Annotated in this window: 122 protein-coding genes, 2 pseudogenes and 3 riboswitches (1 of these 127 cut by a window edge); of the genes and pseudogenes, 104 read left to right on the top strand and 20 right to left on the bottom strand. The window is 37.7% G+C overall.

The genetic code is table 11. The features are described from left to right. Positions 1–192: 192 nt before the first annotated feature. The 16 genes from cmk (at position 193) to ACIQ7N_RS01390 (ending at position 15,941) form a co-directional block, all read left to right on the top strand. Positions 193–867: a (d)CMP kinase gene (gene cmk, locus ACIQ7N_RS01465; RefSeq protein WP_402929765.1), complete on the top strand. Its 675-nt coding sequence runs from the start codon at positions 193–195 to the stop codon at positions 865–867. Between the two features lie 102 nt (positions 868–969). Next, positions 970–2,106: a 30S ribosomal protein S1 gene (gene rpsA / locus ACIQ7N_RS01460; protein ID WP_248718450.1), complete on the top strand. Its 1,137-nt coding sequence runs from the start codon at positions 970–972 to the stop codon at positions 2,104–2,106. Positions 2,107–2,353: 247 nt separating this feature from the next. After that, a complete protein-coding gene (der, locus tag ACIQ7N_RS01455) occupies positions 2,354–3,664 on the top strand; it encodes a ribosome biogenesis GTPase Der (protein ID WP_132359272.1) in 1,311 nt (436 codons plus the stop codon). Positions 3,665–3,855: 191 nt separating this feature from the next. Next, complete coding sequence (locus tag ACIQ7N_RS01450; protein WP_132359270.1) at positions 3,856–4,872, top strand: NAD(P)H-dependent glycerol-3-phosphate dehydrogenase; 1,017 nt, start codon at positions 3,856–3,858, stop codon at positions 4,870–4,872. Between the two features lie 457 nt (positions 4,873–5,329). Beyond that, positions 5,330–5,539, top strand: coding sequence for a DUF2768 domain-containing protein (locus ACIQ7N_RS01445; RefSeq protein WP_132359268.1), 210 nt, complete (start codon positions 5,330–5,332; stop codon positions 5,537–5,539). Positions 5,540–5,564: 25 nt separating this feature from the next. Continuing rightward, positions 5,565–6,356, top strand: coding sequence for a hypothetical protein (locus tag ACIQ7N_RS01440; RefSeq protein ID WP_402929762.1), 792 nt, complete (start codon positions 5,565–5,567; stop codon positions 6,354–6,356). A gap of 91 nt (positions 6,357–6,447) precedes the next feature. Then, positions 6,448–7,926 carry a stage IV sporulation protein A gene (spoIVA, locus tag ACIQ7N_RS01435; protein ID WP_132359264.1) on the top strand — a complete coding sequence of 493 codons (1,479 nt, stop codon included), beginning with the start codon at positions 6,448–6,450 and terminating at the stop codon, positions 7,924–7,926. A gap of 199 nt (positions 7,927–8,125) precedes the next feature. Beyond that, complete coding sequence (locus ACIQ7N_RS01430) at positions 8,126–8,398, top strand: HU family DNA-binding protein (RefSeq protein ID WP_004232618.1); 273 nt, start codon at positions 8,126–8,128, stop codon at positions 8,396–8,398. A 791-nt stretch (positions 8,399–9,189) separates the two neighbouring features. Beyond that, positions 9,190–9,759, top strand: coding sequence for a GTP cyclohydrolase I FolE (gene folE, locus ACIQ7N_RS01425; protein ID WP_132359262.1), 570 nt, complete (start codon positions 9,190–9,192; stop codon positions 9,757–9,759). A 63-nt stretch (positions 9,760–9,822) separates the two neighbouring features. Further along, positions 9,823–10,041, top strand: coding sequence for a trp RNA-binding attenuation protein MtrB (gene mtrB, locus ACIQ7N_RS01420; RefSeq protein WP_049666799.1), 219 nt, complete (start codon positions 9,823–9,825; stop codon positions 10,039–10,041). A 418-nt stretch (positions 10,042–10,459) separates the two neighbouring features. After that, a complete protein-coding gene (locus ACIQ7N_RS01415) occupies positions 10,460–11,227 on the top strand; it encodes a heptaprenyl diphosphate synthase component 1 (RefSeq protein ID WP_402929759.1) in 768 nt (255 codons plus the stop codon). Positions 11,228–11,242: 15 nt separating this feature from the next. After that, positions 11,243–11,947 carry a demethylmenaquinone methyltransferase gene (locus ACIQ7N_RS01410; protein ID WP_402929757.1) on the top strand — a complete coding sequence of 235 codons (705 nt, stop codon included), beginning with the start codon at positions 11,243–11,245 and terminating at the stop codon, positions 11,945–11,947. A 19-nt stretch (positions 11,948–11,966) separates the two neighbouring features. Further along, entirely contained in the window at positions 11,967–12,941 is a 975-nt protein-coding gene (gene hepT, locus ACIQ7N_RS01405) for a heptaprenyl diphosphate synthase component II (protein ID WP_132359256.1), read from the top strand. Between the two features lie 87 nt (positions 12,942–13,028). Beyond that, positions 13,029–13,445: a nucleoside-diphosphate kinase gene (ndk, locus tag ACIQ7N_RS01400; RefSeq protein ID WP_132359254.1), complete on the top strand. Its 417-nt coding sequence runs from the start codon at positions 13,029–13,031 to the stop codon at positions 13,443–13,445. Positions 13,446–13,551: 106 nt separating this feature from the next. Beyond that, entirely contained in the window at positions 13,552–14,550 is a 999-nt protein-coding gene (locus tag ACIQ7N_RS01395; protein WP_402929755.1) for a tyrosine-type recombinase/integrase, read from the top strand. Positions 14,551–15,206: 656 nt separating this feature from the next. Beyond that, entirely contained in the window at positions 15,207–15,941 is a 735-nt protein-coding gene (locus ACIQ7N_RS01390; protein ID WP_402929754.1) for a PD-(D/E)XK nuclease domain-containing protein, read from the top strand. A 92-nt stretch (positions 15,942–16,033) separates the two neighbouring features. Next, positions 16,034–16,174: riboswitch (cobalamin riboswitch) on the top strand. A gap of 242 nt (positions 16,175–16,416) precedes the next feature. Here the strand turns inward: ACIQ7N_RS01390 and ACIQ7N_RS01385 are convergent. Next, entirely contained in the window at positions 16,417–16,659 is a 243-nt protein-coding gene (locus ACIQ7N_RS01385) for a helix-turn-helix domain-containing protein (RefSeq protein WP_402929752.1), read from the bottom strand. A gap of 111 nt (positions 16,660–16,770) precedes the next feature. Between ACIQ7N_RS01385 and ACIQ7N_RS01380 the strand changes: the two genes are divergently transcribed. The 37 genes and pseudogenes from ACIQ7N_RS01380 (at position 16,771) to ACIQ7N_RS01200 (ending at position 48,467) form a co-directional block, all read left to right on the top strand. Continuing rightward, positions 16,771–17,028, top strand: a complete 258-nt coding sequence (locus ACIQ7N_RS01380) for a hypothetical protein (RefSeq protein ID WP_402929750.1) — start codon at positions 16,771–16,773, stop codon at positions 17,026–17,028. Between the two features lie 97 nt (positions 17,029–17,125). After that, positions 17,126–17,485, top strand: a complete 360-nt coding sequence (locus tag ACIQ7N_RS01375; RefSeq protein ID WP_402929749.1) for a hypothetical protein — start codon at positions 17,126–17,128, stop codon at positions 17,483–17,485. A 781-nt stretch (positions 17,486–18,266) separates the two neighbouring features. Next, positions 18,267–19,238: a hypothetical protein gene (locus tag ACIQ7N_RS01370; protein ID WP_402929748.1), complete on the top strand. Its 972-nt coding sequence runs from the start codon at positions 18,267–18,269 to the stop codon at positions 19,236–19,238. 428 nt (positions 19,239–19,666) lie between these two features. After that, a complete protein-coding gene (locus ACIQ7N_RS01365) occupies positions 19,667–19,900 on the top strand; it encodes a helix-turn-helix transcriptional regulator (RefSeq protein WP_402929746.1) in 234 nt (77 codons plus the stop codon). A 35-nt stretch (positions 19,901–19,935) separates the two neighbouring features. Then, entirely contained in the window at positions 19,936–20,889 is a 954-nt protein-coding gene (locus ACIQ7N_RS01360) for a hypothetical protein (protein ID WP_402929744.1), read from the top strand. Positions 20,890–20,891: 2 nt separating this feature from the next. Then, positions 20,892–21,197 carry a hypothetical protein gene (locus ACIQ7N_RS01355; protein WP_402929742.1) on the top strand — a complete coding sequence of 102 codons (306 nt, stop codon included), beginning with the start codon at positions 20,892–20,894 and terminating at the stop codon, positions 21,195–21,197. Positions 21,198–21,318: 121 nt separating this feature from the next. Beyond that, on the top strand, positions 21,319–21,912 hold the full coding sequence (locus tag ACIQ7N_RS01350) for an HNH endonuclease (RefSeq protein WP_402929740.1): 594 nt from the start codon (positions 21,319–21,321) through the stop codon (positions 21,910–21,912). 82 nt (positions 21,913–21,994) lie between these two features. Next, entirely contained in the window at positions 21,995–22,147 is a 153-nt protein-coding gene (locus tag ACIQ7N_RS01345) for a hypothetical protein (protein ID WP_402929738.1), read from the top strand. Between the two features lie 93 nt (positions 22,148–22,240). Next, the gene (locus ACIQ7N_RS01340) at positions 22,241–22,414 is read left to right on the top strand and encodes a hypothetical protein (RefSeq protein WP_402929736.1); all 174 of its coding nucleotides are present in this window, start codon (positions 22,241–22,243) and stop codon (positions 22,412–22,414) included. A gap of 104 nt (positions 22,415–22,518) precedes the next feature. Continuing rightward, positions 22,519–23,310, top strand: coding sequence for a hypothetical protein (locus ACIQ7N_RS01335; protein ID WP_402929734.1), 792 nt, complete (start codon positions 22,519–22,521; stop codon positions 23,308–23,310). Positions 23,311–23,397: 87 nt separating this feature from the next. Further along, positions 23,398–23,742: a hypothetical protein gene (locus ACIQ7N_RS01330; RefSeq protein ID WP_402929732.1), complete on the top strand. Its 345-nt coding sequence runs from the start codon at positions 23,398–23,400 to the stop codon at positions 23,740–23,742. Beyond that, a complete protein-coding gene (locus ACIQ7N_RS01325; RefSeq protein WP_402929730.1) occupies positions 23,733–26,195 on the top strand; it encodes a phage tail protein in 2,463 nt (820 codons plus the stop codon). The genes ACIQ7N_RS01330 and ACIQ7N_RS01325 overlap by 10 nt, the downstream gene beginning before the upstream one ends. Before the next feature lie 125 nt (positions 26,196–26,320). Continuing rightward, on the top strand, positions 26,321–26,707 hold the full coding sequence (locus ACIQ7N_RS01320; protein ID WP_402929728.1) for a phBC6A51 family helix-turn-helix protein: 387 nt from the start codon (positions 26,321–26,323) through the stop codon (positions 26,705–26,707). A gap of 394 nt (positions 26,708–27,101) precedes the next feature. Then, positions 27,102–27,722 carry a recombinase family protein gene (locus ACIQ7N_RS01315; RefSeq protein WP_402929930.1) on the top strand — a complete coding sequence of 207 codons (621 nt, stop codon included), beginning with the start codon at positions 27,102–27,104 and terminating at the stop codon, positions 27,720–27,722. A 196-nt stretch (positions 27,723–27,918) separates the two neighbouring features. Next, positions 27,919–28,515, top strand: coding sequence for a hypothetical protein (locus tag ACIQ7N_RS01310; protein ID WP_402929726.1), 597 nt, complete (start codon positions 27,919–27,921; stop codon positions 28,513–28,515). Between the two features lie 242 nt (positions 28,516–28,757). Then, positions 28,758–29,006 (top strand): hypothetical protein, encoded by a 249-nt coding sequence (locus ACIQ7N_RS01305; RefSeq protein WP_402929724.1) that lies wholly within the window; start codon positions 28,758–28,760, stop codon positions 29,004–29,006. A gap of 186 nt (positions 29,007–29,192) precedes the next feature. Next, entirely contained in the window at positions 29,193–29,345 is a 153-nt protein-coding gene (locus tag ACIQ7N_RS01300) for a nucleoside-diphosphate kinase (protein ID WP_103977625.1), read from the top strand. Positions 29,346–29,916: 571 nt separating this feature from the next. Next, positions 29,917–31,065 (top strand): thiolase family protein, encoded by a 1,149-nt coding sequence (locus ACIQ7N_RS01295; protein ID WP_402929722.1) that lies wholly within the window; start codon positions 29,917–29,919, stop codon positions 31,063–31,065. Between the two features lie 15 nt (positions 31,066–31,080). After that, a complete protein-coding gene (locus tag ACIQ7N_RS01290) occupies positions 31,081–31,842 on the top strand; it encodes a 3-hydroxyacyl-CoA dehydrogenase (protein ID WP_402929720.1) in 762 nt (253 codons plus the stop codon). Between the two features lie 375 nt (positions 31,843–32,217). Continuing rightward, on the top strand, positions 32,218–33,843 hold the full coding sequence (locus ACIQ7N_RS01285; RefSeq protein ID WP_402929718.1) for a long-chain fatty acid--CoA ligase: 1,626 nt from the start codon (positions 32,218–32,220) through the stop codon (positions 33,841–33,843). Between the two features lie 272 nt (positions 33,844–34,115). Continuing rightward, positions 34,116–34,323, top strand: a pseudogene (locus tag ACIQ7N_RS01280) (hypothetical protein). A gap of 84 nt (positions 34,324–34,407) precedes the next feature. Next, positions 34,408–35,178 (top strand): CheR family methyltransferase, encoded by a 771-nt coding sequence (locus ACIQ7N_RS01275; RefSeq protein WP_248718458.1) that lies wholly within the window; start codon positions 34,408–34,410, stop codon positions 35,176–35,178. A 419-nt stretch (positions 35,179–35,597) separates the two neighbouring features. Then, positions 35,598–36,779, top strand: coding sequence for a chorismate synthase (aroC, locus tag ACIQ7N_RS01270; RefSeq protein WP_248718459.1), 1,182 nt, complete (start codon positions 35,598–35,600; stop codon positions 36,777–36,779). A 1-nt stretch (position 36,780) separates the two neighbouring features. After that, positions 36,781–37,872: a 3-dehydroquinate synthase gene (gene aroB, locus ACIQ7N_RS01265; protein ID WP_402929714.1), complete on the top strand. Its 1,092-nt coding sequence runs from the start codon at positions 36,781–36,783 to the stop codon at positions 37,870–37,872. Beyond that, positions 37,869–38,237 (top strand): chorismate mutase, encoded by a 369-nt coding sequence (gene aroH / locus ACIQ7N_RS01260; protein ID WP_248718461.1) that lies wholly within the window; start codon positions 37,869–37,871, stop codon positions 38,235–38,237. Before aroB ends, aroH begins: the two co-directional genes overlap by 4 nt. Positions 38,238–38,254: 17 nt before the next feature. Continuing rightward, entirely contained in the window at positions 38,255–39,355 is a 1,101-nt protein-coding gene (gene hisC / locus ACIQ7N_RS01255; protein ID WP_402929712.1) for a histidinol-phosphate transaminase, read from the top strand. Then, complete coding sequence (locus tag ACIQ7N_RS01250; RefSeq protein ID WP_402929710.1) at positions 39,352–40,449, top strand: prephenate dehydrogenase; 1,098 nt, start codon at positions 39,352–39,354, stop codon at positions 40,447–40,449. The genes hisC and ACIQ7N_RS01250 overlap by 4 nt, the downstream gene beginning before the upstream one ends. A 77-nt stretch (positions 40,450–40,526) precedes the next feature. Further along, a complete protein-coding gene (gene aroA, locus ACIQ7N_RS01245; protein WP_402929708.1) occupies positions 40,527–41,813 on the top strand; it encodes a 3-phosphoshikimate 1-carboxyvinyltransferase in 1,287 nt (428 codons plus the stop codon). After that, positions 41,813–41,935: a hypothetical protein gene (locus tag ACIQ7N_RS01240; protein WP_402929706.1), complete on the top strand. Its 123-nt coding sequence runs from the start codon at positions 41,813–41,815 to the stop codon at positions 41,933–41,935. The genes aroA and ACIQ7N_RS01240 overlap by 1 nt, the downstream gene beginning before the upstream one ends. An 83-nt stretch (positions 41,936–42,018) precedes the next feature. After that, entirely contained in the window at positions 42,019–43,287 is a 1,269-nt protein-coding gene (locus ACIQ7N_RS01235; protein WP_274067680.1) for a tetratricopeptide repeat protein, read from the top strand. A gap of 14 nt (positions 43,288–43,301) precedes the next feature. After that, positions 43,302–43,859 (top strand): ReoY family proteolytic degradation factor, encoded by a 558-nt coding sequence (locus ACIQ7N_RS01230; protein ID WP_402929705.1) that lies wholly within the window; start codon positions 43,302–43,304, stop codon positions 43,857–43,859. A gap of 240 nt (positions 43,860–44,099) precedes the next feature. Further along, positions 44,100–44,549, top strand: coding sequence for a DUF2487 family protein (locus tag ACIQ7N_RS01225; RefSeq protein WP_132359228.1), 450 nt, complete (start codon positions 44,100–44,102; stop codon positions 44,547–44,549). Between the two features lie 154 nt (positions 44,550–44,703). Beyond that, the gene (locus ACIQ7N_RS01220) at positions 44,704–45,210 is read left to right on the top strand and encodes a Rieske (2Fe-2S) protein (protein WP_132359226.1); all 507 of its coding nucleotides are present in this window, start codon (positions 44,704–44,706) and stop codon (positions 45,208–45,210) included. Between the two features lie 14 nt (positions 45,211–45,224). Continuing rightward, entirely contained in the window at positions 45,225–45,899 is a 675-nt protein-coding gene (gene qcrB, locus ACIQ7N_RS01215) for a menaquinol-cytochrome c reductase cytochrome b subunit (protein ID WP_053482547.1), read from the top strand. Between the two features lie 42 nt (positions 45,900–45,941). Continuing rightward, positions 45,942–46,736, top strand: coding sequence for a menaquinol-cytochrome c reductase cytochrome b/c subunit (locus ACIQ7N_RS01210; protein ID WP_132359224.1), 795 nt, complete (start codon positions 45,942–45,944; stop codon positions 46,734–46,736). A gap of 399 nt (positions 46,737–47,135) precedes the next feature. Beyond that, positions 47,136–47,732, top strand: a complete 597-nt coding sequence (gene lhaT / locus ACIQ7N_RS01205; protein WP_248719164.1) for a lipoprotein heptaprenylglyceryl N-acetyltransferase LhaT — start codon at positions 47,136–47,138, stop codon at positions 47,730–47,732. A gap of 60 nt (positions 47,733–47,792) precedes the next feature. Next, entirely contained in the window at positions 47,793–48,467 is a 675-nt protein-coding gene (locus ACIQ7N_RS01200) for a zinc metallopeptidase (RefSeq protein ID WP_132359457.1), read from the top strand. A gap of 128 nt (positions 48,468–48,595) precedes the next feature. Here ACIQ7N_RS01200 and ACIQ7N_RS01195 read toward each other — a convergent pair whose 3' ends face one another. After that, positions 48,596–49,465, bottom strand: coding sequence for a YitT family protein (locus ACIQ7N_RS01195; protein WP_132359222.1), 870 nt, complete (start codon positions 49,463–49,465; stop codon positions 48,596–48,598). 115 nt (positions 49,466–49,580) lie between these two features. Here ACIQ7N_RS01195 and ACIQ7N_RS01190 point away from each other — a divergent pair, with 115 nt between their 5' ends. From ACIQ7N_RS01190 to ACIQ7N_RS01150, 9 genes are all read left to right on the top strand, one after another. Beyond that, positions 49,581–49,916, top strand: a complete 336-nt coding sequence (locus ACIQ7N_RS01190; RefSeq protein ID WP_132359220.1) for a nucleotide pyrophosphohydrolase — start codon at positions 49,581–49,583, stop codon at positions 49,914–49,916. Next, positions 49,916–50,713 (top strand): 4-hydroxy-tetrahydrodipicolinate reductase, encoded by a 798-nt coding sequence (dapB, locus tag ACIQ7N_RS01185; RefSeq protein WP_402929702.1) that lies wholly within the window; start codon positions 49,916–49,918, stop codon positions 50,711–50,713. Before ACIQ7N_RS01190 ends, dapB begins: the two co-directional genes overlap by 1 nt. A 19-nt stretch (positions 50,714–50,732) precedes the next feature. Next, positions 50,733–51,137, top strand: coding sequence for a methylglyoxal synthase (mgsA, locus tag ACIQ7N_RS01180; RefSeq protein ID WP_132359216.1), 405 nt, complete (start codon positions 50,733–50,735; stop codon positions 51,135–51,137). A 32-nt stretch (positions 51,138–51,169) separates the two neighbouring features. Beyond that, positions 51,170–52,315, top strand: a complete 1,146-nt coding sequence (gene bshA, locus ACIQ7N_RS01175) for an N-acetyl-alpha-D-glucosaminyl L-malate synthase BshA (protein WP_132359214.1) — start codon at positions 51,170–51,172, stop codon at positions 52,313–52,315. Further along, positions 52,302–53,489, top strand: a complete 1,188-nt coding sequence (locus ACIQ7N_RS01170; protein WP_402929699.1) for a CCA tRNA nucleotidyltransferase — start codon at positions 52,302–52,304, stop codon at positions 53,487–53,489. The genes bshA and ACIQ7N_RS01170 overlap by 14 nt, the downstream gene beginning before the upstream one ends. A 370-nt stretch (positions 53,490–53,859) precedes the next feature. After that, positions 53,860–54,435 carry a TetR/AcrR family transcriptional regulator gene (locus tag ACIQ7N_RS01165; RefSeq protein ID WP_402929697.1) on the top strand — a complete coding sequence of 192 codons (576 nt, stop codon included), beginning with the start codon at positions 53,860–53,862 and terminating at the stop codon, positions 54,433–54,435. 361 nt (positions 54,436–54,796) lie between these two features. Then, a complete protein-coding gene (locus tag ACIQ7N_RS01160; protein WP_402929696.1) occupies positions 54,797–55,432 on the top strand; it encodes a class I SAM-dependent methyltransferase in 636 nt (211 codons plus the stop codon). Positions 55,433–55,548: 116 nt separating this feature from the next. Beyond that, positions 55,549–56,805, top strand: coding sequence for an MFS transporter (locus ACIQ7N_RS01155; protein ID WP_402929694.1), 1,257 nt, complete (start codon positions 55,549–55,551; stop codon positions 56,803–56,805). A 726-nt stretch (positions 56,806–57,531) separates the two neighbouring features. Continuing rightward, complete coding sequence (locus tag ACIQ7N_RS01150) at positions 57,532–58,515, top strand: biotin--[acetyl-CoA-carboxylase] ligase (RefSeq protein WP_402929692.1); 984 nt, start codon at positions 57,532–57,534, stop codon at positions 58,513–58,515. Between the two features lie 290 nt (positions 58,516–58,805). On the opposite strand, the gene ACIQ7N_RS01145 is transcribed toward ACIQ7N_RS01150, so the two are convergent. From ACIQ7N_RS01145 to ACIQ7N_RS01130, 4 genes are all read right to left on the bottom strand, one after another. Next, complete coding sequence (locus ACIQ7N_RS01145; RefSeq protein ID WP_402929690.1) at positions 58,806–59,324, bottom strand: GNAT family N-acetyltransferase; 519 nt, start codon at positions 59,322–59,324, stop codon at positions 58,806–58,808. Positions 59,325–59,580: 256 nt separating this feature from the next. Further along, on the bottom strand, positions 59,581–60,414 hold the full coding sequence (locus ACIQ7N_RS01140; protein WP_402929688.1) for a DUF4097 family beta strand repeat-containing protein: 834 nt from the start codon (positions 60,412–60,414) through the stop codon (positions 59,581–59,583). Continuing rightward, positions 60,414–61,016 (bottom strand): DUF1700 domain-containing protein, encoded by a 603-nt coding sequence (locus tag ACIQ7N_RS01135; protein ID WP_402929687.1) that lies wholly within the window; start codon positions 61,014–61,016, stop codon positions 60,414–60,416. Before ACIQ7N_RS01135 ends, ACIQ7N_RS01140 begins: the two co-directional genes overlap by 1 nt. Beyond that, the gene (locus tag ACIQ7N_RS01130) at positions 61,013–61,327 is read right to left on the bottom strand and encodes a PadR family transcriptional regulator (RefSeq protein WP_402929685.1); all 315 of its coding nucleotides are present in this window, start codon (positions 61,325–61,327) and stop codon (positions 61,013–61,015) included. Before ACIQ7N_RS01130 ends, ACIQ7N_RS01135 begins: the two co-directional genes overlap by 4 nt. Positions 61,328–61,546: 219 nt before the next feature. Between ACIQ7N_RS01130 and ACIQ7N_RS01125 the strand changes: the two genes are divergently transcribed. From ACIQ7N_RS01125 to ACIQ7N_RS01095, 7 genes are all read left to right on the top strand, one after another. Beyond that, a complete protein-coding gene (locus tag ACIQ7N_RS01125; protein ID WP_402929683.1) occupies positions 61,547–62,230 on the top strand; it encodes a TetR/AcrR family transcriptional regulator in 684 nt (227 codons plus the stop codon). Continuing rightward, on the top strand, positions 62,221–62,982 hold the full coding sequence (locus ACIQ7N_RS01120; protein ID WP_402929681.1) for a CPBP family intramembrane glutamic endopeptidase: 762 nt from the start codon (positions 62,221–62,223) through the stop codon (positions 62,980–62,982). Before ACIQ7N_RS01125 ends, ACIQ7N_RS01120 begins: the two co-directional genes overlap by 10 nt. A 374-nt stretch (positions 62,983–63,356) precedes the next feature. Further along, positions 63,357–64,193, top strand: coding sequence for a 3-methyl-2-oxobutanoate hydroxymethyltransferase (gene panB / locus ACIQ7N_RS01115; protein ID WP_402929927.1), 837 nt, complete (start codon positions 63,357–63,359; stop codon positions 64,191–64,193). Then, positions 64,193–65,047, top strand: a complete 855-nt coding sequence (gene panC / locus ACIQ7N_RS01110) for a pantoate--beta-alanine ligase (RefSeq protein WP_402929679.1) — start codon at positions 64,193–64,195, stop codon at positions 65,045–65,047. Before panB ends, panC begins: the two co-directional genes overlap by 1 nt. Position 65,048: 1 nt before the next feature. Beyond that, positions 65,049–65,432: an aspartate 1-decarboxylase gene (panD, locus tag ACIQ7N_RS01105; RefSeq protein WP_402929678.1), complete on the top strand. Its 384-nt coding sequence runs from the start codon at positions 65,049–65,051 to the stop codon at positions 65,430–65,432. Between the two features lie 126 nt (positions 65,433–65,558). After that, positions 65,559–68,330, top strand: a complete 2,772-nt coding sequence (gene dinG / locus ACIQ7N_RS01100; RefSeq protein WP_402929676.1) for an ATP-dependent DNA helicase DinG — start codon at positions 65,559–65,561, stop codon at positions 68,328–68,330. A 707-nt stretch (positions 68,331–69,037) separates the two neighbouring features. Beyond that, on the top strand, positions 69,038–69,421 hold the full coding sequence (locus ACIQ7N_RS01095; RefSeq protein ID WP_402929674.1) for a DUF378 domain-containing protein: 384 nt from the start codon (positions 69,038–69,040) through the stop codon (positions 69,419–69,421). A gap of 224 nt (positions 69,422–69,645) precedes the next feature. On the opposite strand, the gene ACIQ7N_RS01090 is transcribed toward ACIQ7N_RS01095, so the two are convergent. Continuing rightward, positions 69,646–70,815 carry a PucR family transcriptional regulator gene (locus ACIQ7N_RS01090; protein WP_402929672.1) on the bottom strand — a complete coding sequence of 390 codons (1,170 nt, stop codon included), beginning with the start codon at positions 70,813–70,815 and terminating at the stop codon, positions 69,646–69,648. 138 nt (positions 70,816–70,953) lie between these two features. Between ACIQ7N_RS01090 and ACIQ7N_RS01085 the strand changes: the two genes are divergently transcribed. The 7 genes from ACIQ7N_RS01085 to ACIQ7N_RS01055 all read left to right on the top strand — a co-directional run bounded on the left by ACIQ7N_RS01085 (position 70,954) and on the right by ACIQ7N_RS01055 (position 79,810). Continuing rightward, complete coding sequence (locus tag ACIQ7N_RS01085) at positions 70,954–72,198, top strand: Zn-dependent hydrolase (protein ID WP_402929670.1); 1,245 nt, start codon at positions 70,954–70,956, stop codon at positions 72,196–72,198. A gap of 66 nt (positions 72,199–72,264) precedes the next feature. Then, entirely contained in the window at positions 72,265–73,668 is a 1,404-nt protein-coding gene (gene hydA / locus ACIQ7N_RS01080; protein ID WP_402929668.1) for a dihydropyrimidinase, read from the top strand. 360 nt (positions 73,669–74,028) lie between these two features. Continuing rightward, a complete protein-coding gene (locus ACIQ7N_RS01075) occupies positions 74,029–75,411 on the top strand; it encodes an NAD(P)-dependent oxidoreductase (protein ID WP_402929666.1) in 1,383 nt (460 codons plus the stop codon). Between the two features lie 141 nt (positions 75,412–75,552). Then, positions 75,553–76,815 carry an NAD-dependent dihydropyrimidine dehydrogenase subunit PreA gene (preA, locus tag ACIQ7N_RS01070; RefSeq protein WP_402929664.1) on the top strand — a complete coding sequence of 421 codons (1,263 nt, stop codon included), beginning with the start codon at positions 75,553–75,555 and terminating at the stop codon, positions 76,813–76,815. A gap of 196 nt (positions 76,816–77,011) precedes the next feature. After that, entirely contained in the window at positions 77,012–78,538 is a 1,527-nt protein-coding gene (locus ACIQ7N_RS01065) for an NCS1 family transporter (RefSeq protein ID WP_402929662.1), read from the top strand. A 37-nt stretch (positions 78,539–78,575) separates the two neighbouring features. After that, the gene (locus ACIQ7N_RS01060; protein ID WP_402929661.1) at positions 78,576–78,785 is read left to right on the top strand and encodes a hypothetical protein; all 210 of its coding nucleotides are present in this window, start codon (positions 78,576–78,578) and stop codon (positions 78,783–78,785) included. Positions 78,786–78,922: 137 nt separating this feature from the next. Further along, positions 78,923–79,810 (top strand): hypothetical protein, encoded by an 888-nt coding sequence (locus tag ACIQ7N_RS01055; protein ID WP_402929660.1) that lies wholly within the window; start codon positions 78,923–78,925, stop codon positions 79,808–79,810. Positions 79,811–79,859: 49 nt separating this feature from the next. Here the strand turns inward: ACIQ7N_RS01055 and ACIQ7N_RS01050 are convergent, their stop codons facing one another. Beyond that, positions 79,860–80,225: a hypothetical protein gene (locus tag ACIQ7N_RS01050; protein WP_402929658.1), complete on the bottom strand. Its 366-nt coding sequence runs from the start codon at positions 80,223–80,225 to the stop codon at positions 79,860–79,862. Between the two features lie 25 nt (positions 80,226–80,250). Here ACIQ7N_RS01050 and ACIQ7N_RS01045 point away from each other — a divergent pair, with 25 nt between their 5' ends. Beyond that, positions 80,251–80,619, top strand: a complete 369-nt coding sequence (locus ACIQ7N_RS01045; RefSeq protein ID WP_402929656.1) for a hypothetical protein — start codon at positions 80,251–80,253, stop codon at positions 80,617–80,619. A gap of 395 nt (positions 80,620–81,014) precedes the next feature. After that, a complete protein-coding gene (locus ACIQ7N_RS01040; protein WP_402929654.1) occupies positions 81,015–82,379 on the top strand; it encodes an amino acid permease in 1,365 nt (454 codons plus the stop codon). 145 nt (positions 82,380–82,524) lie between these two features. Here the strand turns inward: ACIQ7N_RS01040 and pgeF are convergent, their stop codons facing one another. Then, entirely contained in the window at positions 82,525–83,289 is a 765-nt protein-coding gene (gene pgeF / locus ACIQ7N_RS01035; RefSeq protein WP_402929652.1) for a peptidoglycan editing factor PgeF, read from the bottom strand. Positions 83,290–83,455: 166 nt separating this feature from the next. Between pgeF and ACIQ7N_RS01030 the strand changes: the two genes are divergently transcribed. Together ACIQ7N_RS01030 and ACIQ7N_RS01025 are read left to right on the top strand one after the other, a co-directional pair. Continuing rightward, positions 83,456–84,079, top strand: a complete 624-nt coding sequence (locus ACIQ7N_RS01030; RefSeq protein ID WP_248718487.1) for a transmembrane-type terpene cyclase — start codon at positions 83,456–83,458, stop codon at positions 84,077–84,079. Between the two features lie 108 nt (positions 84,080–84,187). After that, a complete protein-coding gene (locus ACIQ7N_RS01025; RefSeq protein ID WP_402929650.1) occupies positions 84,188–85,174 on the top strand; it encodes a VanW family protein in 987 nt (328 codons plus the stop codon). Between the two features lie 416 nt (positions 85,175–85,590). On the opposite strand, the gene ACIQ7N_RS01020 is transcribed toward ACIQ7N_RS01025, so the two are convergent. Next, positions 85,591–86,208 carry an HAD hydrolase-like protein gene (locus ACIQ7N_RS01020; protein WP_402929649.1) on the bottom strand — a complete coding sequence of 206 codons (618 nt, stop codon included), beginning with the start codon at positions 86,206–86,208 and terminating at the stop codon, positions 85,591–85,593. Between the two features lie 666 nt (positions 86,209–86,874). Continuing rightward, positions 86,875–87,000: riboswitch (FMN riboswitch) on the top strand. 125 nt (positions 87,001–87,125) lie between these two features. Beyond that, positions 87,126–87,251: riboswitch (FMN riboswitch) on the top strand. A gap of 143 nt (positions 87,252–87,394) precedes the next feature. On the opposite strand from ACIQ7N_RS01020, the gene ribE reads away from it, so the two are divergent. From ribE to ACIQ7N_RS00950, 14 genes and pseudogenes are all read left to right on the top strand, one after another. Continuing rightward, complete coding sequence (gene ribE, locus ACIQ7N_RS01015; protein WP_402929647.1) at positions 87,395–88,033, top strand: riboflavin synthase; 639 nt, start codon at positions 87,395–87,397, stop codon at positions 88,031–88,033. 106 nt (positions 88,034–88,139) lie between these two features. Next, positions 88,140–88,733, top strand: a pseudogene (gene ribB, locus ACIQ7N_RS01010) (3,4-dihydroxy-2-butanone-4-phosphate synthase); the annotation flags it as partial. Positions 88,734–88,784: 51 nt separating this feature from the next. Beyond that, a complete protein-coding gene (gene ribH / locus ACIQ7N_RS01005; RefSeq protein ID WP_402929645.1) occupies positions 88,785–89,252 on the top strand; it encodes a 6,7-dimethyl-8-ribityllumazine synthase in 468 nt (155 codons plus the stop codon). 184 nt (positions 89,253–89,436) lie between these two features. Beyond that, positions 89,437–90,882 carry a spore germination protein gene (locus ACIQ7N_RS01000; protein ID WP_402929643.1) on the top strand — a complete coding sequence of 482 codons (1,446 nt, stop codon included), beginning with the start codon at positions 89,437–89,439 and terminating at the stop codon, positions 90,880–90,882. 1,115 nt (positions 90,883–91,997) lie between these two features. Further along, on the top strand, positions 91,998–93,302 hold the full coding sequence (locus tag ACIQ7N_RS00995; protein WP_402929641.1) for a Spo0B domain-containing protein: 1,305 nt from the start codon (positions 91,998–92,000) through the stop codon (positions 93,300–93,302). Between the two features lie 470 nt (positions 93,303–93,772). Further along, positions 93,773–94,399 carry a TetR/AcrR family transcriptional regulator gene (locus ACIQ7N_RS00990; RefSeq protein ID WP_402929640.1) on the top strand — a complete coding sequence of 209 codons (627 nt, stop codon included), beginning with the start codon at positions 93,773–93,775 and terminating at the stop codon, positions 94,397–94,399. A 135-nt stretch (positions 94,400–94,534) separates the two neighbouring features. Continuing rightward, positions 94,535–95,242 (top strand): M23 family metallopeptidase, encoded by a 708-nt coding sequence (locus ACIQ7N_RS00985; protein WP_402929638.1) that lies wholly within the window; start codon positions 94,535–94,537, stop codon positions 95,240–95,242. A 262-nt stretch (positions 95,243–95,504) separates the two neighbouring features. After that, entirely contained in the window at positions 95,505–96,068 is a 564-nt protein-coding gene (locus ACIQ7N_RS00980) for a histidine phosphatase family protein (protein WP_402929636.1), read from the top strand. A 20-nt stretch (positions 96,069–96,088) separates the two neighbouring features. Then, the gene (locus ACIQ7N_RS00975) at positions 96,089–96,937 is read left to right on the top strand and encodes a GNAT family N-acetyltransferase (protein WP_402929635.1); all 849 of its coding nucleotides are present in this window, start codon (positions 96,089–96,091) and stop codon (positions 96,935–96,937) included. Positions 96,938–97,295: 358 nt separating this feature from the next. Next, positions 97,296–97,517: a DUF2829 domain-containing protein gene (locus ACIQ7N_RS00970; protein ID WP_142508321.1), complete on the top strand. Its 222-nt coding sequence runs from the start codon at positions 97,296–97,298 to the stop codon at positions 97,515–97,517. A 55-nt stretch (positions 97,518–97,572) separates the two neighbouring features. Next, positions 97,573–98,328 carry a 3-oxoacyl-ACP reductase gene (locus ACIQ7N_RS00965; RefSeq protein WP_402929633.1) on the top strand — a complete coding sequence of 252 codons (756 nt, stop codon included), beginning with the start codon at positions 97,573–97,575 and terminating at the stop codon, positions 98,326–98,328. Between the two features lie 152 nt (positions 98,329–98,480). Continuing rightward, complete coding sequence (locus ACIQ7N_RS00960; protein WP_402929632.1) at positions 98,481–98,990, top strand: QueT transporter family protein; 510 nt, start codon at positions 98,481–98,483, stop codon at positions 98,988–98,990. A gap of 45 nt (positions 98,991–99,035) precedes the next feature. Next, positions 99,036–99,182, top strand: a complete 147-nt coding sequence (locus tag ACIQ7N_RS00955) for a hypothetical protein (RefSeq protein ID WP_402929630.1) — start codon at positions 99,036–99,038, stop codon at positions 99,180–99,182. Between the two features lie 72 nt (positions 99,183–99,254). Continuing rightward, positions 99,255–99,485, top strand: a complete 231-nt coding sequence (locus ACIQ7N_RS00950; RefSeq protein WP_402929628.1) for a transcriptional regulator SplA domain-containing protein — start codon at positions 99,255–99,257, stop codon at positions 99,483–99,485. 344 nt (positions 99,486–99,829) lie between these two features. Here the strand turns inward: ACIQ7N_RS00950 and ACIQ7N_RS00945 are convergent, their stop codons facing one another. Beyond that, a complete protein-coding gene (locus tag ACIQ7N_RS00945) occupies positions 99,830–99,967 on the bottom strand; it encodes a hypothetical protein (protein ID WP_402929626.1) in 138 nt (45 codons plus the stop codon). 82 nt (positions 99,968–100,049) lie between these two features. Between ACIQ7N_RS00945 and ACIQ7N_RS00940 the strand changes: the two genes are divergently transcribed. The 3 genes from ACIQ7N_RS00940 to ACIQ7N_RS00930 are packed head-to-tail and all read left to right on the top strand — an operon-like array spanning position 100,050 to position 102,329. Further along, entirely contained in the window at positions 100,050–100,463 is a 414-nt protein-coding gene (locus ACIQ7N_RS00940) for a hypothetical protein (protein ID WP_402929624.1), read from the top strand. An 11-nt stretch (positions 100,464–100,474) separates the two neighbouring features. After that, positions 100,475–100,978: an arginine deiminase family protein gene (locus ACIQ7N_RS00935; protein WP_402929622.1), complete on the top strand. Its 504-nt coding sequence runs from the start codon at positions 100,475–100,477 to the stop codon at positions 100,976–100,978. A 25-nt stretch (positions 100,979–101,003) separates the two neighbouring features. Then, positions 101,004–102,329 (top strand): amino acid permease, encoded by a 1,326-nt coding sequence (locus ACIQ7N_RS00930; protein ID WP_402929620.1) that lies wholly within the window; start codon positions 101,004–101,006, stop codon positions 102,327–102,329. Here the strand turns inward: ACIQ7N_RS00930 and ACIQ7N_RS00925 are convergent. Continuing rightward, positions 102,326–103,090: a YqcI/YcgG family protein gene (locus tag ACIQ7N_RS00925; protein WP_402929618.1), complete on the bottom strand. Its 765-nt coding sequence runs from the start codon at positions 103,088–103,090 to the stop codon at positions 102,326–102,328. The two genes, ACIQ7N_RS00930 and ACIQ7N_RS00925, sit on opposite strands and share 4 nt — an antisense overlap. A 220-nt stretch (positions 103,091–103,310) precedes the next feature. Between ACIQ7N_RS00925 and ACIQ7N_RS00920 the strand changes: the two genes are divergently transcribed. Both ACIQ7N_RS00920 and ACIQ7N_RS00915 read left to right on the top strand, forming a co-directional pair. Continuing rightward, complete coding sequence (locus ACIQ7N_RS00920; RefSeq protein ID WP_402929616.1) at positions 103,311–104,171, top strand: GNAT family N-acetyltransferase; 861 nt, start codon at positions 103,311–103,313, stop codon at positions 104,169–104,171. Between the two features lie 400 nt (positions 104,172–104,571). Beyond that, positions 104,572–104,778, top strand: coding sequence for a hypothetical protein (locus tag ACIQ7N_RS00915; RefSeq protein ID WP_402929615.1), 207 nt, complete (start codon positions 104,572–104,574; stop codon positions 104,776–104,778). Here the strand turns inward: ACIQ7N_RS00915 and ACIQ7N_RS00910 are convergent. After that, a complete protein-coding gene (locus tag ACIQ7N_RS00910; RefSeq protein ID WP_402929613.1) occupies positions 104,773–105,210 on the bottom strand; it encodes a MarR family winged helix-turn-helix transcriptional regulator in 438 nt (145 codons plus the stop codon). The two genes, ACIQ7N_RS00915 and ACIQ7N_RS00910, sit on opposite strands and share 6 nt — an antisense overlap. A gap of 121 nt (positions 105,211–105,331) precedes the next feature. Between ACIQ7N_RS00910 and ACIQ7N_RS00905 the strand changes: the two genes are divergently transcribed. Then, positions 105,332–105,919: an NAD(P)H-dependent oxidoreductase gene (locus ACIQ7N_RS00905; RefSeq protein ID WP_402929611.1), complete on the top strand. Its 588-nt coding sequence runs from the start codon at positions 105,332–105,334 to the stop codon at positions 105,917–105,919. Between the two features lie 42 nt (positions 105,920–105,961). Here ACIQ7N_RS00905 and ACIQ7N_RS00900 read toward each other — a convergent pair whose 3' ends face one another. The 6 genes from ACIQ7N_RS00900 to ACIQ7N_RS00875 all read right to left on the bottom strand — a co-directional run bounded on the left by ACIQ7N_RS00900 (position 105,962) and on the right by ACIQ7N_RS00875 (position 110,872). Beyond that, positions 105,962–107,035 carry a HAMP domain-containing sensor histidine kinase gene (locus ACIQ7N_RS00900; protein WP_402929609.1) on the bottom strand — a complete coding sequence of 358 codons (1,074 nt, stop codon included), beginning with the start codon at positions 107,033–107,035 and terminating at the stop codon, positions 105,962–105,964. Beyond that, positions 107,032–107,709 carry a response regulator transcription factor gene (locus ACIQ7N_RS00895; RefSeq protein ID WP_402929607.1) on the bottom strand — a complete coding sequence of 226 codons (678 nt, stop codon included), beginning with the start codon at positions 107,707–107,709 and terminating at the stop codon, positions 107,032–107,034. Before ACIQ7N_RS00895 ends, ACIQ7N_RS00900 begins: the two co-directional genes overlap by 4 nt. Before the next feature lie 17 nt (positions 107,710–107,726). Continuing rightward, on the bottom strand, positions 107,727–109,481 hold the full coding sequence (locus tag ACIQ7N_RS00890) for an ABC transporter ATP-binding protein (protein WP_402929605.1): 1,755 nt from the start codon (positions 109,479–109,481) through the stop codon (positions 107,727–107,729). Positions 109,482–109,755: 274 nt separating this feature from the next. Beyond that, entirely contained in the window at positions 109,756–110,058 is a 303-nt protein-coding gene (locus tag ACIQ7N_RS00885; RefSeq protein WP_402929603.1) for a zinc ribbon domain-containing protein, read from the bottom strand. A 20-nt stretch (positions 110,059–110,078) separates the two neighbouring features. After that, complete coding sequence (locus tag ACIQ7N_RS00880) at positions 110,079–110,486, bottom strand: zinc ribbon domain-containing protein (protein ID WP_132359108.1); 408 nt, start codon at positions 110,484–110,486, stop codon at positions 110,079–110,081. 11 nt (positions 110,487–110,497) lie between these two features. Further along, a complete protein-coding gene (locus ACIQ7N_RS00875; RefSeq protein WP_402929602.1) occupies positions 110,498–110,872 on the bottom strand; it encodes a DUF2085 domain-containing protein in 375 nt (124 codons plus the stop codon). A gap of 346 nt (positions 110,873–111,218) precedes the next feature. On the opposite strand from ACIQ7N_RS00875, the gene ACIQ7N_RS00870 reads away from it, so the two are divergent. The 4 genes from ACIQ7N_RS00870 to ACIQ7N_RS00855 all read left to right on the top strand — a co-directional run bounded on the left by ACIQ7N_RS00870 (position 111,219) and on the right by ACIQ7N_RS00855 (position 113,682). Then, positions 111,219–111,794, top strand: coding sequence for a MarR family winged helix-turn-helix transcriptional regulator (locus ACIQ7N_RS00870; protein WP_402929600.1), 576 nt, complete (start codon positions 111,219–111,221; stop codon positions 111,792–111,794). After that, on the top strand, positions 111,787–112,119 hold the full coding sequence (locus tag ACIQ7N_RS00865) for a hypothetical protein (RefSeq protein ID WP_402929598.1): 333 nt from the start codon (positions 111,787–111,789) through the stop codon (positions 112,117–112,119). Before ACIQ7N_RS00870 ends, ACIQ7N_RS00865 begins: the two co-directional genes overlap by 8 nt. Further along, on the top strand, positions 112,103–113,365 hold the full coding sequence (locus ACIQ7N_RS00860; protein ID WP_402929596.1) for an MFS transporter: 1,263 nt from the start codon (positions 112,103–112,105) through the stop codon (positions 113,363–113,365). Before ACIQ7N_RS00865 ends, ACIQ7N_RS00860 begins: the two co-directional genes overlap by 17 nt. A 167-nt stretch (positions 113,366–113,532) precedes the next feature. Next, positions 113,533–113,682, top strand: a complete 150-nt coding sequence (locus ACIQ7N_RS00855; RefSeq protein WP_402929595.1) for a hypothetical protein — start codon at positions 113,533–113,535, stop codon at positions 113,680–113,682. Between the two features lie 216 nt (positions 113,683–113,898). On the opposite strand, the gene ACIQ7N_RS00850 is transcribed toward ACIQ7N_RS00855, so the two are convergent. Next, positions 113,899–115,343, bottom strand: partial view of a multicopper oxidase family protein gene (locus ACIQ7N_RS00850; protein WP_402929593.1) — the 3' portion only. Its footprint extends 562 nt past the window's final position; the window shows 1,445 of its 2,007 coding nt (coding positions 563–2,007); the start codon falls outside the window, past its right edge; its stop codon occupies positions 113,899–113,901.

Raw genomic sequence — 115,343 nt, 5'->3', positions numbered from 1 at the left:
ATTTGGACGCAATGAAGCAGTGGCATAATTATTGGTCTTCCCAACTTCCATTGGTGAGTGGAAAATTCCATGAAATTTTGCAGGGAGTTTACACCAACTTCAAATCGAGTAGTATTTTGATTTAAGAAAGCCCTCTGCTTAAAGAGGGCTTTTTTATGATACAATATGGTGTGTTAGAAAGTAGGGGGAATTATGAAGAAAAACATTCAAATTGCAATTGACGGACCGGCTGGTGCTGGGAAAAGCACAATTGCGAAAATTGTTGCAGAAGCACTTGGATTTACTTATATAGACACAGGTGCTATGTATCGTGCTGTGACGTATAAAGCGTTGCAACAAAACATACATTTAAATGATGAAACAAAATTAGCAGAAATGCTAGCATCCAGCACAATTGACTTAAAGCCTTCTTCTGAAGGACAACTTGTCTTTTTAGACGGGAAGAACGTGTCGGCAGAAATTAGATCTAATGAGGTAACTTCATCAGTTTCACAAGTAGCAGCACACGCTAAAGTACGTGAACTATTAGTAGCGCAGCAACAAAAGCTTGCGGCTAATGGCGGTGTTGTTATGGATGGGCGCGATATTGCTACGCATGTATTAAAAACTGCAGAACTAAAAATCTTTATGTCTGCAACAGTAGAAGAAAGAGCAAGACGTCGTTTTATGGACAATCAAAAACGAGGAATCGAATCTTCTATTGAAAAACTGCAAGAAGAAATTGCCCTGCGCGATAAAATGGATAGCGAGCGTGAAGCATCGCCACTAATTCAGGCAGAAGATGCCATATTTTTAGATACGACAGCATTGTCAATTGATGAAGCAGCACAGGCCATTTTAAAATTAGCGCAAGAAAAAATGGTATAAATCCTAAAATTTCAGACATTTTTTGAATTTAAAGGATTTATTTTTGTCTTTATCTTCAATTTCGAATAAAATAGTAAGGGAAGATGCGAAGGAGGGTTACATATGTCTGAAGAAATGAACTATGCAGAACAAACGTTTAACGAAGGTGATATCGTCAAAGGTATTGCAGAGCAAGTTGATGAAAAAGCGGTAACTGTTTCAATTCCAGGTGCACCATTTGACGGTATTGTACCAATAAGTGAATTATCAAGCTTACACATTGAAAAAGCGTCTGACGTAATTTCTGTTGGAGATGCGTTAGAGCTGATGATTACAAAAGTCGAAGAAGAAAACTATGTATTATCAAAACGTAAAGTAGATGCTGTAAAAGCATGGGATACACTTGAGCAACAATTTAACGCTGGGGAAATTTTCGAAGCGGAAGTCAAAGATATTGTTAAAGGCGGTCTTGTCGTTGATTTAGGAGTACGTGGCTTCGTTCCAGCATCCCTAGTAGAAGACCACTTTGTTGATGATTTTGAAGACTATAAAGGCAAATCTCTTAGCTTTAAAATTGTTGAGCTAGACAAAGAAAAAAATCGTTTGATTTTATCACATCGTGCTGTAGTTGAAGCTGAAAAAGCTTCTCAAAAGAAAGATGTTATTAACCAGATTAAAACTGGTGATGTTTTAGATGGTAAAGTGCAGCGTATCGCATCATTTGGTGCATTTATTGACCTTGGTGGTATTGATGGACTTGTGCATATTTCACAAGTGTCTCATGAGCATGTGAGTGATGTAAGCGAGGTTTTATCAGAAGGACAAGAGGTAAAGGTAAAAGTCCTTTCTGTAGACCCGGAAAATGAGCGTATTTCGCTATCCATTAAGGACACGATTCCTGGTCCTTGGTCGAACATCGAAGAGCGTGCAGCTAAAGGTACAATACTTGATGGAAAAGTAAAACGTCTTACTTCATTTGGAGCATTTGTTGAAGTTTTCCCAGGTGTAGAAGGTTTAGTGCATATTTCACAAATCGCGCATAAGCATATTAACACGCCACACGAAGCGCTAAAAGAAGGACAAGAAGTACAAGTAAAAGTGCTTGACGTTAATGCTGAAGAAGGTCGCTTAGCATTAAGCATTAAGGATTTACTTGAAAATCCTGAGGCGGAGGAAGTAGTCGACTATGAATTACCAGAAGAAAACACAGGTTTCTCTTTCGGTGATGTCATTGGTGATAAACTGAAAAATTTTAAATAAACTAGACATGCGAGGATGCAGTTTGTGTCCTCGCTTTTTTATGGAGGAAAATAGATAGAAGAATCAAAGCGATGGACTCGAGGATAACCACACATCGAACCACCAAATTTAAGAGGAAACGATGAAAAAAATACCAGAGAGATGAATAGAACGGTACATAGCGCGCTCGTTTATGGATATGATATGATATAATGGCATTTTTCGTGTATAATAGCGAAAGACAAGAAGTTGGAAGGATGAAGTACAGATGACGAAACCAGTAGTAGCCATCGTAGGTCGTCCGAACGTAGGTAAGTCGACGATTTTTAATCGTATCGTTGGAGAACGTGTATCGATTGTGGAAGATATTCCAGGAGTTACACGCGACCGTATTTATAGTTCGGCAGAGTGGTTAGCACATGATTTTAATATTATTGATACAGGTGGTATTGAGATTGGGGACGAACCGTTTTTAGAGCAAATTCGTCAACAAGCAGAGATTGCCATTGATGAGGCGGACGTTATTGTCTTTATGACAAATGGTCGTGAAGGTGTAACAGCTGCTGATGAGCAAGTAGCAAAAATTTTATACAAAACAAAAAAACCGGTCGTTTTAGCAGTGAATAAAATTGATAATCCGGACATGCGTGAGATGATTTATGATTTCTATGCGCTTGGCTTTGGTGAACCTTGGCCAATTTCTGGTTCTCACGGCTTAGGCTTAGGGGATTTATTGGATGAATGTGCAAAACATTTCCCTAAAGAAGATGAAGATCAATATGGGGACGAGGTCATTAAATTCTCGTTAATTGGTCGTCCAAATGTTGGGAAATCCTCGTTGGTAAATGCATTTTTAGGTCAAGACCGCGTTATTGTTAGTAATATCGCAGGTACTACACGAGATGCTATTGACACGCCTTATGAGTATGATGGACAGGAATATGTCATTATTGATACTGCAGGTATGCGTAAAAAAGGGAAAGTATACGAAACGACAGAGAAATACTCTGTATTGCGTGCGTTACGTGCAATTGAACGCTCGGATGTTGTTTTAGTTGTTCTTAATGCAGAAGAAGGCATCCAAGAGCAAGATAAAAAAATTGCAGGCTATGCGCACGAAGCAGGAAAAGCGATTGTTATTGTTGTTAATAAATGGGATGCCGTTGAAAAAGACGAAAAAACAATGAACGTCTTTACACAACAAATACGTGAGCATTTTTTATTTTTAGACTACGCACCAATTATTTTTGTTTCCGCCAATACAAAGCAACGTGTACATCAAATTTTACCGATTGTACAACGTGTAAGCGAAAACCATGCAATGCGTATTCAATCATCTATCCTTAATGAGGTTATTGAGGATGCTGTAGCGCGTAATCCGGCACCTGCTGATAAAGGCCGCCGTCTGCGTATCTACTATGCAACTCAAGTTGCGATACAGCCACCGACGTTTGTGGTGTTTGTCAATGAACCAGAGCTAATGCATTTCTCTTATGAGCGATTTTTAGAAAATCGTATTCGAGAGACATTTGATTTCGAAGGAACGCCAATTCGTTTAATTTCCCGTGCTCGTGCTTAGGATAAATATACACATACAATACGCCAGCCCGACAATAATTGTTGGATGGCGTCTTTTTACAAGAGGAGAATGTATAATTTTCTAAAGACTACTATAATTGCTTTGAAGGTTTACTGTTGTAAGCATTTTCTCTAGCATTTTTCGTAACGAATAGGAATGAATTGTCTTTTCTTAACAAGGGAGGATTTTGAATGGAAAAAGTTTGTGTGTTAGGGGCAGGCTCGTGGGGTACAGCACTTGCAATGGTACTTGCAGAGAATGGGCATGATACACTTCTATGGACTCATCGAACTGATCAAGCTGAAGAAATTAACAGCTTGCATACAAATAGGAAGTATTTACCTGAAACGGAGCTGCCGACAAATTTGTATGCAACAAGTGATATTGCTCAAGCAGTAGCTCATTCGGAGACTATTGTCGTTGCTGTACCTACTAAGGCTATTCGAGAAGTATGTGAAAAAATGATAGCAGAGCTCGATAAAAAAGTACTGTTTGTTCATGTTTCGAAGGGGATTGAGCCGGATACATTAAAACGAATTTCAGAAATTTTGGCAGAAAGTCTACCAGCTGAATATGTAGAAGAGATTGTTGTACTTTCAGGTCCAAGCCATGCAGAGGAAGTTGTCTTACACCACCCGACAACTGTTACAGCCGCTTGTGCAAGCATTGAAGCCGCGGAAAAAGTACAGGATTTATTTATGAATCAATATTTCCGTGTCTACACAAACAAAGATGTGATTGGTGTAGAAATAGGTGGCGCCTTAAAAAACGTAATCGCATTAGCTGCGGGTATTTCAGACGGCTTAAATTATGGTGATAATGCCAAAGCGGCGCTAATTACTCGAGGATTGGCTGAGATTTCACGTCTTGGTGTTAAAATGGGTGGGAATCCATTTACATTCTCAGGACTTACAGGCATGGGAGACTTAATTGTAACATGTACAAGTGTGCACTCTCGTAATTGGCGTGCAGGTAATTTACTGGGGCAAGGAATGAAACTGCCAGAGGTACTAGACCAAATGGGCATGGTTGTTGAAGGGGTACGCACAACAAAAGCCGCCTATCAACTAGCAGAGAAATATGACGTGGCTATGCCAATAACAACGGCGCTTTATAGTGTTCTATTTAGTGATATCGAACCGAAAGTAGCAGTTGATGCATTAATGATGCGTATGAAAAAGCGAGAAATCGATGACATGATATACTAATAAAAAATCATTAACCGTTTTATAGATTTTTGGTTAGTGGATAAAAATGACTAATCAACATGCCTGATCTATGTGATTAGTTTTGTCATAAAATGGACATAAATAAGGTGTCTCAGTGAATAACTGAGACACCTTATTGTGTGCTTTTAGTTGAAAAATCTATAACGCTACAAAGGTTGTACATTTAACTTCTTTCAGCCAATGTCTCCAGCCTCTATAGGTGTTGGTATGATGCGGATTTAAGCTACTTTTCAACGGTTGTCCAAACGCCCGTTGAAAGAATTTAAAGCCTCCGGCAGATCGGAAAGGAATTCTTTGCGCAAGCTCGATTCCGGCCGCAATTATGCGGGGGCATAATTGATTGATAGTTATTGGACAACTATTTCTTTTTGGCGAAAGCACATAGTATAATATAGTTTGATTGTTTCGTGACGTTGAAGAAAGGTGGTTGTCTTAAATGGGTCCGTTAGCACATTTGCCAGCGCTTGATGTAATGTGGGTATCATTTTATTGTATAGGCTTTATGATTATCTCTGTTGGTTTAATTTATTTAGCTCGAAATAAGGTTTCAAACGGTTTTTTACGTACAATCGTAAATTTAATTGCATACATACTATTTGGGCTAGGCACATTTTTAATGGTACTAATTGTAGCAACATGGCCATGATAAAAAATGATGAGGTGGAAGTGACATGAAAAAACTAAGTGCTTTTCTTTTGGTAATAGTAACCGCAGTTCTTCTAGTAGGTTGTGCATATCCAGAAGACGAAAAAAGGGCAAAATTAGTGCCTGATGCTGACCAGTTAGCCGCTGTACAGCGTGCGGTTGATGAATACCGTGAAGCAACTGGAGGCCTAGTTCCAATTAAAAATAGTGAGCTAGATACAGATATATATATAAAATATTTAATTGATTTTGAAAAACTAATGCCTAAATATCTTGCTCAAATTCCAGGGAATGCCTATGAAAAGGGTGGGATTTTCCAGTATATTATTTGGGATCCTGAGAATGAAGCTAAAGTAAAATTGGTAGATTTAAATGCTGCAGAGCGAATTCGTGAAATTAATATTCAAAAACTTTCTACCCAATATTTACCGATAAAGGGTGCGACTTCTGATAATGTATATCAAATTAACTTTGAAGAATTGGGCTATAAAAAAGATGTAACCGTGAAAAGCCCCTATTCTGGTACCGAATTACCAATATTTATGACAGGTGATGGAGAAATGCATGTGGACTATTCCATCGATTTAGGTCAACTACTAAAGGAAGACAAGCCTAATGTGAAGCCTGGAGATGATATACGTCAACTACTTGTCGATAAATATCCAGTAGTACCAGCATATTCTATACCATATACAGTAGATGAAAAAGGCGAGCCCATTTATTTTATGGACGCCTATAATAGTGACGCAAAAAAAGCTAGAGAGAAAGCTAGAGAAAAAGCAATTCAAGAGTCTAAATCCAAAACTAAAAAAGATTAGTCACTAAGCTCCTTACATTTGTGAGGAGCTTTTCATATTTATCTATCTGCTCGCATATAGTGAAAAAGCGTAGATAAAGGAGGCAGAAACCTTGAGTGAAGCAGTATTTAGAGAAATTGCAGAGCGCACAAATGGCGATGTTTATATTGGTGTTGTCGGTCCAGTACGTGTAGGTAAATCAACATTTGTAAAAAAGGTTATGGAAGCAGTCGTGTTACCAAATATTGTGGATGATACAGAAAGAATGCGTGCACAAGACGAGTTGCCACAAAGCTCGCCGGGGCCAGTTATTATGACTGCTGAGCCGAAGTTTGTGCCTGCCCAAGCAACACGTATTGCGGTCGGTGAGGATGAAATGACGTTCCAAATTCGTTTAGCAGATTGCGTTGGTTATATCATTGAAGGTACAAAGGGCTATGAAGATGAAAATGGGCCGAAATATGTGCATACACCTTGGCATACAGAGCCTATCCCTTTCCAAGAAGCGGCGAAAATAGGCACAGATAAAGTTATTCGTGACCATGCCAATATTGGAATTGTTGTAACAACAGATGGCACGGTAAATGGAATAAGTCGTCGTGCGGCAGAGAAGGCTGAAGAGGAAATTGTAGAGCAATTAATGGACATTGGAAAACCTTTTGTCATTGTATTAAATTGCCAAATGCCAGCACGAGAGGAAACAGTACAGCTTCGAAATGAGTTATTTGAGCGCTATAATGTTCCAGTAATTGCTACGTCAATTGATCAAATGCGTGCATCTGACATTCAGTTTATTTTGCAAGAAGCGTTATTTGAATTTCCAATTCGAACAATTGAGGTGGAAAAACCTGATTGGTTAGATGTTTTAGATGCTACACACCCGTTGAATGTTGCATTAATTGATTCGATGGAAGAAGTGTTGTCATCTATTATGAAAATTAGAGATGTACAACAGGCGTCAGATGCCTTTAAAGCCATTGATTTTATTGACCAGAGTGAAGTGGTGCATGTGGATGCTGGTGTTGGGACCGCAGTCATTCGAGTGTCATTACAAGGTGAGCTTTATAAGTCGGTTTGCAATGAATGGCTAGATGAGCCGATTGAGACGAAGCGAGATTGGCTACTATTTATTAAAGAGGCAGCAGAAGCAAAAGAGGCGCAAAAACGCTTTAAAACGGCTATTAGTGAAGCAGATTCGAAAGGTTATGGCGTAACATTGCCGATGATGCAGGAGTTTGAGCCAACAGCACCAGAGCTCATTAAACAAAATAATTTTTATGGTGTGCGTATGAAGGCAAAAGCGCCATCATACCATATCATTCGTGTAGATATGGAATCAGAATTCGCGCCACTAATTGGCTCTGAATTCCATAGCCAACAATTACTTAAGGATTTAAATCATGCCTATTTACATGATCGTGAAGCTTTATGGAACACACAACTTTTTGGAACTCCGCTACATGAAGTGTTAAAAGAAGGAATACGCTATAAAATGGATGCCGTCCCAGCAACAGCCAAAAAACGGATGCGCCAAACAATTGAACGTATGGTGAACGAAGGTGATAGAGGATTAGTTACATTTATTTTGTAGTGAAAAAATGAAAAATAAAGCGCAAAAAAATACTACAGGGCTCTTCGTTTTTATGCGAAAAGTCCTGTTATTTTTGTTTTTTGGGTGAAAAACGCATTTTTTGGTTATAATCATGTATGAATACAGTTGCGTAGCGGTTTTCTATGTGTTAATCTTTTTACAGAATTGGTTCATGACCCTTTGAGAGGAGGTGAATGGTGTGAATAAAACAGAATTAGTAAACTCTGTTGCTGAAGCTGCAGGTCTTTCTAAAAAAGACGCTTCTAAAGCAGTTGAAGCTGTATTTGATACAATTCAAGATGCTCTTGCAAAGGGTGACAAAGTACAATTAATTGGTTTTGGTAACTTTGAAGTACGTGAACGTGCGGCTCGTAAAGGTCGTAACCCACAAACTGGTAAAGAAATCGAGATCGCTGCTAGCAAGGTACCTGCTTTCAAACCAGGTAAAGCGCTTAAAGACGCGGTAAAATAATACACGTCTAGTAGTTACATAGAGCAGTCTTCATGTAAATGACATGGAGGCTGCTCTTTTTAACTTTTTTCAGCGGGTATCCAAACATTCGCTTAAATAGAGTCTAAGAACACCCCGACCTTTGGCAATTTAACTGTGCGAAGGCGAAGCTATAGAAACGGAATGACCCACATAATGTTTTTCCACTAAGAAAAGATGTGAAAGATAGCTAAAAAAGTTAATGTACACAGAAAGATGCAATAAACGAAAGTGTGAGCGTTAGAGATATTATTTGCACAATTTAGGTCCATCACTAAAAATAGAGCTATCTTTGCTAATACCAGAATATTAGTTGATTGGAGTGGAGGCTGGGCGACTCCTTGGGGATCAGCAATAGAGGAACGAAGGCTAAAAGCATCACATCCTGTGATAACGCCTTCGTGACCAACATCGTGTTGGCCCGAGACCCTGGAGCGAGCATTGCGAGTGAAGCGGCTCATCGGACGCCCCCAGGAAGCTTTGCTCTGTGCGAAAGCGTAGCGCTAACGTAGCGGCAGCAACAAATGTTTTCTGTAGCGAAAGCGAAGCGTCAGCTACAAAGCGCCCAGCCGGAACGGAAATCAACCTGACGTTATGGTGATGAGCCAAATTTATAAAACATACTGCTAATTAGAAAGCAATAAGTGGCTATTTTGCTCATATAGGGATGAATTTCTTTTGAATCAAGTAAGTCGTTTTGCGCTTACCTTTTGGATATGCTACGATGCATAAGGAAATGTGTAATGTACTGATACGCAGGAGGGTTTTTACGGATGTCGAATGTTGATTTATTGAAAATAGAAGAAGCAGTAAAAATGATTTTAGAGGCGGTAGGAGAAGATGTAAATCGTGAAGGTTTACTCGATACACCGAAACGTGTAGCAAAAATGTATGCGGAAATGTTTAGCGGCTTACATGAAGATGCAAAAGATTATTTTAGAACAGTGTTTCATGAAGACCATGAGGAATTAGTACTTGTAAAGGACATTCCGTTTTATTCAATGTGTGAGCATCATTTAGTTCCTTTTTATGGAAAGGCTCATGTTGCATACATACCAAACGATGGCATTGTTGCTGGACTAAGTAAATTAGGACGTGCAGTAGAAACTATTGCTCGCCGACCGCAATTACAGGAACGAATTACTTCTGCTGTTGCAGAGACAATTATGGAAATGCTCTCTCCGAAAGGTGTTTATGTAGTAATAGAGGCGGAGCATATGTGCATGACAATGCGAGGACTTAAGAAGCCAGGATCTAAAACTGTGACATCGGTTGCACGTGGTATTTACGAAGAAGATGAAGTGAAACGTAGAGAAGTTTTATCATTTATTCAAATGTCTTAAATTGAGTGTCTAATTATGTTATGATGGACTAAGAATTTGTCGGATTTAAGGAGTGTACAGACAATGGCACAAGATTATATTGTTATTCAAGCAGAGGAAGATGGCGTACATGTAATCGGTTTAACACGAGGTACAGATACAAAATTCCATCATTCTGAAAAATTAGATGCAGGCGAAGTTATGATTGCTCAATTTACCGAACATACATCTGCCATGAAAATTCGTGGGAAAGCACAGATTCATACAGCACACGGTGTTATAAATAGCGAAGCTAAAAAGTAATAGAGAGAAATACCATTCAGAATGCATGATGAAAGGTATCGTGTCTATGTAAATTAGCGAGGGCACATATAAATCGACTAGATGTGTAAAACTTAGTAATGGAGTTTTCGATTCGATTCTTTCGGCGGGTGTTAAACATTACTGAAATAGACTAAGAACGCCACGTTCTGTGGCAATTTATTTGTGTGAAAGCGCTTTGTTAAACACAAAGCCGTTTCCGGACGCGATTATGCCGAGGCATAATTGATAGGCAGTTGGGATTTCTTCCGTTTTTTTACGGGGAAGCTCTTCTGCCTATCCTGTTGAATAAAGCAAAAACTTTTTATTCCGAATCGTCGCGTATGCTATAATGACTCAGTAAGCAAGCGTTAGATCATGAAAGGCCTAACGTATTTGAAAGTGAAATGGAGTAAGGTCTATGAATGCAACATACATTCAAAATTCAATTGCACAATTAAAAACAGAGATTTTCATGGATGTTCGTCATAGAACTTTGCAAAAATACACAGGATTGCCTGTGCTCGATGAAAATCAATTATTTTACTTGTTAGTTCCCTTTTTTAATGGGGAAGAGTGGCAACAAGATGAACGAGAAGCTGCCATCACTGTTGGAATTGTGTACGCAGCCTTAGCAGCGCACGATCATATTAAAGAACTAGATGCCACATCAAAAGAACAGCAGTTAACTGTTTTAGCTGGAGACTTTTATAGTGGCCGTTATTATGAGATTTTAGCGATGTCGGGAAATGTCGCATTGATTCGAAATTTGTCACAAGGAATTGTGGCACGTTGTGAACACCAAATTAAAGTATATGAGGCAGAAAAACGTTCAAGTGAACAATGGTTTGCCTCAATCACTAACATTGAATCAGGATTAATCTCAAAATTTTTTGAGCTTTATTCATTTAGAGATTATATTCCAATTGTGGAGAAGAGCTTATTAATCTTGCGTTTAGAAAGAGAATTGGCGACATATCAACGTGGACAAGTATCTTTAATGAGTAAAGTTCTTGAAGAAAGCGCGAGATATGCTGGGGCGACCTTTGGCAACGTCATAAAGAACAAAATTATGCAATTAAAAACAGAGCTGTTACAGATGATAGAAGATGCATCGTTTCTACAAAGTGATGTGAAACAAGCTCTACAAGCACGTGTAGAGGCATCCATTGCTTCTACTAATGGATAAGAGAGGTTTTTCAAAATGGCTAAAACGAAAGAAGAGCACGTGCATGAAGTATTTGAAAGTATTTCGGAAAACTATGACAAAATGAATGGCGTTATTAGTTTCCAAATGCATGTTGGCTGGCGCAACGATACGATGAAGCACATGGCAGTAAAACCTGGAGCGAAGGCTCTAGATGTTTGCTGTGGTACGGCAGATTGGACAATTGCATTAGCCGAGGCAGTTGGTGAAGGCGGAGAAGTAAAAGGGGTAGACTTCAGTAAAAACATGCTGAAGGTTGGTGAAGAAAAGGTAAAGCCATACCCACAAATTGAACTAATACATGGAAATGCTATGGAGTTACCTTTCCCAGACAATACGTTTGATTATGTAACAATTGGTTTTGGGCTTCGCAATGTACCAGATTATTTACAAGTGTTAAAAGAAATGAATCGTGTTGTAAAACCAGGGGGAATGGTTGTTTGTTTAGAAACATCTCAATCTGAAATTCCAGGCTATCGACAACTATTCCGTTTTTATTTTAAATATATAATGCCGATATTTGGTAAAATATTTGCGAAAAGCTATAAAGAATATTCTTGGCTACAGGAATCAGCAAATGATTTCCCAGGTATGAAGAAGTTAGCGGCATTGTTTGAGCAGGCAGGTTTAGAAAAAGTAACGTACAAAGCATACAGTGGCGGTGCTGCGGCAATGCATATGGGCTTAAAAAAAGTACGTTAATGGGGGAAGGTTTTCACACGTGGAAAAGATGAAGTTAAAACTACTCTATTCCGATTTGAAATCAGATATCGATATCATTGAACAAGAATTAGAAAAAGCAGTGAACTCTTCTTCAGGTTTGATCAATGATGCTTCTCTCCATTTATTGCAAGCTGGTGGCAAACGGATACGACCTATTTTTGTGTTGCTTGGCGCGAAATTTGGCGTATATGATATCGAAAAGATGAAGGATGTAGCCGTACCAGTAGAGCTTATTCATATGGCATCACTTGTGCATGATGATGTAATTGATGATTCCAATATGCGAAGAGGACGCCCGACGGTCAAATCACAATGGAATAATAGAGTTGCAATGTACACGGGCGATTTTATTTTTGCGCGTGCACTTGAATATATTACAAAGCTTGAAGACCCATTAGTTCATCAAATTTTAGCGCGTACAATGGTTGAAATTTGTAACGGTGAAGTCATTCAAATCGAAGATAAATTTAGATTAGATCAAGGATTAAAGGATTATTTTAGACGCATTAAACGAAAAACGGCATTATTGATTTCTTCTAGTTGCGAACTTGGTGCAGTGGCAGCAGGTGTCGATCCTAAAACGGTGAGACATTTGAAACGATTTGGCTATTTTGTGGGCATGAGCTTCCAAATTATCGATGATGTTTTAGATATTATGGCAACAGATAAAGAATTAGGAAAGCCAGCAGGTAGTGATTTACTGCAAGGTAATATAACATTACCGATTCTAATGTTAAAAGATGATCCCGTAATGCAACCTTATTTGGCAAAAGTATTTGCAGGCACATTGACGGAAACAGAACGTCAAAATATGCTGCAGTATGTGCGTAAATCTGACGCGATTGAACAAGCTAATAAAATGAGTGATAAATACTTGAAAAAGGCATTACAAGAAATAGATGCATTACCAAAACATCCCGTTAAGAAAAAACTACGTGATGTCGCGTTATTTATGGGTAAGCGTAAATTCTAGCTTTTTGTTGTACAAAGGCTCATTTTTTGTTAATATTTATCGGTAGGTGTAAAACCTGTTATACGAATTTAAGGAGTGTTTTAAACAATGGCAATCGAAAAAACTTTTTTAATGGTTAAGCCTGATGGCGTAGAACGTCAAGTAGTAGGAGATATCGTAGATCGTTTTGAACGTCGCGGTTTTGTATTGAAAGGTGCTAAATTAATGGTAATTCCTACAGAATTAGCAGAAAAGCACTATGCAGAGCATGCAGAGCGTCCATTCTTTGGTGAATTAGTTGATTTCATCACTTCTGGTCCTGTATTCGCTATGGTATGGGAAGGCGAAAACGTAATTAAGCTTGCTCGTACAATGATGGGAGCAACTAAACCTGAAGAATCTAACCCAGGTACAATCCGTGGTGACTATGCAACAACTGTTTCTCACAACATCATCCACGGTTCTGATTCACTAGCTTCTGCTGAGCGTGAAATCGGCCTATTCTTCGGTGAAGATTTAGTTTAATTTCTTAAAAACCGGACTATAATCGGATAAAACTCCGAATTGTACAAAAGCATATTTGCTATATTAGCGGTTTACCCTCTAACTATTACAGTTAGGGGGTTTTTTGTTGTCTTTTAATAAAGTTGATTCTAACGTAGATTTAAGTTTATTCGATATTAACTCCAAACGTAAGTCCGCCGATAAATTCGGTTTAAATGAGGAATCAAATATTCGCAATATTAAGGTCGATCACGCTATGAAAATTGTTAATCAGCAGTGGAAATTACTCGGGCTAAGACCTCGTACAATAGACAGCTATAATTACAATTTTTCGAAGTTTATCGAAGTAACTAATGTTGTCTATCTGCACGAAATTAATAACGATAAGATTTACGAATATCTATCTTCTTTTAAAGAAGTAAGAGATACAACGCTGAAAGGTCGTCTAAAGCAAATTAGCGCCGTTCTAGCGCGTTTTTATGATAATGGATGGTTAGCGTCGGTTTTTTGGAAAAGCATTAAAATAAAGGTTGATACGCCGTTTAAAGAGGCTGCTACTGAAAAGGAATTATCGTTACTAATTTCTTTGTTAGATAAGTCTACGTTTAGTGGATTCCGAGATTCTATTGCTATCTTATTGCTTTATAAAACTGGAATTAGAATTAAAAGTTTAGGGCTATTGCGGGAGAAGAATATTGAATTTGAAAGTAAGACGCTTATTTTACCTGGTGAGATTATGAAAAGTCACCGTACATTAATGCTACCTCTAGATGATGATATATGCGCTTTATTGAAGGAATTAATAAGTGTAAACAATGACATTAGGAAAGAGCATAGTCAGAAAAACGATTATATTTTTGTATCAAATATCGGAATACCTATTTCTAATTCTGTTTCACCATCTAATTTAATTTCCAAAAATTTGTGGATGTACAGTAAGCGTTGGGGACTTAAAAATGTTAACCCACATTCAATAAGGCGCCTTTACGGACAGAATCTTTTAAAACGAGGTGCGGATGTAAATTTAATCTCACACGCGTATGGCCACAGTGATTTGAGTACGACATCTCGCTATCTAGGGTTGGATACTTCTACAGTTGTACGTAATTTACGTGATTATTTATAAAACGAAAAAAGCCGCTAGTGTTCGTAGCACTAACGACTCTTAAAACGATTACACTAATTGCCTGGCAGCGTTAGTGTTCACTCACAACTGAATATGAGCGAAGTTATGCCTTCATTTTACTCGAAAAAATCGTAAAATGCAAAGGCTTGCTTTCCTATTGTCTTTTTTAGGAACGCTCACTGACGAGAAGCCGTTAAGCGTCATTAAAAAACACGTCAGGTTACGCCGAGCCAACGCAGTAAATTCGGCTATATCGCAGGTCAAGCCGTTTCCTGTTACGGTTGCGACGAATTGGTGAGCGCCGCCATTAAGGGCGTGGTTAGGTTTACTGGGGCATTACGGTGCCGGTAAGCATATTCTGTGATCGACGTGGACAGTAAAACGTCGGGAATATGCGGATAGAAATATCCCGATTAACAGGAGCATACGAGACAACCTCGGACGTCACCATGACGCTAGCAAATGCGGTCGTTACTTATTGTCGCTTGATTCGTTTTCTACGTTTCTTGCGATAGTAGGTAACGACTTTTGCGCCGATTTCCTGGAGCAAGCAGCCATTCTGCTAGCATTGTTAAGAGAATGTCAAATGAAATATATCATTTCAATTCTAATATATGGTATTTTAATAAAAGATATTATATTAGAGGTGAAATTTTATGAATTTATTAGAGTTAATAGAGTTAGGTGAAGTTGTTAAGCAACAGAGTATGAAAACAGGCTTGTATAATATACCTTATATTTCAAGTCCTGAATATGAAAATTGGCTGACGTTATCAACAAGATTTTTAGAAAGTAATTTTCCTAATGATGTCGATACAATTAGATTTAGGGAGATTGCTCAAATTGCTAATGGGGAGGGAAATAGTGAGTTTTTTACTCTAATTTCAATTCTAAAAGCATTTGAACAAATACCTCCAAATCCATCTATTGAAAAAATAGTACCTTTACTTAGCAAAATATTTATTAATTTTAATAGATTTGATGTAAATATTAAACGTAGATATTCAAATAGAGATACAATAGAAATTAATGACGAATATGATTTACAAGATTCTTTATTAGCGATTATGAAATTATTTATTGATGATGTTAGGCCTGAAGATTACGTACCTAGTTATGCAGGTAAAAATTCTAGAGTCGACTTCTTATTACCTGAACATAAAATAGTAATTGAAACGAAAATGACTAGTAAATCATTAAGTGATAAACAAATAGGTGAACAGTTAATTATTGATTTCGAACGTTATAAACAATTACCTGAGTATAATCATTTAATATGCTTTGTTTATGATAAAGGTTCATATATAAATAATCCTCATGGTCTGATAAAAGATCTTGAGAAGTTAAGTGATTCAAATATGAAAGTTTCAGTGTTCATTTCTCCATTATAAAATACGCAAAATTCAATAGGTGTTTTAACTAAATAAATTATGTAATTAAATATTTACTTTTTCTATCATTTAGGATATATTCAAATAAATTGAATAGAAATATTACATTAGGTACTACATTATGTAGTTTAATTGGGAAGTCGGAAAAGTTCAACTTGAAGCCGACGCTGTTTACGCAACTGTGAATGCTAAAAAGCATAAGCCAGGGGACCAGCCAAACACATTATTTCTTACTCCAGCGAGTAAAGTGTTTGCTAGTTTATGCGTATTTTTAAGCTGCATTTTTGTATTATTTTTGATACAACCACTTTATCAAGGAGATATTCAATAATTCTTGGTAAAGGGGTGAAGAAAATGGACCTATTAAGTGTTTTAATTTCCGCTATGAATTTTGTGGCGTTTTTGATTCTTGGTACATTGACCTTAGTAATAAAAATTATAGAAATGAAAAAATAATATTATAAAGCGCAGCCATTTAGTCGGCTTGCGCTTTTTCTTCGTCTACTTCTACAAAATCAATAATCTCAGTTATATCATCAATGCCTAAAGTCTCAGCGATCCTCTCGATATGCCCGAAGTTAATGTTTTTTCTCTTTCCAGTTTTCAATTCGCTAAGTGCTGCGTGTCTTATATCGCAAATCTCCGCTAACTTTCTCAATGAGCCTACCTTGTACTCTTTAATTAAATAATCAATCTTAACTACTACTCTCTTAGCCATTTAAAATTCCTCCTAAAATATACTTGACGTTACGCAATAGCGTACCATATAATGATAACAGAAGTGGTACTTGCATGCGTACCGAAATTATATTTACGGGAGGTTGTTTTTATGAATACTCAAATGCAAATTGTAGAGGTTGAGCCGGGCTATAGTTACGTAGTTGAACGAACACAGTTACTTGATGGGGTACATTTAGAGGTTTTCAGACAGCCAGGATACCCAGACGATGCAATCCTGTTTATTGGTGACAATGAGATATTATTCGCTTGGACAGATGAATCAGCAACGTTATTTGCCGAACTAGACACGTGCGAACCTGTCGAACTACTAGCGATTCTAGCGCAGGCACCTAGATTGTTAGCTTAATACGTAATTTACTACGGTATCGGACGCTGATACAGGAATTTGATACGGTGGATAATACGGAATTTGACCGGAACTGAAAATGTTAGGGGGAGAATTTATGTGTGAGTATCATTCAAAATTTAACGAGTTCATGTCGGAATTAAACGCTCAACGGGTCGTGCTGACAAAAGAGTTGTCTCGTTTAGATAAGTATATTAGTAGTATGTATCACGATTTAGAAGGAATCGATCCGTCGGAAGAATACGCTCTAAGCTACGTTACGCAATTACAAGACACGCTTAAAAAGCGTCGAGTAGTGAAGGATGAAATGGCTAGGTTGGACGCTGTTTTGAATCCACTTCGTAATGTATCCGGAGATATTGAAACATCGGTGAACATTCGTAAGAAAGTAAGCAAACGCTGGAAAAGAGATTTTAAGATGATGTTAACATTGGAGGAAGTATTATCGGAGGGTTAAGTTACAGTTGAGGCTAGAGGCGGTTGCAGACGTTTCTAGCCTTTTGTTTTCCTTTGCTAAAGTGTCCGGATGATACGTTCCTGGCGATGTTTAACGTGAATTAGACGCTAATTGAGAATCGACTGATAACCGAGGCGACTTTATTCGGACAAAACGTACCAAAAGTAGTGCATAATTCGGACACCTAAAAAGTGGCTTGGCGCTTAGAGTCGCAAGGGATAGCGCGATTTTAGGCGTCAAATTATTTCTTAGTCTTTAATTACGTTGTAACGAGAACCTTCGCTAATATAGATATTGAATGACATGTCATTTGGCGATATTACTTATTACCCTATTGATAATCATGGCAGCGCTAGCTGACATAGGGCATAGCCCGAAAGGTTTTATCACTTAAAGATTACGAGTCTTTGTTACCACAAATCCTCTACGTCGGCTAAAGCCTCCGTCTCATTACATTATTGATGTTATCTAGCGATTGTAATAATATCGATGTAATAGATAGACGCGGACTTATTTTGCGTTCTTTGCAAAATGAGGACGCAAAGGTTTTAAATGGTTGTTCCAACCAAACGGAAACTTTATCGTTACTGTTGATATTGGGCGATACCCTTACGTAATACTACTGATAAGATAGACAAGACAGCGTGAGATTAGTCATGAGCCTTACAGCGACAAGCGTTTGACTGTGTTTTCTGCTTGGACGTAAAAGGCAGGTAATTCGTCGATTTCGGGACGTAAAAGGCAGGTAATTTTTGAGGAGAAGAAAAGGAGCAGATATGATATGACGACAGATTTCAGAGAACGAATTAGAAACTACCAAAACAGTGGCGATAGATTAGTAATTGACGAAATTTTGTACGGAGCTACCTTTGATTTTATGAATGATCCAACGCGCCAGCATATGCAGATTGGAGATAAGTTAAAGGTAACAATCGATTTACCACGCCATGAGTATTATATTTCATACCACATTCGCGCGCTACGCGATTTCGCTTTGTCAAAATATCGAGGAGAGCGACAAAATGTTGAGACAAGGGAGTTTAGCCGAATACTATCTGTACTAGCGATTGATTACGGAATTGATTTTAAAGGCGAAATCTTACAACATGATGAATGGCAGTATTATTATAGACTGACGCCGGAATTAATTGAAAACTTGCGCGAACTAATGCCACGTATCGAGTCAGAAGTTTTCGGCAGTGATTATTATACATTCAAGATACAATTTAAAAAGTACGAGACTACCATATTAGAACAGTCAGCTAAATTAGCAGAGGCGGAGCGTAAGGTAGAAGTGAATATACTCGAAGCGTTAGAACGAGCATTGAAATATGTAGATGCTTCCCGATCAGAGCGCGAGATTGTTAAATATGTGAATACTGCGTTCTCTACTAAATTCGGAGAGTTAGAACTAGCACGAAATGGTAAACGACGAATTTATCGTAAGGATAGGTATGACACTTTAAGATCGATGCACGTTACATTAAAATTCCCGACAGATTTATATAGAGCGATTTTACCCCAACTTACAGAGAGTAACGTTCATAAACTTACTAAAACTCAACGTGTAGCTGTAGATAAGCTGTATGAAGTAGTAAAGCAAGATAGTGCTGCTGGCGACTTTACCCAATACAGTTGTACTAGGTCCGGAAGTGTAGTAATTACACGCAATTATGCTGCTGAAAAAATAGATATTACTTATGAAAATTTAAGAAAAATGTTATCTCGCATAAAAAAAAGAGTCACAAAATAGCGTATTACTATTCTGTGCCGAGAGGGATAAAACAAGTAAAAAGTTTTCTGTACCAAAGTGTGTAAAAAACGACTTTTAACGGTCTAGTATATGAAGAAGTAATAATGTGATACTTTAGGGCGACAGTTGGTCTATATAGTGAGGGAGTGCAAGGTAATCGTTAAATATGTCTAATCGTTAAATGTGTCTAAGTTGTGAACGTGATTTAAAAAGTTTTATGTTTTAGACGGTTGCAACCAGTATTTTACCCCTTTAGTTATCTATACCTTATGAAGGGAAGTTTAAGCAACAACCGATATTTTAGAGCAGTTTTTATCATAGATAGTGAGGAAGTAAATAACATAAATTCAAGCGGTCCATTCGGGCGGCTTTTTTATTTTGCAAAGTAGTTGAGGAATTTACACAACAAGTTTAGAGGTGGTGAGGAAATGTCAAAATTGAACGCAGCTCAAATCAAGTATTATCGTGAGGAATTAGGATTAACACAGAGCGAGTTGTCGAAGGAATTAGGTATTTCAACAACGATGCTAAGCTCGATTGAACGTGGCGACCGTCGCCTCACACCAATGGTCGCAAATAAAGCGTTTCAAAAATTCGATGAATCACGGCAGCGTTTGGCGAGAGTTATCGCTGAACTAGGCGAACTCGCTGACGGTTTATAAAAATAAAACGGAATCAGAAAAGGAGAAGATATGATATGACAGCATTATCAGCGGGCAAACAATTCGTACAATTAAACCCAACAACACGAGGTAAGGCTATCGCACAAAAACAAAATTACGTAGTAAAAGACGGCAAGCCTTACAGCTTAGAAACCGGAGAATACTTAGGCGATCTTTTCACTCACGATTTAGTACCAAAAATGACGGAATCAAAGTTTCGAGCTATTGAATCTGTACAGGCGTTAGGCTCTCACGAAGAAGAAAACGGAGGCTTTGTATTCGCCTTCTTTCAGCAGTCACGAACAATAATTGAACGTTTCCCTTCATTAAATAACGCTGACATCGCTCGATTAATGTACCTGGGGACATACATCGCATGGAACACAGGACGCTTGCAATACGATAACGGTAAGGTAATCAGTCATGAAGGTTTTGAAAAATTGACTGGCCTTAGTCGCAAACGTGCTCGAGAACTATTCAGTCGTTATTGCCAGGAAGGTATCATTTCAGAGTCGGAAGGAGCGTTGTTTATGAATCCTACCGTCTTTTTCAGAGGAAACATTAAGTCAATTCAATCGCACACAGCGGATTTGCAACATACACGAATGTTTAAGAAAACAGTACGTGATTTATACGATTTATCGAACGGCAGAACGGTCGGACAGCTTGCGCTAGTCTACTCGGTATTGCCGTTTTTAAATTTCGAGACAAATATCGTTTGCCACAATCCGGATGAAACGGACGCTGAACGTTTACAACCGATGAATATTGAAAGTTTAGCGGAGTTACTAGGGTATGCAAATGCTGCGAAGCTGAAAATGACGATGAATCGCGTGAAAATTGACGGAAAAGTAGTGTTTGGATTCTTCGAAAACACGAATGACCGTCGTCAAAAAGGAATCACAGTGAACCCACGCGTAGTATTTGGCGGAAATGGTGAGCAGTTACAAGCAGTAAGAACACAATTTAATCAATTTGGAGGAGTTTAGAAATGAAACTAAAGCAATCTATTACACAAATTGACGTCGCAGAGTATGACGTACAGATCGAAATGGCAGACGGGAGCATTTATGCCGAAACTTTTACTCAGAGCAATGCAGTTTATCCGGCATTTAAAACGCTCATTCGTGTGCTACAACCTTTGAAGGGCGTAGCTGTACACGTTGAAACTGTAAGCAAACCACTTGCTGACGAATACAATGCAACCCAGCAGAATCCGAACGCAGCTTTATTAAATCACTTAAAGATGGTAATTGCGCGACAAAATCTCGATGTCACAATCGAGTGCGTAGCGTAAATATAAACATTTGAAATGAAAAGGAGCAGATATGAAATGACATTAGAATACCTTCATTTAATTGCAAAACTAGCTTACATCGAAACAAGACTTGCGCTTGCTTTGGAAGTAGGTGAGTGCCATGTGTAAAGAACTTACTTGCCGTATCTGCAATGAGACCAAAGCAATCGGGCTATTCCGTAGAGATGTGAAAGATAAAAACGGATATCAAAATATCTGCAGAAGCTGTCGTAGTGAACATCGTCGGGCAAACGGAGAAAAATATCGAGTAAGAGCTAATGCTTATGCAAGAAGAGCAGGCGATAAAATGCCACTCGTTCCCTGGGAGTATATTGCTGAATTATCCAAGCAAGATTGTGTATATTGCGGTATATCGCTCAAATACGAGGGTGTTATTGCGACGTGTGACCATGTTTACCCGTTGAAAGACGGCAAGGCGTATGGAGGAGCAAATATTCCGGCAAATGTTCTTCCGGCATGTAAAAAATGCAATGACAAAAAGAACGGACTTTTTGCGATAGAGGCATTCGATAAATATCCCGAGCGATTCAAACCGGAACTATTACGACCGTTCGTTCAGCGTTTTGTTGGAGGTCTTATTGGCCGCGAACTGACTGACATTGAAGTTGAGCAGATGATAGGACACTTACGAAACGAGGCTACAGAGATCCGACGTAATGAGTCGAAACAAAAGGCGGTGCAATACGCTGTCTAATAATAGAGATTACGAAGCCTGGCGCATACCGAGCTTTTTTATTTTATACGTAGGTGCAGGTCATAACGAGGCTATTAGGCGCTTGAAACAACGAAAAGGTTATAAAGTCATGGCTACGTACACAGACCGTAATGGAAAGTTACACGCGGTGCAATTCAAGATTCCAGACAATTTGCATCGGGGTCTTAAAAATGTACTAAAACGACTCGGAAATGGCGATTATGAGCCTTCCTAATAAATAAGTCGAGGATATATTTTTAAACGCTAGTATCGAAAGAATTGCTTAAATCTATTACCCTATATGGTCAAACGGAAAGGAGTGACGCTAATGCAGATTTATTACAGTAATGACACTGGTGAGCATTGCGTTTACATTGACGAAGAAGAACGTCAGCATCGGATATTTTTACCGCCGGAAGTTGCTACGCTAGATGCTCGATATTTCGTGCAATCAGAGGCGGCAATGTACGTAATTCAACAGCTATTGAAAGGCAGTGATTGATATGGACGAAACATAGCGTTAGGTAATTGAAGATATTAAGGCGTATCTAAAAGAAAACAGTTTTAACTCAATAAATAAATTTTAATTTAAAGGAGATTGGAAATATGACAAAAACAACGAAAAAACAACTTATCGAGGAATACATTCAGAAAGCAGAAGAATTGAAGCAACAAGCAAAGCAATTGCAAGCGAGAACTATCAGTGAAACACGCGAAGAATATCACAAAGTTAAAATCGACGCACGCCTAAGCCCTGAAGGCAAACACTTTGAAAATGAGGCTATTCGACAGTTCTACGCAGAACGCTTTTTACGTGAAATGGATGTCATCAGAACTAAATATGATAAGTATGTCGCAGACGCTAAAAAGTTCGCACTAGAAGTCGTTTCAACGCCGATTGAATTTACAGGTAGTGCTGCTCAAAAAGCGGCTTTTGAGTCGAAGTTACGTGATTTAAAAGTCCGTACTGCATTAATTCCCGATCAAAAGAGCGCAGCAGAAGAAATCGAAAAATTTGTGAGATCACAATCAGACGCTTATTTTGCACAGCAAGTAGCATTGCATTATAGTGACTTAATCGCACCTTTCACAAATACGCCGAGTGCAGATATTAAAACGAAATTAGCGCAGGCATACGAGATGGCAAAGCATAACGCAACGACAGACGAAACGCGGTATGCACAGCAAGTCTTAGATATTGAGGATAATAAACCGCTAGTTTTAACGATAACACAATCGCAGTCTTTCCAAAGCCTTCAAAGTGTAATAGGGCGCCGTGCAGCTAAAAATGCAAACGACCCACAAGCTGAATTAGCGCGATTAGCTGCAGGTGACACCGATGAAAAATCAAAGCATAGTTACGGTGAATTTGAAGAAGAAACAGAACAAACTGAATAACGCAATATTAACGCAAGGCATGACGTTTTTTTAAAATCAAACGTTGTGTCTTTTTTATATGCAAAAAACGCAAGGAGGGTGCGAGAAATGAAAATAAATCAACGCAGACAGGAAGTAACGCAAATACTAGGCGATAACGAAGTAATACTCGCTGCAGCTACGTTTGTAGTTGAAGTAGAGCAAATGCACGGTAATATTTCGAAATTAAAAGTTAAGCAAGCTGAGCAATTACGTTTGCCACTTCTAACAATCGCAATGAGTGACCGAATACAAGCTAATCACGCTCGAAAGCGATTAGAGGCATTAAATGCTGCAATCGAATATGCAAATGGAGATGTGAGCGCACGCAAACGATATATCGCAGCAAGTCAACAAGCTGATCGTTTAGCGGAAATAGTGGCAAAGAGAGTTGATCGCATCCAATGGCCATAAATTTAACAGCCGTATTTAAGATGCGTGACCAAGGTTCGGCGCAAATGCGTAAACTTACGCGGATGATGGATACTATGAACCAATCAAGTCGTATTGTTAGCGAAGGCGTATCGAAAACGAAAAAATCAGTTAGTCAGTTGGGTTCTTCTGCGACATCAGCTTCGAGTAAACTGGGCGAGTTCGCTACGCAAGTTAGCCGATTACATGTAAGTTCTAACGGTTTAAGTGCGTCATTAAAAGGTGCTCAAAGCACACTTATTGGACTAGCCGGAGCATATCTAACGGCACAAGGCGCAGCTAAAGCATTCGACGCGACAATTGGCAATGCAGCACGCTATGAACAGTCAGAGGTCGCAGTCAAGGCGATATTTAACGATGATAAAAAGTCCAATGCGTACATGAAGTTAGTCGATAAGATGGCAATAGATTCACCGTTGCTTAATTCTACCGACATGCTAGCGTCATCTAAATCGCTAGTAGCGATGACTAAAAATGTCGATGAATTAGGTAAAGCATGGTCAATTATCGAGCGGTTAATGGTGCTTGATCCTACGCAAGGTACTGAGGGGGCAACTTTTGCGTTAAAAGAGATGTGGCAAGGTGATTCGTTATCGATGGTTGAACGCTTCGGACTAAATAAAGGTGAACTAAATCGTATTAAAAAGTTAGCAATTCCGCAACAAATAGCGGAGATTAATAAGATGCTAGATGGCATGGGAATTACCCAAAAAACGGTATCATCAATGGGAGAGACAAGTCTCGGATATTGGGCACAAATACAAGAACGAGTCGGAAAGTTCATGCGGCAAGTCGGGAAGATGGGTAACTCTAAATTAGGCGCAACTTTAGGGAAAATCGTCGAGGTGTTAGATAAAGCTGACCTAGATGGTTTAGCAGCCAAACTTGACGGAATGTTGGCAAGCTTAGTAGACAAAGCAATAGCCTTCGGAAAATTCGTCTGGAAGTGGCGTGAGCCAATCTTATATGCAGCAGGAGCAGTCGCTACATTTGCTGGGGCATTAATTGCTATAGGAGCTATATCAATGCTAGCGAATCCAATCTCACTGATCGCCTTTGGAATATCTGCGGTAGTAGTTGGATTCAAAGCTCTTTACGATCATAGCGAACCACTCCAAAATGCCATTAACGCTATCGGTAGCGCATTTAAAGCCGTATCTGAGGTATTTAACAACGGTCTTAAAGGATACGGAACAGCAAGAAATCTGCTCGAAGATGCCGGATTTAGCGAATCCCAAATACAAACAATTCTAAGATTCTCATACTCTTTAAAAGATGCGTTTGATAAAATCAAGAGTTCTTTTAAGGCAGCATCTAAAATATTTGACGGCAAATATGGAGACGCAAGGAACATTCTCGAATCAGCCGGACTAAGTGAAGATCAAATTCGATTAGTTATCAGTTTCTCCTACAAACTAAAAGACGCATTCGATATGGTAAAAGGCGTATTCGACGGCATAGGAACGTTGGTTACTGGCGGTGGCACGGTAGACCTACTAACTGCGCTAGGTTTCTCGTCGGAGACTGCCGGAAAAGTAGACGGTCAGATTAACGGAATCGTATCGAAAATCTCGGAATTTGTAAATAACGTTAAATCTAAATTCGGAGAAGTCCGCGAATATATAGCCGAAAAAATATCGCAGATGTCTACGACGTTTGACCGTTTGAAAGAAATCTTCTCCAAAGTGTGGGACACGTTAGTAGACGTAATAACAGGTGCATGGTCGATTATTGAACCGTTCTTGAGCGGTTTTTGGAATATACTACAGGTGCTCGGCGATGTTGCGATGATCGTATTTAACAACGTTATTTTACCGGCCATTTCGTTCTTAATTCAGCTATTCTCGACTTTGTGGGCGATTGCTCAGCCGATTCTCTCTTTACTTGCTATAGGATTCGAGGCTTTATCTACCGTAATTAAATGGTTATGGGATAACATCCTCGTTCCATTAGTCGACTTTATATTGTCTGGCGTTAAAAATGCGTTTGATGCGCTTACAGGAGCGTTAGAAATAGTACAAGGTGCATTCGAATCTCTCGGCGGATGGATTTCGAATGTATACGGACATATAAAGGATTTCTTCGGCTTTATCAGCAGCGTTAAGTTGCCGGATTGGGTAACTAATGGTATCAGTTCAACCGTTTCATTTGTCGGAAACATGTTCGGTGCTGGTGGCGGTAAAGGTGGCAAGAAATCGCACTACAGCGGATTAGATTCCGTTCCATATGACGGATATTCAGCGCGTCTCCACAAAGGCGAACGCGTATTAACTGCGCGTGAGAATCGGGAATATTCCGAAGGCAAAGGTGGAAACGGTTCGGGTGGCGTAGTTATTACCGGCAATCAGTTCACCGTTCGTGAAGAAGCAGATATTGAAAAGGTTGCGTATCAACTAGCGAAATTAATCGAAAGGCAGGCGACACAAGTTGGCTAAGAACCGCATTGAGTTTTGGTTAAAGGATCGGCATAACGTTTAAACAAATGGCAGGCATCGGCTTTTATAGCGTGCTTGCCATCTTTTTTTATGCCTAATTGCGTAATAACTTAAGGAGGGATGTTATGTACGAACGATTAATCGTAGGGCAGCGCAATGTTAAGCCGTATCTTGTAAGTGATAAGGACATCGCCAGGTTACGAGAGAAATTTAACGGAAAAGAAAAGAAGATACGGGCGGTTGTCCTTCTAGCACAGAATAGCGGCTATATAAAGATGGAAGAAGTGGCGTTCCTATGTAAAATTACGCGCATGACATTATATCGCTGGCGCACGCAGGATAAGACGTTTCAAAAGGAGTGCGATAGGTTGCTTGATAAGGCATTTAAACATACGAGAAATGAGTACAATAGAATAACGCGACGTCGAGTGTTTTCATTAGCGGAATTATGCGGAGGATGGTACGGGTATCGTAACTTGGAGGATATAATCCACGATTTACCGCTATTATAAAATGTTACATTTTTACTCTTTTTGAGAACGTTTTAGGGCGTGAAATATCGGGCAGACGCTTTTTATGGACGCGCCCTTAAAACACTTTGGGAAGTCACATTACTTCGCGATATTGACGCAGTTTTAACGCTCATATAATAGAAGGAACGCGGATTTTGTGCGATTTACATAAGTAAGATAACGTAATGTTAACGCAGATACGCCGGGCAGGCAGTCGGATTGGACGGGGCGGTCCGAAACTCAAGGGGTTCATTACCGATAGAGTACACTTATCTGGTAACGAAAATGAATGCTTACAATCGTTGATATGGCACTATTCTTAAATTACCGTTTGACTGTTACCGTAATTATTGGTACGATATTGGTAACAATAACGGATAAAGGCGGTAATACGATGACAACTTACGGTTATGTACGTGTATCTACAGTTGAGCAGAACGAGGCTCGTCAGCTTGCGACAATGAAGGAGCTAGGCGTTGAGCGTAAGAATGTATTCGTCGATAAAGCGTCGGGGAAGGATACGAACCGTCCGCAATATCAAGAGTTACGCAGCATCATACAAAGTGGCGACTTAATCTATATGGACGACTTGGATCGATTAGGGCGGTCATATGACGATGTAATTGACGAGTGGAAGTATATCACACGGAAGGTAGGTGCGGACATCATTATAACGTCCAATGCAGAGCTATTCGATAGTAGACGGTTTAAGTCTATGGGTGACATCGGTAAGCTATTAGAGGATCAATTCCTATCGATGTTGGCATATGTTGCGGAGCAAGAGCGTAAGAAGAATAAGCGTCGTCAGCGTGAAGGAATCGAAATCGCTAAAGCCAAAGGGAAGTTTAAAGGACGTAAAACGAAGTTAGTTGAAGGCGGAGAAGAAGAAGTCAGACGCAACGCAATCATTAAAGATTATCAAGACGGCGTATCGATCGCAGACATTCGCAAGACTTACAAAGTTGGGACGGGAACAATTTATCGACTGCTTGAACGTGAAGGAATAAAACGATAGCAAAACGATCGATGAACGAATTAAACCTCGTTTGTTGGTCGTTCTTTTTTTTGCGTTGAAAGTGCGTGACCCCCAAAGGCCTCGATTCTGGCTGGCGTCATCTGCCGTTCTGACCTTGCGCGCAATATTTTTTCATTTGGGGGCTATAAAAGGAAAAATAATTAATAAGTAGAATAAATAGGTAGGAGGGATGTAAATGTTATCCATTTTTAAGAAGAAGCCAGGCGGAATTATCCGTCATTTAGCGTTAGAGGATTTTTATAGTACGTTATCTGAGTCGGAAATCGAGGAGATAAAAGATTCGCTGGCTCATCCGTATCAATTAACGACAGGTAAGCCGTACAGACGTGACGATCTTGATAAAGGAGACCGAACTTATGTCGGAGATAGATGGAAATTCCTCTGGTCAATGTCTCAAGGAAGTAACAGCAATTTAAAACGAAAGTTGCTTTTAGAGTCAATCAAATATATCAATAATGATGTTGATCGATACTTTTCACTTCGTGACTTAGCTGAACTAGCGTATAAAGAAGGGGATTACATAGCATGTGAGCGTTACGCACTCGTAGTATTGCCGATGATTAAATCGATTAAAGAAGATCGCATCTTTAATGGGGCACAGGACTTGTTTCCGTTTAAACGATTAGCGATTCTATACGAGAAGCAAGGACGCGTACAAGATGCAATATCCGTAGCAGAAGAAGCATTAATTTATAATCTAAATGATGGTACAAAAGGCGGCTACGAAGGTCGCATCGAGAAATTAAAACGTAAAGCAAACAAAATAAAATAAACTAAAACGATTGAGCTTCGGCTTGATCGTTCTTTTTTGCGCTGTCAAACGCATCGAGAATCGTTGAATCGGATAGTTGATCGTCCTAACTACGTTTGAAAATAGATGTGCAAAAGTCTAATAACTCCTAACGTTATAAGGACTTTCGGGAAAGTGATTATCGATGAAAATAAGTAAAATAATCGTATTTAATAACATGATATTTTACGATAATATTCGTTAAGGTAACGAGGTGAATTATTATGGATGATCGAATTTATACAGGGAAGTACGTACAAGAAAAACTAAAAATCAGTGACAGAAAGCTTGTTCAAATTACGGAATATTTTGTAGCTAGAATAGAGGGCTTTGCTGATTTCGTTGGAAAATGGCGCAAATATACCGAGAGAGAAATCGAATTAATCGACTACTTTCTTCGTAAAACAGAGGCGTTTGACGTAGAAGCATTGATAGCAGACCAAGCGAAAAAATTGTATTTTCCGCATAAATAATCGTTTATTACTTGCTTTTAATAAACGCGATTATTGTCGATTAAGCGTCTATTATAATAGAAGAAACTTACGCTTGCTTACCGATATATGGATAGTGTATATTTGAAACGTAGAGGGTAAAACCAAGTATGCCTCACGTACAATTCGATTATTATAACCGACATACTAATCTGATAATATCCGGTAATTAATTTTATATCCGATAAGAATAACGAGAACCCAGGTACAATCCGTGGTGACTATGCAACAACTGTTTCTCACAACATCATCCACGGTTCTGATTCACTAGCTTCTGCTGAGCGTGAAATCGGCCTATTCTTCGGTGAAGATTTAGTTTAATTCGCAAACTTAAAGAGCAATCTCAATTTCATTTGAGATTGCTTTTTTTTTTTTGCTCTAAAAGGGTGCCGGATCTACTAAAACAGTGGCCGGATCTACTAAAACAGTGGATAGAATTTTCTAGATACATATATAGAATTGTTAAATAATTCTTAGTCATGTAAAATAAAAGATATAATATTCTGATAATTAAGGTGGATGTCTTGGAATCGGAAAGGAGAAATAAAGATCTGTTAGCCAAATATATCACACTCATGCGATAACAGCTAACTGACATGCATCGGTAAAAAACGCCACGTCTTGTGGCATTACCAAAATGACCGACATCATGTAGGCTCTTATGCCGCTGCGCTTTCGCACAAAAAACATCTGTAGGCCTAAGCACAAGCCGATTCCGGACGCCTTGTTTATCTGCACGACAGCGGCAAATATTTTCAGTAGCGAAAGCAAAGTGTCTTCCAATTATGCCTCGGCATAATTGTTTAGCTTAATAATCAAGAATATATTTCATAACATCTAAATACATTGGATGATAGGAAATGAGAGATGACAGTACAAAGGGGATTTTTTTATGAGAGAAGTTGTGATTGTATCAGCTGTTCGTACAGCGGTTGGCAGAAGTAAAGGGGCATTAAGCAATGTTCGAGCAGACGACTTAGCTGCAGATGTTCTGCAGGAAGTAGTGCAACGAGCAGGTATCAATAAGGATCAGGTGGAGGATGTAATCTTTGGCTGTGTAACGCAAACTGCTGAACAGGGCGCAAATATAGCGCGTACTGCATTATTAATGGCAGGCTTTCCGGATAGTGTCCCAGGTGTGACAATTGATCGTCAATGTGGCTCAAGTCAGCAGGCTGTACATTTTGCAGCACAGGCTATTTTAGCAGGGGATATGGATATTGTTATTGCTGGTGGGGTTGAAAGCATGTCGAGGGTGTCAATGGGTTCTAACATGAAGGGTGCCCATACAGGTAAACGATTACAAGACAACTACACAATTATACATCAAGGGTTATCAGCTGAGAAAATAGCGGAAAAATGGAACTTATCAAAAGAACAGCTAAATAACTATGCTTACAATAGTCATAGACGAGCATTAGCTGCAATTGAGGCGGGCCATTTTAAAAAGGAAATACTGCCTGTCCAAGTTACGCAAGAAGACGGCGCAGTTACAACGTTTTCTGTTGATGAGGGTCCTCGGTCAGAAACGACAGTTGATAAATTGAATGGGCTTAAAACAGTATTCCAGGAAGATGGTGTGATTACAGCCGGTAATGCCAGTCAAATGAGTGATGGTGCCTCAGCGGTAGTTATAATGTCTTTAGAAAAGGCACAAGAGCTTGGCATCCAACCGCTTGCTAAAATTGTTTCAAGGGTTGTTGTTGGCTCAGATCCGACGTTAATGCTAACTGGTCCAATTGAAGCAACTAGACAAGCGCTAAAACGTTCAGGTCTTACGATAGAGGAAATGGATACGTATGAAGTGAATGAGGCTTTTGCGCCAGTACCACTTGTTTGGTTACATGAAATTGGCGCAGATCCAAATAAATTAAATCCAGATGGAGGAGCTATTGCCTTGGGGCATCCATTAGGAGCATCAGGTACAAAACTGTTAACAACGATGCTATACAGAATGGAACGAGAAAATTTGCGTTATGGCTTACTAGCAATTTGTGAAGGTATGGGAATGGCGAATGCCACTATTATTGAAAAAATGTAAAAGGGGTTGTGTTTGATGAATGACGTAATAGCAGTTGTAACAGGGGGAGCATCTGGTTTAGGAGAGGCGACGGTTCGTAAAATTGTAGCGGAGGGTGGTAAAGCAGTAATTTTTGATCTTAATGCCGAGCGAGGACATGCACTAGTAGAGGAGCTAGGGGAGAATGTCGAATATGCACGTGTAAATGTCACAAAAGAAGCTCATGTAGCGGCAGGTCTTGAGCAAGCAGTTGCAAAGTTTGGGGCCATTAATGTCACAGTGAATTGTGCTGGAATTGCTGATGCAAGTAAAGTACTTTCAAAGCGTGGTGTACATGCCCTTGATTTATTCGAAAAAGTGATTTCTGTAAATTTAATTGGTACTTTCAATGTTATTCGCCTAGCAGCTGAGAAGATGCAACATAATAAACCAAACGAGGATGGTCAGCGTGGCGTTATTATTAATACGGCATCTGTGGCAGCATTTGATGGACAAATAGGACAAGCAGCATATAGTGCGTCAAAGGGTGGTGTGGCAGCGATGACCTTGCCGATTGCTAGGGAGCTTGCTGAAATTGGGGTGCGTGTTATGACTATTGCTCCAGGGTTAGTAGAGACACCAATGTTTGCATCGTTACCAGAGCCAGCAAGAACAGCACTTGCCCAAATGACACCGTTCCCTAAACGACTTGGGAAGCCATCAGAATACGCGCTATTAGTCGAAAGTATTATCAAAAATGGTTTATTAAATGGTGAAGTAATCCGCTTGGACGGTGCGATTCGTATGCAGCCAAAATAGGGGGGATTTCAAGGTGCTCGCCTCAAACTGAATAAGCTAGGCTGTTCACGGAAATGAGAATGGGCAAAGGCTCCTGTGATTACGCATTTGGGAAGCACGGAAAGTTAAAAGGTATTTGTCCTGCGGCAGCGAGCGAAAAAATGACTTGTTTTATATGGTTCACACTAAGAGTTGTGGGTGAAATAAGTTGAGTGGGGGCTGGTCGACTCCTCGGACGCCCCCATGGAGCTGTGCCCTACGCGTCAGCAAAAAAGCCCCAGCCGAAACGGAAATCAACCACACGTTTTGGTGATGATCCTTTTATATGTAATTATTGGTAGTAGCAGTCAGCCTTGGACGATTCAAAAATTTATATAAACAAAGGGGAGCGTTACTATGCATATGATGAATACACCTTTATTATTAACAAGTTTTTTGGATCGAGCAGAACGATTTTTTCATGCGAAAAAAATATATTCGCGGACAAGCTCTACATTAATTCACGAGTTTACATATAAAGACTATGTAAAACGAACTCGTAAGCTAGCAGATGCCCTTACAAAGCTAGGAATGGAGCGAGGTATGAAGGTAGGTACCTTTGCTTGGAATCACCACCGTCATTTAGAAGCATATTTTGCAGTCCCGTGTGCGGGGGCTGTCTTGCATATGATAAATATTCGATTAGCCCCTGAGCATATTGCTTATGTTATTAACCATGCAGAAGATGAAATATTACTAATTGATGATAACTTAGTTCCACTTCTTGCACCGATTGTCTCACAGCTTAAATCGGTAAAGTATTTTATCGTAATGGGAGATGAGGTTGTGCTTGATAACATCCCATTACCAAATGCTCTATCTTATGAGGCATTACTCGAAGAAGCAAATGAGAATTTTAGATTTCCAGATGATTTAGATGAAAATACACCTGCTGGCATGTGCTACACAAGTGCCACTACAGGAATGCCAAAGGGTGTAGTGTATACGCATCGTAGTATTGTCCTCCATACTATGGCAGCAGGACTCTCCGATAGTATTGCAATAGGCGAGGCTGATGTTTTATTACCTGTCGTACCGATGTTTCATGCAAATGCATGGGGATTTCCGTTTGCTGGTGTATTATTTGGTGCTACTCAGGTACTACCAGGGCCAATGTTTACACCACAGCTATTACTTGATTTAATTGAAACTTATAAGGTAACACTGACTGCAGGAGTACCGACAATTTGGCTTGGGGTATTGCAGGAGCAACGTAAAAATCCTCGTGATTTGTCTTCGATACGGTTGATTGTATGTGGAGGCTCAGCATCGCCGCTCGGTCTAACTCGTGGCTTTGAGGAGGAGCTTAAAATTCCTTACATGACGGGCTACGGTATGACCGAGACATCGCCGCTTGTTAGTATTTCGACGTATTTAACACATATGCAAGATTATACGATGGATGAAAAAATGGATGTTCGTATTACGCAAGGAATAACAGTACCGCTTATTGAAACACGCGTAGTCAATGAAAACGGTGAAGTCCCTTGGGATGGCAAAACAATGGGCGAATTGATAATTAGGGGCCCGTGGATTGCAGCCGAGTATTATAACGATGAACGAACAAAGGAAGCCTTTAAAGATGGCTGGCTTTACACTGGTGATATTGCTGTAGTGACAGCAGATGGTTATATTAAAATTACAGATCGTACAAAAGATTTAATTAAAAGCGGTGGAGAATGGATTTCTTCAGTAGAGCTTGAAAATGCTTTGATGTCCCATCCTAAAGTGTTTGAGGCTGCTGTTATAGCCATTCCCCACGAAAAATGGATTGAACGACCTTTAGCATGTGTTGTACCAAAGCCCGAATATAAGGATTCCATTACGAAATCCGAGCTACTAGAAGATTTACGATCGCAATTCCATAAAACATGGATCCCTGATGATGTAGTATTTTTAAATGAAATACCGAAAACTTCTGTAGGAAAATTCATGAAGGTGAAATTACGAGAAGAATTAAGGGATTATCGAATAGAGGTTTAGGAAACTATAAAAAATGAAGGTGGTGACTAACTACCTTCATTTTTTACGTAAAACATATATAGGCTTATACCCATAACGGGGGGGTTCGGCTTTGTACTAGCAAAAAGTCTATTCCTTACGCAATTATGCCGAGATCTAGCTACGTTTAACGAACGGTAAAGAGAATATTTTAGCTGAATTAATGAAAGAATAAAAAGAAAAATGAAACTATTTTTTCCATTTTGCCGTATAATCATTATTAATGAAAGGGTGTGGACGTATTGATAGCAGAGATGGGGATTATTGCAGGAGTAGTTATTTGTTTAGCAGGTATTTTTACAGATACACATACAAAAAAATAAATTGAAGGCTATTGAAAAGGAAGTAGAGCTAGAGAAGCTAAGATTAGAAACGTATACGTTGGAGACAGAAAAATTACGTCTAGAATTAGAGCAATCCAAAGTGTTATTGTTAGAGGAAAAACAAAACTCAACTAAGTAACTTGGATTTCATGTGAAAGACTATTTCAGGAATGGCACTTTTCCGCTATAATGGAAATACGAAGCTAGAGGGGAAGAAGACCGCATGTCTGATTATGAACAATTTATAGAAGGTATAAAGCGCAAAACAGGAATAGATTTAGCGTTATATAAAGAAGCGCAAATGAAAAGACGATTAACATCTCTGTATGAGAAAAAGGGATATCGTAATTTTGTGGACTTTCTAAAGGTACTTGAACAAGATCGTGATTTAATGAATGAGTTTTTAGATCGCATGACGATCAATGTTTCCGAATTTTATCGTAATGGGAAGCGCTGGGAAGTGTTGCAGAAAAAAATATTTCCGAAATTACTGCAATCTAATAAGCGTCTGAAAATTTGGAGTGCTGCTTGTTCAACGGGTGAAGAACCCTATTCTTTAGTCATGGTATTATCTCAATTAGTGCCATTATCTCAAATTCAAATCATTGCTACTGATTTAGATGAAAATGTAATTCAAAAGGCGAAATTAGGTGTCTATCCAGAGCGCTCATTAGCAGAAGTGCCGAGTGATATTAAAGCCAAATATTTTGAGCAAGAAGGTTCCTTTTATAGGGTCAAGGATGAGATTAAACGTTGTGTGACTTTTAAGAAGCATAATTTGCTTAATGATCATTACGATGCTAATTATGATTTAATTGTTTGCCGCAACGTGATGATTTATTTTACTGAGGAAGCGAAAGATCAGATTTATACGAATTTTAGTAAAGCATTGCGTAAAGATGGAATTTTATTTGTTGGATCAACAGAGCAAATCTTTAATCCATCTCGTTATGAGTTTGAAGTCGAAGATACATTCTTTTATAAACGAAAATAGTTAATAATAGGAGAAAAGCATTCGTACAGAGACAATATGAATGTCATGTACATATTTCCGAAGCTTTAGACATAGATATAAATCGTGCGCTTTTCGCTTGATATAAGCAAAAAGCGTATTTTTTTAGTTATCACGCCGCATCTCGGGCAGTAAGACTCCAACTACAAATTAACTGATTGGTGAAGACTAACAATTAGTGGAGATGATGAAATTTTTTCGGACAAACCGTTCAGAATATTCAAATTTAACATTGCGATCTAAAGTAACTTCGGAAACGATAGGAGGTCCTTTCAATGATTCGGAATTTGCGAATAATTAAAATGAGTGTTAAAAGACATTTGCAAAAGGACTGTTTTTTTAGAGAATATATGTTATAGTGAAAAATACATACTTTAGCGAGTTGAAGGGAGAAAGCGTTTATGCGTTACTTAACAGCGGGAGAGTCACATGGACCCCAATTAACAACAATTATTGAGGGCTTACCGTCGCTCTTACCAATTACAGCAGAAAAAATTAACCACGATTTAAAACGTCGTCAAGGAGGACATGGACGCGGCCGCCGTATGCAAATCGAAACAGATACAGTGGAAGTGGTCGCTGGTGTTCGTCATGGACAAACACTTGGTTCTCCCGTAGCACTCGTCGTCACAAATGATGACTGGAAGCACTGGACAAAAATTATGGGAGCAGAACCGTTAGCAGAAGATGTGAATCCTGAAGATATCAAACGTCAAATTTCACGTCCTCGACCAGGGCATGCAGATTTAGTAGGAGGCATGAAATACGGACACCGTGATCTACGTAATGTACTAGAGCGTTCTTCAGCGCGTGAGACAACTGTTCGTGTAGCAGTAGGTTCTGTTGCTAAAGCGCTATTAAATGAATTAGGCATTTCCATTGTGGCACATGTAACAGAAATCGTTGGTATTAAGGCAGATACTTCCGTAGTGGAAGGGAAATCTGCAGATGAAATTCGTGCCATTGTTGAAGCAGATCCTTGCTATTGCGTTGATCCAGAGGCTTCGGCAAAAATGGTGGAGGCAATTGATGAAGCGAAAAAAGCGGGTGACTCAATTGGTGGTGTTGTTGAAGTCATCGTTGAAGGAATGCCAGCTGGTGTCGGTTCATACGTTCATTATGACCGTAAGCTAGATGCAAAATTAGCAGCTGCCATGTTATCTATCAATGCATTTAAAGGTGTTGAATTTGGAATTGGCTTTGAAATGGCACGCCGTAAAGGCTCTGAAGTACATGATGAAATCATTTGGTCAGAGGAAGAAGGCTATACACGTGCAACCAACCGACTTGGTGGTTTAGAAGGGGGAATGTCTACTGGAATGCCAATTGTCGTACGTGGTGTTATGAAACCAATCCCTACTTTATATAAACCGTTGCAAAGTGTAGATATTGAAACGAAAGAGCCATTTAAAGCTAGTGTAGAGCGCTCTGATAGCTGTGCAGTACCTGCAGCATCAGTTGTTGCTGAGCATGTTATTGCCTGGGAAATAGCGAATGCAATATTGGAACAATTCCATAGCGATCAATTACCTCAACTAAAAGCTCAAATCGACGAACATCGTCGTTATACAAAGGGGTTCTAATATGCGAGTACCAGTAGCGACGAAATCGCATCAATATGAGGTTGTCCTTGGGCATAAATTTTTAGTAGAAGCAGTAAAAGCATTTGATGATAAGCTTCAAAAAGCGGATAAGCTCATTGTTTTTACGGATGCTAATGTGTGGGCAGCACAAGGAGATTATTTCAAGGCTAATTTCCCTTATCATTTTGAGGTCTTTGTCTTACCGGGTGGTGAGGCATGTAAAACCTTTGATCAATACAATGCAGCGCAAACATTTTTACTTGAACAAAAATGCTCGCGTAAATCATTTGTTTTTGCATTCGGTGGGGGAGCTGTAGGTGATTTAACAGGCTTTGTTGCAGCTACTTATATGCGTGGGGTGCCGTTTATTCAAATCCCAACAACGATTTTGGCGCATGACTCAGCAGTAGGTGGTAAAACAGCTATTAACCATCCGCTAGGAAAGAATATGATTGGTGCGTTTTATCAACCTGAGGGAGTTATTTACGATACTGTCTTTATCGAAAGCTTGCCTGAGCGCGAGGTACGTTCAGGAACAGCAGAAGTGATCAAGCATGCGATGATTTCTAATGCAGCGTGGTTAGAGGAATTAATGGCTGCAGAGACAGTTATTCATTTCACGACTGAAGAATTAGCGAAGCAGCTTAGAAAAGGCATTGAAGTGAAGGCGCAAATAGTAGCAGAGGACGAGACTGAGCAATCCGTGCGAAAATTTTTAAATCTAGGCCATACTTATGGGCATGCCATTGAAGCGGCCGCTGGATATGGAAAAGTAGCACATGGCGAGGCTGTCATGATTGGTCTCGTATATTGTTTATTATTAAGTGAACGATACGGTGAATTAGATCGTAACTTCACTACAGCATTTTTGCAGTTTGCAGTGAAGAATGGCTATCCATTTGAAGCTGTAAACGAATATTCCTTTGAACAGTTAACAGAGTATTTAATGAAAGATAAAAAAGCGGAGTATGGTATTTTACAATTTGTATTGTTGGAGAAAATTGGTAAACCATTCATGCAAACAATTGATTTAGCGGAGTGTAGAGAAGTAGATGCCGAATTCCGACAACTATTAGCGGAGGTGCTTGTATGATTCGTGGACTTAGAGGAGCAATTACAATTGAATCTGACAAGCCAGAGCTTGTATGGAATGAGACAGCAAGATTAGTGCGTGAAGTAGTAGCAGCCAATAATGTGGAAATAGATGATATTGCTTCTATATTAATATCTACAACACCTGATATTACGTCAGCATTTCCGGCACGTGCTGTACGGTTAATGGACGGGTGGCAATATGTACCTGTCATGTGTACGCATGAAATGGACGTGCCAAACGCATTACCACTTTGTATTCGTGTATTAATCCATGCAAATATGGAAGTAGCACAAAAGGATGTAAAACACTTGTATCTCAATGATGCAGTGAAATTAAGACCAGATTTAGCCCAAGCTAAATAATAGAGGAGATGTTTAAGATGAAATGGAAACAACAATTGGACGGTATGCAAGCATATAAGCCTGGCAAACCAATTGAAGAAGTACAACGTGAATATGGCTTACAAGAAGTCGTAAAATTAGCATCTAATGAAAACCCATTTGGGTGCTCACCTAAGGTAACTGCTTATTTACAAAATAATTCAGTAAATCATGCGATCTATCCAGACGGCTATGCGCAAAATTTACGTACAGCTGTTGCAAATCATCTAGGTGTCAAGGAAACACAGCTTCTTTTTGGTAACGGCTCTGACGATATCATTGCAATTATAACGCGTGCATTGTTGTATCCAGGTGTAAATACAGTGATGGCATACCCATCCTTCTCCCAATACTGGCACAATGCTGAAATAGAAGGCGCAGAGGTACGTAAAGTTCCTTGTATTGAAGGTGCCCATGATCTAGATGCAATGGCAGAAGCAATTGATGATAATACATCGATCGTTTGGGTTTGTAGTCCAAATAATCCAACAGGTGTAGTAATATCTGATATTGAGTTGCGAGCATTTTTAGCTAAGGTTCCAAATGATGTGCTAGTAGTTTTAGATGAGGCATATATCGAATACGTAACGCATCCTGGTCACAAAGATACTCTACCTTTAATTGAAGAGTTTCCCAATGTACTATTAATGCGTACATTCTCAAAGGCATACGGTCTTGCTTCTTTCCGAGTTGGTTATGCAATTGGGCAACCAGAAGTAATTGCAAAGCTTGATCCAGTAAGAGCACCATTTAATAATACAATTTTAAGTCAAGCAGTTGCGGCCATCGCTTTAAGTGATCAAGAATATATTAATGCTTGCCGTGAAGCAAATGAAAAAGGTAAAAAACAATATATTGAATTCTGTGAGAAACATAATTTAAAATACTTCCCATCTGATACGAACTTTATTTTCTTTAATACAAATACTGATAGTGATGTTGTTTTCAATGAGCTAATGAAACGAGGTTTTATAGTCCGCAGTGGAAATGCGTTAGGATTACCTGGGTTTATCCGCGTGACAATCGGAACTGAGGATCAAAATGTAGCGTTGTTACGTCACCTTGAAAACGTCCTAAAAGAGCAAGGAGCTTTTGCATGATACGCAACGTGCTTGTTATTGGGCTTGGCCTAATTGGAGGCTCGATTGCATTGGCATTGCAAAAGGCACCAGAAACAAAAATTATTGGCTATGATATGGATGCGAAAACTCGTGAGCATGCGAAAACATTAAATATTGTTCATGATATTGTGACAGATCCAAAAGAAGTGGTGGCCGACGTGGATGTCATCATTTTTGGAACTCCTGTCAACGCAACGCTTGAATGGATGGAACAATTAAAAACATGGCCGTTAAAAAATAAAGTCATCGTAACAGATACAGGAAGTACAAAAAAGAAAATTATGCAAAAGGCTGGGGAACTACGTGAGTTAGGCATTACCTTTATTGGAGGACATCCAATGGCAGGCTCACATAAAAGCGGTGTTTTAGCTGCAAAGGCTCATCTTTTTGAAAATGCGTATTATATGCTAACACCGCTCGCCGGTGAAGAAATTGTCAATATGGCACAGCTTGAAAGTCTCTTAAAATTTACACATGCAAAGGTTGTTAGTGTATCTGCTCGTGAGCATGATCATATGACAGCTGTAGTTAGTCATTTTCCGCATGTCGTTGCCGCTTCTCTTGTGCATCAATTGGGCGGAGAAAATGGGGAATATCCGATGACACGCTCACTTGCTGCAGGTGGCTTCCGTGATGTAACGCGTATTGCCTCGTCCAATCCAATTTTATGGCGAGATATCACATTACAAAATCGAGAAGAGCTAATTGCACAGCTAGAAGGCTGGGAAAAGGAAATGAGTCGTGTGAAGGAGCTGCTTTTCAATGGTAGCTCGGATGACATAGAAACATACTTTGCTGTTGCTAAAGAGCTAAGAGATGAATTACCAATTAGTGCAGGAGCAATGTTCACATCATTTGACTTATATGTTGATGTTCCTGACTATCCGGGGGTTATTTCTGAGGTGACGGGCTTACTTGCAGACGAAGCGATTAGTATTACAAATTTACGTATCGTCGAGTCACGAGAAGACGTTTTTGGGATTCTTGTTATTAGCTTACAAAGTGAAAGTGACCGTGAACGTGCCGCAGCGTGTATACAAAAGCGTGCTAATTATGAAACATATATTTCATAGGTACTAGGAAATGCCTATGTAACAGAAAGCGTCGGCATTACGGCGCTTTCTATCTTCATATTGGAGGGAAGAAAACGATGAGTGAAAAAGTATTACAATATGATAAACCTTCCTTACAAGGGACTTTAACGATTCCAGGTGATAAATCTATCTCACATCGTTCCGTTATGTTTGGAGCCATTGCAACGGGGAAAACAACAGTTGATGGCTTTTTATTAGGTGAGGATTGTTTAAGTACAATTGATTGCTTCCACAAGCTCGGTGTGAAAATTGACGTAGAAGGAACAAATGTATCTATCGACAGCCCTGGTATAGAGGGGTGGCAAGAACCTACAGAGGTACTATACACAGGAAATTCTGGTACAACGACACGCTTAATGCTAGGGATTCTAGCTGGATCTACTGTACATTCAGTAATGACAGGGGATGCGTCTATAGGAAAGCGACCGATGCGCCGTGTTATTGATCCGTTACGTCAAATGGGTGCACAAATAACTGGAAGGGCAAATGGGCAATATACGCCATTAGCCATTCAAGGTACAGCCTTACAAGCTATTGATTACCACATGCCTGTTGCAAGTGCGCAGGTGAAGTCAGCTGTTTTACTTGCTGGTTTACGTGCTGAAGGTACTACAATTGTACGAGAAATGGAAGTATCTCGAGACCATACGGAGAGAATGCTACGTCAGTTTGGTGCACAGGTTGAGGAAGTGGATGGTGTTATTTCATTAAAAGGAGGACAAACTTTAACAGGGACACATGTGTCTGTGCCAGGTGATATTTCATCTGCGGCTTTTTTCTTAGTAGCAGGAGCCATCTGTGAGGATAGTAAAATAACGCTAGAAAATGTCGGAATTAATCCAACACGGGATGGTATCATCGAAGTGCTTCATAATATGGGCGCATCTTTAACACTTATGCCAAATGAAGATAGCCAATCAGAGCCAACGGCAACAATTGTAATTGAAACGTCAACATTAAGAGGCACTACCATTGAGGGAGATATTATTCCTCGTCTTATCGATGAAATCCCGATTCTAGCTTTATTAGCAACGCAAGCAAACGGTAAAACTATTATTAAGGATGCCGAGGAGTTAAAAGTGAAGGAAACAGACCGGATAACGGCTGTTGTGGATGAATTGAAAAAACTAGGTGCTAATATTGAAGCTACTAAGGATGGAATGATTATTGAAGGACCAACTCCATTACGTGGTGCTAGCCTTAAAACCTATGGTGATCATCGTATCGGAATGATGGGTGCTGTTGCAGCACTAATAACAGATGGGGCAGTAACTTTAGATGACGCAGAATGTATTGCTGTTTCTTATCCATCGTTTTTCGAGCATGTAGAGGAAGTAAAGTAATGTCATATCTTCATTCAGTAGAAAAATCCACCTCTAAAGGTATTGTCACGTTTTGTGGCAATTTATCTGTAGCGAAAGCAAAGCGTCAGCTACAATTACGCCAAGGCGAAATTGATATTTGACTCTCCAAGTCTTTTGGGGAGTTTTTTCTTGTTTCGAGAGAAAATGTTTTGTAGCATAAAGGTATTAATGAAAGAATAGGTGAATGACTGTGAACAATGCGATGACTGAAATGATGCAAGCACTTGAACAAGGGGACTTAGCATTAATTGAACAGCTACTTGAAACATTTTTAACGAAAGAGCTACCAGAGGACATTTATGCGCTAGCTGAAATTTTTATGCAGTATGGATATATGAAAGAAGCTGATCGTGTACTGGAGCATTTACAATTTTTATTCCCAGAAGAGGCACAGTTGAAAATTGATCGTGCAAATGTCTTAATGGAACTTGGCGATGAAGATGAAGCGTTAGATTTTTTATTAGAAGTAGAGGAGACAGCTCCAGAATATCCTCAAGCTTTATTAGTATTAGCGGATTATTATCAAATGCAAGGATTGTTTGAAGTAGCAGAAATGCGCATCAATGAGGCACTATCTATATTACCAGATGAACCATTATTACAATTTGCTAAAGCAGAGCTTTTATTTGAAACTGGTCGCTTCTTAGAGGCTGCGAGACTATATGAAGAATTGTATGAACAACAAGTTGAATTTGCTGGGGTTAGTCTTACAGAACGGCTTGCTGAGGTGTATCGTGCAGGAGCTGCCTATGAAACGGCCTTAGATTACTATTTAAAAGCACTGGAAGATGAAGTAAAGCCAGATGTTTTATTTGGTGCAGCGTATTCAGCCTTTCAATCACAAAAATATGAAATGGCCATTAAACAACTAGAGGAATTAAAAGAATTAGACCCTGATTATTTTTCAGCCTATTTATTGCTAGCTGAGAGCTATGCCATGACAGAGGACAATAAAAAAGCATACGCTGCCATTCTGGAAGGATTAAAGCGTGACGAATACGATAAATCCTTATTCTTATTCGCCGGTAAAATGGCTTTAAAAACTGGTTTGCCAGCTGAGGGCGAGCAGCATCTACGTGAAGCCATTGCCTTAGATCCTGAATACATGGAGGCAGTATTAGCATTAATCTCCGTGTTGGCACAGCAAGAGCGTCATGAGGATGTAATAGAATTATTTGAAACGTTGCAAAAAAATGATTTTGAATGGAGCACCTTATACCCATTTGCTGCGGTTGCATATGAAAATTTAGAATTGTACGACCGTGCATACGAATTTTACCGTTTGGCATATAATGATTTTAAGGAAGACGCAGCATTTTTAGAAAAGTATGTTTATTTCTTATTAGAGGAAGGAAAACGTTCAGAAGCTAAAGAAGTGCTCGGTCAATTAATAACTATTCAGCCGGGTGAACTGGAGTGGCAAGAGAAGTTAGAAACCTTAGAATTTGAGTAAAGGAGGGAGTGGGTATGACTGCTTCTGTATCAGTTGTCGATAAAAAAGCATTTGTTAGATGGTTTTTAAAAAATTATCAATTGAAACGTCGTGAGTGTGTATGGATTTTGAATTACTTATTAAGTAATGATGAGTTATTAAAACGAATTCGATTTGTTGAAGAAGCTCACTATTGCCCTAGAGCAATGGTTATGTCAACGGTCGATTCAACAGGAGTGCCGTTTCGTTTTTACAAAGGCAATGTAATGACAGCAGATGCTGAGAAATCCTTCCATGATTTACGTTTACACGAGCATGAAGATATGTATATACAATTGAATTTTCCAAATGTACCACCAAGTGCACAATACTTAGCAGTTCTTGAAGAAAACCCTTATATGCCAGAAGCACTGATTGTTAGTGAAAAAGATCGCTTACTGGCAGAAGAGCTGCTTTCCAACAGCTTACTCGTATTCCAAGAAGAAAAATTACTCGCGCAAATTGATGAAGCCCTCGATCAGGGAAATGCAGAGCGCTTTTATGAATTGTCTAATTTGTTACAAGCTTTAAAGGAAACGGCTAATTTACGTTAGTTATAAGTAAAAATGGAATGTCCTTTATCTACCTCAATATGATAACATAACAAGTGAATGATTGTTTTCACTTTTTATTGGCTATCCTATTGAAGAGTGGAAAAGGGCATTTTTTATTTTCGTGCAGTAACCTACTGCATAAGATAAAGCCCTGGAGGATTTCACGGATTTTTAATTCAAAATCTGGACGCAATTACGCCAAGGCGAAATGGATTTATGCAACAAGAGGAGGTTTGTGAGATGTATTTTAATGCAAGTGATGTGACATTGTTTATGGCACAGAAGGAATTTATCGATACCGCAATTGTTCCACTCGTAACGGTCGATTTAACTCCTGAAAAAATGAAACAGAGCGGTACAGAAGTGGACTTTTTGTTATCGCTTACATCTTTTATCGAACAACAGTTTAAAGGTCGTTTATTACTGATGCCACCATTTACGTATAGTGCAACATTAAAAAACGAAGATATGCCGAAGCAATTAGAGGCACAATTACATAATGCTGGTTTTAAGCATGTGTTCTTCATTACTTGTGACCATTTTTGGACAAATATTGGAGATGAAGTAAATGTTATTTGGCTACCAGCTATTCCGTTAGAAAGCATGGATAAAGGCGTGAAAAACTCCATACTCGAAGATCAATTGCGACAAGTGATTCCGATGTTTTCGACCAAATGGACACAGATTTAACAATTAGTTTCAATAATTGTTCACATTCTCCAGCTTTCCACAGAATGCTATATTGACCAAGCTATGGAGTTGATATATCATAGATATGTCCTAGTATTACTATTTGTAAATGAATGTCCGTTGGACTGACCTTTAAGTTAGAGGGGGGAAAAAAATGAGTAATAATCGAGTTTCACGTCGTCAATTCCTAAGCTATACACTAACTGGTGTAGGTGGCTTTATGGCGGCAGGTATGCTGATGCCAATGCTTCGTTTTGCGATTGATCCAGTACTACAAAGTCATGCTGGTGGTAACTTTGTAAAAACAGAGCATAAAATCGCTGATATTACTGACAAACCTGTTAAAGTTGACTTAACATTTGAACAAGTTGATGCATGGTACAAATCAGACGTAACAAACGTAGCATGGGTTTTCAAACAAGGCGATCAAATCGTTGCATTATCTCCTGTTTGTAAGCATTTAGGATGTATGGTGGACTGGGGAACAGATTCAACACACCCAGATCAATTCTTCTGTGCTTGTCATGGTGGACGCTACGAGAAGAATGGTAATAACGTACCAGGAACACCACCATTAGGTCCATTGGATGAATATGAAGTTAAAGAAGAAGATGGTTATTTATCGCTTGGGCCAATTCATGCAAATACTCTAGTTAAGTAAGGGGGTACAAAACAGTGCTAAATAAAATTTATGATTGGGTCGATGAACGCTTAGATATTACACCGATTTGGCGTGATATTGCCGACCACGAAGTGCCAGAGCACGTGAACCCTGCACATCATTTTTCAGCGTTCGTTTACTGTTTCGGTGGATTAACTTTCTTCATCACAGTAATTCAAATTCTATCAGGTATGTTCTTAACAATGTACTATGTACCAGACGTAGTGAATGCTTGGAAATCAGTTTATTATTTACAAAACGAAGTAGCATTTGGTGAAATCGTACGCGGTATGCACCACTGGGGAGCTTCATTAGTAATCGTAATGATGTTCTTACATACACTTCGTGTATTCTTTACAGGTTCGTATAAGAAACCTCGTGAGTTAAACTGGATGGTTGGTGTAGGTATTTTCGGTGTAATGATGGGTCTTGGTTTTACAGGATACTTATTACCTTGGGATATGAAAGCATTATTTGCTACAAAAGTAGGTATCCAAATTGCTGCATCTGTACCGTTTATCGGTGAATGGATTAAAATCTTATTAGCGGGTGACTCAACTATTCTTGGTGCTCAAACGTTAACACGATTCTTTGCGATTCATGTATTCTTCTTACCTGCAGTATTGTTTGCATTACTTGCAGCACACTTTATCATGATTCGTCGTCAAGGAATTTCAGGGCCGTTGTAATAGTTCTTGACGGTTCGATGATTTTTTTAAGGAGGGGACATAATGCATCGCGGAAAAGGAATGAAATTTGTTGGTGATTCTCGTATTAAAGCGAATCACAGAATGCCGAACGTTCCAAAGGATTATTCCGAATATCCAGGTAAGACGGAAGCTTTCTGGCCGAACTTCTTACTAAAAGAATGGATGGTTGGTGCTGTATTTTTAATTGCTTATTTAATATTAACAGTTGCACATCCATCACCACTTGAAGGACCAGCTGATCCGACAAGAGCGTACATTCCATTACCGGACTGGTACTTCTTATTCTTGTATCAATTATTAAAATACTCATATGCTTCAGGTCCATATAATGTTATTGGAACTGTTGTAATTCCAGGTCTTGCATTTGGAGCGCTATTATTAATGCCATTTTTAGATAAAAGTCCAGAACGTCGTCCATCTAAACGTCCGTTACCAACAGCGTTTATGTTATTGACTCTGGCAGCTATGTTTTACTTAACATGGGAAGCAGTTGCTAACCATGACTGGGAAGCTCAAAAAGCAATGGGCGCAATTGAACAAGAAGTTAATGTTACTATTGATGAATCACTACCAGGTTATAAAATTTGGACTGGTGAAACAAGTGACGCAGCTCAATCTTGTATCGGCTGTCATGCGGCTGACTTAAAAGGTGGCCCTGCTGCTCCAAAATTACTTGGTAATACACTAACAGCTGAAGAAGTTGAAGATATTATCCATAATGGTCGAGGCAAAATGCCACCTGGTGTATTCAAGGGTACCGATGAAGAAGCGAAGCAAATCGCTGAATTTGTTGCGAGCTTAAAAGAAGATAAATAAGTATAGTTTAAAAGAGTCAGGAAACTGGCTCTTTTTTTCTTCTAATATAATAATGTGACTGTTACAACTTTAAAAAAGTTCCCACAAAAATGTTCTTTAGTTCTATAATATTTATTAGGATAAATTTAAAATATTCAAAAGTGGCTGGGCAGTCCCGGGAATTTATGTAGTACTAACCGTATAATACTCTTTAAACGGAATGTTAGAAAAAGCTCATCGACAAAAATTAAGGATGACATTGGTTAAAATGTAAGCTATGTATATTCGTTAAGGATTTTGGCAAGAAAATATTGCCGGTATTCATTATCGATGGTATGTGGCAAATTAAAGACTAGTTTATACATAATAACAAATAAAAAAGGCATCTTAGTAAAGACAGAAGATAAAGGAGTTTTAATGATGCAAATTACACGTGCAAATATTTGGTTTCTCCTTACACATAAATCATTTTTAATCCTCTTACTTATTATCAATCTATTAGGCACTATTTACGGTTATTATTGGTATGGAGGGCAGCTTGCCATCACGAAGCCCATTTTTTATATTTTTGTGCCAGATAGCCCGACAGCCAGCCTATTCTTTTGCTTTGTATTGTTAGCATGGATTATGGGAAAAAAATGGCCACTAATGGAAGTGCTAGCACTTATAACACTAGTGAAATATGGAATCTGGGCTGATGTAATGAATATTTGGACGCTGATTGAAACTGGATCTATAGGTTGGCAAGGCTGGATGCTTGTAGGCTCGCATTTTGCAATGGCTGTCCAAGCAATTTTATATCTCGGTAAATATGTTTTTTCATATTGGCATATTGCTGTAGCAGCGGTATGGACATTGCATAATGATGTAATTGATTATGTTTTTGGTCAAATGCCGATGTATCGTGATTTAGCAGATTATACGAGCTATATCGGCTATTTTACTTTTTGGTTATCAGTTACATGCATTTTTTTAGCCATCTTCTCAATTAGATGGCGCAAATATTTGCCGAATTAGGTAAATGATTATAGAATTATAGTATCCAAGTAGAAAGGGGTTAGAAAATTGTCAACAAGTATGTATATTGTTTATTTTGCAATCATAATGCTACTACCACTTTACGCACAGATGAAAGTAAAGGGCACGTATAATAAGTTTGCAAAAGAACGAACAATGAAGGGACAAACAGGTGCAGAGGTAGCGCGTGCGATTTTAGATGCGAACGGTTTATATGATGTACGAGTTGTTCCAACACAAGGTGTGTTGTCTGATCACTATAATCCAGCAACAAAAACAGTTGCTTTATCAGAAAGTAACTTCTACGAGGCGAGTATTGCTGGTGCTGCAGTTGCTGCCCACGAGGTTGGCCATGCCATCCAGCATAAAGAAGCTTATTCAATGCTGACATTACGTAGTAAGCTAGTGCCAGTTGCAAATATTTCATCAAATATGTCTTGGATATTTGTCATGATTGGTATTTTTGCAAGTAGTGCAAATATGTTACTTTTAGGTATCGTATTATTGGCTGCCGGTGTGGTTTTCCAATTAGTAACGTTACCAGTAGAGTTTGATGCATCCAAGCGTGCGTTAGTGCAAATGAATTCTCTAGGAATTATTACAAATGAAGAAGAGCGCCCAGCACGAAAAGTGTTAAGTGCTGCAGCATTAACATATGTTGCCGCGGCAGCAGTAGCTGTATTAGAATTATTACGTTTAATATTAATCTTTACAAATATGCGAAGTGACGACTAATAAAAAACTTGTTGTAGTGGTAATTCACTATGGCAAGTTTTTTAATCCGTTAATTTATTTACTATGTAAAAAAGCCTACCTCCAATGAAAAAGTAAAAAGTTCGAGGAGAGCAGGCAGATTATTAATGTTATTGAAGCGGTTGTTTTTCGTCGTCTAGCGTGAAGCCTTCTCCTGCTACATCTCGTACTTCTATAATAGATACGAATGCGTGTGGATCAACCTCATGGACAATAGATTTTAAACGGACAACCTCATTACGGCCAATGACACAATAAATCACTTCTTTTTGTTGCTTAGTAAAATGGCCATGACCTTCAAGTATTGTAATACCACGTTCCATTCGTAATGCGATCATCTCAGCAATGGCGCTAGATTTTTCAGATATAATAAGTGCTCCACGTGCAGCATATGCTCCTTCTTGAACAAAATCAATGACGCGCGCACCAACAAATACCGCAACAAGGGTATACATCATAGAGCGTGCATCTAAAAATGTTAGCCATGATAGGATAATGACAATTGCGTCAAAGATGAACATCGTTTTACCCATACTCCAGCCAAAATATTTATGCCCAAGGCGAGCCAAAATATCTACACCACCAGTTGTACCACCGAAACGAAAGACGATACCGAGCCCTAGTCCAACAAAAACCCCTGCAAATAGAGCAACAAGTAACAGATCGTCCTCTAAATGAATAGTAAATTGATACTTTTGAAAAACTTTTAGGAAAACTGAAACAGATAAAGTGCCAACAAGCGTATAAATAAATGATTTTTTCCCAAGTAAACGATAACCAATAATAAACATAGGAATGTTTAATAGTAAATTCATTAAAGCAGGGTCCCAGCCAAGAGTAAAATAAAGTATGAGTGTAATCCCACTTAGGCCACCTTCACCTAGTTGATTTTGCATGTTGAAGTGGACGAAGCCGAAGCTAAAAATTGCAGCCCCGAGCATTATTGCGATAATATTGCTGATTTTGATCTGTTTTAGCATATGACCTCCTGAAGTTCATAACAAATGAAGTAGTGCTATCTATTATCTGACATTTTATTGTTTTTGACAACAATGGTGTAAATTTTATACGATGGTAAGTAGGAGTGTGATTTAGATGACTGAACAAGTGACAATGCAAGCTTTACAGCAGCGTGTAGATGATTATATAGGACAATTTAAGGAAGGCTATTTCCCGCCGTTTGAGTTACTGGCACGTCTAACCGAGGAACTTGGTGAATTGTCTCGTGAGGTGCAGGATGTTTACGGGCAAAAGAAGAAAAAGAGTACTGAGGAAGCGAACAGTATTGAAGAAGAATTAGGTGACTTCTTCTTTGTTTTAGTATGCTTTGCAAATGCGCAGGGTATTAAATTAGATGAAGCACTTTTACGCGTTATACATAAATTTGAAACAAGGGATAAAGATCGCTGGACTAGAAAGGATGGAGAATAATGTCAATTCGTGTAGCAATAGCAGGAGCTAGGGGAAAAATGGGGGCTGAGGCTGTACATACGGTCATGAAGCATGACAAAATGGAATTAGTAGCTGTGCTAGATTATAAGGATGTAGGAAAAACATTAGCTGATTTGGAGATGTTTCCCGCAAGTTATACGGCTCCAATCTTTACAGATATGTCTGACCTTGTAGAGGCGACTGCACCAGATGTATTAGTAGATTTAACAAGCCCGCATGCAGTATACAAACATACTAAAGAGGCCTTGAATTTAAATGTACGACCTGTAATTGGTACAACAGGCTTTACAGATGAACAACTAGTGGAATTATCAGCAATGGCTAAAGAAAAAGAGCTAGGCTGTATTATTGCTCCAAACTTTGCAATAGGGGCTATCCTTATGATGAAATTTGCTAAGGAAGCGGCAAAATATTTACCTGATGTTGAAATTATTGAAATGCACCATGATCAAAAGCTGGATGCTCCATCAGGAACAGCTGTTAAAACGGCACAATTGATTCAAGAGGTGCGAACACAAAAGATGCAAGGACATCCAGAGGAAAAAGAAACAATCGAAGGTGCAAGAGGTGGAGAATTTGATGGCATGCGTATTCACTCTGTTCGTTTACCTGGTTTAGTGGCACACCAGCAAGTGTTATTTGGCGGAGATGGGCAGCTATTAACAATTCGTCATGATTCGTTAAACCGTAATTCTTTTATGTCTGGTGTAGCATTTTGCGTAGAAGAGGTTATGAAAATGGATCAACTTGTATATGGTTTAGAAAACATCATCTAAAGATTGGGATGGAAGCATTATGAAAATCGCATTAATTGCACATGATCGTAAAAAAGATAATTTAGTACAGTTTGCTATTGCTTATCGAAATATTTTAAATGAGCATATGTTGTTTGCTACAGGTACAACAGGACAGCGTGTTATGGAAGCTACAGACTTAGAGGTAACACGTTTTCGTTCAGGCCCACTCGGTGGCGATCAACAAATTGGCGCAATGATTGCCAATAACGATATGGACATGGTCATTTTTTTCCGTGATCCTTTAACAGCACAACCACATGAGCCAGATGTTTCTGCACTTATTCGTCTTTGTGATGTTTACCAAGTGCCACTGGCTACAAATATGGGAACAGCAGAAATATTACTAAAAGGCCTACAAGAAGGTTTTGTGGATTGGAGACTGATTCAAGAAAGACGAAATTAAAAAAGACGTGATTTAGAAAGGATGATAATCGAATGAAAAAGCTAAAAATTGGCATTACCTGTTATCCTACAGTTGGAGGCTCTGGTGTTATCGCAACAGAATTAGGAAAAATGCTTGCAGAGAGAGGGCACGAGATTCATTTCATCACCTCAAGCGTACCATTTCGATTGAATAAAATTTATCCAACCGTCTTTTTCCATGAAGTAGAAGTTAGCAATTATTCAGTATTTCAATATTCGCCATATGATATAGCATTAGCGAGTAAAATGGCGGACGTGATTAAGGATGAAGAACTAGATGTACTTCATGTGCATTATGCAATACCACATGCTGTCTGTGCTGTTTTGGCACGTGAAATGAGTGGTCGTGACATTGGGATTGTCACAACGTTACACGGTACAGATATTTCTGTGCTTGGGCAGGATTCCACTCTTTCACAGGCAATTAAGTATGGCATTGACAAATCTGATATCGTAACGACAGTGTCAGAGGCATTAAAGCAACAAACATACGAGCTTATTGATACAGTAAAGCCGATTAACACGATTTACAATTTTGTTGATGAACGTGAATACTTCCCACGCAATCCAGGAAACTTAAAGGAACAGTTTGGAATTAAGGAAGATGAAAAAGTTATTATTCATGTATCTAACTTCCGTAAAATTAAAAATCTTCCGCATATTATAGACGCCTTTATGAAAATACGTGCGAACATGAAGGCAAAGCTATTGCTTGTAGGAGATGGTCCAGAAAAGCATCGTGTAATGGATCAAGTAAAGGAAAGTCCTTATATGGAGGATGTTTTATTTTTAGGCAAACAAGAAAATTTAGCTGAATTGTATGCGATAAGTGACCTTAAATTATTACTATCACAGCAGGAATCATTCGGGCTAGTTTTACTTGAAGCAATGGCTTGTGGTGTACCTTGTATTGGATCAGCTGTAGGCGGTATTCCAGAAGTCATTGAGCATGGGGTAGATGGCTATATAGTGGAATTAGGTGATACGGATGCAGTGGAAGAGTATGCCGTAAACCTATTGAACGATGAAGAGAAATTACAACATTTCCGAGAAGCAGCTATCCGCGCTGTTGATGAAAAATTCCATTCATCTAAAATTGTAGAACAATATGAAAAATTGTACGAAAAGGTTGCTGAAAGAAATCATGCAAAACAATAAAGAATGGCAAGCAGCCTATTCAGTTATTGAACAACTAGAATGCGCAGGCTTTGAGGCAGTGATCGTCGGCGGTGCAGTACGAGATGCTATACTTGGTCGTCCTGCCCACGATGTAGATGTTGCGACAAATGCCATGCCAGACGAAGTAAAGTCTATCTTTGATCGCACAGTTGATATAGGGATTCAGCATGGGACGGTACTTGTTATCGTGCCAGCTGGATCGGTGGAGGTAACGACATATCGCACAGATGGTGAATATACGGATCACCGTAGACCCGAGGAAGTGCAATTTGTCCGTTCATTAAAAGAAGATCTACAGCGCCGAGACTTTACGATGAATGCCATAGCGATGCGTCGTGATGGTTCTTTTGTTGATTTTTATGGAGGACGCCAAGATATTGAGGCTGGTGTCATTCGAGCTGTTGGTGATGCACAGAAACGTTTTTCGGAAGATGCATTACGAATGCTACGGGCCATACGTTTTTCAGCACAGCTCGGTTTTCTAATTGAATCAGAAACTTTGAAAGCAATGCAGGACAAGGCTGATAATATTTCTTGGATTGCCAAAGAGCGTATAAAGGCAGAGCTCGATAAGCTATGGGTAGGGAAAGATGTTTTTAACGGTATAAAAAAGCTGAAGGAAAGTAGCTTAGTGAATTATTTGAATGGAACTTTTCAAGCGCATGACTGGTCTAAATTTAACACGCAGGACAAGTTATTAGGCTGGGCATATTTCGCGGTATTACAGGGTGATCATTGGCGAGAAGTACTAGGTGACTATCGTTTATCGAATAAGGAGATGGCATTTGTAAAAGCTGTGTTAGAAGCTTTAAAAGCTTTAAAAAATGGCTGGACGAAAATGGATTACTTTTTATATACTCAACAGGAACTTGAGGCAGCTTGTTATTTTGCAGAGTTGAGACAGCTTGATGTTCAATTACCACAACAAAGTATACTTGAAATACAGACAGCTCTTCCTATTAGACGTAAACAGGAGCTTATTGTAAAAGGTACGGATTTGTTAAAATGGTCTGGAATAAAAGGTGGGCCATGGGTAAAAGAAGCGTTGCAGGCGATGCTTGAAGCAGTTGTGAATGGTGAATGTGCTAATGAGCACCATCAACTAAAGGCTTGGTTTGAGCGTGAGTATGTCCGTAAGCAGGAAAACACTTAATATTACTATAATTATTACAAATTGAATGTAGTTATTTTCGAAAAGAGTTACCAAAAAACAACTAAAAGAAGTCGGTTATTGAAGTTGTTAGACATAGTTATTTCAGTAGGCACGCTTGGGGCATGAGTTTCGATATTGTATCGGACTCATGCCTTATTATTGTGCCTTAGAAATTTTCCCTAATAGTTTCATTGAGTATTTTTTCAGGGATGGACGCTTTATATAGTATTTCTAAATATGAAATATCTAATTCTGAATTTCAAATCTATGATATAATCATATTATATTGGATGTTAAAAAATACTCGCTATTTCAAAACGAAAGAATTCACTTTTGATATATTTCTAAGTATAGGAAGTTGGAGGTAAACATGAATAAGTATGAAATTAGATCGCAAAAAAAGAAATCTGCGATCATTAATGCTTCTTTAGAATTATTTAGCGAAAAAGGATTTACCGCAGTTAGTATAAAAGATATTGCTGCATTGGCTAATGTTTCACAAGTCTCCATCTATAATTATTTTGGAAATAAAGAGGCATTAGTACAAGAGTGTGTGACCATTGTAATGAAAGATACTATGCAAATTGCACAAAATTTGCTTACTGAAGAAATGGAATTTAAGGAAAAACTATATAAAGCGCTCTCCATCTGTTCTAATCAAATCAATCAATCATTACATGAATATTTTTCACATTCGGCATTGGAAGATACAGTATTGCTGAAATTTTTGGTTGAAAACATTAATAAAATAAAAAAAGATATTTATAAAAGCTATATAAAATTGGGAAAACAAGAAAATGTGATAGATGGTTCAATCTCAACTGCTACAATTTTAGATTTTATGGAAGCTATTAATAGTATTGAAATTGAATCAGATAAAATAAAAATAAAACAACAAGAATTACACAAACTATTTTTATATGGAATCATCGGAAAAAGTAAATAATTTATTTGTTTTTTAGAAGCCAAGCCATTCATCTCGAATGGCTTCTTTTTATTTTAATTAATGTCGCTTTCCTCTTGTATGCGTTTCTTGGATTATGTTCATTTTATGCTAGCTTTAGTGATACATATAAAGTTTTGAAATTAAATTGTTTGTATTTCAAAAGTTATTGACATCTTTTGCAAGTCGTTATACTATTGTTTTGAAATATTGTTAGTTAAATTTCAAAATAGTAGGAGGGAAAAGTGTTGTTCGAACAAAAAAATAATTTCGAAAGTACAGATTGGGGATTTCAAAATATTGATTTTCAGCAAATTGATTATGTATTGAATGTTGGGTGTGACTGTCAAAAGGGCTGGTTGGAATGAAGAAAATTTTTATATTTGTGATTTTGGGAATGATTTTGTATAAACCAACAATGAATTATTTAATTGGACAGGTTTCACACCCTAAGGGAGCTATTGGATATATATTGACAAAAATTTGGAACAAAACCTTTGTTAATATGACAGACTGGGGATTACAGAATATTGAAATACGAAAAGATGATCATATTTTAGATGTTGGATGTGGTGGTGGTGAAACAATTCATAGATTGGCAAATAAAACTACACAAGGGAAAGTATATGGAATAGATATTTCATCGGAAGCAGTTAAATCATCTATCGAAAAAAATCAGAAATGGGTAGAACAAAATCGTGCGGAAATTTTTGAGGCAGATGTAGCTTCACTACCATTTGAAGATAATATCATGGATAAAATAACAGCCATTCAAACTCATTTTTACTGGAGTAATCTTGAAGAAGGGTTTAGTGAAATACATAGGATATTAAAATCGAACGGTGTATTTCTAATAACTTGCGAAAAGGATAAGATTGAATATCACATGGATAACTATAAAAAAAGTAATGAATTAAAAGAATTACTAAAATCTATAGGATTTAGTAGTGTTATTGTTCATGAAGATGGAAATTGGATAAAATTTGTTTGTCAAAAATAAGCCTGAATAAAGAAATGATTATAGACGGCAAATTTTTATATGAAAAGGCAAGGAGATAAAACGTTAATACATGTCACAAGTGAGTCAAGTACAAAAATAACAAGGGAGAAAAAAGTATGGATACTTTAATAGTTAAAAGTAAGTCTTTTATTATCCTTGTCCTAGCGAAATTCATTTCCTCAATTGGGACATTTGTTCAAAGCATGGCCTTTGCATTGTATGTGATTGACAAAACAGGGTCTAGTATTTTATTTGCATCAATTCTTATGGCTGCTTTGATTCCGAGAGTGTTACTTAGCCCATTTTGTGGTGTTGTAGTTGATTGGTTGAACAGAAAACGACTTTTGGTTACTCTGGATCTCATAACTGGTAGTTTACTGTTAATAATCGCCTTATTAATAGGAAGTGACGAGATCAGTTTGCCTATAATTTATGGTATAGCGATTGCGGTAGGGATTATGTCATCTTTTGATGAACCGATGGTGATGACGATTATTCCATCCATTTTCAAGGCGGAGAAAGATGTCGCCGCTGCAAATGCAGTGAATATGATTGTACTCGCATTAGGTAATATGATTGGTCCGATTTTGGGTGTACTAATCTATACTAATTTTGGTATTGCTATTGTGTTGATAGTGAATGGAATAAGTTTCCTGTTCGCAGCGTTGATCCAACTCTTTATGCAAATTCCAACAGATAATGTATCTGACGAAAAGCGTACATTAAAGAAATTTAGAGTAGATTTTACTGAGGGTATTCGATATATTTTACAAGACAAAAGAATGAAAATAATTCTTTCATGTATCATTTTTCAAAATTGCTTCTTCAATGGAGCTACTCAAGTAGGAATTCCTTTTATATCTAGAGTTGATTTAAAAGTTTCAAATACACAATTTGCATTTATTGAAATTATCGTCATTTTAGGTGTCGTTTTCGGCGCATCCTTGTCTGGCATCATTAAGAAAAAATTGACCACGGATCAGTTGTTTGTCAGAATGATTAATATTATTGGTCTAGCTTTCTTATGTATAGGTATTGTAGTATTTGGAATAATTAATAACTTGCAAATTAGCTTCTATCTAATATTGGCACTGTACTTAGTACTCGGTATTACATCGATTAACGTATCAATTGCGTTCCAAACCGAGTTACAGAAAGAAGTTGATAATAAATTTCTTGGACGTGTTTCTTCTATAGTTATGGCTTTAATTATGGCATCAGTGCCGATTGGTCAGGGGGTATACGGGTGGATGTTTGAAGTTCTACCATCTGAGGTTCCGTTTATTATTTCTGCTGTTGTTATTCTTTTAATTGCGTTCTCTTATCGTCAAGTAATGAAGAAACTACAATATGATTCAAAAAAAAATCTATAGAGTTTCGGTTTAATGAACTAAGTAAATAGTATTGAAAATGATAAACTTTGGACTTGTTCTGCATTATAAAGTTTTGAATAATTTAATACGTTTGTGTAGATTTTTCCTAAATTTGTACACACCAAACGAAAAAAAGCCCATGTTTTATAAAAGGATTTCATAGTAATGTTTTGTCTATGGATAATCCCATGATACTGATGTTTTTCAGTTTTAAGCTGTATATGATTTTATATTTGATAAGAAAATGTTACAGTATAATAAGGTGAACCCCTCAAAATTATAAAAAGCTAGTTAAAAAATTGATTGTGGTCAAATGTGACTATATACAGTATGATGATAATTATTATTATTCAAAATAGAAAAAAGTATCGGCTATTTGTTAAAAGAAATGATTTGAACGTGGGTATGTCCATGAAAATGAATAGCCTTGAATTAAAAGAGTTTTGAACGCATGAAAATATAGCAAGTGACCAAAAAGTGACCAATTACCATACGTCATCTAAAATAAGGTCGCTTGCTTTTGCTTTATCTTTTTCGTCATCGTTTTTTTAGAAGGAACGTTTGGAGAAAAATGAGAAAATAATGTTTATACATAAACAAAATAATGTGTTAGTAGTTCCAAAAATTCAATATAAGAATTCACTGATGAATCAAGAGTCTTTACATCAAATTTTTAATTTAATAAAAAATAAGTGATAGTATATTTTAATAAAGGATTGATTTGGCATGAGTATTTCCATGAAGGATGAAATTTTAAAAAGAATATTAGCGGCTAATGGTGAAGCGGTTTCGGGTCAGGAGCTAGCAGATTCCCTTGGAGTATCCCGTACAGCTATATGGAAACATATGCAGTCGTTGCAGGAGGAAGGCTATACATTTGAGACGGTAAAGAAAAAAGGCTATGTGTTGACGGGCGTACCAAATAGCTTAAGTCCAACTCAAATTGAACTATTTTTAAATACGGAACATTTTGGACGTGAAATTCATTATTTTGATGTTGTAGATTCAACACAAACAATCGCTCATAAGTTTGCACAGGAAGGCGCTCCGCATGGTACGATAATAATCGGGGAGGAGCAAACAGCTGGCCGTGGTCGTATGGCGCGTCCATGGGAATCTGCAAATAGCACAGGTATTTGGATGACCGTTATTGTGAGACCGGATGTTACTCCTCAGCAAGCTTCATCGTTTACACTTGTCGTAGCAGTCGCAGTTACGATGGCGATAAAAACATTATATAAACAAATTGAACCAGCCATTAAATGGCCAAATGATTTGCTCATTAACGGTAAAAAATGTACCGGTATATTAACAGAAATGCAGGCTGAGGCAGATTGTGTACAAGCACTGCTAGTAGGCATTGGTATTAATGCAAACCAGGTTGAATCAGATTTCTCCCCGGAAATTGCTAATATAGCTACGTCTTTACGTTTAGAAGCAGGTGAGGAAATTAATCGTGCAGCCCTTGTTGCATCTATTCTTCAATATTTAGAACAATTCACGGATTTATACGTGAAGGAAGGCTTTGCTAGCATTAAAAAGCTATGGGAACAAATGTCGTGTACTATTGGACAACGTATTGAAGTAACGACTCTACGTGGACGCTTTGAAGGCATTGCCAGTGGGATTACGGATGAAGGTGTACTACAGCTAACAGAGGATGATGGCACAGTGCGAACAATTTATTCTGGAGATATAAAAATTTTATAGAAACACAAACATTCACTTAACAAGAACGTATATTTTCAAATGTGAAAATATACGTTCTTTTTTAGAATTACAATTTAGTTTTGTATATTTTTTTCACGTTTGTAGTCTTGTCTAAAGAAGATCAGAGAAAGTATTAGTAAAACTATTGGAAGAAAAAAGAATCCAGAGTCATATTTAACTGAATGCTCCATTTTTAGTCCGAACAAATAAATGAATAAAGTAAAAGAAACAGATAAAGAAATTGTTCCTGCTATCGATTTCATTACATGCCCTCCAATAAAAATTTTTATTTACTTTTTTATCACTTTATTTATATCATTCCATACATAAATAAGCTCTTCTACTATTTTTCCACCAATTTTTATTTCTACGTTATTGACATATTGTGCACCATAATATTCATAGAAATCACGTGTTTTATTGTCGGCTAATACTTCAACAAATACTTTTTTGTATCCTTTTTGTTGAAAATAGGTGAATACTTCTTTGAGTAGTTGCTTCCCGATTCCCTTTCCTTGATATTCTTCTAAAAGATAGATAGAAGTTAAATCAGTTGCATTCGGTATTGAATTAGTTTTTCTTGTGCCACCGGTTGCAAAACCGATTATTTCATCTTGTTCATTTTCCGCCACCAATACATAGTTCGTAGCGTCTGAAATATTTTTCTTCCAGAGTTCTGTTCGCTGCTCGTAAGATAAGTTATTCAAAAAATCATCTGGAAGAATGCCTTTATATGTTGTTCGCCAACTGTCGACATGTACTTTTCCGATACCTTGGGCATCTTCAATATTTGCTTGTCTAATTTTCATTTTGCTCACCTCAATAATCGTATTTTCTATCAAAGATGATGCCGTAACTGACCTGATTCACCTTAGATTCTGCTTTCACATACAAGAACCGTACTAATATACTCATATGTGTATATGAATATTATATAATAAATGGAAAATTACAACTATTAATCAAATGAGGGAACTTAATCATATAATAATCTTACTAAAAAGACAGAATCACAAAATGTAATTCTGCCTTATCAGTGAAGAAGATTGAATCGGTAGCTTATCTTTATTTCAACCTTAATTGTAAGTCACCATGTGAAATAGTTGCTTTTAGTTGGTTATCACCGTTATAAGATTGCGATACTTTGCTGTTTTGATCCTCGTCATCAACAGTAAGATCCCCGAAGTCAGTTTGTAATTCATAGCCAAGTTCACTCTTTTTATTTTGTAAATGCAGTGTAGCATCTCCAAAGTTAGACGTAATAATGGATTGACCATTTAATGTTCCATCAATGTTCATATCACCATGTTCACTTTCGGCAACAAAGCCATTACTTGAAAATTGTTGTAGCTTCATATCACCAAATGATTGTGTAATCTCTGTTTTATCACCAGTAGTGTCTTTCAAAAGTATGTCTCCAAAATCTTCAATTAGCTTTAACTCCTGATATTGCAAACCATGAATGGTTGTATCTCCAAAATTACTATCAAGGACAACGGTTTTCAGTTTTACATCTGCAGGAACAAAGATTTTAATGGAAGGAGTTCTAAAGCTACTAAATCCGAATTGAAAACGATTCTTCTTCTTACCCTTTGTTTCAACAGTTAATGTCTTATCTTTAATACTGTACGTCACATCATCATCATTAATAACATTTGTTTCTAATGCATAACGATCACTAGTAACTATTTCAACATCTCCATAGTGATTAATAATATTGAGATTAGTGAAATCATCTAGTTCATAGGAATTGCTTACTAGTTTATTGTTCTCGGGCAGTTGGATACCTTCATTATTTATTTCAAAACTCCATTTTCCACCAGAGAAATAACCAACTAGTGCTAACAGTACGCCTAAAGCGATCATAGTAATGGCAATATGGGTATGTCGGGAAGTCATTAGTAACCCTCCTTCCGTTTCTTCGTGATTTTATGGAATAATTTACTTAATGCTTCAACACAAACATTGACGATTGTTTTGATCAACCGAGCAACGATTGGGAAAAGTAGGATGCCCAAACCTGTTACGATAAAGCCAACACCCATAAAGAGTAATGCTGTTGGCCAGTCCTGAGTTAAAATGAAGAAGCCTGAAATAAGTGCAGCGATTCCACCGAAAAAGATACTAAGTACAGTTGCGAGAATGGCAATAATAACGCTGAATATAACTGCCCCAAATGAAAAAATAAGGGCTATAGCTACTACAAGTAACGGTAATGAAAGTGGGGCAGATAATATTGCTAGAATGATAAGCCACATCGCAGACACATTCTTCTTAGTCGAAGTTGAAGTAGCTTCTAAATCCTTTATTGCATAGTCCGCCAATATTTGTGATGCAACATGAGAAGGGGAGCCTAGTTGTTGAATGACCCGCTGTTCATTTTCCTCTCCTGCTTCATCGAAATATTCCTCATAATAGGCAAGCGCAGCATCAATCTCATGCGCTGGAAGACATTGTAATTTCCCCCGAAGCTTTTTCAAATAGCTTGCTCTATTCATCATATTTCCCCTCCTAAAAGTACACAATCTACCATTTCTTTATACTGTTGCCATTCTTTTAAAAGCTCTAGTAATCGTATGCGACCTTGCTCGGTAATTTGGTAATACCGTCTATTTCTACCTTGGTAGGGCTGATCGTAGGTTGTTAAGCAATTAGCTTTTTGTAAACGGCGTAATACTGGGTACAGCGTAGATTCTGATATATCCATCACGGATTGTATTTGCTGTGTTAATGAGTAACCATAAGCATCCTCTTTATCGACGATGGCGAGTACACAAGCGTCAAGTAAAGCTGAGCCAAGTTGAAAAGTCATCTTTTCTCACCTCACAATGTGTTACCTATACAAGACTTTATATTATACGTCGTATAGTATGGTGGGAGTATATTACAAATATCATTAATTGTCAATTTTCATAAAAAAACGCATGAGAAAAATAAAAATAATAGTTGTCACATTCCGTTGACAATAAAAGGTAAATTAATTACGATAAAATGACAGTAGTGTCATTTTTGATGTTTGGAGGTTGAGATAATGCCAAAGGTAAGCTATGAATATGTACAGGAAAAGAAAAACAGCATTTTAGAAGCGGCTATAGCAGTATGTAAAGTCAAGCCACTTTATGAAATTACGATGAGGGATATTATTAAAGCGTCAGGAGTAAGTCAGGGTGGGATTTATCGTTATTATGCAGACTTGGATGAAATACTTATTGAGGTTATAAATCAAGTAACTGTTAATGCAGACTATAAACATATTATCGATGAAATTACGGATACGAGTAATTCTCCCACAAAAACAATCATTAAATTATTTAATTTTCTCGGAGAGTACATGAAGGAAAACGTATCAACAGTTGGCAAAATCCAATTTGAGCTTTCGATTTTATTTGCTAACAATCCAGATAGGGAAAAGAAAATTTTATCTGGCATTTATGAGCATGAAAGTGGGCAATATTTTACGCAACAAATTTTTCATTCAATCCATAAGGGCATTTCTTCAGGATGCTTTCAGCTTAAGGTTTCGATAGAAGATTTAACTACTTTTATCATGACATCCATTGATGGCATTGTGAGAGACGTTGTCTTGCAAAAATGTTACCGGATGTTCTCAAATGATCAAGTGCAGTTTGATGAGATTCGATTGATGAATACGCTTTGCAAATCCGTATTATTACTATTGGGTGCGAAAGAAGGGGAGGATGAAAGTTGGAAATAGAGATAAGAAGATTTCTATTTTATACCTTTGCAACGTCTTGGATCATATGGGGCAGTTTAGCCTTATTCACACAGCTAAATTTGCTGAAGTTTGGGAATGCAATATCATTGATATTATTTATTCTCGGCGGAGTTACTCCTGCAATTTGTGAGATTTGGTTGAAAAAGAAATATTCGACTAAAGAAGAGTTCAAATCATTTATCCATAATGTAAAAAATCCTAAGCATCCTGTATCTTGGTACATATTTGCAATCGGATTAGCATTTGTGGCTTGTTTTTTACCAACGCTATGGGGCGGAGCAACTATGGAAAATCCAATGTATTTGGCGTTACTTGAATTACCAATCATGATTATTGGTGGAGGATTAGAGGAAATTGGCTGGCGTGGTTTTTTACAGCCTACATTACAAAAAAGATGGTCTCCCTTCACGAGTACAATGATTGTGGGTGTTATTTGGACAGTCTGGCATTTGCCATTATGGTTTGTCATTGGATCAAATCAAATGAACATGAATTTTCTATGGTTTTCCCTAACAGCTTTAGCGCTGTCCTTTTTATTAACAATTATTTACCTCTCCACTAAAAGTATTTTTCTCTGTATTATTTTCCACGCCTTCATTAATGCATTTTGGGATGTCTTTGTACCAGCTACAAATGTAACGTCTGGTTTATTCACATTTTTATTTGCTCTGTTGCTATTTATAATGTTTGAATTTTATCGAAAATCAAACTTTCAGAAACGAATGGTTTGAGTTTGGCATAGTTATTGATCGTAATTATTAGAAAATAATATTTGAAGATTACTAGGAGAATCTGTTATAGTATGTGCGAAGGGCAGTATCCTTTCGTGAACGGCACCTTCAAAACGCAAGTACAATTTACAAAAATATCTGCCTTGATCTTTTAATGACAGGGACGGAAGAAAACAAGCGTTCAAAAATATAACTTTATACAATGGAATGGGCAATGCTCTCAAAGAGATGTATTTCCTTATCCCTTTATTAAGTTATGGCCTCTAATCAACAACGAGAGGTGATTTTTGATGACGAACGACACCACCCTTCTGTCCATTTTAGGAACAGAGGGGTTTTTCTGTTTTCTTTCCTTAAAAAAGGAGGACTACATGATGAAAACGACTTCAGATTTTTTAAAGATGAAGGCAGCAGGTGAGAAAATTGTGATGCTCACTGCATACGATTATTCTGCTGCAAAATTTGCCGAGGAAGCAAGCGTCGATATGATTCTAGTGGGAGATTCACTAGGTATGGTAGTACTAGGCTATGATTCTACAATGCCAGTAACCGTGGCCGATATGGTTCACCATGCAAAAGCGGTGCGCCGAGGGGCAAAGGATACGTTTGTTGTTGTGGATATGCCATTTGGTTCATACCACGGTGATGTACACGAGACGTTGAAAACGGCCGTATCCATGATGCAGGAAACAGGTGCAGATGCACTAAAGTTAGAGGGAGCAGACGATGTTCTACCAGCAATTCGTAAATTAACGTCAGCTGGCATTCCGGTGGTAGCTCATTTAGGTTTACTACCTCAATCAGCAGGAGTGCTTGGTGGTTACAAAGTTCAGGGTAAAACAGCTGAACAGGCTAAGAAACTCATTGAAGATGCAAAAAAATGTCAAGAGGCTGGAGCATGTGCAGTCGTCTTAGAATGTATTCCGCATCAGCTAACAGAGATGGTATCCGCTAATCTCATTATTCCAACAATCGGCATTGGGGCTGGTGTTGAGGCTGATGGACAAGTGTTGGTTTATCATGACATGTTAAGCTACGGTTCACATCATGTACCAAAATTTGTGGAACAGTTTGCTAATATGGGGCAAGAAGCAAGCAGTGGGATTGCTAGTTACGTAGAAGCAGTAAAGACAGGTACATTCCCGGCGCCGAAGCATTCCTTCACGATGAAAGAGGAAGCACTAGATCAGCTATATGGGGGCGTAAAGTAATGAAAGTCGTCACTACAGTCCAAGCATTAACCGTAGAAATCCAAGCAGCTAAGCAAGCTCAAAAAACAATTGGACTCGTTCCAACAATGGGGTATTTACATGAGGGTCATTTAACGCTAGCAAAAACAGCTCGTGCCGAAAATGATTTAGTCGTGATGAGTATTTTTGTCAACCCAACACAATTTGGGCCAGACGAAGACTTTGAAAGCTATCCACGTGATTTGCCACGGGATACTGCTTTAGCAGAGTCTGTCGGCGTAGATATTATTTTCGCACCGAGTGTTGAAGAAATGTATCCGCATGATGGTGGTATTCGTATTCATGCGGGTGAACAGGCAACTATTCTTTGTGGAGCGAGCCGTCCAGGCCATTTTGATGGCGTTTTACAGGTTGTATCGAAATTATTTCACCTAGCACAGCCGACACGCGCTTATTTTGGACAAAAAGATGCACAGCAGGTTGCTATTATTGCTACGATGGTACGCGATTTTAATTTCCCTTTAGAAATGCGAGTAGTACCGATTGTACGGGAAAAGGACGGTTTAGCAAAATCCTCTCGTAATGTGTATTTAAGTGAAGCGGATCGTCTTGAGGCGCCAGCAATACATGAAGCGCTACAGCTTGCTCGTGAAAGCTTTTTAACGAATGGTGATGTTGCGAATGCGCTTGCAAAAGCAAAGGCACACATTGCAGCACGCACACACGGTCACATCGACTATATTGAACTATTAGCATATCCAGATTTAATACCAGTAACTGCTGAGACAGAACAAGTGCTTTTAGCCGCCGCCGTCTATATTGGTAAAACTCGATTAATTGATAATTGTATCTTTAATGTGAAAGAAGGATTGTAATATGTTACGAATGATGATGAATAGTAAAATCCACCGTGCTACAGTGACACAAGCAGATTTAAACTATGTTGGATCTATTACGATTGATGAGGATATTTTAGATGCAGTAGGGATGCTACCAAACGAAAAAGTGCATATCGTTAATAACAACAATGGCGCACGTTTTGAAACATATATTATTGCAGGGGAACGTGGATCAGGCGTTATTTGTGTGAATGGTGCAGCAGCACGCCTAGTACAACGTGGAGATATTGTGATTATTATTTCTTATGTGTACGTAGATAATGCAGAGGCAAAAGATCATAAGCCAACAGTAGCTATTATGGGCGAAGGCAATACAATTAAAGAAATGATTACCTATGAGCCAGAAGCAACGGTGATGTAATAGAGAGGAAGCGTGTACAAGTTGTACATGCTTCTTTTTGTGTCCAAACTAAAAGGCGAAGGGATGCCGTTGAGCCAAATATATGATAAAATTCATCTATCTAATGTGAACTGTGAGTTGAGATGTATGGTGGAAAGTCAAAAGTATGCAATTGTTGATTTGGAGACGACTGGTCATTCACCGGCAAATGGGGACCGAATGATTCAAATAGCAATTGTTATTATGAAAGATTGGAAAATTGAGCGTACCTTTACGAAGTTTATTTATCCAGGTAAAGCTATTCCAACGTTCATTCAGGATTTAACGCATATTACGGATGAGGATGTAAAGGATGCCTTGCCGTTTGAGGCACATGCCGACTACATATACGAACTACTTGCTGATTGTGTATTTGTCGCGCATAATGCGGATTTTGACTTATCCTTTTTACAAGCAGAATTCAAGCGTGCAGGTTTACCGAAATGGCAAGGTAAAAAGATGGACACAGTTGAGCTTGCCAAAATTTTATTTCCAATGTCACTTAGCTTTAAGCTAGGTGATTTAGCGGCAGATTTAAATATAGAGCTAACAAATGCACACCGAGCAGATGACGATGCCCGAGCAACTGCTGAGCTCTTTAAACATTGCTGGAAGGAGTTACTCAGTCTCCCTCAGCTAACACTTGAACAAATGCATAAACGTTCATTCAGATTAAAATCAAATTTATCCCAACTTTTCTTTGAAGCTCTGCAAATTAAAAGACAGCATGTAACGGCTAATGAGAATGTCTCCTACTATCGCAATTTGGCTATTTGTGATGGACGAAAAAAGCATACAAATAATGCGGAAATTGTATCATATCCACAAACAGCAGCTGACAAAACATCATTAATGACAAAGGCGATGCCAAATTTTGAGCAACGACCGGCACAATTCGAAATGATGGACACTATTTGGCAGGCGCTCAATGACAAAAGGGAGTGCGTTATAGAGGCCTCAACAGGTATTGGTAAAACAGCGGGCTATCTACTTCCCGCGATTTTATATGCTCGAGCAGTCGATAAAAAAATTGCGATTAGCACATATACGTCACACTTGCAGGAGCAGCTTGTTGAAGAAGAGCTACCGAAGATTGAAAAAATCCTTGGCACTAAAGTAAATATTGCTGTTCTTAAGGGCATGCAGCACTATATTGACGTTGCACGCTTTGAGCAATGTATGGCTTATGCTGATGAAACTTATGATGATACCTTCACGATTTTGCAGATTCTCGTCTGGCTGACTAAAACTGAAACAGGTGTGTTAAGTGAGCTCAATGTATCGGGTGGTGGCCAACTATTTTTAGAGAAAATCCGCAAAATGCCTGATGAAAAACCATCGAAGGGCTTTGATTTCTATGAGCAAGCGTTAAAAAATAGTGAATTTGCGGATTGTATTGTAACCAATCATTCCATGGTACTCAGTGATTTAGTCCGTCAAACACCGATCTTTACACAAATTGACGGTTGGATCATTGACGAAGCACATCAATTTATACAATCTGCCATGCAGCAGGACGAAGTAGTCTTCTCCTATACGCAGTGGAAGTATATTTTCGGTCAAGTAGGAACGATGGAGGAAACTGCTTTGTTCCAGCAATTTAGTCAGGCAGCTAAGAAAAAACAACGTGTTTCTATGCAAAGCTTACAACGACTAGACGCACAATTTATACGCCTGCAACGGACATTCGATGAAACTATTCAGCGAGCTGTGCAAAAAATGCAGCAACAAATAAAAGGGAAACAAGCTAGTAGTAAATGCACTTTATTTTTTGAGGATGTATCGCTCGCAAAAGAACCTTTTTTACAAGTAAGTAAGCTCACACAGCAGTGGCTTGATCTTGCGACAGAAGTAGGACAGGCTTTTGAAAATAATATTGAGCAATTAGATAAAAATGAGCGCTATATATTATCAGAATGGCATTATTGGATCCGTGAATTAAAAGTAAAAATCGCTGAATGGGAGGAAATTTTCCTATCCCCACAGGATGATAATTCAGTTTGGTTAGAATTTGATTTACGGAGCGTTCCAGGGAGCTTGCAAGTCTTTAAAAAGCCTGTTAATGTCACGCCGATCATTGAAAAAGTACTGGCACCGCTTCGGAAGCAAGCAAGTATTGTGTGGACTTCAGGAACTTTGACTGTACCAGGCAATGAGCGTTTTGTGACGCGTCAACTCGGTATTTCCGATAGTGTGCAAGTAAGAAAGCTCCAAGCGCCACCATCCTATTATGCAGGAGCGAAGGCATTTATTGTCACAGATATGCCCGATATTCAACATGTGTCACAGGATGAATATATTGAAGCGGTCGCCCATGCGATTACTCGTACAGTGCGAATGACGGAAGGACGTTGTTTTGTCCTATTTACCGCACAGGACATGCTTCGAAAAACAGTGGAGCTTATTCAAGATAGTGAACTTCTTGATGACTATATGCTCTTTGCACAAGGTGTAACGGGTGGTAGCCGTATGCGAATTCTGAAATCATTCCAAAAATTTAGCCATGCCGTTCTTTTTGGTACAAACAGCTTCTGGGAAGGTGTAGACGTTCCGGGTGACGCACTTGCGTCGGTTATCGTTGTACGCCTGCCGTTCTCCTCACCAGAAGAGCCTGTATTTAAGGCGCGCGCAAAGCATATTACTGTACAAGGTCGCAATTCCTTCAATGAGCTATCACTGCCAGAAGCCATCATGCGTTTTAAACAAGGCTTTGGTCGTTTAATCCGATCATCGCAGGATAAGGGAGCTTTTATCGTTTTAGACCGCCGCATTTCAACAAAGTCGTACGGTAAGGAATTTATCAAGGCGTTACCACCGATTGATGTTAAGAAATTGCAGCTACCTGAGTTGTTAAAGGAACTTAATAATTGGCAGAAATAGCTGGAACCCCTTTACTGGTCAAAACCTTAAAAAGCGTGAGAAATCAATGTCTAAAGTTGATTTTTCACGCTTTTCTGATGTGAAATTTTATTAGCTTGCCCATAGATATTACTTAAAAACAATACCTTTTTACTTATAATTTCCCCTAATCCTAAATTTGGGAAATTTGTACCAGGGAATACCAATAAAGAATAGTGACAATAAAAGAAGAAAAAGAAAATCATCTGTTTGTATACCATCTGCAAAAAGGATTAGTGATATAGCTAAGAATGCTAAAATTCTAATGATTACTAGTCTTTTCATAAAATATTTCATAAAATACTTCCCTTTCTTTTTGTAGAATGGTGAAAATGATTTGAAAAAAATGTTATCGAAATCATTTTAGACTATTTAAATTTATTATATATAATATTTAAAATTTTTAGCTAATTATTTTGGTTTGGAAACTAAGTGGTTTATTTCCTCCGATTTTCTAATGTTCCATTTGTTTGTAATATAACTTAGCCTAGGCATGCCTTTGTATAAATAAGCGGTTACTGCTAAAAATAAGACCGTCAAAATGAGCGAGTTAATTTACACAATAAGTATTTGTAATTTTACCACTTGTTATGACAATTTTTTTGCAATACCGACGCTTAATATACATGTGAAGAATGAACTTCCGGTGTATTACTGGCTTCGTATTTACAAGTGAAGGAGGTGTAAACGTGAGCGTAGTTTATAGAATCGCTTTAGTGTTAGTCATCATAGGCGCAATCAACTGGGGACTTATAGGTTTCTTTAGGTTTGATTTAGTTGCCTATTTGTTCGGTGGACAAACAGCAGTATTGTCACGATGGATTTATGCATTCGTTGGAATAGCTGGACTAATATCTCTACCTGTTCTTATTATGCGATTTGATGAGGACGAAGATCTTGTTCCTGATTTAAATCATGACCACCATGACCATCATACGCGCATAGACAGAAATCCAAACTATGGTATGGAGTTTGGTGATGAAGCAGATTTTACTGCTTTAAAAACGACTAATGTGCTAAAAGAAGAAAAAAAGGATTCACATAGTAAAAATAAAAAGAAAAACAAAAAATAACCTCGAGTTTATTCCTCAAAAAACTGATGACCATTTTGGTGCATCAGTTTTTTCGTTATGGCTAACATAAAAATCCGCAAAGATATAAGGGATTTGCACCCTGATGGGGAAGCGGATTTTTACTAGAAGCCCTTCATTAGCCGCAATCACTTAGCAATAGTATATGGACAAAACAATAAACTGGATTTTGGGCGTTTAAAATAGAAATCTTATGGTGATAAAATTTATTGGTGCGTTAACACATCCTCAATCAAAAATGCAATATAGAGATTTGTTTTTGTAAATGGATTACTTAAGTCCATATCTAATAGTGTTTCTACTTTTTTTATTTTATAAAGTACTGTATTGCGATGAAGAAATAGACGTTCACTAATCCTACGGGTACTTCCATTTTCATCGAGATAAATGCGTAGAAATTGTACATAATCTGAGTTATGCAATTCATCATAGCGATAAAGCTGACCTAAGATGTCTTGGCTATATGATTTGATTAATGTTTGATTTTGCACGGCCATAATAATTTTGTAGGCACCAATTTCTTTATATTTATATAGGAAGCGATTGTTATGAAGCTTTGCTAATTGGATTACTGTTAATGACTCATCATAGCTTTTGCGGACATTTTCAAGCTCTTTATGATAATTTCCTTTACCTATGATAATATCCAAGTAACCATTTTTTTGCGTAATTTTGTCGTAAATTTCTTCAACAACTTTTGAGAAGGGAGTATTTGGTGTATTGATTTGTGCTCTGTCGATTAAAAAGATGAGGTAATTTTTATGTTTAAGTTTTAAGAAGCGTTTATATCTATTTTGAAATGCAAATTGGATCATGACCTCGTAACGGTCAATATTAGCTTGTGCTCCATTTGTTGTACATGAAATAATGGCTAGTTCCCTACCTTGTGGAAAACCTAGTAGTGCTAATTGATCTTTAATATAGTTGGCGTTTTGTTTGTAGTGAAAAAGTAAGTTATAAAGGACCTTTTCTTCGATAGAAAGCTCTTGATGGTGATTGGCGATAAATTGAAATGTTGTTTTTAATAGATCGGCTATTCGATAATTCCATGGCATGTGAAAAATAGGGAAATTATGTTCATTGGCAAAAGAGATGACTGATTCTGGTATATTTGGAATATATGGGCCAGTATTAATGATGAAACCAGCTACTTTTTTAGTGAAAGCTAGTTTTACGAGTTGCTCTAAGGAATCTCCATCAGAAGATAAATTAATACCTGTAGTCACGACTAATTCATTAGGTCTACAAAACATAATTAAATCGATGCTTTCTACAACGTTAATCCCTGTAACTCTTCGATACGTTCCGTTATGTCCAGCTATTAATGTTAGCATTGGGAATTGAACTCCCTCTACAATTTTGCGAATTGTCCCCATTTTCTCCCCCCTTATTATGAACATAACTTACCATATATTATGTGCAGATGCACATATTTTTTTAGTTTACTATCTATATCTCATAATTTTTATCTTTTATAGAATGTGTATAACTACTGTGAAAGAGAGGACTTGCATATGTATAAGTGTAATAGTAGACGATTGCAAGAGTTAATTGCACAATTTAGTCAATTTGGAGCTACTGAAAATGGTGGCGTAACTCGTTTGTCTCTTTCGAAAGAGGATGTATTAGCAAGAAACTATTTTTGTGCGTGTTGTGATGAATTAGGGATGGACATCAAAATCGATGATATGGGTAATGTTTATGCCATTTTACCTGGGAAAAAGGATGTCCCTCCAATTGTTATGGGGTCGCATTTAGATTCCGTTGAAAAGGGTGGGAAATTTGATGGTGTATTAGGCGTTTTAACGGCTATTGAGGCCATTAGAACATTAAAAGAAAACGAGATTGAGCTAGATATCCCGATCATGATTGTGAATTTCACGAATGAAGAAGGTGCTCGTTTTGATCCAGCCATGATGAGCTCTGGGGTTATTTCAGCGAAATTCGACAAAGAAAAAATGCTGCAATCTATCGACAAAAACGGCACTAGTTTCAAAGAAGCACTGCAAGCAAGTGGCTATGAAGGAGATCAAGAAAATCGTTTAAAGGAAGCACTAGCTTATATCGAATTGCATATCGAACAAGGACCTGTTCTAGAGGCAAAGCAGTTGGAAATTGGTGTTGTTGAAGGTGTATTAGGTATGGTGTGCTATGAAATTTCGGTTACGGGACAGTCCAATCATGCTGGAACGACACCGATGTCAATGCGTCAAGATCCGATGATCGTAACTTCAAAAATCATTTCGTATTTACATGAAGAGCTCGGAAAAATCGATGAACAGTTAGTGTTTACATTTGGGCGAATGAATGTTTCACCAAATATTCATACCGTGATACCGAACAATGTGACATTTACGATAGATTCACGTCATCAAAAACCAGAGGTCATGCAAAAGGTAGAGGCCATACTGAATAATCTCCCTACAGAGGATATGGGCTGTAGCATTAAGCCAGTTAAGCTATGGGGTAGAGATACAGTCTATTTTGATACTCATATTTGTAATGAAGTGGAAAGGGCTTGTCAGAGCTTTGGTTATACTGCTCACCGAATGTTTAGCGGGGCAGGACATGATGCGCAATACATGGCAAGCATTGTTCCATCAGCGATGATTTTCGTACCAAGTATTAATGGTAAGAGTCATTGCGAGGATGAGGAAACAACATTTGAGGATTGTGCGAAAGGAGCAGATGTATTACTAGAAACAGTGTTGACGCTACAAACAAAGTTCAGTATGGGGGAAACTTACACGTTACCTTAAAGTAGGTTTTCCTAACATTGTCATGATTGAGCATTCTCCATTATTTTACGAAGGGTGAGGGGCAGAATGAAAAAAATTATTAAAGGTGGACGAGTGGCAACAGCTGCAGATGTTTTTGAGGCAGATATTTTAATTGAAAACGGAAAAATTGTTCAAATTGGCAAAAATTTATCTGACATTGGGGCAGAAGTTATTGATGCTACCGGTAAATATGTGATGCCAGGAGGAATTGATCCACACACACATTTAGATATGCCATTTAACAATACTGTGACTGATGATGATTGGAAATCTGGTACCATTGCAGCGGCTTTTGGTGGGACGACTACTATTTTGGATTTCTGCTTAACAGCTGGCGAGGATAAACTTTCAGATGCAGTTGAAAAGTGGCATGACAAGGCGAAGGGGAAATCAGCCATAGACTACGGATTCCACTTAATGATTGGTGATTTAACCACTGAAACGGAAGCCGAATTGCCGCAGATCCTAGAGCAAGAGGGTATTACTTCTGTCAAGGTATTTATGGCTTATGCGAAAGAATTTCAAGCCTCAGACCGTACCCTTTTTAAAGCTTTTAAAATAGCGAAAGACCTCGGTGCCGTTGTTATGGTGCACTGTGAAAATGGTTCTGTTATTGATGAGCTTGTAGAAGAGGCGCGACGTGCAGGTCATAAGGAGCCAATTTATCATGCGCTTACTCGTCCAGCTGAATTAGAAGGCGAAGCGACAAAACGTGCGATTGAGTTAGCCCATATCGCGGGCGCTAGCCTTTATGTTGTACATGTTACTTGTAAAGAGGCAGTAGATGAGATCATTGCTGCGCGTGAAAAAGGCTATGACGTCTATGGTGAAACATGTCCACCATATTTAACTTTGGATCAATCTGCTTTAGCACAACCAGGATTTGAGGGTGCAAAATATGTTTGGTCCCCACCACTTCGACCGAAATACCATCAGGATCATTTATGGAATGCTCTAAAAGCAAAACAACTACAAACAATTGGCTCTGATCAGTGCTCGTTTAGTTTCAAGGGTAAAAAGCAGTTAGGAATAAATGATTTTTCTAAAATTCCTAATGGTGGGCCTTTTATTGAAGATCGCTTTAGTATTTTATATTCAGAAGGTGTGGCGAAAGGAAAAATTTCTATTAATGAGTTTGTCGATATGATTTCCACAAGTGCAGCAAAAATATTTGGTTTATTCCCACAAAAAGGAACGATTGCAATCGGTTCTGATGCCGATATCGTTATTTTTGATCCAGAGGTAAAACGAGAAATTTCTGCGAAAACACATCATATGAACGTAGATTATAACCCATATGAGGGATGGGAAGTAACAGGTGAACCAGTAAGCGTACTAGTACGTGGCGAATATGTCATTAAAAATAAAGAATTTGTTGGTGTACTAGGTAGCGGGCAATATATAAAACGTGCATTAAAAACAACGACTGCAGAAGCACTAAACATTTAGCATAATGACCGATTGCTTTGGATGGAGAACAGAGTAATCGGTCTATCTCTTCATTTAGCTACATCTGGCTCAATAGATGGCGAGATGAATCTTGGTGAAATTATTAAGGCGCATCACTAAAAGTTGTGGATGACATATGTTCAATGCCATGTATATAGGTTGAGTGAAGTGGAGGCTGGTGGCTCCTTGGGGATTAGCGTCACAGATGGGACCATGCAGCGAAGCGGATGTTTCCTCGCAAGCGAAGCACAGCAAATCGGACACCCTTGGGGAAGTGCCTAGCCGGAACGAAAATTAACCACACGTTATGGTGATGAGCCACTAAGAAGGAAAAAATGAACACATGAGGGGGATGTGGAAATGGCTCCGAATCAAGAAAATGCAATGTCCCAGCAGTTAACACGTAATTTTATGGAATTGACTAGTAGGATGACAAAGAATGAAGCAATAGAGGAATCTAATCGTTGTTTATATTGCTACGATGCACCATGTATTAAAGCCTGTCCAACGAGTATTCAAATTCCAAATTTCATAAAAAAAATTGCTTCTGGTAATATGAAGGGCTCTGCTACGACTATATTAGAAGCAAATCCAATTGGTGCAAGCTGTGCAAGGGTTTGTCCAACGGAGGAACTATGTGAAGGGGCGTGTGTGTTAAATTCCTCAACAAAGCCAATTAAAATCGGAGAGCTACAGCGCTATGCAACAGATTGGGCAATGTCAACGAGTGTTCAGCTATTTAAGCAAGGGCAATGCAATGGACAGAAGGTAGCAATTATTGGTGCAGGTCCTGCTGGTTTATCGGCTGCGCGTGAACTCAGTCGATTTGGTTATCAGGTCACTATTTATGAAGCTGAAGCAAAAGCTGGTGGCTTAGGGAGCTTTGGTATAGTGTCGTTCCGTTTACCAAATGAAGTCATTGATTGGGAAGTTGAACAAATCGAAAAGCTTGGTGTGGAAATCAAAACGAACACAACTGTCGGTGTAGATATTTCTGCTGAAGAAATTTTGGAGCAATATGACAGTGTTATTTTAGCAGTTGGTATGGGAGCTGTGCCGAATCTGGGCATTGAAGGAGAAGATTTAGACGGAGTACATGATGCGATAGAGTTTGTCAGAAAGACAAAAATGGGACCGCTTACAAAAGATATAGTTGGGAAGCGGGTGGCTGTCATTGGTGCGGGAAATACCGCGATTGACGGTGCTACATGTGCAGTGCGCTTAGGTGCTGACAATGTTCAAATTCTTTATAGAAGAACACAAAAGGAAATGACGGCGTACAAATTTGAGTATGAATTTGCCAAGCAGGATAATGTGGAGTTTAAGTGGTTAACAGCACCGAAAAAAATTATTGGCAATGAGTCAGGTGAGGTCGTAGGTATTGAATGTGTAAAAATGAGGCTCGGTGAAGCAGGTGCTGATGGTCGTCAAAGACCTGAGGAGATTAAGGGGTCCAACTTTATTATTGAAGTGGATGCTGTTATTAAGGCAATTGGGCAAACGCGTTTTGTGTCATTGATTGAAGCTTTTGGCTTACAGCATACAAATGGTGTTGTCGATATTGATGAAACGACAATGCAAACTTCGAATGACAAAGTATTTGCGTGTGGAGATGTAGTCTTCGGAAATGGCCAGGGCGAGGCGATGGTTGTAACCGCTGTACAGCAAGGGAAAGACGCAGCAAAAAAGATCCATGAACGTTTAACTTCTTTCAGCAAAGTGTCTATTGTACCGAAAGCATAGCGACAGGTACAGTGAATGTTGCAGAAGCTTCCCATCTCTATAGATGGTGAGGCGAATGCACGCTGAAATAGAGGAACTCGACGCAATTGTGCCGAGGGATAATTGATAAACCAAGTGAGATTGCATAAAGGAGGAACAACTATGGCAGACTTACGTATTGACTTAGCAGGCATCAAATCGCCGAATCCATTTTGGCTTGCGTCGGCACCGCCAACGAATTCAGGCTATCAAGTACAACGTGCATTTGAAGCGGGGTGGGGTGGTGCTGTCTGGAAGACATTGGGGGATCCGATTTTAAATGTTTCTTCACGCTTTGCAGCTGTTAGCTTTAACGGACAAAGAGTAGCTGGCTTCAATAATATTGAACTGATTACGGATCGTCCGTTAGAGGTAAATTTACAAGAAATTTATGAAACGAAAAAAAGGTTTCCGCATCACGCAATTATCGCGTCCTTAATGGTAGAGCCAAAGCAAGAAAAATGGCATGAGATTGTTAAACGAGTAGAAGATGTGGGTGTTGATGGTCTTGAGCTTAACTTTGGCTGTCCACATGGGATGGCAGAACGAGGAATGGGGTCTGCCTCTGGTCAAGTACCTGAATTAGTAGAAAAGCAAACGTACTGGGTGAAAGAGGCAGCGAAAACGCCAGTAATTGTGAAATTAACACCGAACATTACCGATATTACGGTAACGGCAGAAGCGGCCACAAGAGGTGGAGCAGATGCTATTAGTATGATTAATACAATTAACAGCTTAGCCGGTGTCGACTTAGATACATGGAATACAGTGCCTCATGTAGCAGGAAAGGGTGCACATGGTGGCTATTGTGGTCCTGCCGTTAAACCAATTGCACTCAATATGGTAGCAGAATGTGCTCGGAATCCATTAATTAATGTTCCTATTTCAGGCATTGGTGGTATTTCCAATTGGCAAGATGCTGCAGAGTTTATATTAATGGGCGCTACGGGCGTGCAAGTTTGTACAGCGGCGATGCATCATGGCTTTAGTATTGTTGAGGATATGGTCGATGGACTCAATAACTATTTAGACGATAAAGGCATTGCTACTGTTATGGATTTAGTAGGTCGCTCAGTTTCCAGATTTTCTAATTGGGGTGACTTGGATTTAAATTATAAAATCGTGGCGGAAATTAATAATGATGTTTGCATTAACTGTAACAAGTGCCATATTGCATGTGAGGATACATCGCATCAATGTATCGACTTATATTCCGAAGATGGCCGCCCAATGCTGAAAGTGCGGGAGGAGGATTGTGTAGGCTGTAATTTATGCTCAATCGTTTGTCCTGTAGATGATGCCATCACAATGGTTGAACGTAAATCAACAGTTCCACCAATGACTTGGAATGAACGTCAATCTTTAATTAGCAGTCTATCTAAGTAAAAAGTCTAAAATCAATTGCGCCTTGGCTTAATTGCGTTGTAGGCTTAATCTTCATTCGTCGCACTACCTTCTAAGGAGGGAGTATTTGGTCGAAGGAAGATAAACTGAAATTCCATCTTCCTTCAGCAATTTTGTTGAAGGAAGGAATAACCTCATGTAAGTTGTCACGGAAATTTTTATAAAAAGGAGAGATTATATGGAACGTGATGGGAATTATTTAAAATCCCCAGATTTACTTCCAGTGACACATCAACAAAGAAATATTGGAACATTTGGTTTTGCAGTAATTTGGATAGGGATGGCAATTGTATTAGCGGCTTTTGCAATCGGTGGAACGGCCATCATAAGCTTACCATTGCCAATGGTAATTTTAGCAACGTTGATTGGCTCTTGTCTAATTGGTGTATTTATGACGTTAATTGGAGATATAGGCATTGAACATGGCTTATCATTCCCAGTATATATGCGTGCTCCGTTCGGTACATTTGGCACACATATTCCGTCACTTGTAAGGGGTGTAACAGCCGCCTGTTGGTTCGGTCTGAATACTTATTTTGGAGCATTAGCGATAAACGGCATTTTAAATTTACTATTTAGTTTTGATAATTGGTTTGTCTGTTTCATTGTCTTTGCAGCTCTTCAGTTATTTAATACATCACTAGGTATTAAATCTATTGAACGCTTTGCAGATTTAGCAGCACCAGTTATCATTTTAATTTCCTGTTGGATGTATTATACATTGGCAGATAATGCAGTAGCTCAAGGGAAAAATATTTGGACGTGGGTGGAAGCGCCAACAACAGGATTCTCAGCCTTCACGGCATTTATGGTAGTGATTATGGCGAATATGGGATTTTGGTCGACGCTAGCAGCCGATATGCCTTCACTGTCACGCTTCTTTAAAGCACCAAAAAATGAACGCAGCTGGTTCAAACGCAATAAAACACAGCTGGTCGGCTCATTAATCGTCATGCCGATTACAAATACTTTCATAGTGACAATTGGTGCTGTGTGCTATATGGCTGTTGCCTCTGCTGATCCGATCAATGCACTACAGCAAAGTGCAAGTGGCTTTATTTTAGGAATCTTATTGTTAATGATTGTATTAGCACAATGGTCGACTAACACCTCTGCAAATGTTATCCCGGCTGCAACAATTTTCTCGAATATTGGTGGGCCAAAAGTGCCGTTTTGGGTAGGGGTTGTTATTGCAGGAATCATTGGTATTCTAGCACAACCATGGAGTTTATTTAATGTGTTAGTCAATGCACTTTTAATTATCGGGGGAATTTTAACAGCGATCGTTGGTATTTTATTTGCCGATTATTATTTAATCCGTAAACGTCGTGTGCATGTAAAAGCACTTTATGACTTAGATGGTCAGTTTAAATATTTGAAGGGCTTTAACTTAGCTGGTTTAATCGCTTGGATTATCGGTGGTGCAGTGGCAAATATATTTTCCACTTATTCTTCATTAGTAGGGTTCTTTGTAGGGGCACTTGTATATTATGTATTAGCGAAGTATTGGTGGTTCAAAAAATACCCTCAAGTTGAGCTAGAGGATCCAAGTGATGCAAAATATTTAGGAATTACAGTCGGTCACAATTTGGATGAACTATTTGGACAGCAGCAAACGCCTGCTCCAACTGTCGTTCCAGAAGAGAATGATGTCGTTGAACAACCAGATCCGCTGCTAGAAATCAAAGGTCTGAATAAAAATTAACCACCCAAGATATTCACAAAAAAGGTGAGGTGATTGCATGTCAGAACATCAACAAAGCACAGAGGAAATAAAAAAAGTAGATCATTATTTAGATAGTGGCTATAAAATCAAATATGTTTATGAAAATCTAAGTGGAATGTTTGTAGAATTTGCCCGTCAAGAAGAGGTTATTCTGATGCAAATTCTAACAGCAGATGCCCGCAAATACTTCTCAGCAAAGCTCCAAGAACAGACGTTGTTACAATAACAAAATAAACTCTATTCCATTCACGCCTTTCATGATGGAATAGAGTTTTTTTACGTATGTTTTTACTCAAAGCTGGTGGTTTATGGCTATAACCAGTTGAAAGTATTTCTCACATGGTGGATAGAACCGTCAAAGTAATGGATAGAACAGCCAAGGCGACGGAAAGAGCCGCAGAAGTCGTAAACGTCAAAATCGTGGATAGAACAGCCGAAGTCGTGGATAGAACCGTCAAAGTGATGGATAGAACGGCCAAGGTGACGGAAAGAACGGCCGAAGCGACCGAAAGAAGAGCCAAGGTGACGGAAAGAACAGGCAAAACGGAAAGAACCGCCGAAGCGACGGATGGAAAAGCCAAAGTGACGGAAAGAACAGGCAAAGCGACGGATGGAAAAGCTGAAGCGACGGAAAGAACCGGCAAAGCGGAAAGAAGAGCTGAAGCGAAGGAAAGAACAGCCAAGGCGACGGAAAGACCAGCCGAAGCGACGGAAAGAACAGGCAAAGCAGAAAGAACCGCCAAAGCGACAGAAAGAACAGGCAAAGCGGAAAGAAGAGCTGAAGCGACGGAAAGAACCGCCAAAGCAACGGAAAGAAAAGCCGAAGCGACGGAAAGAAAAGCCGAAGCGACGGAAAGAACAGCCAAAGCGACGGAAAGAACAGGCAAAGCAGAAATAACAGCCAAGGCGACGGAAAGACCTGTAGAAGTCGTAACCATCAAAATCGTGGATAGAACAGCCAAAGTCGTGGATAGAACCGTCAAAGTGATGGATAGAACAGTCAAGGTGACGGAAAGAATAGCCGAAGCGAAGGAAAGAACAGCCAAGGCGACGGATGGAAAAACAGCAAAATCGCTGATAAACCTCCAACAATCGCGGATAAAAACAGCAAAATCGCTGATAAACTTCCGACAATCGCTGATAAAAAGCTTGTTAGCAGCGAAACTTTATAGTTTAGCGGCGTTCTTTGCTTGGTTGGCGGCGAAACTCAAAGTTTTAGCGGCGAATTCCAACATAAGCCGTAGGATTTAGGAAAACTAAAATCAGGGTTGAAAAACTTTGTATAGAATTTTACACAATATTAAGGGCTTGACTGATGGAAAGTCAAAACGACGGATGGAAAAGCCAAAGCGACAGATAGAACAGGCAAAATAGAAAGAAGAGCTGAAGCGACGGAAAGAACAGCCAAGGCGACGGAAAGACCAGCCGAAGCGACGGAAAGAACAGGCAAAGCAGAAAGAACCGCCAAAGCGACAGAAAGAACAGGCAAAGCGGAAAGAAGAGCTGAAGCGACGGAAAGAACCGCCAAAGCAACGGAAAGAAAAGCCGAAGCGACGGAAAGAAAAGCCGAAGCGACGGAAAGAACAGCCAAAGCGACGGAAAGAACAGGCAAAGCAGAAATAACAGCCAAGGCGACGGAAAGACCTGTAGAAGTCGTAACCATCAAAATCGTGGATAGAACAGCCAAAGTCGTGGATAGAACCGTCAAAGTGATGGATAGAACAGTCAAGGTGACGGAAAGAATAGCCGAAGCGAAGGAAAGAACAGCCAAGGCGACGGATGGAAAAACAGCAAAATCGCTGATTAACCTCCAACAATCGCTGATAAAAACAGCAAAATTGCTGATAAACCTCCAACAATCGCTGATAAAAACAGCAAAATTGCTGATAAACCTCCAACAATCGCTGATAAAAACAGCAAAATCGCTGATAAACTTCCGACAATTGCTGATAAAAAGCTTGTTAGCAGCGAAACTTTATAGTTTAGCGGCGTTCTTTGCTTGGTTGGCGGCGAAACTCAAAGTTTTAGCGGCGAATTCCAACATAAGCCGTAAGATTTAGGAAAACTAAAATCAGGGTTGAAAAACTTTGTATAGAATTTTACACAATATTAAGGGCTTGACTGATGGAAAGTCAAAACGACGGATGGAAAAGCCAAAGCGACAGATAGAACAGGCAAAATAGAAAGAAGAGCTGAAGCGACGGAAAGAACCGTCAAGGCGACGGATAGAATTCCAAAAGTCATGGCAAGAACTGCTGAAGCGACGGAAAGACCCGCAGAAGTCATCCGAAAGAACCGTCAAGGCGATAGATAGAACACCAAAATGCTTAAAATCCTTGCTTTATTATTGCTATAATCGTGTTTTTCCTAAAAATACAATTGTGTTTTTTCATAGAATTGATTATTATTATAAGATAATTCATCGTAGAAAGAACTTTAGAAAGAGGCGTAATTTGTGGCAAATAAAGAGTTAAATAGGGGATTAGATGCACGTCATATCCAAATGATTGCTCTTGGAGGTACTATTGGCGTGGGCTTGTTTATGGGGTCTGCTAGTGCCATTCAGTGGACAGGGCCTTCCGTGCTCCTTGCATATGCAATAGCAGGTATTTTTATCTTTTTCATTATGCGAGCAATGGGAGAAATGCTTTATATGGAGCCGAGTACTGGTTCCTTTGCAACGTTTGGCTATAAATATATACACCCATTAGCCGGTTATGTAACGGCGTGGAGTAACTGGTTTCAGTGGGTTATTGTTGGGATGTCAGAGATTATAGCAGTAGGAACGTATATGCAATATTGGTATCCTGATTTGCCAGCATGGATTCCAGGGTTAATTGCAATGGTGATTTTAGGTGTAGCCAACTTTATTTCTGTTAAAACATTTGGAGAATTTGAGTTTTGGTTTGCCATGATTAAAATTGTGACGATTGTTTTAATGATTGTTGCAGGCTTTGGTCTTATTTTCTTTGGGATCGGGAACGAAGGTGTGGCACTTGGATTATCGAACCTTTGGAATCACGGAGGCTTCTTTACAGGTGGCTGGACAGGCTTCTTCTTTGCGTTATCATTAGTAGTTGCAGCCTATCAGGGCGTTGAGCTCATTGGGATTACAGCAGGAGAAGCGAAAAATCCTAAAAAAACGATTACGAATGCAATTCAAAGTATTATTTGGCGTATTTTAATATTTTATATCGGTGCAATCTTTGTCATTGTAACAGTTTATCCGTGGGATGAATTAGGTACGATTGGTAGCCCGTTTGTTGCAACTTTTGCAAAGGTTGGAATTACTGCTGCGGCAGGAATTATTAATTTTGTTGTCATTACAGCGGCAATGTCAGGCTGTAATAGTGGCATTTATAGTGCAGGACGTATGTTGTATACGCTTGCTATGAATGGACAGGCACCTAAATTTTTTGCGAAGCTTTCTAGTAATGGTGTTCCTATTTTCGGCACAGTAGGCGTGCTAGTTGGTTTGGCCGTCGGTGTTATTCTGAGCTATATAGCACCAAAGAATTTATTTGTATATGTATACAGTGCAAGTGTATTACCGGGGATGATTCCTTGGTTTGTTATTTTAATAAGTCAAATACGATTTAGAAAAATAAAAGGTGAACAACTGTCAAAGCACCCATTCAAAATGCCAATTGCACCATTTACAAACTATATAACGATTGCGTTTTTAGTAATGGTGCTAATCGGTATGTGGTTTAATGAGGATACTAGAGTATCTCTTATCGTGGGAATTATTTTTTTAGCTCTTGTTATTATTAGCTATTATGTTTTTAGAATTGGCAAAGAACGTCCAGTTAAAAAATGAAATATTAAAAGGGTGTATTTCTACTAAGAGATACACCCTTTTTGCTTTTGTTTCGCAAAGAAAAATCCCACTCCAACCACTTAGCATGTATGATCTACTGCAAAAGGGACAATCCGTTAATAAATAATTGGATTGTCCCTTTTAATTATTGTTCTTTACGCATAATGAAGCTTAAATGTCTGCCAGTCTGTTTATCTTGACGGTAGGAAAAACCATCTGGGCTAAGGAATGTGCATGTTGTATCAATCAAAATCTGCTCAGCTGGAATACCTGCAAGCTCACATTGTTTTTTGACAGTTTGCTGATTATCAATATGATATTTATTTGTTTCTGCATTGTAATACATAAAGTCCTCGGCATAGCCTAGGTTGTGGAATTTTTCATAAACATCTGCATCCACCTCAAATTTCTGCTGACTAAGTGCCATACCGATTTGGACGTGAAAATGTTGTGGATGACATTGCTCATGCTCTATCAAATGTTGGAAAAGCTTTGATGTGACTTCCTTGACGGTGCCCTGCCAGCCTGAATGCACTACGCCAATAAGGCCATTAACTTTATTATAAAAAATAACAGGTACGCAATCTGCTGTAAAACTACATAAAAGTAAATTCGGCTCTAATGTATAAAGTGCATCGGTATTACTAATGGCAGTGTCCATTTGCTCAGCGCCTCGTCCTTTATCAGAAATCGTGACTTTATGGAAATTAGCACTATGTGTTTGTTGCGTGCAAATAAAATTATTTAAGTCACAATTTAAAGTAGCTGCTAATTGTTTTCGATTTTTTAGCACATCTGCTTCATTCACACATGTATGGAGCGCCATATTGTTATGTTCCGGCTCGATGTCATCCTTTAAGGTAGTGCCTGCAATAAATTGGTCGTTATCATAATAAATTTTAGTTTTCATATTATCACCTCGTCTTACTATATATGATTGGTTAATGAATGTATAGGCACTTACTCTTTAGATTATTTGAGCCATAAGTATTTTCTACAATTCCTATGACATAAACAATAGATTTCTTCACATATAGTATCGAAGAATGATAATTAGAGGGAAGGAGTTTGTAGATATGACGCAAGAAAAATTCATATTGATCAGCCAATTTGGCATGTGGCTATTTTGGATTATTACATATATATTAATCATCAAACAAGGAATAAAGGATAAGAGATATGGCATGCCTATGGCTGCAATTTGTGCCAATATTTCATGGGAATTTATTTTTTCATTTATGTTTCCGCTAAATGATTTGATGAGGATCCTTACTTTCCTATGGTTTCTTTTGGATATCTTCATTCTGATGCAATTTTTACTTTATGGTTATAAGGAGTATAAAAAAGTTATTCCGAGAAAGGTATTTTATTCATCTTTTTTCATAACACTCGTAGTAAGCTTTTTCACGATTTTAGCGCTGATGCATGAATTCAAAGATACAGCAGGCATATATGCAGCATTTTTCCAAAATCTGATGATGTCAGGGCTTTTTATCGCCTTATTCATTCAGAGAGGGAACTTAAGTGGACAATCGATGGGTATAGCCGTTTGTAAAATGATCGGTACTGTGTTTGCGGCAGTTTGCTTTTATTTGTATTTTAGAACGCCTTTGATTACTATTATTTCGCTTGCAATCTTTATTTATGATTGGATTTATATAGTATTGATCTTTAGGTTTAAAGTGAAATATGCTAAATGAAAAAATGATTCCCTTTTATAAACAAATAAAAATGATGAAATGAAACACACTATCAGCAATTCACGAATAAGATGTCTCTGTAGTATATCGATAGGGTAGGTGTTTTATTTGAAAAAGAAGTGGATAACCACAATATCCATTATTTGTACAGTTGGGCTAATTGGCTGTCAGGGGAAAAATGTAGATGAGAAAAAGCAAGAACAACAAATTCAAGCGTCAGAGCAAAAAGCGGATGATGTAAAAAAGCCTGTTACCTTACAACAAGCAGAGCCCATCGTGGTTGAAATCGAAGAACCTTCAACAAAAGGTATCATCCAAACAATTGCACCGAAGGAAATGGACTACGAACGAGATCGACAATCGTATACAGAACAAATTAAGCAATTAGCAAAAGATTTGGCGCGAGGAAATGAAAAAACAACCGGCTATGATAAGCGGATGATACTCGATAAGCTAGATGATCAAGGAAAAGTAATTAAAGGTAGTCCTTTAATTGTTTTAAAAGAAAGTGACTTAGTAGAGAGAATATTAGAAGCATCAGCAACTGGTGGTAAAGTGGAGTTGCCCCTATCTGTTACAGAAAGCGGCTATAATTTTGAAGACATTCCGTATTTAGAAGACGTAGCTGTTGGATCCTATACAACTTATTTCAATACTCATGATGTAGGAAGAAATAAAAATATTGAACTTTCTGCGAAGGCCATTAATAATGTTATCGTTGGAAGTGGTGATTATTTCTCCTTTAATACAGTTGTTGGACCTAGGGATGAAGTTAATGGTTATCAGCCTGCACCAGAGATCATCAACAAAAAGGTTGTGATGGGCATTGGGGGAGGCATCTGTCAAACGTCCTCAACCTTATTTAACGCGGTTGATCAAATACCGGTGAAATTTGTAGAACGTCACCACCATTCATTGGATGTCGGGTATGTTCCAAAAGGAAGAGATGCTACAGTTTCCTATGGTGGTTTAGATTTTAGATTTCAAAATACAACTAACGTACCATTTTTAATTAAAGCTAGCTATAGTAAAAATTCTCTTACAATTGAGATCAGAACAGCAAAAAAATATGTAGCCAACTTGAAAAAGCCATAGTTTTTTTCATAGACACTTACAATGTGTCTTTTTTTTTGTTAGAACTGCAGAAAAGAAATATCGCTGACACTTTTCATACATAAGTATTTAGTGTTGTCGCTTCGCTTTCGTATTATCCATTAAATTAGAGTGAAGATTGGGCGACTCCTTGTGGATTAGAGATAGAGGAACGAAGGCTACGACCATTACGTCCTATGATAACGCTTTGTGACCAACTTCGGTGCCGCTGCCGCTTCGCTTTCGCGCAAAAAACAGAGACCTTGGAGCGAGCATTGCCAGGAAAGCGGCTTCTTGGACGTCCTTAGTAAAGTGCCCAGTCCGCACGGTAATTACCCCCTCACTTTGCCGAAAGGCCATACTTTTTTTCAACTACAATAGGATCATAGCCATTTTTTAATCGCTATGATCCTATTCGTTTAGATGATATTTAAAATCTCTTGTGGTGTAGTTACTTTGTACTCGGGATCTTCTTGGCATACAACTTCAATAGCGTCATATCCCCAACCAACCCAAATAATTGGCACGCCCACTTTTTTGCAGGCTACAATATCTCTTTGCTCATCACCGATGTATAAAACTTCAGAAGGGGTAATGCCTGAGTCCTTTAAAAATTTTTTTATTACTTTATCTTTTCCGAAAATACGGTTCGAACATAGAACATTTGATACACAATGAATGCCGTTCATTTTTAGAAATTCTAAAATATTCTCTTGTGAATTAGAGGAAATAATAAGGATTTTATAGCCTCTTTTATCAATTTCCAAAAGGACATCTTTAATGCCATCATAAAGATGAACATCATTTAATGACTGACGATACAAGCGATAAAACTGTGGTAAAATCATGGGCAATTTATACATTGGGAAGTCGAATAATTTACTGCGCTCCGCTATAGATAATTTTTTTAATGATTCGATTTCCTTTAACTCTATTCCTTTAAATTTATATTTTTGTGCAATCGTATTCCAAGCTGATGTAAACACTGCTGTAGAATCTGCCAGTGTTCCATCAAAATCAAAGATAATATATTTCATTACAAATTGTCTCCTTTATAATCTAGTTGTAAAGACGTTTTTTTCTTGAAAATGTTACTGCCTATTCAAAAAATAATGACATGATTATACAGGATATGAAACAGCGTATTGTAAATTACCCTTGATGAATAATTTTTTTACTAAAGGGTAAATGTTTTTTTGATGAAAGGGAGTAAGGTATCTTCATTGGTAAATATTGTACCGAAAAATGCGTTGAAATCAATAACGAAATCATCTTTATTATGTAGTTGAATGGACAAAAATGTACCTGTCATCCGATGGTATTGAGCAGGGTGACAGGTACAACTATTATGAAGCATCTTGTGTTGTATCTCGTTTTTTACCGAGGAAGTTATAGGAATTGAGTGCGATGCCAATGCTTGCGCAAAATATCATAATAAGTTCAGTGTACGTAAGAGAAGAAATGTCACGTGTACGGATGGGACGCCTTGGGAACCAGAAGAAGTAGTAGAAGCGGGCCTATTGTTAGCTTCAGATAAAGCAAGCTTCATGGCTGGTACTGTTATCTCTGTTGATGGTAGATTAACTGTCTTTTTAAACAGTACAAATTTACGAAAGCGAAATTAGGTAGAGAAAAAAATTTTTATTAAGAATTATCTGGATAATAAAATAAAATAGTGTTATCGTTAGAAGTAGCTAAATAAAAATATCCTTCAGGGTAGGGTGAAATTCCCAATCGGCGGTGATGAAGAAATTCAAAGTCCGTGAGCGCAAGCTGATTTGGTGCAAATCCAAAACCGACAGTTATAGTCTGGATGGGAGAAGGGTAAAAGTATGAGCTTTTTAAATTCGCTTGAGTTTATAAGGTTTCTTTGAGTATGCTTTTATGTTAACTACTTCCCATTTTATAGCCGGGAAGTAGTTTTTGTTTTATTTAGCTAAAAAATTGAATAGCAGTAGTTCTTCGGGGTAGGGTGAAATTCCCAATCGGCGGTGATGAAGAAATTCAAAGTCCGTGAGCGCAAGCTGATTTGGTGCGAATCCAAAACCGACAGTGACAGTCTGGATGGGAGAAGAACGATGAGATAACAGCCTGTGGAAAAAATATTATATCCATGAGGTTTATTTGTTGACGTCTTATGTAGATAAACTCCCAAACCCCTTTCATTTAAGGGGTTTTTTGTTTGAACGGAAATTTATTAATTGATTGAAAGCGGGTGAAAAAGTGTTTACAGGAATTGTTGAGGATATTGGTACCGTAAAAACCATGCAAAGAGATCGGCAAAGTATGAAAATTACCGTGATTTCAAAGCAAATGGTAGAGGATGTAAAGCTCGGAGACAGTATAGCGGTCAATGGTGTTTGTTTAACAGTGATACATTTTAATGAACAAGAGCTAACGATGGATGTAATGCCTGAAACAGTGAGCGCAACAAATTTACAACAGCTCGCAGTTGGAGATCCGGTAAATTTAGAGCGCGCTATGTCAGCTAATGGACGTTTCGGTGGTCATTTTGTATCCGGACATGTAGACGGGATAGGGAAAATAGTGCGCAAGCGACCATTAGCAAATGCAGTCTATATTGATATTGAATTATCGAAGGAGTTAACGAGCTACTGTATACCAAAGGGCTCCGTCACAATTGACGGAACGAGTTTAACCCTCTTCCATGTCGAGAAAAACGGTATCACAGTATCACTGATACCTCACACATACAAGGAAACTATTTTAGGTATGAAAAAAATTGGTGATCTCGTCAATGTTGAAACCGATTTAGTTGGAAAATACATTTTGCATCAACTTAAGCGTGGACAGGAAGCACCAACCATTTCAAGAGACTTCTTAGCAAAAAACGGGTTTTAACTTCTATTAGAATCCAAATATCTGCTAAAAGAAGTTAAAGATTTTAGACGCAATTATGCCGAGGCATAATGGATCTAATACATTTTACGAGCTGGAGGTGGCGATATTGCTACATTCAATTGAAGAAGCATTAGAGGATTTAAAACAAGGGAAGATGATTATTGTAGTAGATGACGAGGACCGAGAAAACGAAGGGGACTTACTCGCACTTGCGGAATTTATGACCCCAGAAACGATTAACTTTATGGCGACCTATGGAAGAGGTCTTATTTGTACGCCGATTTCACAGGAGCTTGCACAAAAATTAGCATTAAAGCCTATGGTTAGTATTAATACAGATAATCATCAAACGGCATTTACCGTTAGTATAGATCATGTAGAAACAACGACTGGAATTAGTGCCTTTGAACGGGCAATGACTATACAAAAAATGCTAGAACCACAAGCGAAACCTGCGGATTTTCGTAGACCCGGTCATGTATTCCCGTTAATTGCAAAGGAAAATGGTGTATTAGAGCGTAGAGGACATACAGAAGCTACAATTGATTTGGCCAAGCTGTGTCATAGTATTCCTGCGGGCATTATTTGTGAAATTATGGGGGACAATGGCAAAATGCTACGCTTTAATGACCTTGTTAAATACGCAGCGCTACATCATTTAAAAATGATTTCCATAGAAGCATTGGCCACTTATCGTCGTCAACAAATAATGGAAGAGAATAAAATGTCTATATAAAAGGAGAAAAGAACAATGGTTAAAACATTTGAAGCACAATTGATTGGTACGGATTTAAAAATAGCAGTAGTAGTTGGTCGTTTCAACGAATTTATTACAAGCAAATTATTAGACGGTGCATTAGATGGTTTAAAGCGTCATGGTGTGGATGAGAATTCTATCGATGTCGCATGGGTTCCTGGTGCATTTGAAGTTCCGTTCATTGCAAAACAGTTAGCCGAAACAAAGAAATATGATGCAATAATTGGATTAGGTACTGTAATCCGTGGCTCAACAACACATTATGATTATGTATGTAATGAATCAGCAAAAGGAATTGCTAATGTATCACTAACTACAAATGTACCTGTTATTTTTGGCATTGTTACTACAGAAAGTATTGAACAAGCGATTGAGCGTGCAGGGACTAAATCAGGAAATAAAGGCTATGATGCAGCAATGTCTGCTATTGAAATGGCGAATTTAAAGAAGATAATTGGATAAGTTTTTCTAATAATAGTATGAAAAATTCGTAGGTGAATTATTCTGAAAAAGCATTATGAACATTAAAGTTTTCTTGCATATTTTTTTAGACCGTGGGGAAAATAGCCGTAAGTGTATTTGTGTTATTACTCATAAATGTACTAATTAGGAGCTGGCTCAGTAGGAGATGAGGGATATTTCTTCAATGCAACAAGAATTAAATATCAAATCTTTGAAGTCACTATTTCAACGCTCTGCTGATGTAATATTCCAAGAATATTTATTTCAGCAACATAAAGTACATTTGATAAAATGTGAAGGAATGATGGATGAGCGGTTACTGCAGACTGTGATTGTACAACGAGTACAATCATTATTTACTGGAAAATCGGAGGAATTGTTAGAGGAACATATACAAAATAATTTACACATTCCCCATCTTCAGAGAATAACAAGTAAAGATGATGCGATGACTAGAGTCTATAAAGGGCATGTTTTATTATATTTTGAAAATCAGAATTTGTTGTATTCGAGTTATATCGCAAAAAAACCAAATAGAGAACCTAAAGAAACAACTCTTGAATTAGTTGTCAGAGGTCCAAGAGATGATTTTATTGAGGATGTTTTTATTAATATCGCTTTAGTACGAAAACGATTACCTACCAATTCATTAAGTGTTGAAACATATGAACTTGGTAAACGCTCCAAAACAACCGTAGCTGTACTTTATTTTGAAGATGTCGTTAATCAAAAGATGCTTGAGAAATTAAAATTACAGCTGCAGCAAGTTGATACAGATATTGTTTTTAGTGGGGATTTATTGATGGAAAGAATTGAAAAGAGTACTAAAATTATACCGAGACATGATTATACTGGACGTCCTGATTATGCTGTACAAGCTTTAAGTAGAGGGCGCATTATCATCATAGTTGATGGTGTATCATATGCCATTATTACACCTACAAATTCAATGTTACTCTTTAAATCCGGTGAGGATAATGAGTATCCGATTATTATAAGTTCTATGGAGCGTATACTACGAATAGTAGCTATTTTAATAAGTGTACTTTTACCAGGTTTTTGGATTGCACTTACAACCTACCATCAAGAGCAATTGCCATTCATTCTATTAGCAACAGTTGTTGAGTCAAGAACGGGTCTCCCATTTCCAACAATTCTTGAAACATTAATGATGCTTTTTATGTTTGAATTATTTCGAGAAGCAAATATACATTTACCCAATGTTATTAGTGGTTCCATAAGTGTTGTTGGGGGGTTAATTATTGGAGATGCAGCTATTAAATCGGGTGTAACGAGTCCTTCCATGATTGTAGTTATCGCTACTTCCAGTATTGCAGCCTATACACTTATCAATCAGTCTATCGTAACAGCAATGAGCATTCTCAGGATTATCATCATTTTAGCATCTGCCTTTTTTGGGTTATTTGGATTCTTCATTTCGGTGTTCTTCATACTTCTTTATACTGCGAATATACGAGTATTAGGTGTTCCATTCTTAAATATGGGCGCAGATTTAAATTGGCAGGAGATAAAAGGATCTTTATTTCGCTTATCTCCAGCAGGTTATCGTACGCGACCTAAATTTTTAAATGTACAGGATAAGACAAAGACATCGAGTAGGAAAAAATAAATATTTATAATGTAGAGATCGGGCTTTTATAGGCCTGATCTTTTTATATCTTATTTCACTTGACCTTTTTTATTAACTTGAAGCTTTACGATGAATTTAAAAAGTCAATTACATTAGGGTAAGAAAAGTAATGAGATCTAAGGTAAAGCACTACTGTCAACCTGTCATCCACTACAAAATAAATCTCTGAACTTTATAAATATCCAAATGGCAAAACGATTTCATGCCCTTAGTCTTTTGCAAGAAAAGGAAGGCTTGGCCGTTGGATTAGCTTCAAACGCCGAATTCCGTCATTGATATGTATAGTGGCTATAATATTACCTTTCCAGAAATGTGCTGTAAGACGGAAATTAAATTAGAAACTTTGATTTTCGTCCAACATTATATAATGGAAGACTTGTATAATGAGTATGGGTTAGTTGTGTCTACATTTTGTTAACAATGAGTACCGTGGCGGGGCTTTATTGCTTCAACGATTTATTATTAGAACGATGTAAAAATATTGAAGAAGCACTTACATTAATTACAGAACTTCCACATGGTTATTGTTACAATTCAAGCAACGAGTATGAAGGAAAAAAATATTCAAGGGTCCGTCAATCTTAGGAGAGGACGCTGAACCGATTACAATTTCCTTTAAAGATTATTTGGATGAAGCTCTAGCGCTTCCAAAAAGGTTAAAAGGTTGAATTGATCTAAACAACAAAGATGGAATGGAATAAGTAATATATAATAAGAAAGGGGGCATGATAAAAGTTTGTTTGGCTTTTTAGTTTACTTTCTAGGGAAGGATTATTAAACTAATGGTTGCAACTAGAAGGGTGTTTCGCTCAAAAATAAAAATTGTTTTAGAATTTTATCAGTCCTGAACAAGACTTCTCCAACATTAATACGGGAAGGAGATAGCCCAAAAGTAAGGGGCGATAAAGTGGGTTGGTAATAGTCAAAACTTGCTTGGGATGATAAGATAAGAACGAATAGTGTTATTTAGAGAGGCGAAAAATCTGGAATCTTATACATAACAAAAAGCCGATTCCGGACGTCATTATGCGAAGGCCAAGCCCAACTAAATTAAGGCATTATTCATGTCTATAGATGAGGAAGTACCAGTTTGTATGAAAACACGAAAAATAAAACTAATTTTACTACTATCAATTATCTTATTAATATTGTTTACAAGTTTAAACATCTTTACATCCTACATAAAAATGAAAAAGACAGTTGAAGAGTCAATAGCTAACCAAAGTCTGGAAGCTGCTAGTTCTATTGCATCTTCAATTGATGTAGAGGCGTACAAACAATTTTTAGATAACCCTGTGAAAAACGATTATTATTGGCAATTAAGAAATTACTTAAATGATGCAAGAGTAAAAATAGGTGCCTTATTTGTTTATACATTAGAGATTGATAACCCAAAGGTATCCAAAGCAATGATTATGGGTTTACCACCTGAATCTAAAGGCTTTGATATCGGAATGGACTGTACAGTACCAGAGATGCAAGTGCAAAGAGCTTTTAAAGGAGAAACCTTTGTAACAGAAGTAATAGCAGATCCTATATACGGGTCTTACTTAACTGTTGGTGCACCGATCAAAGATAAAGCAGGGAAGATTATTGCATACATAGGAATTGATATTAGTGCAGACACATTAAATGGCATCAAGGGAAAAGTGATCAAAGACAATCTTTTTATCTTTATTTTTAATGGTTTGCTCATTTTAATCGTTATCTGCTCTGTTTTCTTCTTACAGAGATGGTATCAAAAAGAAGTAGCGAAGGAAGTTGGAGCGACAGAGGATACATATCAAGCAGAAATTAAAACTTTAATCACTTCCGTGTCCTCTTTAAGACATGATTTCACCAATCATATACAAGTGTTACATGGATTTCTGCAATTAGACAAACCAGATCAGGCCAAACAATATTTATCTTCACTTTCCAAAGAGGTTCAGACTATTAGGTCACTCAAATTAAATATTGATCATCCTGGCTTGGCAATATTATTACAAACGAAAAAACTAACTGCACAAAATCATAATATTGATATGGATTTTTCAGTCTCACAGGATGCATTTAATAAAATTAAAACAACGGATTTAATCAAAATCTTGTCGAATTTAATAGATAATGCGATTGATGCGGCAAATGAATTACCAGAAGAGCAACGAAAAATTACAATTTGCTGTAAAGCTGATGATAATCAATATGAATTTAAGGTTACAAATACCGGACCAAATATTGTACAGGCAGGGCAAATATTCAAGCAAGGATTCTCCACTAAAAAGCCAGGAATTGGTAAAATAAGAGGGCAGGGCTTGTTTATTGTGAATGAAATTGTTAATAAGTACGACGGTCAAATTTCTATCGATTCATCAAAACATTTAGAGACAACAGCAATAGTTACCATTCCAATAAAGTAAATTTCCAAACTTCATAAAAATAAAGCGTTAAAGTAATGCAAATAAAGCCGTCGGATTGGACGGCTTTATTTGCAATTATAATACGCCCGCATTTCTAACCCAACGCTCTCTAAATAATTTTTATATTCCTCGCTCATCTTTGATTTCAGTAGTTGCTTTTATCGAGTCTACTCCTTCTAGCCGTGTTCCTAACTCATCTGCCATCCGTTTAAAGCTTCAAACTTAGCATAATCCTCGAACTGCTCCAAGCCCTTTTACATTCCCTTATAGATTATCTTCTTGCTCTCCCCTAGAATCATTAAAGCCGTGGATTTCGTTTTATTGTAATAAGGCTCTTTAAAGTTGTTTGTACTCAAAAAAATTGTGGAATTCTTGATTAACTAACACTACGTTTGACCTTTTAGATAAATAACCTTAATATGGAATTGACCTAGTAGGTTAATTATGCTTCTTATAAGGAGTGACGAATGTTGACAAAATTATTAGATTTAGACCCTCAAAGAAGAAACGCAATTCTAAATGCAGCGTTAAAAGAATTTTCATTACAGGGGTATGACAACGCTTCAACAAATGTAATAGCAAAAGAAGCCGGAATATCTAAAGCTCTTATGTTTCACTATGTAAGTAGCAAACAAGAGCTTTTTCTAGTTGTGTATGATTACTTCTCTGACCTAATTAAAAAGGAGTATTTTGAACTGATGAATTATGATACAAAAGATATTTTTGACAGATTGCGTCAATCATATTTTTTGCAAATTGAATTATCTGAAAAGTACCCTTGGATTTTAGAATTTAATAAACTTTCACGAACTACTAATTCCAACGAGATTAATGAGGAACTCGAAAATAGAGCAAACAAAGAACATTCAAACTGTTATCCTAAATTATTTGATGAAATAGATGAAGATAAGTTTAGAAAGGAGCTAGATATAGAAAAATGCAAGCAGTTTATATTTTGGTCTAATATTGGATTTACTAATGAAATATTAGATGATATTAGAAATTCAGAATCTCAGTCTTTGAATTATGAACTCGTTGTTGAAAAACTTGATGGGTATTTTGATGAACTTAAAAAAGTATTCTACAACAATAAATGATTAAGGGATTGGGAAATGTGCGTTCAACATGAAAAAAAAAGTATGACTGCACGTATCAGTATGGTACTGGGATTTCCGCTTATAGCACTAGTTATTTTCAATGTAGGTAAAGAATCGACAGGGGAGGGATATTAGATGAATGATGCGCGTGAGCCGATAATTGTTGAGTTTCCTTTGAGAGGAGAATGGCACTCTCCTAACACTCCGGGTACAAAAATTCCGAGTCACGGCACAAATAAATTAGCATCAAGATATGCGTATGACTTTATACAAGTGGATTGGGAAAGAAAGGGCTGGCCCGCCTATCGTGTTAGTTTGGCGCAATATCTATTTTTGGGGGTTCCTTTAGATGAATATTATTGTTGGGGGCAAGATGTATATGCTCCTTGCGATGGGATCGTTGTCCAAGCAGAGGATGGTTATAAAGAACGAACACGAACAAAATTGCTTTCAGATATGTCTAACGCTTATAAAAATGCTCATTATTTCGACCCTAAGAAAGACGACATTCAATCAGTTGCTGGCAACTACATCATTATAGAATGTGGCGATAACGTATATGCTGCATTAGTCCATCTTCAAACAGGATCAATTCAGGTTTCAGTTGGTCAGAGTGTAAAAAAAGGTGAAGTTATTGGTAGAGTTGGTCATTCAGGTAACTCCTTTGCTCCGCATTTGCATTTTCAACTTATGGATAGTAGTGACATAGCTACAGCAAACGGATTGCCTTTTGCTTTTGAACAATACGAATTATTAAAAAATGGCAGATGGGAAAAAGTAAATAATGGAATTCCAACAAATAAGGATAGAATAAGATTTCAAAAATCTGATGAATTGGATTAAATTAAAGCTGCATAAAGGGGTACCGTTAGGGAAATGGGCTTAGCGTTGCAAACCCGTATTTTCCTGCCGGTACCCATATAATAAAGTTTCACCTTACGCAAAACGCCTAAATGGGGAGAATGGGAATGTGGATGAAATTAGCTGCTCTACTGCTGAAGTAACTCTCACAATGTAAAAAGCTTTTTTAACTTTCATTTTACATTTTTTGAGCGATTCTTTTCATATATTATTAATAATCAAAATGGTACTCTATTAGGAGGAGATGAAATATTTGGATAAATCAATCCTTTCTTTATTGAAAAAGGGTGGATTCATTTTGTATGCGAGACATGGCCAAGCGACTGTCGGGGTAGATCAGACAAATTTAAATTTTCAAGATTGCTATACGCAAAGAAATTTGTCTGACGTTGGGCGCAGGGAGGCCATTTACTTTGGACAAATGCTTCGCTATTATCAAATCCCGATCAGTTCACCGATTGTCGCAAGTCCTTTTTGTCGTACAATTGAAACGGCACAGCTCGCATTTCCATATGCCTATATCCAAATTGATCCAATCGGGTATGAAATTTATAAATTGGGTGGAAACATACCTATCGTTGAAAAAACAAATATATTATCAAATCTACAATCGATGTTAGAAAGAAAGCCACCACATGGTACGAATCAAGTAATCGTTGCCCACAGCTTTCCCGAAGGTGTTGGGTTAGGGAATATTTCTAATATGGGAATGGTTATTGTTAGGCCAAATGGTCCTGGAAATGGGTATGAGATAATAAGAAAATTAACTTTAGAAGATCTATCATTTTTAGGTAGTGGCTCTAATTAAGCTAGGGATGGGAGAAAAGCATGGAAATAAAAACAGTTTCACAGTGCACTTTAGCGGAAGTTTTAAAAGCTTGGAATAAAGGCTTTGAGGGATATTTTGTTCAAATAGAAATGAATGAAGAGATGTTTTTAAACCGCCTCGTTAAAGAGGGATTATCGCCAGAGCTTTCAATTGTCGCATTTGATCGAAATAATCCTGTAGGCATTGTATTAAATGGCTTTAGAGAAATGGATGGTAAGAAAATCGCTTGGAATGGTGGAACAGGTATCTCTCCCGACTATCGCGGTCAAGGTGTTTCCCGTGTTTTAATGGAAGAAACAAACGCCATCTATGAAAGAGAGAATGTGGAAGTTGCAACGCTTGAAGCTATAAAAGAGAATAAAGTAGCCATTGCGTTATATGAGAAGCATGGCTATACAATTACAAATAAATTGCTATTTTTAAGTGGCGAATATGAAGCAAAAATAGAGGAACAGGCCGCAATTCATGTGGAAACTATTCGGCCAGAGCAGCTTCCTTATTTATTTTTTTACCAGGAAGATGTTCCTTGGCAATGTAGCTGGCAAAGTAATAAACAAGGTGAAGCGAAAGTTTTTTTCAACGAGAATAATGAAGCGATTGGTTATATGTTATATAAAATCGTATGGGATATGGATGGAGCAATCGACCACATAGTGCTTTATCAATTAGTGTTATTGGAAAATGGCAAGGTAGAACATATACCACACTTTATCGCAAGCATTACAAATCACAAAGTAAATTTAGCTACAGTTAACTTTTTAGCGAGCAATCCAGCGGCGAGCTATTTGATGGAGAATGGGCTAGAGGTAAAGACAGAGCAAGTGCAAATGAAGAAAAAAATGGATTGATATAAGGTGAGTAGAGAAAATTACTTGAAGGCTTGAAATGTCAAAGTTTAGCCCTAACGTTGACGTTGATGAATTTACATTAAACTCGAATTGTTTCAAGTAGTTACTAGCCTATGGAAATATCACAGAATTGGAATGCGGTTCTTATATAGGATGTTGCCTAAAAATCATTGCGTCTATGCGCTAACGGCTAACTGACTACTTCACGTAGGCTTAAGTACAAAGATGATTCCGGCCGCTTTGTTGATCCGTTGCGGACAGCTACAATTATGCTGAGGCATAATTGATTAGGTTGTCAACATTTGAGATTTCCAGTATACTAATCCGATAAAGAAAGTAAATAAAAGGATGAATTTAAATGACGTTTGAAGAGATATTACCACGCTTAAAAGCGGGAGAAAAAGTAATTCGTAAAGGATGGGGCGGTGCTGAATTATATGTGAAGCTTGTTGGACAAAGCGAACATGATGGCGAGGCTCTGAATCCTTATTTTTTAATTAATGTACGTGGTGAGGGCTATACAATGTTCACACCAACAGTTTGTGATTTATTAGCGGAAGATTGGGTAATTGTCAATTAATCGAAAGAGCCATCTCAAATGAGGTGGTTTCTTTGTTTTTTGAGGAGAGATATGTATGAAGTTTGAAGAATATAACGGTAAAACGGTATTTGTAACGGGGGCTGCTTCAGGTATTGGTCAAGCTCAAGCTATTGCATTTTTAGAAAATGGGGCAAGTGTATTCGGGTTTGATTTAGATGAGCAAGGGTTAGAAAGTCTACATTATCAATATCCTGAACAATTTGCCTATAAAGTAGGCAGTGTATGCAATAAGGACGATGTAGAGCAAGCATTTGAAGCGGCGCTTTCAATATTTAAACAAGTAGATATTTTATTAAATACCGCAGGCGTATTAGATGGCTTTGCTAAAACGCTTGATACCGATGAGGCGCTTTGGGATAAAATTATGAATACTAATGTAAAAGGTACTTATTTTGTGACAAATACGATATTACCCCATATGGTTAAACGAAAATCAGGCACAATCGTTAATATGGCATCTATCGCTGGGCTTGTTGCTGGCGGTGGGGGCGCAGCGTATACAGCATCCAAACATGCAATTGTCGGCTATACGAAACAGTTAGACTTAGATTATTGTCGTGAAGGAATTCGTGCCAATGCCATTGCACCTGGAGCCATTCAAACACCGATGAACAAAGCAGATTTTGAAGGTGATGGTGCGATCGCAAAATGGGTCGCCGGTGAAACGCCTGCTGGACGCTGGGCCCAACCAAGTGAAGTGGCGAGTTTAACACTTTATTTAGCTAGTCCATCAGCTGATTATATACACGGTGCAATTATACCGATTGATGGCGGATGGCTTACTAAATAGTATTGTTTAATCGTAAATTGTTCTGCTATAATACGCAAGTAAGCAAAATTTAGCTTGCACTGCGGCACTTCAGATAGGGTGAAAAGCTCTCTTCCTTTGGCCGTAGTTATTACTAAAATGGCGGATATGCTATTTTACAAAGGAGAATAAAATTGCATACATCTATTGTAAAAGATTCCAGCCGTACTTCTGTAACAGAACTTACAAAGACGGCACTTGTTGCAGCTTTATATGTGGCTGTAACAGTTTTATTGTCTGTCATTAGTTTTGGGGCAATTCAACTACGTTTGTCGGAAATGTTTAACTACCTAGCCCTCTATAACAAGCGCTATGTATTAGCCGTGACGCTAGGAGTAGTACTCGCAAATTTTATGTCACCAACGTGGGTATTAGATGTACCTATTGGTGGAATTGCGACATTTCTAGTTTTAATTCTTTGCCGCAGCGTAACGAAAAATATAACAAATGAAATAATGAAAATGGTTATTACTGCATTGATTTTTGCTGTATCGATGTTTACCGTTGCAGGACAATTAACAATTCTCAATAATTTTCCTTTTTGGGCGACCTGGTTTACTGTAGGTGTTGGGGAGTTGCTATCCATGACTGTTGGTGGTATGACTATTTATTTATTAAATAAAAAAATTGATTTGACGAAATAAATCGAAGAGTAATGCAAGTCATCATTAAAAGGTGACTTGCTTTTTTTGATGTTAAAAGAGAAACTGGCTTTGCAATCAGTCGGCGAAGCGCCATCCCCATCTGGCACAAAGCTACATTATGAAACGGAGGCGTTCCATAATGTAAAAGAATCTGCCGCCACTTTTGATTTAAAGAGCTTTATTTGCAATTAAATATTTTTAAACATAGTGATAATTAATCTCTTCTTACACCAAACTAGTGGAAAGGCATAGGAAGGTGATGGAATGAAACAACAGCAGCAATATAGTGCAGGGGATATAGTTTTCATTTTTTATCAATATTCATCTATTCAGCAAGTAGTAAACATACAGGAAGCTGCAGTAGTGAACAATCCAGATAATCCAAAGGAGCTAGCGCTATTTCTCTTTGAGACGTATTACCCGCTAACAGATGATATGTTAATATTTACGAGCGAAATGGATGCTGAGCAAGCTTATCACCAATATTTTCATTGATGAAGGTAGAACAAGCGATGCCTTTTGTAATTGATTTACTGTCCCTCAACGAAATGAAACAGCTTTTCAAACACTCTTTGAGAGAAAACAAAAGCTTAATTAACTTTGTTATAGATGGTTCAATATATTTGCTATCTATGCGGAATTGGAAAGGAGCGCTTTGTGCAAGCACAAAGCCGATTCTAGACACACTTATGCCGAGGCATAAGTGATTAATGAGTAATATTGCATTGTCTTTTATTCTTTATAAAGAATAACTAAAATTGACTGCCGTATAATTCATCCCCATTCGATACTTTAAGATACCTGAAAAAATACCTCTAATCACTTTAGGTCCTCTTTAACTAAACCTTTTTTTCTAAAACTTCTCTTTTTGCAGTATGTTCTAAGCTTTCCCCTAATTCGATCAAAACCGCCTGGAAGCCCCCAACCACCATTAATAATAACAGTTCATTTGCGTTATTGAGATAGTGTAAAAACAAAAAAATCCTCCTTTAATTTGTATAATCTTAATCTTGGTGGTAACGCTAACAAAGATAGTCATGAAGAAAGGGGGAATACATTATGAACTCATTTCAACCGAATTGTTGGTCGGAGCATGAAGAACTTAAGGTTGTTATGCTTTGTGCACCTTCCAAATTAGATGTACCAGATTTAACAATAGCTGAAAATGTAGGATGGGATGCTGCTGTTAATCATGTAAAAGCAATGGACAATTTCATGGGATTTAAGACAACACTAGAAAATGCAGGTGTCAAGGTTATTGATTATTCGGAAGAGCTATCAACTGATGTAAAAACAGTAAGTGAACAGCTTATTAATAGATACTTTGTTCGCGATCTAGCCTGTGTGATAGGAAATAGCATTTTCTATGGAGCGGCGGGTAGTTCGCTAAGGCGTCCGGAGTATCCACATGCACACTCATTATTAGAAAAGTGGTTTCCGGAAAAAAAGTTAAACAACCTTCTACTGCTTTAGAATGTGGAGATGTGCTGATTTTAAATAAGGATGCCGTACTTATTAATATTGGAATGAGAACAACGTTAGAGGCTGTGGAAAGTATTAAGGATCGTATTTTCCAAGAAGGATTTTCGGAAATTGCCATCATAGATTTGCCAAGACGTTCCGATACACTTCATTTAGATATGAATTGCAATGTGACGAACGCTAATTTGCTAATAGCTAAAAACTTTATGCGGTATTTTCCTGTACACGTGTTCACAGCTCAAATAAATCGTTTTGAAATGGCCGAGCAATTTTTAAATCACCATGGGTTTGATGTTTACTGGCTTGAAAAATATAAGACAATCCCTGATATTAATTTTATTAATCTCAATCCCGAAACACTGTTAATTAGTAAGCAAGCAACGAAGCAGCACTGGACGAAGCATCCACTATTACAAAAGAAAAATTTGATAGAAATTGATGTCACAGAGCTTGAAAAAGGCGGTGGTGGCATTCGTTGCATGACATTGCCATTATTAAGAAAGTAGCCAAAAGGCAGGAGGCTTGATCAAAATGACATCTAAAACAAGTAAAGGGAGGTTGTCTTGGTGGCAGCTTTCGCTTCTCGGTATAGGTTGTACACTAGGAACAGGCTTTTTTCTTGGGACAAGTATGGCCATTCATAAGAGTGGTCCTGCTGTTGTGATTCCTTTTTTGTTAGCGGCCATTGCTACGTATATTGTCTATGATGCCCTTGTTAAGATGTCAGTTGATAATCCGGATAAGGGATCATTCCGTACTTATGCAAAGCAAGCTTTTGGCAATTGGGCAGGATTTAGTAATGGCTGGATTTACTTGATTTCTGAGATGCTCATTATGGGCAGCCAATTGACGGCGCTCGGTATTTTCACAAAGCTGTGGTTTCCGGAGCTTCCTTTATGGGTTGCTGCGTCTATTTATGCTGCACTTGGGTTAGCCATTATTCTAACGGGAATGAAGGGCTTTGAAAAATTTCAAAATATTTTTGGTGCGTTAAAGGCAGCGGCGGTTGTGATGTTTATTATAGTAGCGGCTGTCTTACTAATAAAAGGATTTAATTCGGAATCAACGACACTCGATGCATTGTATGCAAATTATGGAGAATTTTTTTCGCAAGGTGTGAAAGGACTATGGCTTGGGCTGCTATATGCCTTTTATGCATTTGGTGGAATAGAAGTTATGGGTTTAATGGTCATTGATTTAAAAAATCCTAAAGAAGCACCGAAAGCTGGAAAAGTCATGATTATTGCTATAACTGTCATTTTTATAATGGCTATTATGCTTGCCTTGGCGCTTGTATCTTGGAAGGACTTTAATATTGAGGAAAGCCTATTTATTACAGCGCTTAACAGTTATCACATTCCTTTTTTTGCAGACATTTTTAATGGCGTGTTAATTATTGCAGGTTTTTCAACAATGGTAGCCTCGTTATATGCGGTTATTACGATTCTCATTACTTTGGCAGAGGATCATGATGCGCCAACGGCTTTGGCGAAAAAAGGGAAGATGAAAATTCCATTTCCTGCATTTCTGTTTTTAGCTAGTGGTTTAATCATCACTATTATTATTGGCTTTCTTATGCCAGAAAAGATTTTTGAATATTTGGTTACTGCAGCAGGCTTAATGCTAATTTATAACTGGCTCTTTATCTTAGTGACATATAGAAAGCTAATGGAGTTGTCGAAGTGGGAGCATGTGAAGAATGGTATCGGGATGTTGCTCATTGTAGTGACGGTGTCTGGGACATTAGGGGAAAAAACAAGCAGACTCGGTTTTTTCGTGAGCCTGCTTTTTATCATCATCATTGGAATTGCAACTTGCATTGTCATGAAAAGGCAAAAACACAGTAAGCATGTTTAATGCTCTTTGTTCTGAAGAGCATGTTGCATTCGTAAAAAAGGACATTTCGATGCACTACTATTATCATCACTTAAAAAATACTGCTTCCATTCATAACTACCTTCTTGCCCATACCATTTTAAATCAGAATGAGCTGGAATAGCGTCGTATTCGTTAATGCGTTGACGAATAAGCTTTTTTAACTTGCGACCAAAGACAGTAGTGTCGTTCATTTCCTCAAATATCCAGCGTGGCTGAAATGCCATTAATAAAGTAGAAAAATTACGACTCTTGCGCAATTTATGTGCTGGCGTTGCACAAGACACAAAATAAGGCGCACCGTTAAAACAAAATTCCCATTCATGATGCGCTGGATCAGTTGGAATTTCCTTTGGCCAATCGATATCATCGAATTTCGTCAAATTGTTTAAAACAGACCAAAATAAATTTCTATAATCTGCAACATTGAAATTTTTATGCATATCATTAGGGGTTTTAAAGAAAATAGTATGTGTTGTATATTTACCAAACGTTTTAGCGCACTTATCGTATTCTTTTAAGCATCGTGCTAACGTCTTGATCGATTGCTCCTGTCGTGGATCTCCGATAAAACTATAGCGTAGCTCATTCGATAAAAAGCCTTTTCTAGCTGGAATACAGGGAAACGTATTTGCTTCATCTGCAACCATGGCAGCGAAGTCGGTATATGCTGACTGTTGCCATAATGGAAGTGTTTCAAAATGATCTTCAATCCACTTCTTGTCTAACACTGCTGCTTCCACTTATGTCTCCTCCTTCTATACATCTTTATACTATTTAAGAAAGAGCAAATGGGTGACGATGTATTGGCATTTTTCTAAATTGAAAAACAAGGGGAATACCCGCTAAATAGTTCGGATTTTATTTATAGAAAAAATGATTAATGATACGATAAGTTCTGACAATTAAAAATTACATATAGCTCGATCATTAAGGTCAAATGAAACGAAGGGATGAGAGTAAATGAATTCAGTTAATAAATTAACAAATCGTATGTTAAGAATCTTCAAGAATGCGGAAAAGGAAGCTGCCTCTTCACAACATAAAGTGTTACAGCCTATTCATTTTTTACTTGCTTGTCTAAAAGAAAAAGAGGGGGTCCTTGGCGAAATAGTATTAAAATGTACGATAGATGAAGCTTCTATAAGAAATTTGATGCATGAACTTGATCTAAAATCAGACAAGAAAGTTACGAGCCATACTTTATTTAACGTTCCTATAACAAATGATGTTTTAACAGTATTGGAACAAGCGACTTTTTATATGCAAAATTATAACCAGGTTTATATAAATGAAGGTCACTTACTTAAAGCGTTAATAAAGTCGAATATGCTGGACGAATTCGTTTCAGAAGAAGACAAGAAAATGATTTTAAAGCTTGGTACGACTTCGCGGGATATGGTTGCACATCTTCACAATTATCAATTCCCGGTTTCGATTTCTAGTAATATTCGTAGAGTCAATCGCGATGATAAAAGTAAGCTAATTCATTTTGTAGAAAGTCATTTTTCGCAAGAATGGTCAGAAACGATTAACAGTGCCTTTTTAAGTACTACGCCTCCCATCTATGTAGCTTTTGATCATCATGGAGATCTAATTGGATTTGCTGCATTTGACGTTTATCAAAATAAAAAATGTTATTTTGGCCCGATGGGTGTAGCTAAAACTAATCGAGTAAAGGGGATAGGATATTCTCTCCTCCATCATTGTTTAAAAGAAATGCACGAAATTGGTTATGAATATGCAATTATCGGAGGAGCAGGTCCAATCGAATTTTATGAAAAAGCTTGTCATGCTGTCGTCATTCCTGCTACCTACAATTAAGGAGAAAGTTATTTGAATATAGTTCAAGCAAACACTATTTCACCAGCTATTCAACAAGAGTATGAAAAATATATACTTTTATCGAATAGGACATTATATAGTTTCGGAGTTAGCGGTGAAATAGTCGGTTGTTTGGGATAGAACAAATCAGTTTATCTTCATTCAGCAGAAGAATCCACCTCTGAAGATGGCGAGATGAATAAAGTGTGGTTCTTTTCAGCCAAACATTTATTGAATGAAGATAAACCCTCCGGCGGATGTCACGGATTTTTAAAGGAATGAATTGTGCGGGCACAATTCAAACTCCGGACGCAATTACGCCTTGGCGTAATTGATCAAAGTGTAAGATTAAGATTTTGCTGTATTAGCTGATCAAAGAGGAAAAGGTATTGGCAGTCAAATGATTCATTTTATAGCAAGTAAGTACCCATCAATTGTGGCAGAAACAGATTATGAGGCTGTAGATTTTTATCGATGCTATGGTTTTTTCATAACTAGCCTAGGAGAGAAATACCGGGTGTGGAACGCTTTCTATGCCAATATAATAAACAATGAAAGAACCTGCAATGCTTGTCTTAAAGAAAAGCATGCAGGTTTTCATTTATGATTTTGGGTTAAAGACTTTATCGTTAAGAACGTTTAATGCATGATGAATGTCCTTTATATCTTCTTTAGATGCATGTTGGATAAGTTGTTGAAAGCGCTCTTCTATACAGGCAAATGCTTCTCCCATTATTTTTTCTCCATCCTCTGTAAGGCAAACATAGTGCTTTCTTCGATCTTCAGTATCGCTAATTTTTTTAATAAACTTTCTTTCCTGTAATTTTCGTAATTCACGGCTTGTATTAGGTAAGGACATATGCTGGCAATCACTAATTTCAGTAGGTGTAACTGGCTGACTTACTGTTATATATTCTAGAATTTTATATTGAACTGGTGTAATATGATCGATTTTAACGTTTTGAGTTAGTTCATGCGTTACTTGGTGTACCGCTGTTGTAAAAGCTACGAACTGATTAAATAATTGTTTTTTGTCCAAATAGGCTCACCTCTTACTGACAAGATAACAAAAAACTTATCTCAAAACAATTATCATTTGACAACTAAATTTAGACGGTTTATTATTTTATTATCAAATGATAAGTAATGGAGGATTTATGGTGAATACATTAATTATTTATACATATCCCAATCATAAAAGTTTGAATTATGCTTTTTTACAGGAGGCTATTAAGGGTTGTCAAGATAATCCGCTCGTAAATGAGGTTCAAGTATTAGATTTATATGAGGAGCAATTTAACCCAATTTTAGTATTTCATGAACATAAACGCCGTCGTGATATGTTTCGTGATCCGAAGCTAGAGAAATATCGTCAACAAATTAAGTGGGCTAATAAAATCGTTTTTGTTTATCCGATATGGTGGGGAAGACCACCAGCAATGCTTTTAGGGTATATTGATCAATTATTTGCGGCCAATTTTGCCTATAAAGATAAAAAGGGACTACTTCCTGAGGGTCTTCTAAAAGGAAAATCAGTGGTGTGTATTTCGACCATGAAAGGGCCAACAAAATATCCACTATTATGGCTCAATAATGCGCATAAAATATTAATGAAAAGAGCGTTATTTAATTTTGTTGGTATTAAACAAGTGAAGTTTTTTGAATTTGGCAATATGGAAAGTAAGAAGGGGAGACAAAGCAGAAAACTTGAAAAAGTTTATCAATATTTTAGAAAAGTAGCTTACTAGTTCATCAACCTAATAGACTCGTGCAGACGAAGAAAGAATCACCTATTCGTTTGCACGAGTCTCATTGATTTCTAATGGCAGTGTTACAAAAAATGTTGTAAATTCAGCTGGTATACTTTCAACAGTAATTATTCCGTTATGCATATCGATGATTTTCTTTACAATAGATAGTCCTAAGCCACTTCCGCCATTCTCCGTAGTTCTTGATGGGTCTGCTTTATAAAATCTTTCGAATACATGCTTTTGTTGTTCTACTGTTAAACCGATACCGTTATCATGAATGTTGATAGTGATTGTATCCATTTGTTTTGTCATAGATACCGTAATGGTGCCAGCAGCTGGTGTGAATTTAATGCTGTTGCTTAGTAAATTCATCCATACTTGATTCATTAAATCTTCATCAGCCATGACCGAAATGTTTTCTAATTGCATATCCATGTTGATATTTTTGACTAGCCAATTTGGCTCCAGCGCTAGTACGACATTACGCAATTGCTTATCGAGTCGGTAATGCCTTGGCTCAAAGGGATGGTGTTGTGATTCTAACGACGTTAGCTTTAGTAAATTGTCACTAATTTTTGATAGCCGATTACTTTCCATCTCAATGATGGCTAAATAATGCTGTCGTTTATCCTCAGGGAGGTCAATGTTTTTCAATGCTTTAGCAAAGCCATTAATAGATGTTAGAGGCGACTGAATTTCATGAGATACATTCGAGATAAATTCTTGACGCATTCTTTCCATTTCACCTAATTCGACTGCCATATGGTTGATGCCATGTATTAATTGACCAAATTGATCTTCGTCATCTGTTTTCAGATCTAATTTAACAGTAAAATCACCTTTAGCAATCCTGCTTAATGCATTTACAATCGTATTCCAATAGTTCCGTTGTCTTTTTAGCCCTATTAAAAAGCTGATGATGGCTGAACAAGCAAAGAGAACAAAAACACCAACTACCGTCCATAATTGCAGCCAAAAACCTTGTGGATGTTTACCTAACCAATCATAAATCCAGGATGTTATGTGGTAGGAAATAAAAGCAAAGAAGATGCTAATGATAAGAAGAAGCATTAAAGTTAAAAAAAGCTTTAAAAAATTTTTTAGTCTTTTCATGAAACAAGTTCCAATCGATAGCCTAGGCCGCGAATTGTACGAATAGAGAATCCGCTTGTTTCTTGGGGGAAACGTTGACGAAGTCTTTTAATATGAACATCGACTGTCCGTTCATCACCTTCATAATCATATCCCCAAATTTCTTCGATTAACTGTTCACGTGAAAAAGTTTTTCCGGCATAGCTTGCTAACGTAAATAATAGTTCAAATTCCTTTAAACGAAGTGTTAAAGACTCACCGTTATACAAGACTTCATGTGTATTTCGATTTAACTTAATATTGCCAGCTTCAACAAGTTGAGATAGGGAAATATGGTATCTTTTAAGTATCGATTTCACACGGACAATCAACTCTGCTGGCTCAAATGGTTTAACAAGATAATCATCTGTTCCAAGATGAAAACCCTTGACCTTTTGTGACGTTTCTCCCTTTGCGGTTAACATTAAGATAGGTAGATTATCATTAAATGAACGTATTTCTTCGCATAATTCCCAGCCGTTCATCTTCGGCATCATGATATCCATAATAATCATATCCACCTTATCAGCATCCAATTTGGACAGTGCATCCACACCGTCCGTAGCTTCAATTACCTCTAAGCCTTCATTTAGTAAAAATACTTTAACTAATTCCCGAATATGCGCATCATCATCTACTACTAATAGTTTTGTCATGCTAACAAATCCCTTCGTTATTCCTCTTTCATACGTAATTGTTGCTTGGCAAACTCCCGATACATATTATGCGTTTTAAATAGAGTATCGTGTGTGCCACTGCCCGTAATATGTCCTTTTTCCACAAAAAGTATTTGATCTGCATCTACTACTGTCGAAAGACGGTGTGCAATGACAAGCGTTGTTCTACCTTGCATTAAATTATCTAAAGCTTTTTGAACATAAATTTCCGATTTACTATCTAGACTAGATGTTGCTTCATCTAGCATTAATATTTGAGGGTCACGCAAAAGTGCTCTTGCGATAGAGATTCGTTGTCGCTGACCACCAGAAAGCTTAATGCCTCGTTCTCCTACCTCTGTATCAAATTGCTCTGGTAATTCATTGATAAATTGATCGGCATAGGCCATTTTAGCAACTTTATTAAGTTCTTCATCCTGCACTTCTCTGTCAATGCCATAGCAAATATTTTCACGAATGGTACCAGACAGCAGTGCACTCTCCTGAGCAACGTAGCCGATTTGGCTTCTCCAAGAATGCAGCGAGTACATGTTGATAGGGGTTTTTCCAAGTGTAATACGTCCGTTAACAGGATGATAATATCTTTCTAACAGAGAAAATATTGTTGTTTTTCCCCCGCCACTAGGTCCTACGATGGCCGTCACTTGACCTGGTTCAATGGTAAAATTAATATTCGATAAAATTAGGTCTTCTCCATAAGCAAAGTCAACATTTTTTACATAAATCGGTTGAACCACTTTTTCTACTGTGTGTCCTTCGAAAATATGTTCTTCCTCATGCTCAAGTAATGCACTAATTCGCTCCGTAGCACCCATTGCTTTTTGAAGCTGTGTAAAGAACATCGTTAATTGGGTCATCGGCATAATAATTTGGATTAAATACAAAATAAAGGCCACCATGTCGCCTGCTGTAAGCTCTCCTGAAGAAACGCGTATACCGCCGTAACCAATAATGACCACAAGGACTGACATTAAGACAAACGAAATGAGTGGTGAAATCAGAGCATGGATTTTGGCTTCTTTTAAGCCAAACGTAAAGAGATTTGTAATTCCTTTCATGCCACGTTTATATTCTATATTTTCGGCATTTGAAGCTTTTACTAATCGTGTCTCAGGTAGAACTTGATTTAGCACGGACGTAAATTTTGCAGTCTCATCTTGCATTCCTTTTGAAATAACAAACATGCGTCTTCCTAACAACATTAAAATAATCATAGCAAGCGGAACAGCAATTAGCATGACTAAGGTCATTTTCCAGTCTAAGATTAATAGAATGATGATTGATCCAATAATAGATAGTACGCCTGAAAAACAGTTCGCAAGATGTTCCGTAATGAGATCCTTAACAACAGCTGTGTCATTCGTCACACGGCTTAATGTTTCACCTGTATCGTTCTCATCGTAATAAGGAATTGGTAAATGAAGTAGCTTTCTCCAAAGTTGATCTCGTAATTTCGCAACAACATGATGTCCGACACGATTTAAATAATAAATGGAAAGTCCACCCGCAATAGCCTGCGCGATAAATGCAATCCCTAACAAAAGTATTTGCCAATAATCAAGGGATGCTAATGAAAATCCATCGACTAATTTTTTTGTAAATAACGGAACGATAAAGCCTACGCCCGTAGTTGCTAAACTCATTATTAATGCAATAATTAAAAGCCATATTGGTGGTTCAGCCTGTTTGACTAAGCGAATAAAGCGCCGCCAATCCTTCAGTTTTGTCGAATCTTTTGATGCCTCCTGCACAGTAAATCCTCCTTTGATTTCATCAACAATAAAATATGAATCTTTTATATGACTAACTATAGCATGGCAATATGAACTGAATATGAAATGAGGAGATAATGAGGATAGGTAGTATGGTTATTATATTAAATAAAGGAGTAACTATGAAATGAGGCTGGACATAAGTAAATTTTTAGGATGGAAAAAAATACATCAGAAAAGCGCGAGGAATCAATGTTTTAAAATTGATGTCCCGCGCTTTCTAAGATGTCGACTAGCTAATTCCTAGTTTTTTTTAATAATTATACTCGTCCATAGAACCAAGCACAAACATTAGTATTCCAAATAAAACCGTTAATACTACATATAAACCTATTGCAATCAACGCCCATACTAAAGCAGATTTAGCTGCTTTAGGCTTATCACCTTTCCATACAAAATACATAATAATCCCTAAAAGCGGTGTACAACAAAAGGAAAGGATATTAATAGCTATATTTGGTTTATCCTCTTCGGATGTATTATGTACACGAACACCACATTTTGGACAAATTTCTGCTTGTGCTGCAATTTCTTCACTACAGTGTGGACAAAACATTTAAATTATACCTCCTAAAATTAAAAGAATTCCCATTTTCCTACTGCTTTTCTTTCATATATTTTTTTCCCGATTAAATAAGCATCAATTAAAATGGGTATACCAACCATAATGAATCCTATAGGAAAAGGAATGAAAATAATGAATATTATTGATATAAATAAGCAAAGAAATCCCTTACCAATTTGATTATTAATGATTTGGCCTACACCAGGTATTAGAAAGGTAAGTAATGTAGGAACTAGTGGATGAGTACCTTTTGAAGAATTTTTTAAAATAATACCGCATGAAGTACACATTTCTTGTAAAGCATTTAATTCATTCCCACAATTATGGCAGTAATTATACACTTTGAATTTTCTAACACCACAATTTGTGCAAATTTCTGCGTGTTCTGATAGATTGGATGCACAATATGTACAAAACATTTTCAGTCTCCTTAGTTAAAAATTAATGAACCAATATATTCTCCTTTTTTATAGAGATACATAGTTAGTTTCCAAAATAAGAGAGCGGCGTGTAAAATCATAAAAACAATGCCTATTCCCCCGAGTATTCCCGTTACTAATCGCCGATTATTAGTACTAAGCCATTTATTAAATAATTGTCCCGTTCCGTCTATAATCATAGGAATTGTTAAAATAAGCGCATAAAAAAAGGGTAAAATTTTAAATAATGCCAATATAATGCCAATTACATATCCTATACAAATTCCTGTACAACGTGCGCAAATTGGAAATTGAACACCTCTATAAAAAAAAGATCGGCTTGGTAATCTATGGCAAAGGAATAAAAGTTGAAAATATCGATTCACGAAATCACCTATTTAATCAAGTTTTTCAATAAAAGGAAACACCGAATATAATATACTATAAAAAGAAATATTGGTAGTACCTTCAATGATAAAAATTACTTTTTACATATTTAGAGATTAAATGAATAGGTATTTATTCCTGCGTTAAATTTTTCTAGCTTTTTTTTAAGGGGAATGATGAAAATAAGTTCCTTTTTTTGGAGGAATACCATATAATATTATAAACCGACAGTCGGTCTATTAAATGTTGTTTTATTTAAAAAATATAATAGTCACCATGTTGACGTTAATAATGCCATTGTGTATTATTTAGTAAACATGGTGACTAAATAGCGAGGTGCTACATATGGATTTACAGCTTTTATTGAAGGAATTGCATTTTATGCAGCAAAGTTATGCGACATTGTTTTCAGTTGTCAATAAAGTCCAAATAAAAGGAGATGAATATTTAGAGGTATTAACGTCGAGACAGCATATGGCTCTTATTGCTATTGCGCATTTACCAGTAGAAAATACAACACTCGTAAATATCGCCAAAAAGCTTGGTACAACTAAGCAGACTGCGAATAAGTTAATAACGAGTCTTGTGAAAAAAGGATATGTCCAAACGGTACCAAGTAAATTAGATAAAAGGTCGATCAATGTCGAGATTACCTCAGAGGGAAAAACAGCTTTAATTGCTTGTTCGGAGAAGTCTACTTACTTTTTAGCAGATATCTTTAAAGACTTTACAACAGAGGAAATTGAAACATTATGGAAGCTATTACAAAAACTCTATCGCTTTGACGGTGAGGAACTAGACGGATATGAAGAAACGGTAAATATGGAGATCGCGGAGCCAAAACAGATTTCAGACTTCCAAGAGAGAGTTTTTACGGAGTTATTAAAAAGACGATATGGAGATGAAGAACGCCGTGACTAAAGGAGCTATAACATTTTTTTACCTTCAAAAAGCAAAAGATACTAAGCAGAAGTTACAAGAAAAAGTTTACCTTATGAAACGTAAAATAAAAAAATCTACGTTTGAGGTTAAGGAAAAATTTTATCGGAAATCAAACATTAATCGTACTGGAAATTATGTATCCATTATCGTAGGGGTCTTATCGCTAATAATGTCTTGCTATGTGCAAATAGAATGGCTCATTTGGTTAAGTACTATCAGTATTTTTAGTAATGTCTTTCTTCTTACAATCAAACGCGCAATGAATGGTAAAGGAAGGGGTCAAATGAATGGAATCACAAAATAAAAGCAAAGGCTTTTCAAAAGATTTTAATCTTATGGTGATTGGGCAAATTATTTCTATATTAGGATCTGCGCTTTTAAGGTTTGCCTTATCACTTTATGTACTAGATATTACAGGACGTGCAGATCTTTTTGCGGTACTATTTGCGATATCGAGTATCCCAATTTTACTAGCACCGCTAGGAGGAGCAGTTGCTGACAGGTTTAATCGACGCAATTTAATGGTGATTTTTGATTTTACGAGTAGCATAATCGTTTTTATTTTCTTTGCAATGCTAGCTTATGGTAATAGTTCTATTTGGCTTATTGGTGTTGTGATGGTGCTTCTTTCCTTTGTTAGTGCTATGTATGCACCAGCAGTGATGGCCAGTATTCCAGTACTTGTAGAAGAGGAGAAACTAGAGCAAGCTAATGGAATAGTCAATGGTATTCAATCATTGTCTAATGTAGCTGCGCCTGTATTAGGCGGAATACTTTACGGTTTAATAGGCTTAAAAGTGCTTGTCATAGTGAGTGGTGTGTTCTTTTTCCTTTCTGCTATATTAGAGATGTTTATCCATATACCATTTATGCAACGAGAACAGGATAGACATATTATTCCGACGCTTGTAAATGATTTGAAAGAAGGCTTTAGTTATGTAGTGAAGAAATCTTTTATATTCAAATGTATGATTTTAGCTGCATTATTAAATTTATTTTTAACACCGCTGTTTGTCGTAGGTGTACCGATTATTCTACGTGTTACAATGCAAAGTAGTGATACATTGTATGGAATAGGGATGGGATTAATCGATTTTGCTACAATTTTAGGCGCTTTATCAATGGGGTACTTTGCGAAAAAAATGGGTATCAATAATTTATACTTTTGGGTGTTTATCACAGCTTTATTGATTGTTCCAATGGCTCTAGCAGTTACGCCACTCATCCTTCATATAGGATATTATCCGTCTTATACTTTATTTGTCGGTAGTGCGCTTGTTATAGCTATGATTTTGACCGTTATTTCAATATATGTGATTACACTTGTACAAAAAGAAACGCCTAATGAAAACTTAGGGAAGGTCATGGCTATCATCATCGCCGTTTCACAATGTATGGCACCGATTGGGCAAATATTGTATGGCCTTTTATTTGAAGCATTTAGTGTTAAAGTCTACGTTCCTATTTTAATGATTAGTATTGTCATGGTAATGATGGCCATTGCAACAAAGAGAATTTTACGCTTTGAAAAGAGCGAGGTAGCAGAATAATTCATAAGAAATCTATTGCACAATGTTTTACTTTTTAATATTGAGCATTTTAAACAACATTAAATACTGACAATCATTTTCATATGATTAACCTTTGAGTCCCTTAATGCACAGCAAAAGGGGCTCTTTTTTTAGATAAAAGAAGTAGATGTGTTGCTTAGGGAAGTATGACCAAGCAAAAAGCTTTAATTGAAGCAGGGGGCGTACGTATTCGCCCAATTTTTATGACAGCAATTGCAACAATGGGTGCATTAATCCCGATAGCATTTTCGAATGAAACTGGGATGATATCAAAGATTCCTTCTGTTGTGGTTTAGGCCGACTATCTACTTCCGTTTTTTAACATTGTTTATCGTCCCTATTCTTTATTGTCAAAAAGGAATAAAATCATAGAGAGGTAGGGACGTAAGTATATTTTCAAAAAAGATTTTCCTCACATTAGAAAAACGCGAGAAATCATGTTGCTAAAATTGATATCTCGCGCATTTTAAGAGTTTGCTTCAGTTTTGTCCGAGCCTTTTATATTGGTGATATTAGTACCATCTTCTCCGACGCCTCGCAGGCATTCTTTGTCGAGATTGAAACTCGTCAGACGGGAAGATTGGTTGAGGGATGCTTTCAATATCGGAACGAATAATTTGATGTTGCGGAAGTTCTATTTTTGAAACTGTGATATTTTGAGTATTGTTCAAGAGAGGTGAGGATAGCTGATTATATTCTACATTGTCTTCTAAATAAGCTGTTTCAGTAGATGTAATGTTTTGCGTACTAGTTAAGAGAGGAATAGTTTGCGGAGTATATTCTATTTCGTCTTCTAAAGAAGCTTGAGAGTATTCTACAATTTCTTCAACTGGCGTGCTGTGTGGAGAAGTGTTCAAGAATGGTACAGTGTGCTCATTATTGCCCGTTACAATAGTAGAGTCCTCATGTTGCCGTTGCGCATGCTTTATTTCATGCTGGATTTCAGCATGATGTGGCTCTTCCACAGGGTGAAATTCCTTCGTGACGAGTATTGGTCGCATCATGTCATGATCTTCATGTTCTAGGAAATGACAATGCCACATATATTGGCCGACATGATCTTTCCAATGCATAATAATTTTCGTAACCTTCCCTGCTTCCGCTTTTACAGTATCCTTCCAACCTTGCTCATAGTTATGCGGTTTTTCAGGGGGGCCTGTAAATTCCAGTCTACCTTCAGTTTGATATAGCTCCATATCGAAAGGGCGTCGTTCTAGTATTTTAAATTGTATTAAATGTAGATGAATAGGGTGATCAAACTTCGTGGCATTTATAAAATTCCAAATTTCTATACTATCAAGTGCAGGCTTTTCGGTAGTAGGATCATGATACATACGATTATTTAATAAAAACATTGGTCGACCAAAATCGTCTGTCATAACAGTTAATGGTAAATGTCTCTCGATATGTGCATCGTGTGAATGTAAATCCGTTGATACTGCGAGTCTTTCTGGTATTTCACTAGTATCCTCACACTTTAGAGGAAGACACACTCTAAACTGCATGATTACCCGTGTATGTTCATCAATGAAATCTTCATCAGAATTGACTAACATTATTTCCTGACCTTCATATGATGAAAAATCGACTATAACATCTGTTCGTTCTGCCGGCAATAATTCGACAGATTGAATTTCTTGAGGCGTAGTTAAAAAGCCTCCATCTGTTCCGATTTGTATCATAGGCTCACCGTTTGAAAGGCTAATGACATAACCTCTTCTATTGGAACCATTGAGAAAACGAAATCTATATTTACGAGGTTCGACATTTAAATATGGCCAGACCTTCCCGTTTACAACGATGGTATTACCAACAAAGCCAGGTGTAATAGATGGATGAACGGAAACTGGGAATGGTGGTTCATCTGGATAGAAAAGTGAGCCGTCTTCATTAAACGATTTATCTTGTATTAAGATGGGATACTCATAGTCACCACAAGGGAGGTTAGAACGCTCCT

It is taken from the genome of Lysinibacillus sp. NPDC095746 (assembly GCF_044763535.1).
GTDB lineage: Bacteria > Bacillota > Bacilli > Bacillales_A > Planococcaceae > Lysinibacillus.
The sequence above is the reverse complement of the archived record's forward strand: the minus strand, read 5'-3'. Positions and strand labels throughout refer to the sequence as shown.

What these genes read in the sequence shown, in the direction of transcription:
- ACIQ7N_RS01375 (WP_402929749.1), top strand. Translation starts at nt 17,126, where the DNA reads ATGTGTGAGTATCATTCAAAATTTAACGAGTTCATGTCGGAATTAAAC.
- aroH (WP_248718461.1), top strand. Translation starts at nt 37,869, where the DNA reads ATGATTCGTGGACTTAGAGGAGCAATTACAATTGAATCTGACAAGCCA.
- ACIQ7N_RS01290 (WP_402929720.1), top strand. Translation starts at nt 31,081, where the DNA reads ATGAATGACGTAATAGCAGTTGTAACAGGGGGAGCATCTGGTTTAGGA.
- ACIQ7N_RS01125 (WP_402929683.1), top strand. Translation starts at nt 61,547, where the DNA reads ATGCCAAAGGTAAGCTATGAATATGTACAGGAAAAGAAAAACAGCATT.
- ACIQ7N_RS00870 (WP_402929600.1), top strand. Translation starts at nt 111,219, where the DNA reads ATGGATTTACAGCTTTTATTGAAGGAATTGCATTTTATGCAGCAAAGT.
- ACIQ7N_RS00885 (WP_402929603.1), bottom strand. Translation starts at nt 110,058, where the DNA reads ATGTTTTGTCCACACTGTAGTGAAGAAATTGCAGCACAAGCAGAAATT.
- ACIQ7N_RS01315 (WP_402929930.1), top strand. Translation starts at nt 27,102, where the DNA reads ATGACAACTTACGGTTATGTACGTGTATCTACAGTTGAGCAGAACGAG.
- ACIQ7N_RS01000 (WP_402929643.1), top strand. Translation starts at nt 89,437, where the DNA reads ATGCAACAAGAATTAAATATCAAATCTTTGAAGTCACTATTTCAACGC.
- mtrB (WP_049666799.1), top strand. Translation starts at nt 9,823, where the DNA reads ATGGCACAAGATTATATTGTTATTCAAGCAGAGGAAGATGGCGTACAT.
- ACIQ7N_RS00950 (WP_402929628.1), top strand. Translation starts at nt 99,255, where the DNA reads ATGAAACAACAGCAGCAATATAGTGCAGGGGATATAGTTTTCATTTTT.
- ACIQ7N_RS01160 (WP_402929696.1), top strand. Translation starts at nt 54,797, where the DNA reads ATGAAGAAAATTTTTATATTTGTGATTTTGGGAATGATTTTGTATAAA.
- ACIQ7N_RS00855 (WP_402929595.1), top strand. Translation starts at nt 113,533, where the DNA reads ATGACCAAGCAAAAAGCTTTAATTGAAGCAGGGGGCGTACGTATTCGC.
- ACIQ7N_RS01145 (WP_402929690.1), bottom strand. Translation starts at nt 59,324, where the DNA reads ATGAAAATTAGACAAGCAAATATTGAAGATGCCCAAGGTATCGGAAAA.
- ACIQ7N_RS01285 (WP_402929718.1), top strand. Translation starts at nt 32,218, where the DNA reads ATGCATATGATGAATACACCTTTATTATTAACAAGTTTTTTGGATCGA.
- ACIQ7N_RS00915 (WP_402929615.1), top strand. Translation starts at nt 104,572, where the DNA reads ATGATTCATTTTATAGCAAGTAAGTACCCATCAATTGTGGCAGAAACA.
- ACIQ7N_RS01170 (WP_402929699.1), top strand. Translation starts at nt 52,302, where the DNA reads ATGCAAAACAATAAAGAATGGCAAGCAGCCTATTCAGTTATTGAACAA.
- ACIQ7N_RS01415 (WP_402929759.1), top strand. Translation starts at nt 10,460, where the DNA reads ATGAATGCAACATACATTCAAAATTCAATTGCACAATTAAAAACAGAG.
- ACIQ7N_RS01385 (WP_402929752.1), bottom strand. Translation starts at nt 16,659, where the DNA reads ATGGCTAAGAGAGTAGTAGTTAAGATTGATTATTTAATTAAAGAGTAC.
- ACIQ7N_RS01200 (WP_132359457.1), top strand. Translation starts at nt 47,793, where the DNA reads ATGTATATTGTTTATTTTGCAATCATAATGCTACTACCACTTTACGCA.
- ACIQ7N_RS00995 (WP_402929641.1), top strand. Translation starts at nt 91,998, where the DNA reads ATGAAAACACGAAAAATAAAACTAATTTTACTACTATCAATTATCTTA.
- ACIQ7N_RS01360 (WP_402929744.1), top strand. Translation starts at nt 19,936, where the DNA reads ATGACAGCATTATCAGCGGGCAAACAATTCGTACAATTAAACCCAACA.
- dinG (WP_402929676.1), top strand. Translation starts at nt 65,559, where the DNA reads ATGGTGGAAAGTCAAAAGTATGCAATTGTTGATTTGGAGACGACTGGT.
- ACIQ7N_RS00860 (WP_402929596.1), top strand. Translation starts at nt 112,103, where the DNA reads ATGGAATCACAAAATAAAAGCAAAGGCTTTTCAAAAGATTTTAATCTT.
- ACIQ7N_RS01225 (WP_132359228.1), top strand. Translation starts at nt 44,100, where the DNA reads ATGTATTTTAATGCAAGTGATGTGACATTGTTTATGGCACAGAAGGAA.
- ACIQ7N_RS01135 (WP_402929687.1), bottom strand. Translation starts at nt 61,016, where the DNA reads ATGATGAATAGAGCAAGCTATTTGAAAAAGCTTCGGGGGAAATTACAA.
- ACIQ7N_RS01130 (WP_402929685.1), bottom strand. Translation starts at nt 61,327, where the DNA reads ATGACTTTTCAACTTGGCTCAGCTTTACTTGACGCTTGTGTACTCGCC.
- ACIQ7N_RS00880 (WP_132359108.1), bottom strand. Translation starts at nt 110,486, where the DNA reads ATGTTTTGTACATATTGTGCATCCAATCTATCAGAACACGCAGAAATT.
- cmk (WP_402929765.1), top strand. Translation starts at nt 193, where the DNA reads ATGAAGAAAAACATTCAAATTGCAATTGACGGACCGGCTGGTGCTGGG.
- ACIQ7N_RS01275 (WP_248718458.1), top strand. Translation starts at nt 34,408, where the DNA reads ATGTCTGATTATGAACAATTTATAGAAGGTATAAAGCGCAAAACAGGA.
- hisC (WP_402929712.1), top strand. Translation starts at nt 38,255, where the DNA reads ATGAAATGGAAACAACAATTGGACGGTATGCAAGCATATAAGCCTGGC.
- ACIQ7N_RS01250 (WP_402929710.1), top strand. Translation starts at nt 39,352, where the DNA reads ATGATACGCAACGTGCTTGTTATTGGGCTTGGCCTAATTGGAGGCTCG.
- ACIQ7N_RS01380 (WP_402929750.1), top strand. Translation starts at nt 16,771, where the DNA reads ATGAATACTCAAATGCAAATTGTAGAGGTTGAGCCGGGCTATAGTTAC.
- aroB (WP_402929714.1), top strand. Translation starts at nt 36,781, where the DNA reads ATGCGAGTACCAGTAGCGACGAAATCGCATCAATATGAGGTTGTCCTT.
- ACIQ7N_RS00900 (WP_402929609.1), bottom strand. Translation starts at nt 107,035, where the DNA reads ATGAAAAGACTAAAAAATTTTTTAAAGCTTTTTTTAACTTTAATGCTT.
- pgeF (WP_402929652.1), bottom strand. Translation starts at nt 83,289, where the DNA reads ATGAAAACTAAAATTTATTATGATAACGACCAATTTATTGCAGGCACT.
- ACIQ7N_RS01075 (WP_402929666.1), top strand. Translation starts at nt 74,029, where the DNA reads ATGGCTCCGAATCAAGAAAATGCAATGTCCCAGCAGTTAACACGTAAT.
- ACIQ7N_RS01350 (WP_402929740.1), top strand. Translation starts at nt 21,319, where the DNA reads ATGTGTAAAGAACTTACTTGCCGTATCTGCAATGAGACCAAAGCAATC.
- mgsA (WP_132359216.1), top strand. Translation starts at nt 50,733, where the DNA reads ATGAAAATCGCATTAATTGCACATGATCGTAAAAAAGATAATTTAGTA.
- ribH (WP_402929645.1), top strand. Translation starts at nt 88,785, where the DNA reads ATGGTTAAAACATTTGAAGCACAATTGATTGGTACGGATTTAAAAATA.
- lhaT (WP_248719164.1), top strand. Translation starts at nt 47,136, where the DNA reads ATGCAAATTACACGTGCAAATATTTGGTTTCTCCTTACACATAAATCA.
- preA (WP_402929664.1), top strand. Translation starts at nt 75,553, where the DNA reads ATGGCAGACTTACGTATTGACTTAGCAGGCATCAAATCGCCGAATCCA.
- ACIQ7N_RS01065 (WP_402929662.1), top strand. Translation starts at nt 77,012, where the DNA reads ATGGAACGTGATGGGAATTATTTAAAATCCCCAGATTTACTTCCAGTG.
- ACIQ7N_RS01340 (WP_402929736.1), top strand. Translation starts at nt 22,241, where the DNA reads ATGCAGATTTATTACAGTAATGACACTGGTGAGCATTGCGTTTACATT.
- ACIQ7N_RS01235 (WP_274067680.1), top strand. Translation starts at nt 42,019, where the DNA reads ATGACTGTGAACAATGCGATGACTGAAATGATGCAAGCACTTGAACAA.
- ACIQ7N_RS01060 (WP_402929661.1), top strand. Translation starts at nt 78,576, where the DNA reads ATGTCAGAACATCAACAAAGCACAGAGGAAATAAAAAAAGTAGATCAT.
- ACIQ7N_RS01155 (WP_402929694.1), top strand. Translation starts at nt 55,549, where the DNA reads ATGGATACTTTAATAGTTAAAAGTAAGTCTTTTATTATCCTTGTCCTA.
- folE (WP_132359262.1), top strand. Translation starts at nt 9,190, where the DNA reads ATGTCGAATGTTGATTTATTGAAAATAGAAGAAGCAGTAAAAATGATT.
- panD (WP_402929678.1), top strand. Translation starts at nt 65,049, where the DNA reads ATGTTACGAATGATGATGAATAGTAAAATCCACCGTGCTACAGTGACA.
- ACIQ7N_RS01370 (WP_402929748.1), top strand. Translation starts at nt 18,267, where the DNA reads ATGACGACAGATTTCAGAGAACGAATTAGAAACTACCAAAACAGTGGC.
- bshA (WP_132359214.1), top strand. Translation starts at nt 51,170, where the DNA reads ATGAAAAAGCTAAAAATTGGCATTACCTGTTATCCTACAGTTGGAGGC.
- ACIQ7N_RS01220 (WP_132359226.1), top strand. Translation starts at nt 44,704, where the DNA reads ATGAGTAATAATCGAGTTTCACGTCGTCAATTCCTAAGCTATACACTA.
- ACIQ7N_RS00965 (WP_402929633.1), top strand. Translation starts at nt 97,573, where the DNA reads ATGAAGTTTGAAGAATATAACGGTAAAACGGTATTTGTAACGGGGGCT.
- ACIQ7N_RS01230 (WP_402929705.1), top strand. Translation starts at nt 43,302, where the DNA reads ATGACTGCTTCTGTATCAGTTGTCGATAAAAAAGCATTTGTTAGATGG.
- ACIQ7N_RS01085 (WP_402929670.1), top strand. Translation starts at nt 70,954, where the DNA reads ATGTATAAGTGTAATAGTAGACGATTGCAAGAGTTAATTGCACAATTT.
- hydA (WP_402929668.1), top strand. Translation starts at nt 72,265, where the DNA reads ATGAAAAAAATTATTAAAGGTGGACGAGTGGCAACAGCTGCAGATGTT.
- ACIQ7N_RS00930 (WP_402929620.1), top strand. Translation starts at nt 101,004, where the DNA reads ATGACATCTAAAACAAGTAAAGGGAGGTTGTCTTGGTGGCAGCTTTCG.
- ACIQ7N_RS01450 (WP_132359270.1), top strand. Translation starts at nt 3,856, where the DNA reads ATGGAAAAAGTTTGTGTGTTAGGGGCAGGCTCGTGGGGTACAGCACTT.
- panC (WP_402929679.1), top strand. Translation starts at nt 64,193, where the DNA reads ATGAAAGTCGTCACTACAGTCCAAGCATTAACCGTAGAAATCCAAGCA.
- ACIQ7N_RS00920 (WP_402929616.1), top strand. Translation starts at nt 103,311, where the DNA reads ATGAATTCAGTTAATAAATTAACAAATCGTATGTTAAGAATCTTCAAG.
- ACIQ7N_RS01440 (WP_402929762.1), top strand. Translation starts at nt 5,565, where the DNA reads ATGAAAAAACTAAGTGCTTTTCTTTTGGTAATAGTAACCGCAGTTCTT.
- aroC (WP_248718459.1), top strand. Translation starts at nt 35,598, where the DNA reads ATGCGTTACTTAACAGCGGGAGAGTCACATGGACCCCAATTAACAACA.
- ACIQ7N_RS01365 (WP_402929746.1), top strand. Translation starts at nt 19,667, where the DNA reads ATGTCAAAATTGAACGCAGCTCAAATCAAGTATTATCGTGAGGAATTA.
- ACIQ7N_RS01320 (WP_402929728.1), top strand. Translation starts at nt 26,321, where the DNA reads ATGTACGAACGATTAATCGTAGGGCAGCGCAATGTTAAGCCGTATCTT.
- ACIQ7N_RS01355 (WP_402929742.1), top strand. Translation starts at nt 20,892, where the DNA reads ATGAAACTAAAGCAATCTATTACACAAATTGACGTCGCAGAGTATGAC.
- ACIQ7N_RS01020 (WP_402929649.1), bottom strand. Translation starts at nt 86,208, where the DNA reads ATGAAATATATTATCTTTGATTTTGATGGAACACTGGCAGATTCTACA.
- ACIQ7N_RS01165 (WP_402929697.1), top strand. Translation starts at nt 53,860, where the DNA reads ATGAATAAGTATGAAATTAGATCGCAAAAAAAGAAATCTGCGATCATT.
- ACIQ7N_RS00940 (WP_402929624.1), top strand. Translation starts at nt 100,050, where the DNA reads ATGAACTCATTTCAACCGAATTGTTGGTCGGAGCATGAAGAACTTAAG.
- ACIQ7N_RS01410 (WP_402929757.1), top strand. Translation starts at nt 11,243, where the DNA reads ATGGCTAAAACGAAAGAAGAGCACGTGCATGAAGTATTTGAAAGTATT.
- ACIQ7N_RS00970 (WP_142508321.1), top strand. Translation starts at nt 97,296, where the DNA reads ATGACGTTTGAAGAGATATTACCACGCTTAAAAGCGGGAGAAAAAGTA.
- ndk (WP_132359254.1), top strand. Translation starts at nt 13,029, where the DNA reads ATGGCAATCGAAAAAACTTTTTTAATGGTTAAGCCTGATGGCGTAGAA.
- ACIQ7N_RS01055 (WP_402929660.1), top strand. Translation starts at nt 78,923, where the DNA reads ATGGATAGAACAGCCAAGGCGACGGAAAGAGCCGCAGAAGTCGTAAAC.
- ACIQ7N_RS01030 (WP_248718487.1), top strand. Translation starts at nt 83,456, where the DNA reads ATGACGCAAGAAAAATTCATATTGATCAGCCAATTTGGCATGTGGCTA.
- ACIQ7N_RS01310 (WP_402929726.1), top strand. Translation starts at nt 27,919, where the DNA reads ATGTTATCCATTTTTAAGAAGAAGCCAGGCGGAATTATCCGTCATTTA.
- ACIQ7N_RS01140 (WP_402929688.1), bottom strand. Translation starts at nt 60,414, where the DNA reads ATGACTTCCCGACATACCCATATTGCCATTACTATGATCGCTTTAGGC.
- ACIQ7N_RS01330 (WP_402929732.1), top strand. Translation starts at nt 23,398, where the DNA reads ATGAAAATAAATCAACGCAGACAGGAAGTAACGCAAATACTAGGCGAT.
- ACIQ7N_RS01240 (WP_402929706.1), top strand. Translation starts at nt 41,813, where the DNA reads ATGTCATATCTTCATTCAGTAGAAAAATCCACCTCTAAAGGTATTGTC.
- ACIQ7N_RS01090 (WP_402929672.1), bottom strand. Translation starts at nt 70,815, where the DNA reads ATGGGGACAATTCGCAAAATTGTAGAGGGAGTTCAATTCCCAATGCTA.
- ACIQ7N_RS01445 (WP_132359268.1), top strand. Translation starts at nt 5,330, where the DNA reads ATGGGTCCGTTAGCACATTTGCCAGCGCTTGATGTAATGTGGGTATCA.
- ACIQ7N_RS00975 (WP_402929635.1), top strand. Translation starts at nt 96,089, where the DNA reads ATGGAAATAAAAACAGTTTCACAGTGCACTTTAGCGGAAGTTTTAAAA.
- ACIQ7N_RS01190 (WP_132359220.1), top strand. Translation starts at nt 49,581, where the DNA reads ATGACTGAACAAGTGACAATGCAAGCTTTACAGCAGCGTGTAGATGAT.
- ACIQ7N_RS00895 (WP_402929607.1), bottom strand. Translation starts at nt 107,709, where the DNA reads ATGACAAAACTATTAGTAGTAGATGATGATGCGCATATTCGGGAATTA.
- ACIQ7N_RS01335 (WP_402929734.1), top strand. Translation starts at nt 22,519, where the DNA reads ATGACAAAAACAACGAAAAAACAACTTATCGAGGAATACATTCAGAAA.
- rpsA (WP_248718450.1), top strand. Translation starts at nt 970, where the DNA reads ATGTCTGAAGAAATGAACTATGCAGAACAAACGTTTAACGAAGGTGAT.
- ACIQ7N_RS00980 (WP_402929636.1), top strand. Translation starts at nt 95,505, where the DNA reads ATGAAATATTTGGATAAATCAATCCTTTCTTTATTGAAAAAGGGTGGA.
- aroA (WP_402929708.1), top strand. Translation starts at nt 40,527, where the DNA reads ATGAGTGAAAAAGTATTACAATATGATAAACCTTCCTTACAAGGGACT.
- ACIQ7N_RS01390 (WP_402929754.1), top strand. Translation starts at nt 15,207, where the DNA reads ATGAATTTATTAGAGTTAATAGAGTTAGGTGAAGTTGTTAAGCAACAG.
- ACIQ7N_RS01150 (WP_402929692.1), top strand. Translation starts at nt 57,532, where the DNA reads ATGAGTATTTCCATGAAGGATGAAATTTTAAAAAGAATATTAGCGGCT.
- ACIQ7N_RS01295 (WP_402929722.1), top strand. Translation starts at nt 29,917, where the DNA reads ATGAGAGAAGTTGTGATTGTATCAGCTGTTCGTACAGCGGTTGGCAGA.
- dapB (WP_402929702.1), top strand. Translation starts at nt 49,916, where the DNA reads ATGTCAATTCGTGTAGCAATAGCAGGAGCTAGGGGAAAAATGGGGGCT.
- ACIQ7N_RS01305 (WP_402929724.1), top strand. Translation starts at nt 28,758, where the DNA reads ATGGATGATCGAATTTATACAGGGAAGTACGTACAAGAAAAACTAAAA.
- panB (WP_402929927.1), top strand. Translation starts at nt 63,357, where the DNA reads ATGAAAACGACTTCAGATTTTTTAAAGATGAAGGCAGCAGGTGAGAAA.
- der (WP_132359272.1), top strand. Translation starts at nt 2,354, where the DNA reads ATGACGAAACCAGTAGTAGCCATCGTAGGTCGTCCGAACGTAGGTAAG.
- ACIQ7N_RS01210 (WP_132359224.1), top strand. Translation starts at nt 45,942, where the DNA reads ATGCATCGCGGAAAAGGAATGAAATTTGTTGGTGATTCTCGTATTAAA.
- ACIQ7N_RS00985 (WP_402929638.1), top strand. Translation starts at nt 94,535, where the DNA reads ATGAATGATGCGCGTGAGCCGATAATTGTTGAGTTTCCTTTGAGAGGA.
- ACIQ7N_RS01195 (WP_132359222.1), bottom strand. Translation starts at nt 49,465, where the DNA reads ATGCTAAAACAGATCAAAATCAGCAATATTATCGCAATAATGCTCGGG.
- ACIQ7N_RS01325 (WP_402929730.1), top strand. Translation starts at nt 23,733, where the DNA reads ATGGCCATAAATTTAACAGCCGTATTTAAGATGCGTGACCAAGGTTCG.